The sequence below is a fragment of the Staphylococcus felis genome (assembly GCF_003012915.1).
In the GTDB taxonomy this organism is placed as follows: domain Bacteria; phylum Bacillota; class Bacilli; order Staphylococcales; family Staphylococcaceae; genus Staphylococcus; species Staphylococcus felis.
Map to the genome: position 1 here is coordinate 1,326,444 of NZ_CP027770.1, position 115,343 is coordinate 1,441,786.

The window sequence follows — 115,343 nt, forward strand, 5'->3', positions numbered from 1 at the left end:
TCTAGTGAGGAAAGTTTAGATGACTTGATTCAGTTGATTGAACAATATGAAGTCATTAATGAAACAACATTAAATATTAATTACGAAGATAAGAAAGAAATATTAAATATCCTCCAAGACAATAGCGTTACCAAAAATGATCGTTCAAAGCAAGTTAAAAAGTATGACAAGGGATTAGATCAAATTGCTAAAATGGTGTTAGGTCTCAAATTTAATGAAGGCAAGCTCTTTTATAATGCAGAAAATAAAGAATCGCTTATAGAAGCAAATCAGTCTTATACATTTGATGATGATTATGAAGAAGCGATGAGTTCATTTTTATCCCAAGAACAATTAGATTTCATTGAGTTAGCTAATAAAATATACTTATCTATATTACTGAAACAAGTGCTTAAAGGGAAAAAATCTATAGCTGCTTCTAAAGTGCAAGCGTATCAAAAATTCGGTAAAGAATTAAAACAAGTTAAAGACCTTGTATATAAGGCGGATAAATCAAAACAAGCATATCAATCTATTTTTGTATCCGCGAAAGAAAGCTTAAAAGCGTATCAAGAAAAACCAGATCAAAATAACTTTAAACAACTTTGTATATTTGATCAATATTTAATTAGTCCAAAAAATCAATATGATAAGTTATTAAATGAATTAAAGCCTTATATCCTTAAAGAGCACCCCCTTTATAAAGAAATTGAAAATAAAACATTACTCAAAGTATTAAATACTACTGATAACGCTAGTATACCGATGCAAATGAATCTCTATGAGGCACAAACAATCCTGAAAAATCAACAGAAGTATCATCCTGAAATTACAGATGAAATGATTGAAAAAGTATCTGATTTAATTACATTCAGAGTACCTTATTATGTAGGACCTCTTGTTAAAGGAAAAAATGATCATCGCTTCGGGTGGATGATTCGAAATTCAAGCCAATCTATTAAGCCATGGAACTTTGATGAAGTAGTGAATCGAACTGATAGTGCGACTGAATTTATTAGACGTATGACCAATAAATGTACGTACTTACTTAATGAAGATGTATTACCTAAACATAGTCTACTTTACCAAGAAATGGAAGTACTAAATGAATTAAATGGTGTACAAATCCGTAAAAAAACAGATCCCAAAAATCGTAAATATCGATTGGAACCGAAAGTGAAACAATTTGCTTTTGACTACATCTTTAAACAAATTAAATCAGTAAGTCATGAAGCGTTTTTAGACAAAATGAGAAACTCTAATTATAGAGATGATTTTATTGAAAATGGTGTATCACTTGAGGTATTTGGAACTCAAGATGAAAAGAAATTCACTTCTAAACTTTCTTCATACATTGATATGATGAAGATATTTGGCTCAGTTGAGGATCGAAGAGAACAGATAGAAGAAATCATTTTATGGATAACGCTATTTGAAGATAAAAAAATACTTGTCCAAAAATTAAAAGAACATTATCCAGAGTTGACTGAAACTCAAATGAATCAATTGAAAAAATTAAACTACTCTGGATGGGGGCGTATGAGTGAGAAGTTATTGACGCATCGTTACCATGGTAATGCTGTCATTGAATTACTGAAAAAATCCGATGAAAACTTTATGGAGATCATCACCAATGATGCGTACGACTTCCAAACATTTATTCAAGAAGAAAATCAAATTCAATCTAAGCAAATACGTTATCAAGACGTTGCTGACTTAGCAACATCACCGGCACTAAAAAAAGGCATTTGGTCAACGATTAAAGTAGTCAGAGAACTCACATCTATATTCGGAGAGCCTCAAAAGATTATTATGGAATTTGCGACAGAGGATCAAGACAAAGGAAAACGTCAAAAGAGTCGTAAACAAATATGGGATGATATTGTCAAAAAGAACAAATTAAAATCCATGGACGAATATAAGGAAATCATCAAAATAGCAGAATCATACAGTCAAGAAGCATTTCAACAAGAAAAACTATGGTTATATCTCTCTCAAAATGGTAAATGTATGTACTCAGGTGAAAGAATTGACTTAAATGAGTTGTTACAAAAGGGTTCGCAATACTATGAAGTCGATCATATTATTCCTCGAAGTTTTATAAAAGATGACTCTATTGATAATAAAGTACTTGTTAAACAATCGATGAACCAAGTTAAAGGGAATAAAGTACCTTTAGAATTTATCAGTTACCCTGAAAAAAGAATTTACTTCTGGAAGAGCTTAAACAAAGCAGGTCTTATCAGTGACAGCAAATTAGCCAAATTAATGAAACCAGAATTCACTGAAATGGATAAAGAAGGATTTATTCAACGACAACTCGTTGAAACACGACAAATTTCCACACACGTTAGAGATTTTCTGAGTGAAGAATATCCCAATACACGTGTCATTCCAATGAAAGCTAAGATGGTAAGTGAGTTTAGAAGGAAATTCGAAATCCCTAAAATTCGTCAATTAAATGACGCACATCATGCAATTGATGCTTATTTGAATGGTGTCGTATATCATGGTGCGCAAATCGCATACCCGAGTGTAGATTTATTTGATTTTAACTTTAGATGGGAAAAAGTGAGAGCCAAGTGGAAAGCACTTGGTGAATTCAATCAAAGACAAAGGTCTCAATTTATTTTCTTCTTTAAAGAATTAGAAAAGTTACAAGTTTCAGAAGGTGAACTCTTAATATCTAAAGTAAAGATGGATATTGATCACTTTAACATCAATTTTTCTAAGAAGAGATTTAATATTGCTCAACACTTCTATAAACAAACGGCTTATTCACCTAAAACGCATACTGCTAAGTATCAATCTGAGAAAACAAATTTTGCGGTCTATGCTGAGATGAATGCTTATCAAACACATGTTGTCGCGGTGAAAGTGTTAAATAAAAAAGGAAAACCACAAGTGAAATATCAAATGATTGATCAATATGTGATTGAACACTATAAATTTGGTGAAGGTGCTTCAAAAAGCCTTGCACTATATTTAGCTCGACGAGACAACAAAGAAGATGTGATTGATGCTCAAATTGTTTACACCCTTAATAAGGGAGACTTATTAATGTTAGGAGAGCATCCATGCTATTTTATATCAAGTGGTGAAGTAATTAACGCAAAACAATTTGATTTAAACTTAGATGAACAATTGATGTTAAGTCAAACATTTAATCACAAAGAATTGAGTTCTCATGATTTGCAACAAGTCTATTTAGAATTAGCCAATAAAGCGATTGATCAGTATGCCGAGTATTTAAATACAAATGGGAACGATCAAAAAGCACAAAAAATTAGAGGATTATTTGAAAACACTGATCAAACGCATCAAGACTTTATGAATTGTATTGATGAACTATTCAAAGCAACCAAAGCTTCTTCGGCTCGATCAGAAAAAATAGGAAGTCGTAGAAGCGGTATGGGTCATCGTAGTTTCCTAGGACCTAAGGCGAATGTAAAAGTAGCCTATACTTCAATTACAGGACTCAAATCAACAAGACCCAAATCCTTATTTAAATTAGCGGAGTCTCGTAATGAGCTTTAGAACAGTGATTGTTACTACAGATGCTAAGTTATCACTGCGGAGAAATCATTTAATTGTAAAAGGGGAACAAGTCAGTCAAGTTTCTTTGAATGAAATCAGCTGTCTAGTCATTGAGCATCCAAATGTCTCAATGACTGGGCATCTTATCAATGCACTGAGTAACCATAAAATTGTCACAATATTGTGTAATTCTAAACATTTACCGCATACATTTTTCTTGTCAGTTTATGGTCACCATCGACAATCAAGATTAATTGCTAAACAAATGGATTGGTCTAACGAAAGAAAAAATAGACTATGGCAAGAATTAATTAAACATAAAATTTTAAATCAAAAACAGATCATTGAAACTTTTTATGGTAAAGATGAGGCAGATCCATTTGAAAGATATGCCAAAGAGGTTGTTTTAGGAGATAAAACCAATCGAGAAGGCCATGCTGCAAAAGTTTACTTTGGTATGTCAACAGATTTCTAGACAGTTTTTATAGAAACTATCTTTGTACGCTTTCGGCGTCAGATAATTTAATGCACTATGAGGTCGAATGTTGTTATACCAATTAACATAATCAAACAATTCGAGTTTTAAGTGATTAATAGATTTAAAATCATACTGTTTAATGAATTCAGTTTTTAACGCTTTAAATGTACTTTCAGCTACTGCGTTGTCATATGGACATCCTTTCATGCTTAAAGATCTTTTGATACCAAAGGTATCTAGTACATCATCAATCATGTGATTATCAAACTCTTTTCATCTGTCAGTGTGAAACATTTGTACGTCTCTTAAATCGTGTCTAATGCTACTAAGTGCCTTGGATACAAGCGTGCTATCTTTCTTTGAGCCTGCGCTATGCCCAACAATCTCACGGTTAAAAAGATCAATAAATAAACATATGTAATGCCATTTTCCAGCCACTTTTACATATGTCAAATCACTGACAAGAACTTCCAATGGTTCTTTTCTATTGAAACTTTGATTTAATTCATTATTGATTTCGCGTTCACTTGAGCGAGAAGGAAATGATTTATACTTCGATGTCGTATAAGAAGATACTAATTTATTTGCTTTCATAATGCGTCCTATACGTCGTCTTGAGACATTTAAACCATTTTTGATAAGTTCATTTTTAATCCTTCTTGTTCCAAAACATTTGCGATTAGAATTGAAAATCTCGATAATTTTATCGCTAATTTCCTTATCTCGATCATCTTTTTCAACGTTGGGTGATTTGTTAATTTCGTAATAGTAACTACTTCTAGAGATTTGCAGGACTTTGCACATTGCTGATACTGAATATTTATTGGCATTCTTTCGAATGACATCTATTTTCGTCCCATGATCAGCGCTGCTTGCTTTAAAATATCATTTTCCATTTTCAATTGTTGATTTTCTTTACGTAATTTTCTTAGTTCTTTTTCTTCATTAGTTAAGTTATCTTGATGGTTAAATGAACCAGTATTTTGATGTTGCTTAATCCATTTCCCTAACGCCGAAGGTGTTAAATCATATTCACGAGCAATTTCATTTCTAGGCTTACCATTTTCATAAAGCTTTACCATTTGTAATTTAAATTCAGGACTAAAAGTTCTTCTTTCTCTTGTCATAAAAATCGCCTACTTTCTTAATTTAACAATATCTATTCTCATAGAATTTGTCCAACTAAGTGTAGACGATTCAGCAAAAATTTTAGTAGAGAGTGATAAAACAGCGTATTTCATATTAGGTGGCCTATGACTAGCGCTAAATGAAGAAAAAGATATATACCTAGAAATGAAATCTAACACTCGTATACGCATATGGCTTTTACAATTGAGGAAAGTGAATTTGATGAATGGTATCAATGGTTAAAAGATAACAATGTGAATATATTAGAAGGACATATGATGCCAGATCATGTACATCTATTAGTGAGCCTCCCAACCAAAATAAGCGTTTCAAGCTTTATGGGGTATTTCAAAGGTAAAAGCGCTTTGATGATATTTGATAGACATGCAAATTTGAAATATAAATTTGGAAATCGTCACTTTTGGGCAGAAAGATATTATGTAAGTACAGTTGGATTAAATGAAGCCACAATAAAAAAAATATACAGAACCAAGAAAAGCACGATAAAGCGATTGATAAGTTGAGCATAAGAGAATATGAAGCCCCTTTTAAGAGTTATTGAAGTTAGTCAAAAGCCTCTTTAGAGGCAGCTAAAGAGACAATGGCATTTTGGCTTGAGCATGAAATGAAAAAGCCAGTGCCTTTAGGCGCTAGTCGGTAAAGCGGGCTTATAGCCCAAGAACAAACCACCCGTTTTACGGGTGGTCCTGATTTGGAAATGTAAAAGTGTATAACATATAAAAAATGATACAAAATTCGCTTAAATAAATTTTGGAGTTGGAATCAATCATACTGAAGGTTTTGACAAAAGTGGTTAAAATTTAAGTATTAAGGTGGGGCAAATCGTCCGTTTTATAACCATATAAAATAGTTAGTGTGAGACATTATATGAACAACTTTTTATTTCATGCGGACTTAAGATTATTGTTTAAAACTTTAGCGATTTTAATTATTTTTTCGAAATATAAGCTAAGTCTAAATATCATCACAGGACAATGCCTAACTGCACTTAATCGATTCCTAAGTGAAGATTATTAATTTAAAAAAATTCGGGAAACAGTTTAATGCCTCATCGTAAATTAGGGTATAGAACTATAATTGATTTATTGAAAGTTATTCAAGTTCTCACGAAAGTTTTGATAAGATAAAGTAGTAAATGCCTATACTATGACTATGCAAAATTCAAATGGAGATATGATTACAGGAATGATTGTGTTACTTTAACAAAAAGGAGCAATAAACAGGTTGTTCATCATTCCCTTTGTTTCACTATAGCGTATGAGGGAGCATATTTAATTGCTATAGGATTTTAAGGGGCTTTTTCAAGAACTTTACTTGTAACTATCTTAATAACCGCGTTAGTGATCATATCAAAACCTGGTTCATCCAGAAATGTTCAAAATGCGTAGAATCTTTAAATTATGAAATATCCATAATTGCGCTCTGATAAAGGTATTGATTATTGTATTTTTGGATGAGTTGTTGAATGAAATGTATGTATGAAGTGTAATGAGTAGACTGTGATTCTAATAAATCCATAATTTGAAGGTAATGCTCTTTTTCCTCTATTGTTGCTTCTTTTTTAAAGTATCCCCATAAATGTTGGAATGTATTGATAAATGCTTTATGACCAATAGGTTTTTGGAGTATGGTATCAATGGCTTGAATCAGTTCCTCATAAGTCGCCCCGTACTTGATTATTGTTTTAATATGTAAATAATCTCGATAATCGCGCATCATCACATTGTACTTTTGATAATGCCAATATTTTTGGATTTTTGTTATTTCTTTCATTTGGAATCACCTATATTATATATGAGCCAATGTTCTTCAATATATTGATTATTAATCTTGCGTGCAGCCTCTTCTAATGCAAAAAATTCAAATCCTAAGTTATTAAAGAAGATTTTAGCTTGAATGTTATTTGAAGCAATGGCTAGCATGAGTTGCTCAATATGTTGAGATCGTGCATGCTTAATTAATGTTTCCATAAGTTGATAGCTTAATGATTGGCCACGGTATTTAGGGCTGACATATAAGCTTTGGATAAATGCTTTATGTTTTTTGCTTGGGTGAGGTATGAAGTCTAATTCTATCATGCCAACTAGTTTTTGATTATCAAATGCACCAAATACCACATTCCGCTTATGGTTGTCTGGATGCAAAAGATGCCTCAAGTCTTTTAGGTTGAGATGGTCACCGTCATAAAATTCATGTAGAAAAGTTAATGGCTCATTTTGATATGCTTCTATTATCAAATTTTGAAAATCTTTTGCGTTGTCATGAGTCAAAATCTTTATCATAGGTCACCTCTCGAAAATTAATTATATTTGTAAATAATCATATTAGAATCTAGAATTTAATGCAACTTTATTTTTGAAAGTTCAGAAAATAAAGTAATAAATCATATTCTTTAAAAAATGAATACTTCTCAAGAGGATGAAGACAATAAAAAAGTGAAACTGAAATCAATACGATTTCGCAGTTTCACTTTTGATTTTATCATAATTGTGGATAATAAATCTTATTCAATCACTTCTACAGAAAGGTTAACATTAATGTTACCACGAGTTGCTTTGGAATACGGACAGAAATCATGTGCGTCTTGAATAGCTTTTTCGGCGTCTGATTGTTCCATATTTTTAACTTTACCGTGAATATCTACTTCTAATTTTGGACTTTTGTGGTCAGGATCATCTATTAAGCGCACTGTTAAATCAACAACAGGTTCTGCCTCTCTAAAACCACTTTGTTTAAGGATTAAATCAAATGCACCATTAAAACAAGAAGCATAACCTGCTGCGAATAGTTGTTCAGGGTTAGTTGCTTTGCCATCTGCTTTATCAGGGGGTAGGATTTGTAAATCTAAAGTTTGGTCATCTGTTTGAACGTGTCCTTTGCGTCCGCCTGTATTGGTTGCAGTTGTTTCATAAATTGTTGCCATGAATAAATCCTCCTTCAATTATCTTGTAATAATTGTTTACCCCAAATGGAATTGTTCAATCATCAGTCTTTTCAAATATAAAGAATTAGGATATAGTAACTATATTCAGAATTTACTGACAATGGAGGGATACGATGAAAAAAATTAAAATATTTGATGTTAGAGAAGATGAACATCAAGCATTAGAAAACTGGATGAGTGCACATCAGGGAGAAGTGGAAGTAGAGTTAACATCAGATTCGCTTGGGGAAGCGCATTTTGATACATTGGATCAAATCGATGGTATATCGACATCACAAACCACAACGATTAATAATAATTATTTAAAAATTTTGGCAGAACACGGTATTTATCATGTTGCCCAGCGATCTGCTGGTTACGATATGTTTGATTTGGACGTTGCCAATCAATTAGGGATTAAAATATCAAATGTACCGAGCTATTCACCGCAATCAATTGCAGAATTTGCTGTGATGCGTATATTAGAGTTGGTTCGTCATGCGTATCAAATTGATCAGAATGTATCACAACAATGTTTTGATTGGAGTATGAATATTCAAGGGAGAACAGTTGAATCTTTAAAAATAGGAGTTATAGGGACAGGGCGTATAGGGAGTCGAGTGGCTAAAATATTAAATGGGTTCGGATCACAAGTTTATGGATATGATTTAAAGCCTAATTCAGAGTTAGAAAGTATCCTGACATACGTTGATAGTGTAGAGACGCTTGTCCAGAACTGTGATGTCCTAACGATACACATCCCAGGTTCTAAGGACAATCATTATTTTATAAATCAGCACGTTTTTCAACATGCTAAAGAAGGTCTTTTATTTGTGAATACTGCACGTGGTAGTGTAGTAGATACTCAAGCATTAATCGAAGCGCTTGATAGTGGAGTAGTTTCTGCGGCTGCTTTGGATACTTATGAGAATGAAGGGGATTATTTTAGAAAAGATTGGTCGAATAAACATATTGCTGACCAGACATTACAAGGTTTATTAGGACGAGATAATGTATTAATTTCGCCACATGTTGCATTTTATACCGATGAAGCTGTACAAAATTTAGTAGATATTCCATTGGATGATGTTTTATCATATATTCATGGTAAGGAAGTTAAAAATATTGTGAATCTTTAATTGAAGAAAGGTGTTTAATCATGAAAACACAAATTGTCGCTAGTTTTATGCCAGATAATGATCAATTAACCCAAAAAGATTTGGCTTTAATTAATCAGTATCAAGACGATTTTGATATTTTAGAATTACGTGTAGATGGTTTAGCTCAATGTGAGATTGATACGCTACGTAAGATAATTGAAGAAATCAAGACGGTATTGAAAAAGGATTTGTTAGTCACATATCGTACTGTTAAACAGGGGGGGAAGGGTGTCAAATCTGAAGAAGACTATGTTAAGTTCATTCGAGGTATCGGACGACTTGAACAAGTAGACTTAATCGACATTGAGTGGGAACCCTACAATGACATCAGGAAAATGCTCGTTCATGAGTGTGAAGCACATCAAAAAGTCACTTTATTGTCTTACCATCGTTTTGATGAAACACCTAAAATCGAGGTGTTAAAAAAGACTTATTTCAATATGTCAAAGCTAGGGGCGCAACATTTGAAAATTGCAGTGATGCCTCAAACGAGACAGGATGTATTGACTTTATTAGAAGCACTATCTGAAGCGAGTGAAGCATTACCTCAGTGGGTGACAGGTATTTCAATGTCGCAACTGGGCGTCATTTCGCGTACAGCTCAGGAAGTATTTGGTGGCGCATTGACATATGGTTCAATATCAGAAGCAGTAGCACCTGGACAATTACACGTCAAAACATTATCAAACCTGATGCCTGTGTACAGTTTAGTTGAAAAGCGATAAGCCCTTAGATATAATTGATAATGGTTATCATTAAAAAGGGGTAGATAGAGATGCAACTTCAAAAAGCGATTGAAACAAGAAGAAGTATCAAAAATTTCACGAGAGATATGCATATTGATGAGTCGGTTGTAAAAGAAGCAATCGAAATAGCTGCTGATGCACCAAATCATGGGATGAGAGAGCCGTGGCGTGTTGTGTACGTCCCTAAGTATAAATTAGGAGAAATGAGTCGAGATATTTCGAAGTATGCATTTCCAAGAGATAAAGATAAGCAACAAAGTCACTATGATGCAGTCACAAATCTTGGCGGATTTTTAGCCATTATTATGAAATGTGATGCCAGACAAAGAGAAGAAAATGAAAACTACTTAGCAATTGGTGCTTTTGCTCAAAATTTGTTATTGTTACTCCATGATAAAGGGATAGGTTCATGTTGGAAGACACCAGAGTATATATTTAACCCGAAAGTAAGAAATGTTTTTGGTGTATTACCGGATGAACGGTTAGTTGGCTTTATTTATCTAACAGATTTAGAGGACTATGAGACGTGTCGAAAGGTTGAGCGAAAAAATAGGGGTTTAATTACTGATTATATTTAAACACTAATGACTATTAAAAGAAGAATAGCTTTCGAGCGAAACATTATTTATCAGTTTCAGCTTCGAAAGCTATTTTTACATATAATATTAACCTAAACTTTCAGATAAGTAACTTTCAACTTGTTCAGGTGATTTTGCGTGAGCTGAATGTAAGTGATGTAGTTTTTGACCGTTTTTGAAAATTAAAAGACTTGGAATGCCCATTACGTCATTTTCAATAGCAGCTTCTTCTAGTTCATCGCGGTTAACAGTATACCATTGATATGCATTATATTTTTCAACAATTGGATCAATCCACATGTCCATTGCACGGCAGTCCGGACACCATCCTGCTTCAAATTTAATAATAACTGGTGAGTCACTTTGAATAACAGATTTGAACGCATTCATATCATTAATTTTTTGCATATTAAAACCTCCGTAAAATCAACGTACCGTTATTATAACGGATTCAATGTTCAAAGTCATGCTACAAAATATAACGCTTAAAACAAAAACGAAACGTTGTTTTGAAATGAATAAAAAATAATTAGCTATTTTATTAAAATATTTGGTATATTTATTATAGTTAAAATGAGGAGGTAATGAAATGATTAAATTTTATCAGTATCACAACTGTACAACATGTAAAAAAGCATCAAAATTTTTAACTGAATATGGTGTGAGCCACGAGCCAATTGATATCATACAACATACTCCAACTAAGGAAGAGTTCCGCAAAATTATTGAAGCTTCTGGTATTGATATTAAAAAATTCTTTAATACACATGGTGCAAAATACCGTGAACTTAACTTGAAAGATAAGCTTGCTGACATGGATTATGAAGAGAAGTTAGAGCTTTTAGCATCGGATGGGATGTTAGTTAAAAGACCTCTTGCCATTTCTGGAAATACGGTCACAATAGGATTTAAAGAAGACGAATACCGACAAACTTGGGTTCAGTAAAATAGTTGATAGAATTTAAGCAATATGTCATGATAAATGTGTAAACATAAATAGGAGGGGATTCACGTGGCAGTGCCAAATGAACTAAAATATTCTAAAGAACATGAGTGGGTAAAAGTTGACGGAAATGTAGCTCTTATTGGTATTACTGACTTTGCGCAAAGCGAGTTAGGTGACATCGTATTCGTTGAGCTTCCTGAAGTAGATGATGAAGTTTCTGAGGGTGAAACTTTTGGTAGTGTAGAATCTGTTAAGACAGTTTCTGAATTATACTCACCTGTTTCAGGTAAAATTATAGAAGTTAATGAAGATCTTGAAGATGAACCAGAAGCAGTCAATGAATCACCATACGAAAAAGCATGGATGGTTAAAGTTGAGTTGAGTGACGAAAGTGAACTTGATGCATTAATGGATGCAGCTGCTTATGAAGAAATGATTGGTGAATAATACTTATTTTGAACTCCTTGGTAACATGTTTATCTTGGAGTTTTTTGAACTTTATATCAATGATAGGTAAGCGACTTCGTATGGACAGATTAGGTTAAAGTACGAGAGGAGCTATAACACCATATAACACAAATTGAGTAAGTTTTTCTGAGATTTAGCTCCATAGCGCATCTATGATTAAAAGTCGTCTTACGCCCATTTTATTTAGAAGGTGAAGACTATGGCGATCGTAAACAAAATCATTGTTGTAGAAGGTAAATCTGACAAAAAAAGAGTCAAAGAAGTATTAACAGAATCAGTAGATATTATTTGTACACATGGCACGATGAGTGTTGAAAAAATAGATAACATGATAGAATCACTCTACGATAAGCAAGTTTATATTTTAGTGGATGCTGATGCTGAAGGACGGAATATTCGAAAGTGGTTTTCGAAATATTTAAGTGAACGTATTGATATTTATATTGATTCTACTTATACCGAAGTCGCACGCTGTCCACGTGATTATCTCTCAAATGTTTTAGGCCGTCACGGCTTTGAAGTAAAAAAAGATTTTTATGTTAAAGGAAAGTACACATATCATGAATGTTTCAGAGCAATTGAACAATATATATGAGAATTATAATGAACCCACACATCTGATTTTTGGCTATACGCCGATGTGTGGGACATGTAAGATGTCAGAGCGAATGTTAGATATTGTGAATGATATGACACAGCTCCCACTCGTGAAAATTGATTTAAACTTTCATCCAGAGTGGAGTCGGGAAAATGAAATACAATCAGTCCCGGTCTTAATCATTATGAAGCAAGATCAAGAAGTACAACGTATTTATGCGTTTAAGTCTGTGACATATTTGTTAGAAATTTTCAAAAAAGCGATTGACGAATCGTAAGTATAATGATAAGATTAATAACAATTAAATATTCAGAAAACTCTTATCCGGAGTGGTGGAGGGATGTGCCCTATGAAGCCCGGCAACCGTCTAAATATTAGAAATGGTGCCAATTCACATAAAGTATTAATTACTTTTGAAGATGAGAGAAGCGACGTGTATACAATGCTTTCTCTTTTAACTCAAAAGAGAAAGCATTTTTTATTATGGTCTGAGATGGAGTCGTAACACGAGGAGGAACTAGCAATATGATTGAGTTAAAAAATATTGTTAAAAAGTATGAATCGAAATCAAAAACTGTAACAGCAGTTGATCATGTTGATTTAAATATAGGTACAGGAACAATTTTTGGAATTATCGGATTTTCGGGAGCCGGTAAAAGTACATTAGTTCGCTTATTTAATTATTTAGAAGTACCTACATCTGGTGATGTGATGATAGGGGGAGAACATATTGGTCAGCTCACTAAGGCTGAACTTAGGAAAAAACGCCAAAAAGTAAGTATGATTTTCCAACATTTTAATTTACTTTGGTCACGTACTGTATTAGAAAATATTATATTTCCGCTCGAAATCGCTGGAAGGCCTAAAAAAGAAGCGAAACAAGAAGCGATAAAACTGATTGAGAGAGTGGGTTTAAAGGGACGTGAACATGCGTATCCTTCTGAACTTTCTGGAGGGCAAAAACAGCGAGTTGGTATTGCTCGAGCGTTAGCAAACGATCCGGAAGTATTGCTATGTGACGAGGCAACAAGTGCATTAGACCCACAAACTACTGATGAAATATTAGATTTGCTATTAGAACTAAAAAAAGAAAAAAATCTAACAATCATCATGATTACGCATGAGATGCATGTGATTAGACGTGTATGTGATGAGGTCGCAGTAATGGAAAATGGTCGAGTGATTGAGCAAGGAAGCGTATCAGAAGTCTTTAAAAATCCAAAACATCGCGTGACAAGACGTTTTGTTCAAGAGGACTTAGAGCCACCACAAGATCAAGATGATGTAGTGAAGTCTATCGAATTGAATGAAAATGATTTGCTAGTTAAGTTTATATTTTCAGGAGAGAATACGACAGCACCAGTTATTTCTTATATCGCTCAAAAACATCAAATGGCGATTAATATTTTAGAAGGAAATATTAAAAACACCAAAACCGGGTCAGTCGGATTTTTACTCGTGCATTTATCTGACATTACAGACAGCACGTTTAACACACTACAATCAGATCTGGAATCTAAAAATATACAAGTAGAGGTGGTCAGTCGTGGGTAAGAGTTTCAGCGAGATTTTACAGGAAATGATAACAATGCCGAATGTGCGCTGGCCTGATGTGTGGTTAGCAACATATGAAACACTTTATATGACTGTCATATCGACTGTATTTTCGTTTATCTTGGGATTAGTCTTAGGCGTTATTTTATTTTTAACATCAAAAAGTCATTCTAAGCTTGGACGCATATTTTATAGTATTGTTTCATTTTTTGTTAATTTATTCAGAGCGATACCGTTTATCATTTTAATATTATTACTTATTCCATTTACGAGCTTAATTTTAGGCACAATTAGTGGTCCAACAGGTGCTTTACCAGCCCTAATTGTTGGAGCTTCCCCTTTTTATGGACGCTTAGTGGAAATTGCACTAAAAGAAATTGATAAAGGTGTTATTGAAGCGGCTCGTTCAATGGGCGCAAATACATGGACAATTATATTAAAGGTGTTAATTCCAGAATCTTCACCCGCTCTCATATCAGGGATTACTGTAACTGCTATTGCCTTAGTAGGATCAACAGCAGTAGCAGGCGTTATTGGTGCAGGTGGATTAGGTAACTTAGCATATCTGACTGGCTTTACGCGAAATCAAAATGATGTCATTTTAATTTCGACCATTTTAATACTTATTATTGTTTTTATCATTCAGTTCCTAGGGGATTGGGTTACAAATAAAATTGATAAAAGATAATTTACTTTTTAGGAGGAATAAAGGGATGAAAAAAGTTTTATCACTAGCTTTAATTTTAGTTTTAGGAGTTGTGCTTGCAGCATGCGGAAATAAAGATTCAGCAGGCGGTAGTGATGATAAAAAGGTTGTTGTAGGTGCTTCGCCAGCACCTCATGCTGAGATTTTAGAAGAAGCAAAGCCAATCTTAAAAGATGAAGGTTACGATCTAGAAATTAAGACGATTAATGATTACACAACACCGAATAAATTATTGGATGCAGGCGAATTAGACGCAAACTTTTTCCAACACACACCATACTTAGATAAAGAAAAAGAAGATAAAGGTTACAAAATTGAATCAGCAGGCAATGTTCATTTAGAACCAATGGCTGTATATTCTCAAAAATATGATAGCTTAAAAGACCTTCCAGATAACGCTGAAATCTTTGTTTCAAACAATCCAGCAGAGCAAGGTCGATTCTTAAAATTCTTTGTAGATGAAGGACTGATTAAAATTAAGGATGGCGTAAAAATTCAAGATGCTACTTTTGATGATATCGTTGAAAATAAAAAGAACATTAAATTTAATGATAATCAAGCAGCTGAATTCTTACCAAAAACTTATCAAAATAATGAAGGCGATGCTGTAATTATTAACTCTAATTTTGCAATTGAGCAAAAGTTAAACCCACAAAAAGATTCAATTGCGGTTGAAAGTCCTGAAGATAACCCTTATGCAAATCTTATTGCAGTACAAGAAGGACATAAGGATGATGAAAAAATTAAAGCTTTAATTCAAGTGCTTCAGTCTGACGACATCAAAGCATTTATTAAAGAAAAATATGATGGATCAGTAGAACCAGCAAAATAATACATTTTTAAGTAAAAAGAGATGCTTGGATTTAATTTGATTTGAGCGTCTCTTTTTATATACAACGAAAGGGGATTCAATATGAAAAAACTTTTAAATTTAGGTACATTAATGGTAGTGATAGTGGTTTTGCTTGTAGCGTGTGGCCAAAGTGAATCATCAAGTGAAGATAAAACAATTGTAGTTGCGGCAACACCGACGCCACATGGTGAAGTGGTCAAAAAAGCAGCAGAACAGCTTAAAGACAAAGGCTATAAAGTGGAAGTGCGTGAAGTTAATGATTATAAAATACCAAATAAATTATTAGATAAAGGTGATGTGGATGCTAATATGTTTCAACATGTTCCTTATTTAAATGCTGAAAAGCAATCGCATGGATACAAAATTGAAGAAGTTGGTAAAGTGTTAACAACACCTATGGGCGTATACAGTAAAAAGCATAAAAGTTTAAAAGATTTACCACAAGGTGCAAAAATCTATATATCAAATAATCCAGCTGAAGAAGGACGCTTCTTGTCATTTTTTGTAAAAGAAGGGCTTATTAAAATTAAAAAAGGCGTTAAAATTGAAGATGCTAAATTAGATGATATTGTTGAAAATAAAAAAGATTTACAATTTGATAATCAACAAGGCGCTGAATTTTTACCCAAAACATACAATAATAATGAAGGTGATGCTGTGATTATGAACTCAAATTATGCAATTGATAATGGTTTAAAACCTTTAGAAGATTCTATTGCGGTAGAAGATGAATCTTCACCATTTGCTAATATTTTAGCGGTACAAGAAGGTCATAAAGATGATCAAAAGTTTCAAGATTTACTTAAAGCTGTACAATCTCAGGAAGTAAGACATTATATAGAAGATGAATTCGATGGAGCAGTTATACCAGCAAAATAACATTAAACGAGGGCAGGGAGCTTATTAAATCCCTATCCTCGTTTAATTTTTTCATGTGATGATATGCTTCTGTGAATTAAGATGCTGTGTACCGACCTAAAATGTAGCTGACTAAAAACCCAATAACGAGTGTTAAGAGAGAAACAATCCAACTTAATCCTGTTGAAGGTAACCCGGGAAATACAGAAAATAATGAACCGATAACGAGCCCTAGTATAGCTGCATACGTGAGGTATGTGTAATGTTCAAGTAAATAGGTAATCAATTTACTTGCGATTAAAAAGCCGGAAAGGATCCCTAATCCTACAACCATGATAACAGGTAGGGTGTTAAAGTTAAGGTGTACAAGTTCAGAAATTGAATAAGTAACCGTCCCATACACACCAAACAACAGCAAAATAAATGAACCAGAAATACCCGGTAAAAGCATAGCACTCGAAGCACACATGCCAGCAATAAAATATTTGATTAACATAGCGGGAGACATATCAATAGATGTCGGCTTACCGTGTGTAGTCCCCGTTGAAAAATAAGCCATAATAGCAAGAATGATGATGGCGATAACCATTACAATCCAATGTTGTGTTTTATAGGTTTCTTTGTACTTTGAAATACGTAATAAGAATGGAATAATCCCGATAATCAAGCCGGTAAAAAAGAACATGGTTGGCGTAATGTGTTCTGCAAGTAAATAGTTGATGAGACTACTTAAGATGCCAATTGCTAGGCCCATTCCTATAATAATGGGGATAAGAAATAAAATGCTCTTTTTAAAATTTTTGGAAAACACACCGCTTACCGATGCGATAAAGTCATCATAAATTCCAAGTAGCAGCGCTATCGTCCCACCGCTAACACCTGGTATGAGGTCGCTAGTTCCCATCGCAAAACCTTTTGGAATATTTGATAATTTAAACTGAGACATAACTGCAGATTCCTTTCAATGTGTAATGTCAGTACATCATAACATAATATTACCTAATCTGATGAATATTAATCATTGGACTTTAGGCCTAATGAGAACAATCACGCTATCATTATCAATAACTTTATATATATCAGTCTCAAAAATGATTGATAAATATAAGATGATGTAATCTGACATGGTTTATAAATACCGTTGTTTTGGGTATAATAGCCATTAGGAGAAAAAAGAAATCCTTTTTGACGTTACATTAAAATTATTATAAACTAAACTATGGAATCAAACATATATTTGGAGGGAATATTAATGCCATCAACATTAGAAATTAAAGACCTACATGTGTCTATTGAAGATAAAGAGATTTTAAAGGGTGTTAACTTAACGATTAACACTGGAGAAATCCATGCAATTATGGGGCCGAATGGTACAGGCAAATCAACACTTTCATCAGCAATTATGGGGCATCCTGCTTATGAAGTGACTAAAGGAGAAGTTTTATTAGACGGCGTGAACGTTCTTGAATTAGATGTAGACGAACGTGCTAAAGCTGGATTGTTTTTAGCCATGCAATATCCATCAGAAATCAGTGGGGTAACAAATGCTGACTTTATGCGTTCTGCTATTAACGCACAACGTGAAGAAGGCCAAGAAATTAATTTAATGCAATTCATTAAAAAGTTAGACAAACAAATGGACTTTTTAGAAATGGATAAAGATATGGCACAACGTTATTTAAATGAAGGTTTCTCTGGTGGGGAGAAAAAGCGCAACGAAATTTTACAATTAATGATGCTTGAGCCTAAATTTGCCATTTTAGATGAGATTGACTCTGGACTTGATATTGATGCATTGAAAGTAGTATCTAAAGGAATCAATGAAATGCGCGGCGACGAATTTGGTTCATTAATCATCACACACTATCAACGTTTACTTAATTACATTACCCCAGATCATGTTCATGTGATGTATAACGGTATCGTTGTAAAATCAGGCGGTGCAGAATTAGCCAAACGTCTTGAAGAAGAAGGCTATGAGTGGGTTAAAGAAGAATACGAAGCGACTCAAGCGTAATCATCATCAATAGGAGGAAAGAATTATGACAACTGAAACATTAAATATTTCTGAAGCTCAAATTGTTGATTATTCACAAGCCCATCAAGAACCTTCGTGGATGACATCATTAAGGAAAGATGCGCTTAAACAATCTCTGTCTTTAGAAATGCCAAAACCTGACAAAACTAAATTAACTAAATGGAACTTTGATTCATTTAAGCAACATGAAACGAAAGGGTCTGTATTTTCAGATCTTACAGAATTACCAAAAGAAATTGATCGTATTATTAACGTTGAAGATACCGAAAACTTAATTATTCAACATAATAATACGCTTGCATATACACAAGTAAATGAAAAAGCGCAAAACGATGGTGTTATCATTGAACATATTAGTGAAGCCTTAAAAAACCATAGTGATTTAGTTGAAAAATATTACATGACAGATGCTGTAACAGTAGATGAGCATCGACTAACTGCCGTACATGCAGCATTAATGAATGGTGGCGTATTTATTTATGTGCCAAAAAATGTTGTAGTGGAACACCCTATTCAATATGTGGTGTTACATGATGATGAGAATGCGAGTTTCTTTAATCATGTTGTACTCGTTACGGAACAAAGTGCAGAAGTCACATATGTCGAAAACTACTTATCAACAGTTAGTGGTGAAGGCAATCAACTTAACATTATCTCTGAAGTTATGGCTGGGGCAAACTCAAAAATTTCATATGGTTCAGTAGACTTCCTAGACAAAGGCTTTACAGGTCATATTATCCGTCGTGGGGTAACTGAAAATGACGCAACAATTAATTGGTCTCTTGGACTGATGAATGAAGGTGACCAAATCATTGATAATACAACACATCTTATTGGTGACCGTTCTGCGTCAGATTTAAAATCAGTTGTTGTCGGTCGTGGAAATCAAACTATTAATTTAACATCTCAAATTGTTCAGTATGGCAAAGAAACAAATGGCTATATTTTGAAACACGGTGTAATGAAAGAAAATGCTTCATCTATCTTTAACGGTATAGGTTATATTAAGCATGGTGGCTCAGGATCAGCTGCGAACCAAGAGTCGCGTGTATTAATGTTATCTGAAACAGCACGTGGTGACGCAAATCCTATTTTATTAATTGATGAGGACGATGTAGAAGCAGGTCACGCTGCATCAGTTGGACGTGTGGACCCAGAGCAATTGTACTACTTGATGAGTCGTGGTATTTCACAAGAGGAAGCAGAGCGCTTAGTTATTCATGGTTTCTTAGACCCTGTCGTACGTGAATTACCTATTCAAGATGTGCAACGACAATTACGTGAAGTTATTGAACTTAAAGTAGGTAAATAACATTATTCAGAAAGGTCTGTGATAAAGGTGGCCGATACAAATTTAAATGTAGACGCAATCATTCAAGACTTTCCTATATTGAATCAAAAAGTAAATGGAAAGCGTTTAGCATATTTAGATTCAACAGCAACAAGCCAAAAACCGAAGCAAGTGATTGAGGCTCTTGATGATTACTATGAGCGTTACAATTCTAACGTCCATAGAGGTGTTCATACATTAGGATCGCTTGCAACAGATGGTTATGAGGGTGCGCGAGAAACGGTGAGACGTTTTATCAATGCACCATATTTTGAAGAAGTCATCTTCACACGCGGCACGACTGCAGCAATTAACTTAGTTGCACACAGTTATGGTGATGCAAACATTCAAGAAGGCGACGAAATTGTTGTGACGCAAATGGAACATCATGCAAACTTAGTGCCGTGGCAACAGTTGGCCAAGCGTAAAGGTGCAACATTAAAGTTTATTCCGATGACGGATGATGGGCAACTTACTCTGTCCGCAGTAGAAGAAACAGTAACTAATCGTACGAAAATCGTTGCAGTTGCACACGTATCAAATGTACTAGGTACAATCAATGATATTAAATCTATTGCTCAAATTGCACATCAACATGGTGCGATTATCGCTGTGGATGGTGCACAATCTGTGCCACATATGAAAGTTGACGTTCAAGCATTAGATGTTGATTTTTATAGCTTTAGTGGACATAAAATGTTAGGGCCAACAGGAATAGGTGTCCTTTACGGTAAGCGAGAGTATTTGCATCAAATGGAACCTATTGAATTTGGTGGAGATATGATTGACTTTGTTGGTTTACATGAGAGTACTTGGACAGACTTACCAACAAAATTTGAAGCGGGAACACCTTTAATTGCACAAGCAATCGGTTTAAAAGCGGCAATCGAATATATTGAAAATATAGGTTTTGATGCTATACATGATCATGAACAAGTGCTAACGCAGTACGCTTATGAGCAAATGTCTCAAGTTGAAGGTATTGAGATTTATGGGCCAGAAGTATCAAAGCGCGCGGGTGTCATTACTTTTAATTTAAAAGATGTACATCCACATGATGTTGCGACAGCACTTGATACTGAAGGTGTAGCAGTGCGTGCAGGGCATCACTGTGCACAACCTTTAATGAAATGGTTAAATGTATCATCTACAGCACGCGCAAGCTTTTATATATACAATACTAAAGAAGACATCGATCAACTCGTAGAAGGGTTGAAGCGAACGAAGGAGTTTTTCTCGTATGAATTTTAATAACCTAGATCAATTGTATCGTTCAGTTATTATGGATCACTACAAAAACCCTCGTAACAAAGGCGTAATTGAAGATGGAACGATGACTGTTGATATGAATAATCCAACCTGTGGCGATCGAATCCGTCTCACTTTTGATGTGCAAGATGGAATTATCAAAGATGCTAAATTTGAAGGTGAAGGTTGCTCGATATCTATGTCAAGTGCATCAATGATGACAGAGGCCATTAAAGGGCATAGCCTAAAAGAAGCAATGCAAATGAGTCAAGAGTTCACGAAAATGATGCTTGGTGAAGACTTTGAAATTACTGAAGAAATGGGCGATATCGAAGCTTTACAAGGTGTTTCTCAATTTCCAGCACGTATTAAGTGTGCAACATTAGCATGGAAAGCTTTAGAAAAGGGTACAATAGAAAAAGAAGGTAAACTAGAAGAATAAGCATCGATTTGAGGATGCGTTAACATAACGATAAATGTTGAGCGTATAGAGCGATAGGGCCAGCTGAAAGCAATGAATCAGTAACCGAATTGAGATGAATAATTTATATAGGAGTGATAAACATGGCTAAAAAAGCACCTGATTTGGGCGATTACAAATATGGGTTCCATGATGAAGACGTTTCGATTTTTAGATCAGAACGTGGTTTGACTGAAAATATCGTACGTGAAATTTCAAGAATGAAAGATGAACCTGAATGGATGTTAGATTTCCGTCTTAAAGCTTTAAAATTATTTTATAAAATGCCAATGCCACAATGGGGCGGAGACTTATCAGAGCTCGATTTTGATGATATAACATATTATGTTAAGCCATCAGAGCGTTCTGAACGTTCTTGGGATGAAGTACCTGAAGAAATCAAACGTACTTTTGATAAATTAGGTATTCCAGAAGCCGAACAAAAATATTTAGCAGGTGTGTCTGCACAGTACGAATCAGAAGTGGTATACCACAATATGGAAAAAGAGCTCGAAGAAAAAGGTATCGTATTTAAAGATACAGACACAGCGTTAAAAGAAAATGAAGATTTATTTAAAGAGTACTTCGCATCTGTTGTACCAGCTGCTGATAATAAATTTGCGGCATTAAATTCAGCAGTATGGTCAGGTGGATCATTTATCTACATTCCGAAAAATGTTAAATTAGATACGCCATTACAAGCTTATTTCCGAATTAACTCAGAAAATATGGGGCAATTTGAGCGTACGTTAATTATTGCTGACGAAGGCGCGTCAGTGAACTATGTTGAAGGTTGTACAGCACCTGTATATACTACGAACTCATTGCACTCAGCAGTAGTAGAAATCATCGTTCATAAAGATGCTCATGTCCGTTATACGACGATTCAAAACTGGGCGAACAACGTTTATAACCTTGTAACGAAGCGTACATTGGTCCATGAAAACGGGAATATGGAGTGGGTTGATGGTAACCTAGGTTCTAAGCTAACAATGAAATATCCAGCGTGTGTATTAGTAGGTGAAGGCGCAAAGGGTAATACGCTTTCTATCGCATTTGCTGGTAAAGGACAAGTACAAGATGCTGGAGCTAAAATGATGCATAAAGCACCAAACACATCATCTACAATTGTATCTAAATCTATCGCTAAAGATGGCGGCAAAGTAGTTTACCGTGGTATCGTACACTTTGGTCGAAAAGCAAAAGGCGCGCGTTCTAACATTGAATGTGACACGCTCATCTTAGACAACGAGTCAACATCAGATACAATCCCTTATAATGAAATATTTAATGATAGTATTTCCTTAGAACATGAAGCAAAAGTATCAAAAGTATCTGAAGAACAACTTTTCTATTTAATGTCTAGAGGTATTTCTGAAGAAGAAGCGACTGAAATGATTGTAATGGGCTTTATTGAGCCATTTACGAAAGAATTGCCAATGGAATATGCAGTAGAAATGAACCGTCTTATCAAATTCGAGATGGAAGGCAGTATCGGATAGATTTAAAGTATGGTATCAGGCTAATTTTACCTATGGGGTATCTTAGTTTGATACCATTTTTGCAACATTGAGCCATAATTAAGCAAGAGGTATCACAATGTTGGTGGTGAATCTAATGCTCTTTAAGTTATTGAACATGAACGTTTAAGAAATATTTTAAAAGTATGAAATGACTCTCAAAATTTTAGAAATATCTTTTTTAAGGATTCCTTTGTTATGCGCTATTGAAGTATAGTATCTTTGGAAGATTTGAGAGGTATTTTTTTGATTACCCCAATGATTGTATAGACTGTATAGGTAACGATGATACAGTATCCATCAAAATAGTATACTACCCCTTATAGTTGAATCTTAGAATTCGATTATAGGGGTACAATAATGTCTGGGTATATTATATTTGTAAAGGTTTCAAATAGATAAAGTCATGGAGAAATTAGAAACGTACATCTTGATTTTTACTGTCTTTTCAGTAAAAATGAAAGTAACTTTATCATGATGATAGCTTTAAAAGTTATGGTACGAGTTAGATCGTTAGAGGGGGAGCTGCATAATGATCATTGCGATCATTGTATTAATTTTAGTATCTTGTTTTTTCTCAGGAAGTGAAACAGCACTGACTGCAGCTAACAAGGTACGATTACAATCTGAAGCAGAACAAAATAATCATAAATCTGCAAACTTATTAAAGTTACTAGAAAAGCCGAGTGAATTCATTACAACAATATTAATAGGGAATAATATTGCTAACATTTTATTGCCTACGTTAGTGACAATTTTAGCTGTTCGTTTAGGTGCTAACATTGGAATAGCTTCTGCGATATTGACTATTGTGATTATCGTTTTTGCAGAGGTCATACCCAAGTCGATTGCGGCTACATTTCCAGATGCAATTGCAAGGTTTGTTTATCCGGTGATACGCCTATTTGTCATTATTTTTAAACCCATTACTTTAATTTTAAATATGTTGACTGATTGGATTAATCAATTATTATCTCGGCATAATCCTAATCAAGGTATGTCAAAAGAAGAAGTGCGTACAATGGTTGCCATAGCAGGTACGGAAGGTGCATTTAATGAGATGGAACGTACACGAATTCAAGGTGTCATGAACTTTGACCGTTTAAAAGTGAATGATGTTAATAATACGCCTAGGGTTAATGTTACATCTCTATCGATTGAAGATACGTATGAGGAAGTCTATGAGATTGTGATGAATCATCCTTATACACGCTATCCTGTTTATGAAGGAGATATTGATAATGTAGTAGGAGTCTTTCATTCTAAATACTTATTAGCATGGAGTAAAACACCAGAAAAGACAATCACTGACTTTTGTTCCGAACCTCTTTTCGTTTATGAACATAATCGAGCAGAATGGGTACTTCGTAAAATGACTATTACACGAAAGCATATGGCGATTGTTTTAGATGAATACGGTGGGACAGATGCAATTGTAACGCATGAAGATTTAATTGAAGAAATGTTAGGTATGGAAATAGAAGATGAAATGGATAGAGAAGAAAATCATAAATTGAGTAAAGTACGCTAAATAGATAAGAAATCAATGAATAAATCATACAAAGGGGTTTTAATATGTGGGGACAAATGGAAATCTCTCAATTATGCCAAATTGACTATCCTATTATTCAAGCGGGGATGGCTGGTTCAACGACGCCTGAACTTGTAGCAGCTGTGAGTAATGCAGGAGCACTTGGGACTATTGGAGCGGGCTATATGACACCAGATGAACTCGAGTCTGAGATTAAGCAAGTACAAGACTTAACCGCCAAGCCCTTTGCAATCAATCTATTTGTACCTGAAGATATACAATATGAGATGTCTGAAGTGCGTCAAATGAATGCATTATTACACCCTTATCGTCAAGCGTTAGGATTAGATGTTCCAAATGTAAAATCACATGATGCATCTGATTTTGAGTTAAAGATAAAGCTAATGATAAAGTATCAAGTACCAGTTTGCAGTTTTACATTCGGCATTCCACATCAATCCATATTAGAACAGTTGAAAAGCGCGAATGTTATTACAATTGGAAGTGCTACGACTGTAGAAGAGGCACAGGCATTAGAACGTGCAGGGTTAGACATTGTTGTAGCTCAAGGTAGTGATGCAGGAGGGCATAGAGGCAGCTTTAGTGACAAGCCCTATGAAACAATGGTAGGTACTATGTCACTCGTCCCTCAAATTGTAGACAATGTATCGATTCCGGTTGTAGCAGCAGGTGGTATTATGGATGGTAGGGGTCTAATTGCAAGTTTGATGTTAGGTGCTCAAGGCGTCCAGCTCGGTACAGCGTTTTTAACGACACGAGAAAGTAAAGCGAAAGACGTGCATAAAAAAGCAATACTCAATTGTAAAGAAACAGATACGATTGTGACAGATATATTTAGTGGAAAGATGGCTAGAGGTATTCAAAACGCATTTATACATGAAATCAAAGCATCAGGCGCTAAAATCTTACCATATCCTATCCAAAATGATCTCACTACGTCTATTCGTTCAGCGGCAAGTCAAATTGGCAAAACCGATTGGATGCATCTTTGGAGTGGTCAAGGTGTAAGATTAGCACAAGATACAGATGCTAAAAGTTTAGTAGAAAGTATGATTCATAAGGGTAATCAGTGTTTAAATCAATTTAATCAGTAAAATACAATATACAATCAATTTAAGCAACATCACTATGGATTAGTCAGTTTAAAGGTAAGGTTATCACCTAACTTTGAAGTCAATATTATAGTGGTGTTGCTTTTTGCATTATTTTACAGCTTCAAATCTTTAAAAAGCTGTTACACAAAATTAAGCGCGATGATTGAGCCATTTTAGAAGCATATCATGATGCATCGCTTCTGGATTAATGCAATCTAAATGATCTAAATGTGGCAATGCATATAGTGTAATATATGTTCCTTTTTTATAGTTTTCTTGTACATATGATAATGAAGTATCAATATGAACAGAAGTATCATTATAACCATGAATAATTAGCGTATCAGTTTGAATAGGTGTTTGCATGATTGGGGAAGCATCTTTAAGAACATGCGTTGATGTAGGATTAAAGTATTCAGGAACAGCGTCTTGCCCTAAATGGTGGTGTAAAGTATAAAGGACATCTGTTACAGGTGCTAGTGCAACGATGCAATCAAATAATAAATCATTGAGTAAAGCAAGTTGTCCTCCTACAGAATGGCCAATACCTATCAGTTGAGAAGGATGATATTTTGATTGTTTAAATGTTTCAACAGCATTTCGTATATCATCTTTAGGGATAGGCCATTCATGCTCGGAGCCACGTCTATATTCAACATTTGCAACAGAAAATCCTACGTCGATAAGTGCATCAATATAAGGATTCATCATATGCTTATCAAATTGATTACGCCAATATCCACCATGTATGAGTACAATCCATTTGTCATGTTGAACGTCATGATTTCTGTAAATATCAATATGTTGATCTTGATGTTGACCGTATTGTAACTGTTCGACCATAAATAATCTCCTTCTATTTAAATCTTTTTATGATATTACCCTATATATGAATACTAAAACTGAATGATGCATCACAATCATCTTTAATGGAGTGATTGTGATAAAATGAAAGAGGTGATTATTATGATAGAAATTGGTTTAACTGGTTGGGGAGACCATGATTCATTATATGAAGATATTGCGCGTCAATCAGATAAGTTATTAACCTATTCCAGTCATTTTCCTATTGTTGAACTGGATGCATCGTACTACGCAATTCAACCTGAACGGAATATTTTAAAGTGGATCAATGAAACACCTAAACGTTTTAAGTTTGTGGTCAAAATCCATCAAGCCTTAACATTACATGCTGATTATCGTGATTTTGCGACATCAATGGATGCGTTGTTTAATCAGTTTTCTGAGATGATTGTGCCATTACAGAAGGCAAATAAGCTTGCGATGATATTAGTACAATTTCCACCATGGTTTGATTGTAATGCGAAAAATGTGCAATATATTCGCTACGTCAAGTCCAAACTTGAACAGTATCCGATATGCGTCGAATTTCGCCACCAGTCGTGGTTTGAAGGTGATATGAAAGAAAGAACTTTAAGTTTCCTTACTGAAAATCAACTGATTCATTCAGTTTGTGATGAGCCACAAGTTGGAGAAGGAAGCATTCCATTCGTGAATCGTATTACACATACTAAAGCACTCGTTCGATTACATGGTCGTAATATCAATGGATGGCGGAAGCAAGATATGACTGATCAAGAATGGCGAGATGTTCGTTATTTGTATCAATATAGCGAAAAAGAACTACAAGAACTAGCAAATAAAATCGTTGTTTTAAATCAGAAAGCAGATACCGTATACATTATATTTAATAATAATTCAGGTGGTCATGCTGCAGGAAATGCTAAACAATTACAACAGTTATTGAATATTGAGTATAAAGGTTTGGCACCACAACAACTGAAACTATTTTAAGCGGAGGCGGACAACATGAGTTGGTTAATTTTAATTATAGTAGGTTTATTATCAGCTATGATCGGGTCTTTGGTAGGTATAGGTGGCGGTATTATCATTGTACCTACCCTTATTTATTTTGGGATGAATCTTCAAATATTAGACGGTGTTACACCACAGACAGCTATTGGAACATCTTCTATTATTTTAATTGTGACAGGCTTATCATCAACACTCAGTTACTTAAAAGCCAAACAAGTTGATGTGAAAAATGGATTTTTATTTTTAATTGGTATCATTCCTGGTGCATTAATCGGAGCGTATTTAAGTCAATTTTTAACGATTCATTCCTTTAATCTCTATTTTGGTATTTTCCTGATTATCGTTTCAATGATGCTCATGTTTCGAGATCGTATTCCGCCCATTAGAGTGTTTCAAAAACCACAGTATATGAAACATTTTACAGATAAAGAAGGCATCAATTATGAATATGCCGTTGTGCCATCGCTAGCAGTGGTGATATCGTTTGTTATCGGGCTGACAGCTGGATTATTTGGCATTGGTGGTGGCGCATTAATGACACCGTTAATGCTTTTGGTGTTTCGTTTTCCACCTCATGTTGCTGTCGGCACAAGTATGATGATGATTTTCTTTTCAAGTATTACAAGTTCAGTAGGTCATATTGTGCTTGGACATGTCATTTGGGGATATAGTCTTATTTTGATTATATCTAGTTGGATAGGAGCAAAAATTGGTGTAAAAATTAATAAACGTGTCAATTCCCAAACAATCGTCACTTTATTGCGCATTGTCATGTTAGCATTAGGTGTCTATCTGATTATGAGATCATTTCTATAAATAAGTGAGGTGAATGATGTGCGTTTAACAATCTATCATACTAATGATATTCATAGCCATTTACGCGAATTTGCAAGGATTACATCTTATATGGCGAAACACAGACCAAAACTCAATCATCCGTCATTATATATTGATATAGGGGATCACGTAGATTTGTCTCTACCTGTAACAGAAGGGACAATGGGCAAGCGTAATGTTCAATTGCTTAATGAAGCCCATTGTGATATTGCGACAATTGGTAATAATGAGGGAATGACAATTTCACATGAGTCTTTGAATGCTTTATATGATGAAGCTGAATTTACTGTAACTTGTGCGAATGTGATTGATGAAGCGGGGGCATTACCTCGTCATTTTGTTTCTTCTCATATTCACGAAGAACAAGGTGTGAGAATACTCTTTATTGCAGTTACTGCACCGTTTACACCATTTTATCGGTCGTTAGATTGGATTGTAACTGATCCGCTTAATGCGGTTAAAGATGAGCTCGCTAAATGCGAAGGGACATATGATATCGTTATGGTAATGAGTCACGTCGGTATTTTCTTTGATCAAAAGCTATGCGAAGTTTTACCCGAAATTGACGTTATATTTGGAGCCCATACACATCATTACTTTGAAAAAGGACAAATGGAAAATGGTGTGCTGATGGCAGCAGCTGGTAAATATGGAAATTACTTAGGAGAGGTCACAATTGATATCGATTCAAAACGTATCGTGTCGAAATCAGCAAGACTCATCCCTTTAAGAGACTTACCTGAAGTAAAGACGCATTTTGAAGAGGAGGGGCGTCAATTATTAAGTGAACCTCTGATTGATAGGCCAGTGACTTTACAAAGAGAGACGCACTTTATTACGAAAGCAAGCTACCTATTAGCAGAGAGTGTATATGAATTTGCACATGCTGATTGTGCACTGATTAATGCAGGATTGATTGTAAAAGGATATCATAATCAAATTGTAACAGAATACGATATTCACCAAACCTTACCACATCCTATAAATGTTGTACGTGTTAAAATAACAGGTCAAAAATTAAAAGAAATTTTAGAAATTGCGCGTGAGCAGTCATATATGTATAAAACTGCACAAGGGTTAGGTTTTCGCGGTAATGTTTTTGGTGGATATATTCTTTATAATATGGGATATATTGAATCGACACATCGCTACTTTGTTAAAGGTGAAGAAATAGAAGATGACAAGATATACTTACTTGGAACGGTAGATATGTACACATTCGGAAAATATTTTCCGTTATTAAAAGAGCAATCAATTGAATACTTAATGCCGGAATTTTTGCGGGATATTTATAAAGAGAAGTTAACAAGTCTATAAAAAGAAAAACGCGTAGATTTTAATTTGATGTAAAGTTCGTTATAATGTATAAAGACTTATTAATTACAGGAGGGTGTCCGTCGTTATGGCTACTAAAAATGAAGAAATTTTGCGCAAACCAGACTGGTTAAAAATAAAGTTAAACACAAATGAAAACTACACTGGTTTAAAGAAAATGATGCGTGAGAAAAACTTACATACTGTATGTGAGGAAGCTAAGTGCCCGAATATTCATGAGTGTTGGGGTGCGCGTCGTACGGCAACTTTTATGATACTTGGTGCGGTATGTACACGTGCGTGTCGTTTTTGCGCTGTTAAAACAGGATTACCGAATGAGCTTGATTTAGAAGAACCAGAACGCGTGGCTGAATCAGTAGAACTTATGAATCTTAAGCATGTTGTCATTACAGCAGTTGCGCGTGACGACTTAAAAGATGCAGGTTCAAATGTTTATGCTGAAACTGTTCGTAAAGTAAGAGAACGCAATCCATATACAACAATTGAAATTTTACCTTCAGATATGGGTGGCGATTATGAAGCGCTTAAAACATTAATGGCGGCTAAACCAGATATTTTAAACCATAATATTGAAACAGTCCGTCGTTTGACACCGAGAGTTCGTGCACGTGCTACTTATGATCGTACTTTAGAATTTTTAAGACGTTCTAAAGAATTACAGCCAGACATTCCTACTAAATCAAGTATCATGGTAGGTTTAGGAGAAACTATCGAAGAAATTCACGAAACAATGGATGATTTGCGTGCTAATGATGTTGATATTTTAACAATCGGCCAGTACTTACAACCATCACGTAAACATTTAAAAGTACAAAAATATTATACACCTTTAGAATTTGGTAAATTACGCAAAGTTGCTATGGAAAAAGGCTTCAAACATTGTCAAGCAGGACCACTTGTTCGAAGTTCTTATCACGCTGATGAACAAGTTAATGAAGCAGCAAAAGAAAAACAACGTCTAGGTGACGAGCAACTTAATAGCACTAAGTAGGTGGTGTGCACGTGATTAAAGTCGGCAACCATTACTTTGAACTCATAGAATCCCATAAAGGTGGATTTAACGAAGAAGATTTTATAGCAAGGTATTCCGAGATTTTGGATAAATATGATTTTATAGTTGGCGATTATGGTTATGAACAATTACGCTTAAAAGGCTTTTATTATGATTCTCAAAAGAAGGTAGATTATCATAAACGTTTTTCAACAATACAAGATTATATTTTAGAATATTGTAATTTTGGTTGTGCTTATTTTATTGTTCGACGATTAACTCAAGATGAGAAGAGTCATCATGAATCAATTGTTGAAGAGAGTAAATTAAAAGATGTTCGTATACAACCTACAATTCAAGATTAATATTATAGTTAGAAGCTAGGATATAGTGAGTAGACTTGGCATACGTTAAGCAATTCAAAATGAATCTTTTGAATTTTGATGATTGCTGCGTTTATGTCGAAGAAGTTATTTTTGAAATCCCATTAATTGGTTTTTCAAAAGCTAAGCGCTCAAGGTCCTAGTTTCTTTTTAAATAAAAGAGGCTCTATAATAAATCGGACTGGTGTATAAATAATTTCATTTATTTGATTGTTCCATAAAGCCTCGCTTTTCTAGGCGCCTCACCTCAACTCATTTTAAGATTGAACTTACCCAATCTTAAAATGGATTTTCGGTTACGGCAAGATGCCTCAGAAGTCTCGGCTTAGGAATCAATCAAATTTGCTATATTTATTCACACTCCTAAGTTATAAAATATGTTTTACCAACTCAATTTTACTGATTTATGTTGTATTAAAAGAGGCATTAATGTTCAAGACTTTATGATCACACAACGAAAAAGGCGTTAAGCAATCCATTATTGCATAACGCCTTAATTTAATGCGACCAGTCCAATTTGACTGAGAGCCATAAAAGAATTTTCAAAAATGTGAATCAACTGCTTAAATCAATAGAGTCTTCTTCAAAATTACGATAGTTAGAAAGCTTATTCATTAGCATTTAGAATTTGATATTTTTTATTTCCGAAAAACACTTGACATTTTATTTAATTGTCGATATCTTTATAACATAAATTCCGATTAATAAGGTATGTATTATAAGAATTGAACTAAGGGAGATGAGTATATGTCTAGTGGAGAAATTACATATCAAAATTTTAATGAAAATCATATACCTGTGTTCCCAAAAGCTTCAGAAACAAAAGGAGCGCATGAATCATTGAAATGGGCTTTTGAAAACTATGATGATATTATATACGCTTGCAGTTTCGGAGCAGAGAGCATGGTATTAATTGATCTTATCTATCAAATTAAGCCCGATGCACGATTGATTTTTTTAGATACAGATTTACATTTTCAAGAAACATATGATTTGATTAATCGCGTTCAAGAGCGTTTTCCTAAATTGATTATTCAAAAGAAAAAACCGCGCTTGACTCTTGAAGAACAGTCTGAAAAGTATCAACTAGCATTGTGGAAAAAAGATCCTAATCAATGCTGTTATATTCGGAAGATAAAACCTTTAGAAGACGTATTAAATCAGCAAGTTGCTTGGATTTCCGGTTTGAGACGTGCACAGTCTGAAAGTAGACGACATACGAACTTTATCAATCGTGATGAACGATTTCACTCGATAAAAGTTTGTCCGCTCATTCATTGGACTGAAGATGAGGTATGGGATTACATCAAAAAGCATGACTTACCATACAATGAATTACATGATTTCCATTATCCAAGTATCGGTTGTATTCCTTGTACGTCACAAGTATTTGATTCTGATGATTCGAGAGCAGGCAGATGGCAAGGAACTTCAAAAACAGAATGTGGCCTACATTCGACAACACCTTAGATTAAAACACAAATGTTAAAAACGAATATGAGGTGAAAATATGAATTTAGATGTAACAAATAGCCCTTTTAATGAACAACAAGCAGAGCAAATTAATAACCTACTTTCATCATTAACCCCTAGTCAAAAAATATGGTTATCTGGATATATTAGTGCTTCCATTGAACCAATCGTATCCGGTAACGTGATTCAAGCAACTGAACAAGCAAATCCTATCAATGAAGATTTGAAGGTTCAGAAGCGTCAGATTACGTTGTTATATGGATCTGAAACAGGAAATGCTCAAGGATTAGCTGAATTATTTCATTCACGTTTAGTTGAATTGAACTTTGATGTGACTTTGAAAGCAATGGATGCATTTAAACCTAAAAAATTAAAAGACGTAGAAGACTTATTCATCATTACATCAACGCAAGGCGAAGGTGACCCCCCAGATAATGCAATTGAACTCCATGAATACATACATAGTCGTAAAGCCCCCAATCTAGAAGGAAAAAGATTCGCAGTACTCGCATTAGGTGATGAATCTTATGAGTATTTCTGTCAAACAGGTCGAGATTTTGATGAAAAGTTAAGTGAACTTGGAGCAGAGCGCTTATATGATCGGATTGATTGTGACGTTGACTACGAAGAAAATGCTGAAAAATGGATGGCGAATGTCATTAGTGCACTCAATGAACAAACTAGTAGCACCGCTCAAAGTGAAGTGCTTGTTAGTGAAGGTATTCAAGCAGAACAAAAGCAACATTATTCACGATCAAATCCATATCAGGCTGAAGTACTAGAAAATATCAATTTAAATGGAAGGGGTTCAAACAAAGAAACACGTCATATTGAACTTTCATTAGAAGGTTTTAACGAAAAATTTGAGCCAGGGGATTGTCTAGTGGTTGCGCCTCAAAATGATCCTAAACTTGTTGATGAACTCATCCAATTATTACCATTCGAAGAGGAAACGGTCATTCAAGTTAACGAATCAGGTGATACATTATCTTTGCAACAATCTTTATCTGAATATTTTGAAATTACAAAGCTGACAAAATCGCTACTTGAGTCATCTATCCAATTATTTGGAAATAAGTCATTATCCGAAAAGGTAAACGATGTGGCATGGCAAAAAGAATATATAGTAGGGAGAGACTTAATCGATTTAGTGAAAGACTTTCCGCCTACACAGCTTAAACCGAATCATTTTTATCAATTGTTAAGAAAATTACCAGCAAGAGAATATTCAATATCAAGTAGTTATGCATTGGAGCCAGATGAAGTTCATATTACTGTTGGGGCAGTACGTTATGAGTCTCATGGGAGAAAGCGATCTGGTGTATGTTCGATTCAATTAGCAGAACGAGTAGAACCGGGAGATTTTTTACCGATATATATTAAATCGAATCCTAACTTTAAGTTCCCAAAAAGCAACGAGACCCCTGTAATCATGATAGGACCAGGAACTGGAGTAGCACCATTTAGGGCGTATCTTCAAGAAAGAGAGGCTTTAAAGATAAAAGGGAATACATGGTTGTTTTTTGGTGAACAACACTTTACGACTGACTTCTTGTATCAAACAGAATGGCAAAATTGGCATAAAGATGGTTATTTAGAGAAGTTAAATGTTGCATTTTCACGTGATACGGATCAAAAAATATATGTTCAACATCAAATGCTACAAGAAAGTAAAGAATTAAACGAGTGGATTGAAAAAGGTGCCCACATTTATGTATGTGGAGATGAGAAGCATATGGCTAAAGATGTGCATCGTACATTACTGACGATTCTACAAAAAGAACGCAATGTGAGTGAAGAAGAAGCGGAATTATATCTAAGACAGTTAAAACGTGACAAGCGCTATCAGAGAGACGTGTATTAAAAAGAAAGGAAGGGTTGTTATGACAAATTCAACAAAAAATCAAAATGTAAAACTTGATGCAATGGAAGACATTAAGCAAAAGAGTCAATTTTTACGAGGGACTATAGCAGAAGGTCTTAAGGACCCTTTGACAGGTGCTATAGCTGAGGATGATACAAAGCTATTAAAATTTCATGGTAGCTATATGCAAGATGATCGTGATTTAAGAGATGAGCGACGTAAACAAAAACTAGAGCCAGCATATAGCTTTATGATACGTGTTCGTGTCCCAGGTGGTGCAGCATCTTCAGATCAATGGATTAAAATGGATAATATATCTAATCAATATGCGAATGGAACAATTAAATTAACGACACGCCAAGCATTTCAATTCCATGGGATTTTAAAAAGAGATTTGAAGAAGTCGATGCAAAATATCAATAGCGCATTGCTTGATTCAATCGCGGCGTGTGGCGATGTAGTACGTAATGTGATGTGTAATCCTAATCCATATCAATCTAAAATACATGAAGAAATTAATCAATACGCTGATAAAATTAGTCAGCATTTGTTGCCGCGAACAGGTGCATATCATGAAATTTGGTTAGATGGAGAAAAAGTTGTAAACACGAAAGAAGAACATGAACCCATTTATGGATCTACATATTTACCTAGAAAATTTAAAATTGGTATTGCTGTTCCACCTTCTAACGATATTGATGTTTATTCGCAAGATATTGGTCTTATTGCAATTGTAGAAAATGAAACGCTAATAGGATTTAATATTGTGGTTGGCGGCGGAATGGGCATGAAACATGGAAACCCTAAAACATATCCTCAAATTGCCCGTCTTTTAGGCTATGTCCCTAAAGAGAAAGCTGTAGATGTATGTGAAAAAATTGTAACAATACAAAGAGATTATGGTAATCGTGAAGATCGATCGCAAGCTAGATTTAAATACACTGTTGATCGACTAGGTGTTGAAAAAGTAAGGGACGAATTAAATGAACGCTTAGGTTACGATGTTGAAACTGCACGAGAATTTGAATTTGAACATAATGGCGACCGTTATGGTTGGACTGAAGGACAAGGTCATTGGCATTTTACGCTATTTATTCAAAATGGACGTGTGAAAGATGAAAAAGGATATCAATTGAAAACAGCATTAAGAGAAATTGCTGAAACACATCATGCTGATTTTCAGCTCACACCTAATCAAAACTTAATTTTGTCTAATATTAAGCAGGAAAATAAAGAAGAAATTCAAAGAATAATCGATACTTATGGCATTACAGATGGCGAAAATTATACAGGATTGAAACGGAATTCAATGGCTTGTGTAGCATTCCCAACTTGTGGTTTGGCCATGGCAGAGTCAGAGCGTTATTTACCTTCTTTACTCAATAAAATTGAAGACATCCTCAATGAAGCGGGGTTGGAAGAAGAGGATATTACGATACGTATGACAGGATGTCCAAATGGTTGTGCCAGACCGGCGTTAGCAGAAGTGGCATTTATAGGAAAAGGACCTGGTAAATATAACATGTATCTTGGTGGCGGATTTAAAGGTGATCGACTTAATAAATTGTACAAAGAAAACATTGGTGAAGATGAAATTTTGAATAGTTTAAAACCGTTACTTATTCGATACAGTAAAGAAAAAGAAGAAAATGAGCATTTTGGTGATTTTGTTATACGTCAAGGCATTGTAGCACGTGTGACTGAAGGAAGGGATTTTCATAAATAATGGAGGTGGTTTGATGAGTAAAGTTTATTTAGTTGGAGCTGGGCCAGGTGATCCAGATTTAATTACATTGAAAGCAGTTAAAGCCATACAAAAAGCAGACGTTATTTTATATGACCGTTTAGTTAATAAAGAAATTTTTCAACATGCATCTCCACAGGCTAAATTACTTTATTGTGGTAAAGATCCTAATCGTTATACATTACCACAGCATGAAACGAATCAAATGATGCTGACATTAGCCAAAAAAGGATATACTGTTGTGCGTTTAAAAGGAGGGGATCCGTTCGTTTTTGGAAGAGGCGGTGAAGAAGCAGAACTTTTAGCGGAACAACATATTCCATTTGAAATTGTGCCTGGTATTACATCAGGTATTGCAGCACCAATGTACGCTGGGATTCCAGTCACTCATCGTAACTATAGTTCATCTGTGGCATTTGTAACTGCAGTCACAAAAGATGGTACTGAGGATGAAGAAAGGTGGCAACATCTCGCAAAAGGTCCAGAAACTTTGTGTATTTATATGGGCGTTAAAAAGTTGCCTCAAATACGTGATAGGCTTATTGAAAATGGAAAACAAGGTGACACACCTGTAGCTCTTGTACATATGGGGACGACGCAATCACAAGAAACAGTAACCGGTACATTAAGTAATATTGTAGAGAAAGCAATGCATATCCAAAATCCTGCAATGATAATAGTAGGGGACGTTGTCAACCTCAGAGAGCGAATAAGTTGGTTTAATGAACAGTTAAATATGCAAAGTGATCATTTAATTAAAGTGACATCACTATAGATAATGGAGGGATTCAATGAAAGGGGTACTTTATGTTAGTCATGGAACAAGGTTAAAACAAGGTGTTAAAGAAGCTCACAACTTGATAGATAAAGTGAAACAACATATCCCGATACCATTCCAAGAAACATGCTTTCTAGAGATAACGAGTCCTAATATTGAAAATGGATTTAAAAGATTAATTCATAAGGGTGTTAATCATGTCATCGTGATACCCGTATTATTACTATCGGCGGGGCATTTTTATCATGATATACCTAAAGCCATTCATCAGCTCAAAAAACGCTTTGCACATATCACAATTACTTTGGGACGGCCACTAGGCGTTCAATATCGATTAGTTGAAATTTTAAAAGAAAGAATCGAAGCGATATCTGTGTCTAATCCTGAAAGTGCTCAGTTCATACTTGTAGGAAGGGGAAGCAATTATGAAGAAACAAAACAAGATATGAATGAGATCAAGTCGATGCTCAAAAGTTTAATGGGAATGTCGAATGTTAACGTTTGTTATTTAGCAGCAACTGAACCTAAATTTGAACATATCCTTAAACAAGCTATTCATGAAAAGCATCAAGAAATTATAGTCATACCTTATCTTTGGTTCTCAGGACTACTTACACATTACATTCACAAGACACTTCATGATACGGGCTATAAAGGAACTTTAAAACGATGCCATCATCTAGGAGATCATCCAAATATGATAGATGCTCTAAGAGATCGTGTATTAGAGACTATTCAAAAAGCTGAAAAAGAAAAACAAAGTCGAAAGGATAAGCATCATGTCATTGTCACTTAACGTTAATGTTGACAGGATGACAATTTTAGTTGTGGGTGGTGGAAGAATTGCAACTAGACGAGTCCTGAAATTATTAAATGCTCAATCTACTCTAATACACGTTGTGAGTCCCTCGGTTACTTCGACTTTAAATCAATTAATCCGAAAGAATAAATTGAAATGGTCAAAAAAGGTATTTCAAGCATCGGATATTCAAGGCGCACAATTCATCATAGCAGCTACAGATAACCCAAAATTACATGAAAAAATCAAAGCATTAATACCCTCGAATGTGTTGTTCAATGATGTGATTCATCATGATGCAAGTAATATTCACTTTGCAAAAGAAGTGCGACGGGGTAGATTGTCAATACAAATTACAACAAATGGAGCCAGTCCAAAACTAACGCAAAAAATCGCTAAGGAAATTGAAGAGATATATGATCATCAATACGAGGGGTACGTTGAGTTTTTGTACCAGTGCCGAAAACTGATTAAACAGAAGCCTATCTCAATGGATGAAAAAATCCAATTACTAGATATGTTACTTGAAGAAAAATTTATGAATGCAGATGCGCAACAAGAAATGTTATGTCGATTACGTCATTAAGATAATGAAAAAAGAAGGAGGAAAAGAATGAAAAAACTAATCATATATGCGTTCGCAGGTTTTGTAGCTCAAATGATTGATGGTTCGCTTGGTATGGGTTTTGGAGCTTCTTCTTCATCGATATTATTAACGTTTGGTGTTGCGCCTGCAATAGTATCCGCAACTGTACATTTTTCACAAATCGCTACGACTGCCGCTTCAGGTATTTCACATTTAAAATTCAAAAATGTTCATCGACCTACCTTGTATAAGTTGACTATTCCAGGAGCAGTAGGAGCGTTTATTGGAGGCGCTATTTTAACACATATTAATGGTGATTTGATCAAACCATTTATCGCTGTATTTTTACTAATGATGGGACTATATATACTTTATCAATTTTTAATTAAAAGACATCGCATATCTGATGAACGGGTAAGTCAATCAAGGCAGTCACATTTCATAGTGCCACAAGGTATGTTTGCAGGATTAGTAGATGCAATTGGTGGTGGAGGATGGGGACCGATCAACACTTCAATAATGCTGTCAAGAAAAAGATTAGAGCCTAGATATGCGATTGGGACAGTATCTGCAAGTGAATTTTTAGTAACGCTCTCTGCATCTGTGAGTTTTATTATCTTTTTAGGGATACATCAGATTAATTGGATGACTGTGATTGCACTTGCGATTGGTGGTGCGATTGCTGCACCGATTGCTGCCTGTTTAGTGAAGTGGTTATCTGTTGATATTTTAGCTGTTTGTGTTGGTGGGCTTATCATTTTTACAAATACTAATGCCTTAATCACATATTTTTTGACAGATAATCACATTGCAACGCTAATAAGGATAGTGATTATTGGGTTATGGGGAATCTTGGTGATTTATGTTGTGATTAAAAATAAGCGTAATCCGTCCATAAATCAAAAGAAAAGCATTGTACAAGGAGGAATAGAATAAATGACTGCAGTAAAGAAGACAAATGAGCTGATTCGTCCACATGGTGGGACGTTAATTAATAGAGTGCTCTCAGGTAAAGAACATGAACAGCAATTAGAAAAAGCTCAAAAATCAAAAAGAATCACTATAAATGCTTGGGCTATTTCTGATTTAGAATTGATTGCAATTGGTGGCTTTAGTCCACTCACTGGATTTATGAATCAAAAAGATTATGAGAGTGTGATTGAAAAGACGCATTTAAGTAATGGCTTAGTGTGGAGTATTCCTATTACGCTACCAGTTACTGAAAAAACAGCAAATCAGCTAAAAGTTGGTGAAACGGTTGCGTTATATGGTGAAGATGATGTTTTATACGGGACAATAGAGATTGAAGGTAAATACAGTTACGATAAACAAAAAGAAGCACAAAGTGTGTATGGCACAACTGACCCAAATCATCCAGGTGTTAAAAAAGTATTTGAAAAAGGAGAAGTCTACTTAGCAGGACCGATACATTTATTAAACAGACCCCAACACGATGCATTTACAAACTATCATTTTGATCCTAAAGAGACACGACAACTATTTGAAAAATTAGGTTGGAAAACAGTTGTAGGATTCCAAACAAGAAATCCAGTACATAGAGCACATGAGTATATTCAAAAATCAGCATTGGAAATTGTAGACGGCTTACTCTTAAATCCTCTTGTAGGAGAAACAAAATCAGATGACATTCCTGCAGATGTACGGATGAAAAGTTATGAAGTCATTTTAAAAAAATATTTCCCGGAAAATAAAGCACAACTCGCTATTTATCCAGCAGCGATGCGTTATGCAGGCCCTAAAGAGGCGATATTACATGCTACTGTACGTAAAAACTACGGATGTACCCATTTTATTGTGGGACGTGATCATGCAGGTGTCGGGGATTACTATGGAACGTATGAAGCACAAGAACTTATAGCTCAATATGAAGACGAACTCGATATTCAAATTTTGAAATTTGAGCATGCTTTCTATTGTGAAAAATGTAAAAACATGGCAACTGCAAAAACTTGTCCTCATGGCAAAGAACATCATGTCCATTTGAGTGGTACAAAAGTTAGAGAAAAATTGCGAAAAGGTGAATCTTTACCTGAAACATTTTCTAGACCAGAGGTAGCTAATGTTTTAATTGAAGGATTAAAAGAGCGATAGGAGTGAAGTGCGATGACACAAGATAAACATATTACATGGCATGATTCGGTTGTGACCAAAATAGAAAGACAGCAGCGTCATCAACATAAAAGTGCGATTATTTGGTTTACAGGATTATCAGGATCAGGAAAGTCTACTATTTCTGTAGCATTAGAAAAAGCATTATTCGACAGAGGCATTCATACCTATCGATTAGATGGAGATAATATTCGGCATGGTTTAAATCAAAATTTAGGTTTTTCTCCTGAAGACAGAAAAGAAAATATTAGACGTATTGGAGAGGTAAGTAAATTAATGGTTGATGCGGGTGTCTTGACGGTGACGGCATTTATTTCACCTTATGCTTCTGATCGAGAGAATGTACGTGCTATTGTGGAAGATAAGGAATTTATAGAAGTTTATACACGTTGTTCATTAGAGACATGTGAACAGCGGGATCCTAAAGGCTTGTATCAAAAAGCAAGAAAGGATGAAATACCTGAATTTACAGGCATTAGTGCACCTTACGAAGCACCTAAAAACCCTGAAATTATTATAGATACCGAATTCAATTCAGTAGAAACATCCGTGTCGCAAATCATTAATTATTTAGAGCAACATCATTATATTTAGAATATCGAATTTAAAAGAGTGGAACAAAAGGCGCTTAAATCCGTGTTTTGTTCCATTTTTATATGTCTAACTTTTTAAATGATATGTTGTCAAATCATTCAAGAGATTATATTAAAGGCAAAGAATCTAAAGTCTGGGTATTTGTTTGCATCATAAGGTTGTGACATTGTACAGTTCCGCTGTATAGTCATTGAAACACTGCTTGTCGCTTTTGAGAATAAAACATTATCATTCTACTTTTTATATCAAAAGCAATATTAACACTTTTTCAATTTATGTAGTGGTTATATTCTTATAGAGACTCATGTTATAATTTGAGATGTTAAATTCATGATAGAAAGGTATTTCTATATGTTAAAACAGAAAAAAATGATGTTGCTTATGATGATGCTTATAATCGTGTTATCGGGTTGTAATTATGAAAGAAATAGTGATAAAACAGGATTTTTTTATAACGTTTTTGCTAAACCTTTGGATATGTTACTGCGATGGTTAGGTGAAATATTCAACCATAATTATGGATTGGCTATTATAGTTATTGTATTAATTGTGCGTTTGATTCTTTTACCATTGATGCTACCACAGTCAAGGGCAGGACATCTTTCTCGAATGAAAAAACCGATTATTGACCCTTATATGAAAGAAATGAAACAAAAAGCGAAAGAAGCAAAAACGCCAGAAGAAAAGAAAAAAATCAATCAACAAATATTCCAAAAATATAATGAGTTTGGTATGAATCCATTTAAACAAATGTTAGGTTGCTTACCTGTTCTGATTCAGATTCCTATCTTATTTGGATTATTGATTTCAATCAAATATCCCTCCCATGAAGGGATTTATCAAAATAGACACTTCTTATGGTTTGACTTAACACAGCCAGATCTAGGACTTACTTTAATAGCAGGACTACTTTATTTTATCCAACCGCTTGTCAATTTAGGAAATATGGAAAATAAAAAAGTTGGATATGGGCTTGCGATTGTAATGCCTTTGTTTATTGTATCAATTGCACTGCATTCTCCAAGTTTTTTAGGGCTTTATTGGGCGACAAATGCGACATTCCTCATTATTCAAACGACATGTACGAATTTGATTTTTAGTCGAGTAGCTCAGCGTGAAGCTGAAAAGCTAAAAAGAATTTTACAAAAGAATCATAATGAAAAAATATAAACGAATGGTTCTAAGCGATAAAGGATTGGGACATAATCGATTTGTATTGAAAAAAATCACTCATGTCTCAATCCTTTCATAGCTATGGAAAGGATAATCGTGTGTTTAATGTATCACTTGACTCAAATATTCTGTAATCTCATCTGCTTCTTCATCGCTCACACCTAATATATAGGCAATATACCCTTCTTCTTCAAGGTCATCTGTACCAATAATCCCGAATTTGTTCGTTTGAGTATTCAGTACCAGTGTTTTGCCGTAGTGACGATCTGTTTGAATAAGTACTAAATCATAGCGACTGTGTTCACCAACAAAACCAACAAAACGAATTTGAGAGGGTTCGATATCATCGTATAAAAACATATCTATCATAGCTGGAAACTCCTTTAATAAAGTCGTATTGCAAGTATATCGATAAATGAAGTGACATGCAAAATTATGATATGATAGAGGAGAATAGAGGTGGCTAAAATGTATTTTGTAAATAAAGAACAATTGTCTAAAAAAATCATGTATTTAAAGCAACTGACAAAAGATTATCATGTTTATAAGGATAATAATTATGCATTTGAGCGTATCGCACAAATGTTAATTGAGTCGTCAGTTGATATTGGTAATATGATTATTGATGCATTTATATTGCGTGATCCAGGCAATTATAAGGATGTTATAGATATATTAGAGTTGGAAGGTGCAATATCAAAACAAACACAAGAAGCGCTGCATGAAACGATAGATGTACGGCGTCAATTTGTATATCAATATGATTTATTAGATATAGAGTCATTAATCCCATTATTTGATCGTACGTTACCGTTTTATGAACAATTTGTTCAAGAAGTCGTTCATTTTTTAGAAAATGAAAATGTACCAGTGACAGCTTTTGGTAAAGGAGAACAAGCATAATATGAAAAAGTATAAAGGCTATTTAATTGATTTAGACGGTACAATGTATAAAGGGAGCCAGACGATTTCTGGTGCGGCATCATTTATTAAATATTTAAATGATAATCATATTCCGCATCTATATGTTACTAATAACTCAACTCAAACACCTGAAGACGTTGTTAAAAAGCTGGCGACTGTAGATATTGAAGCAACGCCAAATGAGATTATTACTTCAGCAATGGCGACGGCTGATTATATTAGTGAAGCGCACCCTAACGCTAAAATATATATGATTGGCGATAATGGTTTAAAACAAGCTTTACGTGACAAACAATTGGATGTTGTGGATCATATAGAAGTTGATTACGTTGTTGTGGGATTGGATGAAAAGATAAATTATGAAAAATTATCTAAAGCAACTTTAGCTGTACAAAAAGGTGCCACGTTTATATCAACAAATAAAGATCCATCAATTCCTAAAGAACAGGGATTTTTACCCGGGAATGGTTCATTAACTAGTGTAGTGACAGTCTCATCGAAACAAAACCCAACTTTTATTGGTAAGCCTGAAACACCTATTATGGAACAAGCTTTAAAAGTGATTAACTTAAACAAAGAGGATGTTGCAATGATTGGTGATTTATATGATACAGATATCATGGCTGGCATTAATGTGGGTATTGATACGATTCATGTTCAAACAGGCGTTACATCAAAAGAAGAAGCTATGTCTAAAGAAATACCCCCAACGTATAGCTTTCTAGATTTAAATGTTTTACGTGAAAAACTTCAAGAAAGTGAGTGTTAAAAAATGGAAAAGATATTAGTAACACGACGTATTCCTCATAAATTTATCGAACGTTTAGAGTCGATTGGTGAAGTTGAAATATGGGATCATGATTTGACACCGATGCCACGTAAAGAATTCATAGAGGCAGCAAAAGATAAAACAGCTATGATAGTTACATTAAGTGAGTCGATCGATGACGAATTGTTAAAAGCTGCGCCAGATTTAAAGGTAGTCGCTAATATGGCAGTCGGATACGATAATATTGATCTTAATGCAGCAAAATATCATGAAGTGGAGATATCTAATACACCGCACGTCTTAACTGAAACAACTGCAGAACTTGGTTTTAGTTTAATGTTAGCAATCTCAAGACGTATCGTAGAAGCTGAAAAATATGTGCAAGAGGGCAAATGGGAAAGCTGGGGACCTTATCTATTGGCAGGCAAAGATATCTATCATTCTAAAGTTGGAATATTTGGAATGGGAGAGATAGGAAAAGCCTTTGCACGTAGATTAAAAGGGTTTAATGCTGATATTTTATATCATAATCGCTCTCAACAAACTAAAGCAGAACACGAACTAGGGGCGTTTTATACATCATTTGATACATTAATCAAAGAAAGCGATTTTGTAGTTTGTACAGCTCCTTCAACACCTGAAACGCAAAATACATTTAATAAAGATGTATTTAAAAAAATGAGAAATGATGCATTTTTTATTAATATTGGACGTGGAGATTTAGTCGTTGAAGAAGACTTAATTGAAGCGCTTGAACAAGGTGAAATTGCGGGGTGTGCATTAGATGTTGTTCGCAACGAGCCGATTCGAGCAGATCATCCTTTATTGAAGATGCCTAATGTCATTGTCACACCACATATCGGAAGTGCGTCTGTACTTACGCGTGATCAAATGATTCAAACATGTCTTTTGAATGTTTTAGACGTTATCAATGGAGATAAGCCAAGAAATAAAGTCGAGGCACACTGATGAGTAATATTATCTTCTAAATTATAACAAGTGAATCATGACATGTATAAACGTAGTATTGTTGGCGAGGCTCCTGAGGGAATAGGATGAGCGTCGAGACCAAGGCACGACCCATCTCCTAGGAAATGCGAGCCGAACAATACGAACTATTGTTAAAAGAAAAGCATAGAGATGATTCAATCATGAATCATCTCTACACTATTATTTTGGGATTTATGTTCCCAGCTTCTTCGTTATTTATCGTTGTTATTGAATTGATGAAATAGCAAATATATGATATCAATTAGAATACTTGTTCGACTTCGATAACTCCTGGTACTTCCTCTACTAGTGCACGCTCAATCCCTGCTTTGAGTGTGATAGTACTACTTGGACATGTTCCACAAGCGCCTAATAATTGTAGTTTGACGATGCCGTCTTCTACATCGACGAGTTCACAATCTCCGCCATCACGAAGTAAAAATGGACGCAACCTTTCGATGACTTCTGCAACTTGCTCGTACATTGTAGCATTTTCAGTTGGCATATGAAATGTCTCCTTTCGAGTTAAATGGTTCATTAATCGTTTATTTATCCATTATAATAGAAGTAAGGTAAAAAATCTATTGTATCGACTAAGGGGGATTAAACATGAATAAAGTGAGCGTTGTTGTATATGGGGCTGAAGTTATTTGTGCTAGTTGTGTTAATGCACCAAGCTCTCAAAATACGTATGACTGGTTAAAAACATTATTGCCACGTCAATATCCTAATATTGATTTTGAGTATACGTACATTGATATTGAAAAAGACAGTGAAACGTTATCAGATCATGACGAACAGTTTATTGAACAAATTCGAGAAGATGAATTATTTTATCCGCTTGTGACAATGAATGATGAATATGTCACAGATGGTTACGTACAATTACCACCTATTAAGCGTTTTATTGAACAACGTTTTCAAACGGAGTAAAAAATCATAGAGAACATGTTGCTTTTTCATAAGGTCTTTCAAAGTAATGTAAAAAGGGATTTTAACAGAAATGAATGAGGATCATTCTAATCTGCAGAATCCCTTTTTAAAATTTATATTGTTAATGTTTTAGCCGTTATGGTGTTTATACAGCCATAGAACACCGGATTTTAAAATGGATGCAAGACGTCCTGTGACAGTGGTATCCATTAAATAGGCAAATCCTTTTTTCTCACCCAATGAACCCAAGAAGCCTTGAATTTTAATCTCAGGCATTTTTTCAGGTAATGGTTGATTGGCCCATTGTTTTTTGAGAACCATCGCGATTTGATCCGCTTGTTCTTCAGCAAGTTGCGCACTAGGTGCATGAGGTAAGTTAGCACAATCTCCAACAACGTATACATTTGTGTATGTAGGAATCTGATGATATTGATTGACCATGACGCGATTGCTGCGGCTTAAGTCGATAGGTAAATTACGCACTATTTCAACTGGTTGAATACCGGCTGTCCAAACTATTAGGTCATGCTCATTTTTAGTATCTTTATTAAAAAGTACGCCAGGCTCAACTTTGACAATGTCTGAATTTGGAACGACAGTCACATTGTGTTGATCAAACCATTTTTTGACGTAGTTGCTTAATTTTTCAGGAAACTGATTTAAAATACGATCACCGCGATCATATAAATAAATGTCTAAATCACTGCGACTTTCTCTTAAGGCACTAGCGAGTTCGATACCACTTAGGCCAGCACCGACTATGCCGACTTGTGCGTGACTCGGTAGGTCAGAAATATCATGATATGTTTTTCTTGCACTAGCGAGTGTTTGAATACTATAAGTGTGTTCTTTAGCGCCAGGAACATTATGATACTTATCTTCGCAGCCTAAACCAATGACCAATTCATCGTAGTCTACACGTGTTTGACCAACAGATACAATTTGATTGTCCAAGTCGATGTCTGTAATTTCCCCATAAACTGTATTGATACGTGAATCAATAGGGAAGTTAACACGAACTTCTTTATCCGATTTAGAACCTGCAGCAAGTGCGTAGAATTCGGTTTTTAAACCATGGTAAGGCATGCGATCAATTAAAGTGACGTTGTATTTTTCAGGAAGTGCGTCTGGTAATATTTTAGACAAAATACGCATGTTTCCATAACCGCCACCTAATAAAACTAAATTTTTCATTTGAATTCCCCTTTAGCCAAAAATTACTATTTATTTACACGCTAATCATTAAATATACCCCTATTATTCATACGTGTAAGTAGTTTTAAAATGAATGAATGGTTCAACCATAATTATAGACTTTTTTTAAATACCTTACAAATAAACATTATAATGAACCCAAATAGATTGTGATTTTTTATAATATAGGCCTGATGGAATAGAATGCCAACGATTGTATTGGATGATGAAATCAAGGCAAATATTGAGCCATAGGATAGAATGATAGTACGAATTTTGTTATAATAGCATCACTAAAATGTATAAGAAGGTGTAAAATGAATCCGATTGTCGAGTTTTGCATTTCAAATATGGCGAGAGGTTCAGAACATGTGTTTCAAACATTAGAGAATGATCCCAATGTGGACGTACTCGATTATGGGTGTTTGCAAAATTGTGGGATATGCTCGTCCGAGCTATATGCGCTAGTGAATGGTGACTTAGTAGAAGGTGAAACACCTGATGATTTATTGCAAAATATTTATGCACATATAGAAGAAACATGGATTTTTTAAGGAGGAATATCGATGCCAACAGTAATCGTAACTGAAGGAGCAGCATATGAAGTAAAGGATATGTTGCAACAAAATGAAATGCCTGATGGGTATTTACGGATTAAGGTAAATGGTGGAGGTTGTACAGGACTGACATATGGTATGACTGCAGAAGAAACACCAAGTGAAAATGATGAAATTTTAGAATATCATGGTCTTAAAGTATTGGTGGACAAAAATGATGCCCCTATATTAAATGGGACAACTATTGATTATAAACAATCCTTAATGGGAGGCGGCTTTCAAATTGACAATCCAAATGCTATTGCATCTTGTGGTTGTGGGAGCTCATTCAAGACGGCAAACGTATCAGGCACACCGGAAGAATGTTAAATTAAATATACAAGGTATCAGTAAAAATAAAAGCAGAGGAGTCTGGGACATCAATCCCAAAATAATAGTGTAGAGATGATTCATGATTGAATCACCTCTATGCTTTTCTTTTATCAATAATTCCTATTGTTTGGCTCGCATTTCCTAGGGGATGGGTCGAGCCGCGGTCTCGACGCTTATCCTATTCCCGTGCGCCCGGCATGGGTAACATCTTGACGGTGAAAGTCCGTTACAGGCTTGGTAGTAGGAACTGTTAGCGAAAGACAAGGGTGTCCATTGCGAAGTGGAATCTGAAGGAAGTCGGACGCAAACACTCGCACTGACGAACAGAAACATCATACAAGGCTATGTAGAATGGATGAATCTGCGGAACAAGATAAAGTCCAATACTACCCGAGTTCTATATAGTAAATGATGCGGTGACATGAGTGGAAAGAGGTTACATCTTACCCGGGGAGGTCTCATCAGCGGTACTCTACCGTAGTAACAACGAATGATGAGAAGTCAGCAGAAGTCATAGTAGGGAAAATGTACCGAAGGACTGAACAATATTCAATACAAAGTAAAGATTGGAGGTTATAGATTTACGACGTACAGAATACGGTTTAATCGGCAGCTTATGGAAGGATAAGTAGTGGAACGAAAAAAAAAGAATACATAAGTGTGTACAGTAAATCTTAGGTGAAATGAAAGAAATGTATCGTAAGTCTCCATCATTGATGGAGCTTGTTGTAAGACCAGACAACATAGAAAAAGCTATCAAGAAAGTTAAGAAAAACAAAGGTGCTCCTGGAATTGACGGCATGAAAGTCAGTGAACTTCGTGCTCACTTTGCGCAGTACTTTTCACAGATAACGAAAAAACTGCTTGAAGGCACATACCAACCTCAAGCAGTTCGAAAAGTGCAAATTCCCAAACCAAATGGGAAAATGCGTGTGCTTGGTATCCCTGTCGCTAGAGACAGGGTAATACAACAAGCGATTAAACAAGTGATTGAACCCAGCATCGACCGAACATTTTCGAATCATAGCCATGGTTTCAGACCTAATCGTAGCACAGGAACAGCACTTAAGCAATGCGCTATTTACTACGAAGAGGGCTATAAAATAGCCGTGGATTGTGATTTGAAACAGTGCTTTGACATGTTAAATCATGATAAGCTGATGTATTTGTTCGAACGCCATGTTCAAGATAAGTCAATTTCAACATTTATCCGTAGAAGTTTACAAGTAGGTGCCATTGACCTATCTGGCGAAGTCGCAGAAAGAAAGATAGGTGCACCACAAGGGGGCGTTATCTCTCCTTTACTATGTAATATCTATCTACATGAACTGGATAAAGAACTCGAAAAGCGTGGACACCGGTTTGTACGCTATGCAGATGACTTTGTCATCTTTGTACGGACAAAACGTGCAGGTGAACGCGTAATGATGAGTGTAACGAAATTCATTGAAAAGCAACTGAAGTTGGCTGTCAATGAAGATAAAAGCAGAATAGGAGCAGTCACACGTTTAAAGTTCTTGAGTTGTCTAATAACCAAGGTAAATGGGGTTTGTCGTTTCAGACCGACTACGGAAGCAAAAAGAAATTTAATACGCGTCTTAAGGAAAATAACGAAACGAAATAGACCCGGTACCTTTAAAGAGATTATCACTGAAATTAACCAAGTGACGAGAGGCTGGATAAATTACTTTGGTAGAGGTTTTATCAGAGAATTTATTGAAAACACGCAATCTTGGTTAAACCGCCGACTTAGACAACTCATACTTAAACGGTGGAAAAGAGTAAGAACTAAGTATAAGATGTTGCACCAATATGGTCTTGACCATAGAAGTGCGATGAAAATCGCACAGTCTCGAAAAAAGTACTGGCGACTATCAAACACGCACGAGGTTCATCGTGCACTTACAACAAAACAACTCTACAAGTGGGGACTGATACCATTAACCCAGCTTGCAGAGTTGGCTTACGCAAGATATTGAACCGCCGAGTACGGAACCGTACGCTCGGTGGTGTGAGAGGACGAGTAGTCAATTAATGGCTACTCTCCTACTCGATTCAGGCGTCTCGCCAACAATATGACGTGATATGCATGTAATTTTACATTAAATACTTTAAAAATAAGACGCTTTCGTATCATTGAATGAATCATCTCATTATAAGAAAACTTCGAGATATTTATGTCCTATCTTCCTTTAAAATGCTTTTAATTGTTTCAAGTTGCAATCCAATCCGTCAACCAATTATACTAAGGTCCGATATAAAAGCGCTTACATATCGTGAAGTAAATCTGTAAGTAGGCATATTAATCATGCTTTTAAAGTACATGATAATATCGTTAAAGAAATAGCAGATTAACTTGAATTCACATACAAAAAACTATACACTTATAAATGACTGTATTTTACAATTTTGTATATAAATCAAACGATGCGGGTATACAGTGTATAAGGACAATTATGAATATTAACTAGGAAAGAATAGGTGAATACAAATGGCAGAACGTAAAAAAGTACTTGTTTTAGGTGCGGGGTATGCAGGTTTACAAACAGTAAGTAAACTTCAAAAGCAATTATCTGAAGAAGAAGCTCAAATTACGTTAATCAATAAAAATGATTACCATTACGAATCGACATGGTTACATGAGGCATCAGCAGGTACAATAAGTTATGAAGATTTATTGTACCCTGTTGAAAGTGTATTAAAAAGCCATGTTAACTTTGTACGCGCTGAAGTAACTAAAATTGATCGCAATGCTAAAAAAGTTGAAACGACAAACGGTGTGTTCGACTTTGATATTTTAGTCGTTGCATTAGGATTTGAATCTGAAACATTTGGTATTAACGGTATGAAAGAATATGCATTCCAAATCGAAAATGTTCATACAGCTCGCGAAATTTCACGTCACATTGAAGATAAGTTTGCAAACTATGCTGCATCAAAAGAAAAAAATGATAAAGACCTAGCAATTTTAGTAGGTGGTGCCGGATTCACAGGTGTTGAATTTTTAGGTGAATTAACAGATCGTGTACCTGAACTTTCAAGCAAGTACGGTGTAGATCAAAGTAAAGTCAAAATTACATGTGTTGAAGCTGCACCTAAAATGTTACCAATGTTCTCTGATGAGTTAGTTAACCATGCAGTTAGTTACTTGGAAGAGCGTGGAGTAGAGTTTAAAGTGGGTACACCGATTGTTGCTGCAAATGAAAAAGGGTTTGTTGTGAAAGTGAATGATGAAGAGCAACAACTTGAAGCGAACACAGTCGTATGGGCTGCCGGTGTTCGCGGTAGTCAATTAATGGAAAAATCATTTGAAGGTGTAAAACGTGGACGTATCGTTACAAACCAAGATTTAACAATCGATGGTTACGATGATATCTTTGTGATTGGTGACGTATCTGCGTTTATTCCAGAAGGTGAAGAACGTCCATTACCAACTACTGCTCAAATTGCAATGCAACAAGGTGAGCATACAGCTAAAAACATTAAGCATATCTTAAATGGTGAACCAACTGAAAACTTCAAATACGTAGATCGTGGAACAGTATGTTCACTAGGTAGCCGTGACGGTGTAGGTGTTGTGTATGGCCGTGAAATCACTGGTAAAAAAGCGGCATTTATGAAACGTGTGATTGATACACGTGCTGTATTTAAAATTGGTGGCATGGGCTTAGCATTCAAAAAAGGTAAATTTTAATACAATCAATTAAAGCTATGTCACATAGCAATAGACAAACTGCGCTTCAATCATGTGGAGGGTGAGTTTGTCTATTTTTATAAGGAGAGGATAAAAATGACAAAACAACAGCATCAATCTGTACTTGTAGTAGGAGTGCCAGAGCATTTAACGCAATATGATAATGAGGTCAAATCTGAGCAGCCACTTTATAATGCATTAACTGAATTGAAAAAGAACCATATTATTGTTTCCCAACTTGGTAAAGTTAGACATACTTCTATACATATAAATAATGAACTTCAGCCTATTGTGACTATTGGTTTAGGTAATATTAATCAATTAAATCAAAAGGATTATTTAAAAATATGGGGCAATCTCTTTCAATATTTAAAAAACGAACCTATCTCACACATCCGTCTCAAACAAAATACATTTTTAGCTAAAAGTGTGGACGCAGAAACAATATATAAATTAATGGGATTACAAAGTGAGCAATCCATATACCAGTTTGATCATTATCGTTCAGATAAGAAAGCACCATTCAAACTTGAGATTAAATTTGATAATCAAAAGCCGAATTTTGTCGAAAAATTATTCCAAAAAGGTAAAATTTTAGGTCGTGCCATTAATCATGCAAGAGACTTGGGCAATACGCCACCTAATATTATGACACCTCAATATTTAGCCGAGTCAACGAGTAGTTATTTCTCGTCGACATCGGTGACTGTTAATATTAAAGATGAAAAAGAGCTTCAACAAGAAGGATTTGGATTAATTCATGCGGTAGGTAAAGGGTCGATTCATCCACCACGTCTTATTACTTTAGAGTATCATGGTGATCCTGAGCACGAATCAGATATGATTGCTTTAGTAGGTAAAGGGATTACTTATGATTCAGGAGGATATTCAATCAAATCGAAAACGGGTATGCCTTCAATGAAATATGATATGTGTGGGGCAGCTAATGTGATTGGAATTGTTGATGCTGTGCAAGCACTTGGCTTAAAAATGAATATTGTAGCTGTAATTGCAGCAGCAGAAAATATGATTGCTAATAATGCAATGAAACCAGATGATGTATTTACAGCTTTAAGTGGTGACACTGTTGAAGTACCAAATACTGATGCAGAAGGTCGACTTGTATTAGGGGATGCGACATTTTATGCAAACCAATATCAACCTCAATTAATTATGGACTTTGCGACGCTTACAGGAGCAGCAATTGTAGCTTTAGGAGAAGATAAAGCGGCTGTATTTAACAAAAATGTAGAACAACAAACACTTTCATCAATATTACAAGTTGCTCAATCTGCAGATGAACCTGTATTTGAATTACCAATTACAGATACAGAAAGACAAAGTATTAAATCTTCTGAAGTAGCTGATTTAACAAACCATGTTAATGCACAAGGACGTGCACTATTTGCAGCTGCATTCGTGACACATTTCAGTGGAAGTACACCACACTTACACTTCGATATTGCTGGTCCTGCAACTTCACAAAAGCAAACGTATAAAGGTCCTAAAGGTGCAACAGGATATATGATTACAACGATTGTTGAATGGTTAACTCAGAAATCACAGTTCTAACGCATATGAATCATATTTGATATTCAATCATGGAGTGAATAGGCAAGTGGAATGATAAACCACTTTAGACTTATTCGCTCCTTTTTAATATCAAAAAATAAAGTCATGAATAATAAGATATTGAGATATAGGTCAGAATATCATCATACAACGAGCAGGAATCAGCTTTCTCATATTGACTTATTAGTATAAAATTGATAACATATGCTTATTACTTTAATTCGATAGCGTACTAAAGGAGTGGACAGAATGAATGCAGTCGTAATTGCGGTAGTACTGATGATAATATTATGTTTATGCCGCTTAAATGTAGTGATTAGTTTATTTATAAGTGCATTAGTTGGAGGACTAGTTGCGGGGTTATCATTATCGCATACCATTACAACATTCACTCAAAATATTGTTGATGGTTCTGAAGTGGCTTTAAGTTATGCGTTATTAGGTGGGTTTGCAGCATTGATATCATATAGTGGTATAACTGACTACCTTGTAGACAAAATTATTACTAAAATACGTGCTGAAAAAACGAAAACGTCGCGTATTAAAGTGAAAGTCATTATTTTGGTCAGTTTGCTTATTTTAAGTATTATGAGTCAAAACGTCATTCCTGTTCATATTGCATTCATTCCTATTGTAATTCCACCATTAATAAGTTTATTCAATGAGTTACAATTAGATAGACGATTAATAGCTGTAATGATAGGATTTGGATTATGTTTTCCATATGTTTTATTACCGTTTGGGTTTGGTCATATCTTCCAAGAAATTATTCAGACAGGTTTTGAAAAGACGAATCACCCCATTGAATTTAACCAAATTTGGAAAGCAATGTTAATCCCTGCATCTGGCTATGTTATCGGCTTAATATTAGCAACATTTTATTTTCGCAAACCAAGAGTATATAAAGAAATGCAGATGACAGCAAAAGAAAGCGAATCACAGTTAAAACCGTATGTACTAGTTGTGACTGTTATTGCTATATTAGCAACATTTTTAGTTCAAACGATGACAAATTCTATGATTTTTGGTGCTTTAGCTGGGGTTCTCGTCTTCTTTATATCTGGAGCTTATGCATGGCGTCAATTAGATAATCAATTTGTAGAGGGTATTAAAATTATGGCGTATATTGGTGTTGTGATTTTGACTGCGAATGGTTTTGCAGGCGTGATGAATGAAACAGGAGATATCGAAAAGCTTGTGCATAGCCTTACGAATATTGCAGGGGATAATAAATTATTAAGTATCGTTTTGATGTATATCATCGGCTTGATTGTAACATTAGGCATAGGCTCTTCATTTGCGACTATTCCTATTTTAGCAGCATTATTTATTCCGTTTGGTGAATCTTTAGGAATGAGTACAATGGCGCTGATTGCATTGATTGGTACTGCAAGTGCACTTGGAGATTCGGGCTCTCCGGCTAGCGATTCAACACTCGGGCCAACTGCTGGACTGAATGTTGATGGACAACACGATCATATTCGAGATACATGTGTTCCAAACTTTGTATTTTATAATATACCACTCATTATCATGGGAACAATTGCAGCATTTGTATTATAATGATATCAAAGGGGGCGTTGTTTTGACGCATTTAGTAGAACTTTTAAATATGGAAATACTCGACCAACAAGACGGTTATATCAAAATGGGGATGCCAGTATCTGATAAGGTGAAGCAACCTTTTGGCTATTTACATGGTGGAGCCACAATGGCATTAGGAGAAACAGCCTGTTCGATAGGGTCTACTCATCTAGTCGATACACAAAAAGAGATTCCAGTAGGTTTAGAAATGAATGCCAATCATATTCGATCCGTAAAAGAAGGAATGGTCTATGCCACCGCTCAAATAGTACATCAAGGTCGTTTGACGCATGTGTGGGATATTCGAATCTCTGATGAAAAAGATCAATTAATTACGATTATGCGAGGAACAATCGCTATAAAAAAAGTAAAATCATAAGCATAGTACATTTAAAAAGCGCGCTGAGATATAAATCAGTAGTCGAAAAACTTCGAGGTTTTCGTAAGAATTTACGAAAAATCTCGAAGTTTTTCTTTTAATGCTATGTTTAGTCGCACGACGTACAACGAATTTCCTTATATTTAATGCCATAAGCACAAAACAGGTTCTTCATCAATTTTTCTTTATCTACAGATTCTTTGTATTTCTGAATTAGAAAGCTTTTGGCTCATTTGCACATTAAAAGATTCCCAATTATCATTTCTCGTGGTTTTTTATTTGTTTTTGAATGATACAAAAGTGTCTTTTTTCAAAGTATTTTAATGTAAAATGACATGTATATCACGTCGTATTGTTGGCGAGACTCCTGAGGGAATAGGATGAGCGTCGAGACCGCGGCTCGACCCATCCCCCTAGGAAATGCGAGCCAAACAATACGAATGATTGATAAAAGAAAAGCGTAGAGACGATTCAATCATGAATCATCTCTACGCTACTTATTTTGTAGCCTCAATTTTTATATTTATAGCTTTGTGTTTTTTAAATCATCTTTTACTTCGTCTAGTTTCATACGCTTTGATGCAGGTGTTTTTAAGTTATAAGCAGCTTTTAAAACTAAGTGACTTGAAAGAGGACCTGTTAAAAATACAAAGGCGATACCAATTAAGAGTTGAAAATTAACATAGCCTTCTTTACCGATAAAGTAGATAAATGTTCCGGTTAAAAGAAGCATGGTGCCTAATGTTGCAGCTTTACCTGCTGCATGTGCTCTTGAGTAGACATCATCTAACCGAATCATGCCAATTGCAGCTAAAGCACTGAATAAAGCGCCGATAATGACTAAAATTAATCCGATGCTAATCACGATCATTTCTGTCATATTCAATCACCTGACCTTTATCCATAAATTTCGCAAAGACGGCAGTTCCTAAAAATGCAAGAATCCCAATTAATAATATCGCTACAATCATATAGTGTGTCCCCAAAATAATCGAAAACAACCCAATCACTGCCATCAATTGGATACCTATTGCATCCAAAGCGACAACGCGATCTGGAAGAGAAGGTCCAATAATGACACGAATTAAAATGGCAAGAATTGATAAAACAACGATAACTAGGGCAATAATGATAAAAATGTCTAAGTTCACGATAACTCACCAACCTCTCTCACTGCTTTTTCAAGAGATGATTTAATACTTTCGACTTCTGCTTCTTTAGTTGAAAAATCTAAGCAGTGAATGTAGAGTCGCTTCATATCATCATTAACACCTATCACAACTGTTCCAGGGGTTAAGGTGATTAAGTTTGATAATAATGCGACTTGCCATTTATGTTCTAGTTCAGTGTTATAAACAAAAAAGGCAGATTCATTTTTAATATGAGGTCGAAGAATAATACGCAATACATCAATGTTGGCTTTAATGAGTTCTACCAAAAATACGAAAATGAGCATTACAATTTTATAAAGCGTAATCATGTAAAATCGTCCAGGTAGTAATTTACGCATTAAAAACACAAGTAACAATGCGAATAAATAGCCTAAAACAAAGTTATTCATTGTATAGCTATCTGATAAAAATAACCAAAATAAAGCTAAAAAGATATTTACTACAATTTGTACTGCCATATTACTTCACCCCCAATACGCTTTGGATATATGAATCAGGTTGATAGAATGATTTTGCAGCTTCTTCGATAATAGGATAGAGTTGTCCAGCGCCTATACCGAATGCTACAGAAATAATGACTGATAAAATACTAACAGCTAATAATCCTCTATGATGAAGTCGTGGATTATAGAAATAGCCGTAACTTTTACCAAAAAATCCTTTAAGGAAAATGTTCATGACTGAATATAAGACGACTAAACTTGATAATAATACGATAATACCACTTGCATAAAATCCTTGTTCAAAAGCTGCTTGAACGATATAAAGTTTACCGTAAAAGCCACTTAATGGTGGAATACCTGCTAAGCTCAGTGCAGCAATAAAGAATGTCCATCCAAGGATAGGATAATGATGAATTAATCCACCGAATTGACGAATATCTGTCGTTTTAGTAATTTTGTACATAATGCCAATTAAGAAGAATAAAGCGGCTTTTATCAACATATCGTGAAGCGTATAAAATATGGCACCCACGATGCCGGCCTCATTCATCATAGCAACGCCGACTAAAATCACACCAACTGCAATCATAATATTGTAAAGGATAATACGCTTAGTATCTCTATACCCTACAGCACCGACACACCCGAATATAATTGTTAACAATGCGAGTGCTAAAATAGTGTAATGCGAAAACGTTAATGTATCGTGGAAAAATAAACTCATCGTGCGTGCAATCGCATAGACACCGACTTTAGTTAAAAGAGCCCCGAAAAATGCAATAATGGCAAATGGTGGCGCATAATAAGCACCAGGCAACCAAACATACATTGGAAAGGCACCTGCTTTAGTAGCAAATACAAAGATAAATAATACAAAAACAACGCTGAGTAGACCTGGATGTTCTCCAGAGAGCTGATTTAACTTTTGACTAATATCAGCCATATTCAATGTACCAACCACAGAGTAAAGTATACCGACAGCTATGACAAAGAATGCTGATGAAACAACGTTAACAAGTAAGTATTTAACACTTTCTTGTAGTTGTATTTTTGTACCACCAATGACCATCAAACCATATGATGACATGAGAAATACTTCGAAAAATACGAATAAGTTAAAGATATCTCCCGTGATAAAAGCACCATTAATCCCTGTTAACATAAACATGACAGTGAAATAGTAGTAATATGTTTCGCGATGTAACCCAATGGATTGATATGAGAAAAGCATAATCAATATTGTAATGATGACACTAGTTGTTACAAGCAAAGCGCTGAACAAATCTAGTACGAAAACAATACCATATGGTGCGTCCCAAGATCCTAATTCTAATGTGATAGGGTGCCCGATTTGCCAAACGTTATATAAATTAATCAGTGCAAAAAGCAGCGTAATAAGTGCACCAGTTAACGCGATAAAACGTTTAATGAAAGGGCGCAAACCACTAAAAATTAATAAGATTGCTGTGATGACCGGTACAACGAGTACCATAATTATTAAGTTTTCATTCATCATCATCTTGCGGCACTCCTTTCATTCGCTCGACATTATCTGTTCCCAGTTCTTTATAGCTTCTAAAAGCCAGTACTAAAAAGAATGCCGTAACAGCAAATGAGATTACAATTGCTGTTAAAATCAATGCTTGAGGTATAGGGTCGACGTAATCGGATACGCCTTTTTCATATATGGGTACATTTCCATTTTTTAAACCACCCATTGTTAATAAAAACAAGTTGGCAGCATGAGATAATAAAGTGGTACCGATAATAATTCGTATTAAACTTTTGGATAGAATAAGATAGACGCTAATGGATGTGAGAATACCACAAACTATAATTAATAAAATTTCCATTATTTATTCTCTCCAATCGTTAAAATAATTGTCAGTACTGTGCCGATAACAACGAATAAAACACCCGTATCGAATATGACAGCAGTATGCAAATGCATCGGTTTTAACAATGGGATAGGAATGTCAAAAGATGTATGTGTAAAAAAGTTTTTATGATAAAACCAACTTAACATCGGTGAAAGAATACAAAATGACAATCCAAGTGCAATCAACTTTTTAAAATCCCACGGGAAGACCTTATTTAATGTTTTGACGTCAAATGCTACTGCAATAATGACAAGTGCACTTGATACGAGTAAACCACCAATAAATCCGCCACCAGGTGTATAATGTCCAGCTAGAAATAGTGAGAAGCCAAACATCATAATTAAGAAAAAGATAATGAGTGACGAATACTGTGCAATTAAATCATTTTTCTGTCTGTTCAATCTTCTCAACCCTTTCATAGCCGTTTTTATGCTTAGCACGTAGTTTAATTAATGTGTAGATTCCCATTCCTGCAATGCCAAGTACTGCCGATTCAAAAAGCGTATCTGTACCACGGAAATCAACGAGAATCACATTAACCATATTTTTACCTTCTGCTAAGTCATAGACATGTTTTTTATAGAATTCACTAATTGAAGTAAAATGACGGTTTCCATATGCAATTAGACCTAAAGCAATGACAACCAACCCAACCCCAACTGAGATAACAATGTTTCCAATCTTATCTTTAACACTTTCGTTGTATCGACTAATGTTAGGCAAGTGATAGAAGCAAAGTAAAAATAACGCTGTTGAGATAGTTTCAACTACAAATTGTGTCAATGCCAAATCAGGTGCATTAAAGAAAATAAAGAATATTGCCATAGAATAACCAACAGCACTTAACATAATAATGCTAAACAGTCTTGAACGTGCAAAAACAATCATCACTGCCGCAATCGATATCGTGATCACTGATATGGCTTCATAAGTACGAACAGGTGATACATTTTCAAGATTAATCGAAAATGGTGCAAATAGTAACGTCACAAATGTCAGCAATATCATTGTAAAGAAGATAATGACTAAGTTATTACGATTATATCCAGTCATATAAGTTCTTGTAATTTGAGTAGCGTAATAAGGTGAATAACGACCTGTTTGATTATACCAATAGTTTAATGTGAGATACTCTGGCATTTTTCTTAAAGCCCCCACCCAATGTTTTGAGGTAAAGAATAAAAGAGTACCTATAATGTAAATAGCTATTGTTGATAATAATGCAGGTGTAATGCCGTGCCATAAATGAAATTCAGCATGTATACTATTTGAGTTCGCGATAGCGCGTGCAGCAGGTGTAACTAACGGTGCTGCAACAAGACTTGGAAATAAACCAATCACTATCACGAGTAATGATAGAATGATAGGTGAAATATTCATTAAAGCAGATGCTTCATGCGCTTTGTTTGGAAGTACATCTGGTTGATAGTCACCTAAAAAGATTTCGTAAATAAATTTGAGTGAATAGACAAAGGTAAAAATACTACCTACGATGCCTAAGATTGGAAATAAAATACCAAGTGTATTCAAACTAAAAATATGTGCATGCGTGACCTCAATAACAGACTCTAGAAAAGCTTCTTTAGATAGGAATCCATTAAAAGGTGGTACTCCTGCCATACTTAAAGCTGTAATAATCGATAATGTAAATGAGATCGGCATGATTGTCATCAAGCCACCTAATTTTTTTATATCTCTAGTTCCTGTAGCATGATCGACAGCGCCTGTAATCATAAATAAGGCACCTTTAAACGAAGCATGATTAATCAAGTGAAATATAGCAGCAGTATATGCCGCAACGTATAATTGACTTTCTGAGCCTTCAAAATGATAGCTTACAGCGCCAATTCCAAGCATTGACATAATCATACCGAGTTGTGAAACAGTTGAAAATGCTAATATTCCCTTCAAATCAAGCTGCTTTGTGGCATTGAAAGATCCCCAAAATAAGGTAATCAATCCAAAAAGCGCCACTGTCCAAATCCAACCTTCTGAAATTGCAAAAATAGGCGTTAAACGTGCAACTAAATAAATTCCTGCTTTGACCATGGTTGCAGAATGGAGATACGCACTAACTGGTGTAGGGGCTTCCATTGCATCAGGTAACCATATATAAAATGGGAATTGTGCAGACTTTGTCATCGCACCTATAATAACGAATATCATGGCTAATATAAATATTGGAGATGTTTGGATTAAGTCAACTTGGCTTATTATTTCACGAATACGCCAACTGCCTGTCGCAATATATAATAAAATGAAGCCACCAAGTAAAGATAATCCACCTAATACCGTAATCATCATCGATTTCATCGCACCATAAAGTGATTTTTCTTTATGACGCCAAAATGAAATAAGTAAAAAGCTTGAAAATGATGTCAGTTCCCAAAATAAATAGAGTATAAGTAAATTGTCTGAAAGGACAACGCCTAACATTGCACTCATAAAAATCAGTAAATAACAGTAAAAATGACCTAATTGTTCTTCTTGATTTAAGTAACTAATTGAATATAAAACAACTAAACTCCCGATACCTGTAATTAACAAAGCAAATAATAACCCGAGTCCATCTACATAAACGTCAAAGTTCATACCAATTTGTGGCATCCACGAGACGGATTGTTCTGTATAATGTCCGGACATAGTGAGTTTGATATACGATAAAAAGTATATAAATAATACAACTGGGATTGGTAATACAAACCAACCGAGATGTATTCGCTTATAGAAGCGGTAAAGTGTTGGTATCAGTATGGAGAATATTAACGGTAACAATACCGCTAAATGCAACCAACTCATATATTGTCCTCCTTTTTAAAACTGCGATAGTATTATTATACATGAATATGAATGTTCTGAAAAACAAGGAACTGCAATGATTGGTGTTAAAAATAGGCGCTTATTAAATAAGTAGAAAAGCGTCTAAATTCAGCTAAAATTTATTTTATATTGACGTTCATAATCTCTTTTTAAAGCGTTTAAACAATTTAAAGATGCTTGTGCATAAAGGGTATTATCCTCGCGCAATTTTGTTTCTAAATCACTTATAGCATCCTGTAAAGATTCTGTATATTCTTTAGGCTGTCCTTCAAAAGGTTTTAAACGATTTTTGGATGTATAGCGTTTTTCATATAGACTTAGAGCTTTTCGTTCATGAAAAAAGACACCTTCGACTTCATTTGGGTGATGTAAATCACCTTGTTTAGGGTGCTTAATCACTTGTAGCACTTTGACTAAAGCTTGATCAGCGGTATTTTCAACAATCTCAACAACGTATACGCCAGTTTTATGTGCAAAACGATAGAGCATGTTCATTCCATCCTTTCATAAATATGTTAAAATAGTCTTATCATTAAGTTTATCACGAATGGAGTATTAAAATGACAAACTATCCACAATTGACAAAAGAAATTCAAGAAAATGAAATTAAAGCTGTAATGCATACGAATAAAGGGGATATGACGTTAAAGTTATTTCCAGAGATTGCACCTAAAACAGTCGAAAACTTCGTAGCGCTTTCTAAAAAGGGATATTATAATGGTGTAACGTTTCACCGTGTTATCAATGATTTTATGATTCAAGGTGGTGACCCTACAGCTACCGGTATGGGTGGTGAAAGTATATACGGTCAACCATTTGAAGATGAGTTTTCAATGAATGCATTTAATTTATACGGTGCATTATCGATGGCCAATGCAGGTCCAGGTACAAATGGATCACAGTTTTTTATTGTACAAATGAAAGATATTCCATCACAAATGGCAGACCAACTAGAAGATGGCGGCTGGCCTAAAGAAATCGCGGAAGCTTATCGTGAAAAAGGTGGCACGCCATGGCTTGATCAAAAGCATACTGTATTTGGTCAGCTGATTGAAGGGGAAGAAACGCTAGAAGATATTGCAAATGTTAAAGTAGGGGCACAAGATAAACCGGTGTATGATGTAGTCATTGAATCAATCGACATCGAGTCATAAAATAGAATTCAAAGAGGCGAGACATGTCAAATAATGATTTAAATATACGTTTATATCAACAATTATCAACGTGGAACCCTATGAATTTTGATGATCCAACTCTAGGAGATGCTGAAGTCTATGAAATGATGGACGCTGTGCATCAATACGGAGAGGCTCATGCTATCGCAAAAGCGTTTCAAAATATTTTTCATTTTTCTTTTGAAACATTGATTCCTTACGACATTTGCTTAGAACAAGCTCAAAAAGCATTACAGTTACAAATGGCGTGTGACTTATAATGGAGTCATTTGCTTTTTAAAATTGCATGAATGGTTATATTAACCTCAATAAAACAAATATTGAGCGACAAGCAAATAAATTTTTTAAATCACAAATTGGATTGAGGCAAGAAGTCTTCGCTTAATGTCTATCGATATGAGTCATTGAGCAAAAAGATTATAATGTCTTAATCTTTTTTGTGATTTTTTAGTGTTACCAGAGAGCCGATTAAGGTTTTGTTAATTGAAACAGCTATGTGTGAAGGAACCCAGTTATTCAAGAATAAAAAACAACTAAAAGTGTGTCGTTATATTCTATATGGGGTATTCATAATATAAGTGACAGAATATTCTGTCATGAATAAAGTGATTGAGGAGGGGACACTTATGCCAAAAAAATTATTTAGCGTTGATTTAAATAAAAAAATGGACGAACAAGCGCACCCAGGACATAATCGATGGCATCCAGATATTCCAGCAGCTTTTTCAGTGAATCCCGGCGAATCGTTTCGGATGGAGTGTTTAGACTGGACGGATGGACAAATTTCTAACAATGATGACCCTAGTGATATTAAATACGTGAATCTCAATCGTGTTCATGTATTAAGTGGACCGGTCTACGTTAATGGTGTAGAACCAGGTGATTTATTAGTTGTTGATATTTTAGATATTGGTGCTTTTTCGGAGCACGAATGGGTATTTAATGGTATTTTTGATAAAACAAATGGCGGCAGCTTTTTAGTTGACCATTATCCTAATGCTCAAAAGTCAATATGGGATTTTAATGGAATTTATGCAACAAGTCGACATGTGCCAGGTGTTGAATTTGCAGGTGTGATTCACCCTGGATTAATTGGTGTTGCGCCGTCATACGAGATGCTTAAAGAGTGGAATAAAAGGGAGAAAGCGCTTGTTGACACAGATCCAAATCGTGAGCCACCACTAGCAAACTTACCCAATGAAGATGCTGTTGTTTTAGGAACTTTAAAAGGGAAAGACTTTGATCGAGTTGCTAAAGAAGGGGCGCGTACAGTACCGCCAAGAGAAAATGGAGGCAACTGTGACATTAAAAACTTATCAAAAGGGTCGAGAATATATTTCCCAGTCTATGTAGAAGGTGCCAAGTTATCAGTGGGTGATATTCACTTTTCTCAAGGAGATGGTGAAATTACATTTTGTGGTGGTATTGAAATGCCGGGGTGGATTGATTTAAGAGTGAGTGTGATTAAAGGCGGTATGGAAAAGTACCAGATTAAAAAGAACCCAGCATTCAATCCAAGTCCTGTTTTACCGAATTACTCAGATTATATCGTATTTGAAGGTATCTCAGTCAATGAATTTTCTGGAAAGCAAGCTTATTTAGACGCTAACACTGCGTATAGAAATGCTTGCTTAAATGCCATTGAATTTTTAAAAACACGTGGTTTTACCGGAGAACAAGCATATATGCTACTCGGTTCTGCACCTGTTCAAGGGACAGTTGCGGGAATTGTTGATATACCGAATGCCTGTTGTACTATTGCCATACCTAGAGAAATATTTCAGGCAGGTGTATTGCCTAATATGAAAGAAGATGAATAAAAATGCCAAACTATTCATATACATGTGCATCGTGCGGCACATTTACGATAAGACAGCGCATGTCAGCGCAACATCAAACAGTCCAATGTCCTACATGCTCTCAAATGGCTTCGCGTGAATTCCAAGCTTTTCAAACTTATCAATTAGATCAACAGGTTAAAAAAAGAATCGAAAGAGGGCAAGACCCTAGAATTGTTAAAGGTAAAGATTTACAGCCTCGAACACAGCAAAAACAAAATGTATCACGCCCTTGGATGATAGGTCATTAGTTTTATTGAAGCGGTGTAGCAAAAGTAAGGTTTTAATGGTGTATCCTCTTTGATACAAACTACAAAATGAACCAACTCAACACATATCAGCGTTGAGTTGGTTCATTCATTGCGCTATTCTGACTCATATTTCATCCGTTTTCTTGACTGTTTCACCCAATATGGCAATCGTTCTTTTAACGTTTGAAACCCATATACTTCATTTTCATTAATTTCGTCCAATACTGAACGTTTTTCCTTTTTACGTTCATAATTTTTAAAGTAGTCGTTGTCTTTTAAAGATAAGTTGAGCTTACCATTTTCATCAATCGAAATGATTTTTGCTTTTACAGTTTGTCCAGGTGATAAAAGCTTTTTTAAATTATGTACATAATCATCCATAACCTCAGAGATATGGATAAGTCCTTCAGTATTGTCAGGGGTCTCGACGAAAGCGCCGTAGGGTTGAATACCAGTCACACGCACTTTAATATGTTGACCAACAAAATATTGTTTCTTCAACATTCATAACCCCTTATTGATTTGATTTTAACAATATCATCATAGCATACCTTAACGAATTATCCTAACTATACAGCCAAATATTGACAGAATTTTTTCTGAAACTTTTGAAGTGAGGTTTATTTTTTAAGCTGAATCAAAATGGTCTAACCGGGAAGAGCTAGGCAAGTTATCGTTAAATTACAAAACGGTATCAAGAATGTGTTTAAAGAATAAATTGATAAATAATGAAAAATAGTTATACTGATTACAGATTCATGGGTTGCCAAACTAAGGGAATTAAGGCTATAATGCTAGTAAATGAAAGCGCTTTAAATAGATAGCTCAATCACTAATAATAGTAAAGTCTTGCTATCTGATTAATTCATCATGAAATTTGTGATTATTCTGTCAAAAAGCATTGAAATCTTTTACAACATTATGACAAATATGGCATGATAAATATAAGCGTTATTCAATTTAAACAAGGGAGGATTTTTGAATGATTCCATATAGACATGAACCATTTACTGATTTTACGAAAAAGGAGAACAAAGAAGCCTATTTCCGTGCTTTAGAAAAAGTTGAAAGCGAGTTAGGCCAAGAGTATCCATTAATTATTGGTGGGGAGCGCATATATACAGATGATAAAACGCGTGTGTATAACCCATCTAATCGTGAAGAGACAATTGGTTATGTTTCAAAAGCTTCAAGAGAGCATGCTGAAAAAGCATTAGAAGCAGCTAAAGAAGCATTTAAAACATGGAGAAATGTAGATCCAAAAGTACGAGCAAACATTTTATTCCGTGCTGCTGAGTTAACACGTAAACGTAAGCATGAATTTTCTGCTTTACTTTCTAAAGAAGGCGGTAAACCATGGAAAGAAGCAGACGCTGATACAGCAGAAGCAATTGATTTTATGGAATATTATGGACGTCAAATGTTAGAGTTAAAAGATGGTAAGCATGTGAATAGTCGTCCAGGTGAGTACAATCAATTTGATTACTTACCAGTCGGTGTAAGTGTTGTTATTTCACCATGGAATTTCGCTTATGCGATTATGGCGGGTACAACATCTGCGCCATTAGTTACAGGGAACACAGTACTATTAAAGCCATCATCAAACACGCCTATTATTTCGTATAAATTTATGGAAGTTTTAGAGGAAGCAGGTTTACCTAAAGGGGTAGTGAACTGGATACCAGGTTCATCTAGTGAAATTGGGGACTTCCTTGTTGAAAATAAAGATGTTGGGTTAATTTCATTTACAGGATCAAAGAATGTAGGTAAAGAAATCATTCAAAAAGCTGCCGTTATCCAAGAAGGTCAAAATCACATTAAACGTGTTATTGCTGAAATGGGTGGTAAAGATGCAATTGTTGTAGATAATGAAGCAGATTTACAAATTGCGACGGATGCTATCGTGTATTCTGCATTTGGATTCTCTGGACAAAAATGTTCTGCATGTTCACGAGTTATTGCACATCAAGATATTTATGATGAATTGATTGAACGTGTTAAAACAGAAACGGAAAAAATCAAAGTGGGCGATGCAGCAGAACCTGACACATACGTAGGTCCAGTTATTGATCAAAAATCATTAGATAAAATTAAAAAATATATTGAAATTGGTAAAGAAGAAGGTCGTCTTGTGACAGGTGGTAATACAGACGAAGAAACTGGAAACTTTGTACATCCAACTATTTTTGCGGACTTAGATCCAAACTCTCGTATTATGCAAGAAGAAATCTTTGGCCCGGTTGTCGGTTTCACAAAAGTGAAAGACTTTGATGAAGCAATCCAAGTTGCGAATGATACTGAATATGGTTTAACAGGTGGCGTTATTTCTAATAACCGTATGAAATTAGAACAAGCACGTCGAGACTTTATGGTAGGTAACTTATATTTCAACCGTGGATGTACGGGAGCTGTAGTAGGCTATCAACCGTTTGGAGGCTTCAAAATGTCAGGAACAGACTCTAAAGCGGGTGGTCCGGATTACTTAGTTCTTCATATGCAAGGTCGCTCTGTTTCTGAGCACTTATAATAATCGTCAATATTATAGGAATTAAACGTATTCAACAGAAATGATTTAAAATAGATATTAATTTATTCTATTGTGTGACCTTTTAACGACTGTAGGGTAAATCATATACAGCGCATTCAAATCAATCACATTCGATGACCTTGTTTTGAATTGTGATGGTTGATTTGCCCTATTTTCATGTGCTAGGCAATATAATTATTGAATAAAGGGGAGATAGTATGACTAATCAATCACAAGAAATTATTGAATTAACAAACCACTACGGTGCGCATAACTACTTACCACTGCCAATTGTTATTTCAGAGGCTGAAGGTGTATGGGTAAAAGATCCAGAAGGTCATAAATACATGGATATGTTAGCGGCTTATTCTGCTGTTAACCAAGGTCACAGACATCCGAAAGTCATTCAAGCGTTAAAAGATCAAGCCGATAAGGTAACACTTGTTTCACGTGCATTTCATAGTGATAACTTAGGTGCTTGGTATGAAAAAATCTGTAAATTATCTGGCAAAGAAAAAGCATTGCCGATGAATACAGGTGCAGAAGCTGTTGAAACAGCATTGAAGGCTGCACGTCGCTGGGCATACGATGTAAAAGGCATTAAGCCCAATGAAGCGGAGATTGTCGCAATGGTAGGTAATTTCCATGGTCGTACGATGGCGCCTGTATCTTTATCATCAGAAAAAGAGTACCAACGTGGTTATGGTCCATTACTTGACGGTTTCCAAAACGTCCCATTCGGAGATGCTGAAGCTTTAGAGGCTGCGATAACTGAAAATACAGCTGCAGTCTTAATTGAACCTATTCAAGGTGAAGCAGGTATTAATATTCCGCCAGAAGGTTACTTGAAAAAAGTACGTGAATTGTGTGATAAACATAATGTTTTATTTATTGCCGATGAAATTCAAGCAGGTCTTGGTCGTACAGGTAAGTTATTTGCAACAGATTGGGACGACGTTAAGCCAGATGTATACATTTTAGGAAAGGCTTTAGGTGGTGGTGTATTCCCAATTTCGGTTGTGCTTGCAGATAAAGAAGTTTTAGATGTATTTACTCCAGGTTCACACGGGTCTACTTTTGGAGGAAATCCATTAGCATGTGCGGCATCTATTGCAGCACTAGACGTTATTGTTGACGAAGATTTACCAGGTCGTTCACTAGAGTTAGGTGAGTATTTCAAAAACGCATTACTTGAAATTGATCATCCGTCTATTAAAGAAGTGCGTGGCCGAGGGTTATTCATTGGGGTAGAGCTTAATGAAAATGCAAGACCTTATTGTGAAAAATTAAAAGAAGAAGGTATTTTATGTAAAGAAACGCACGATACCGTTATTCGATTTGCTCCACCACTAGTCATCACAAAAGAAGAATTAGACTATGCGATTGATAAAGTGAAAAAAGTATTTTCACAAGCATAATATTATCCTTAAACCATAGAGCTAAAAGGTCTTTAAAAAAGATAAGCTTATGTTACAATACGAATGTAAGCGAAAACAAAAGTATGAAAAAGAGGCGAAATGGATCATGGCTGAAAAAAATAATCTAGTGACGTCAACGCAAGGTATTATTAAAGAAGCAATGCATAAATTAGGTTTTGATGATGGGATGTATGAATTAATTAAAGAACCGTTAAGATTCTTGACAGTTCGTATCCCAGTGCGTATGGATGATGGGACAGTTCAAACTTTTACGGGTTATCGTGCGCAACACAATGACGCTGTTGGACCTACAAAAGGTGGGGTGCGTTTCCACCCGGATGTTGATGAAGAAGAAGTTAAAGCACTCTCAATGTGGATGACATTAAAATGTGGAATTGTTGATTTACCATATGGCGGTGGTAAAGGCGGTATCATTTGTGATCCTCGCCAAATGAGTATTCATGAGGTAGAGCGTTTATCACGCGGTTATGTACGTGCCATTTCTCAAATCGTTGGGCCAACAAAAGATATTCCTGCACCAGATGTATTTACAAATTCTCAAATTATGGCTTGGATGATGGATGAGTATAGTCAAATGGATGAATTTAACTCTCCAGGATTTATTACGGGTAAGCCAATTGTGCTAGGTGGTTCACAAGGGCGTGATCGTTCAACGGCCTTAGGTGTTGTAATTGCGATTGAGGAAGCGGCCAAACGTCGTGGTAAAACAATAAAAGATTCAAGAATCGTTATTCAAGGTTTCGGTAATGCAGGAAGTTTCTTAGCAAAATTCTTGTATGATGAAGGTGCAAAGATTGTAGGTATTTCAGATGCTTATGGTGCATTACACGACCCTGAAGGTTTAGATATTGATTATTTATTAGATCGTCGTGATAGTTTTGGAACGGTTACTAACTTATTTGAAGATACGATTTCAAATAAAGAATTATTTGAACTGGATTGTGACATTTTAGTACCTGCAGCAATCGCTAATCAAATTACAGCGGATAATGCGGCGGATATTAAAGCTGAAATTGTTGTTGAAGCGGCAAACGGCCCTACAACACCAGAAGCAACAAAAATCCTCACAGAAAAAGGTGTGTTACTTGTACCAGACGTATTAGCAAGTGCTGGTGGTGTAACAGTATCTTATTTCGAGTGGGTACAAAACAATACGGGTTATTATTGGACTGAAGATGAAGTGAATGAAAAATTACGTGAAAAATTAGTAACAGCCTTTGATACGATTTATAACTTATCTCAAAATCGTAAAATCGATATGAGACTTGCTGCGTATATTGTAGGTATTAAGCGTACAGCTGAAGCAGCACGTTACAGAGGTTGGGCGTAAGTCATTTATTTCTAAATATATAACTCCTTTCTAAGAGGTAGATCGCTATATTCTAGCCTTGCATTGCCTTTTAGAAAGGAGTTTTGTTGTGATTTTGTTCAATGGATTATAAATCAGATAAATAAAGTTCGATTGCGTTGACAAAATCCCCTTAGAAATGGGTATTCATTCAAGAAGGTTCAAGTAAAGATTGTGCTTTCTCGATTTGTTGAGAAACTGCTTTTTGGCTTGTTCCCCCATAACTTTGTCTGCGCTTGACAGCTTCATCAGGCTGTAAATAATTGTAAATATCGTGTTCAATCATTGGATGATACGACTGATAAACATCGATAGGCACGTCGAGTAGATATAGATTGTTTTGAATGGACCATAGTACGACCTTTCCAACAATTTCATGAGCTTCTCTAAATGGAATCCCTTTACCGACGAGATAGTCAGCAAGCTCTGTCGCATTTGAAAAGTCTTTTCGTACTGTTGATGATAACCGCGAAGTGTTCACAGTCATCGTATCTAACATCCCTTTAAAAATACGTAATGAACCTTTTAATGTATGAACTGCATCAAACAATCCTTCTTTGTCTTCTTGCATATCTTTATTATATGCAAGGGGTAATCCCTTCAGTGTGACGAGCATACTCATTAAATGACCGGTCGTACGGCCCACTTTGCCACGAATAAGTTCTGCCATATCAGGGTTCTTTTTCTGAGGCATAATAGATGAACCTGTTGAAAATGTATCAGATAATGTAATGAACTGAGCCTCTTCTGACGACCAAAAAATGATTTCTTCTGCTAGACGAGATAAATGTACCATACATAAGCTAATATTGTGTAATGTTTCAATAATATAATCTCGATCACTCACTGCATCTAGACTATTCTCATAAATGTCATTAAAGCCTAATAAACGCATAGTCTCATGACGGTTGATTGGATAAGTTGTCCCACTCAATGCGGCTGCGCCTAATGGAGAGATATCAATTCGTTTTAACGCATCTTTAAAACGGGATTTATCGCGCTCTAACATCCAAAAATAAGTCATAATGTGATGAGCGAAAGAGATCGGTTGAGCTCTTTGTAAATGCGTATAGCCTGGCATAATAGTATCAATGTGATGCTCGGCAAGTTGTAAGATACTTTTTTGGAAAGATTCAATTGCAGAAATGATAACATTGACCTCTTTTTTAGTATAAAGATGCATATCTGTTGCTACTTGATCGTTTCGACTGCGTCCAGTATGCAATTTTCCGCCAGTAGCCCCAATCCGTTTAATGAGTTCATGTTCGATATTGAGGTGAATATCTTCTAAAGATTCTTGGAAAACGAGTTGATGATTATGAAAGTCTTTTTGGATTGACTTTAACCCTTCAATAATGTGGTCACATTCATCTTGACGAATAATCCCCTGATTAGCCAACATTGTGGCATGTGCAATACTACCTTCAATATCTTCGGCTAATAGGTTTTGGTCAAAGTGGATGGAAGCATTAAATGCATCCACCCATTCTTCTGGATGACCTTCAAATCTACCACCCCATGCTTTTTTACTCATCGGCATAACCCCCATGGCGCATGGCATTAACTTGAGTAGGCAAACCATAAATCTCGATAAAGCCGACTGCTGCTTCCTGATTAAATGCATCTTCTTTAGTATAAGTGGCTAATTTTTCATTGTATAATGTGTATTCTGATTTTCTACCATTAACAGTGGCATGTCCTTTAAAGAGCTGGATACGAACATCCCCTGTTACAAATTGTTGTGTTTGATCGACAAATGACTTTAAAGCATCTGTAAGTGGTGAAAACCATAGTCCGTTATAGACTTGTTCTGCAAGTTGCTTTTCCACAATAGGCTTAAAGTGGGCGACATCTTTTGTTAAGGTAATCGTTTCTAAACCGTGATGTGCTTTCATAATGACTTCAGCACCTGGAGTTTCATATACTTCTCTTGATTTAATACCTACGAGCCTGTTTTCAATATGATCAATACGACCGATGCCATGTTTTCCTGCTAGTTCATTTAAGTGAAGAATTAATTGATCTAATGCATAGGGTTTATGGTTAATATGAGTTGGAAGACCTTCTTTAAATGATAAAATAATGTCATCTGGCGTGTCGGGTGTATCTTCCAATTCGTTTGTAAGATCAAATGCATCTTTTGGAGGTGCTGCATAAGGGTCTTCTAAAATACCACATTCATTACTACGCCCCCATAAATTTTGGTCAATTGAGTAGGGGGATTCTTTGCCAATCGGAACAGGTATATGATGTTTTACCGCATAATCTATCTCTTCTTCACGACTCCATCCCCATTCTCTGACTGGTGCAATAACTTTCAAATTAGGGTCTAACGCTTTAATTGCGACCTCAAAGCGAACTTGATCGTTTCCTTTACCTGTACATCCATGGGCTATGGCTGAAGCATTCGTTTGATGAGCAATTTCGACTAGTTTCTTTGAGATTAAAGGACGAGATAACGCTGATACGAGAGGATACACATTTTCATATTTTAAATTCGCCTTAATCGCATAAGCTACATAATCTTCTGAAAATTCTAGTGTAGCATCGATGACATGAGATTCAACTGCCCCCATATCTAGCGCTTTTTGATAAACGACATCAAGGTCTTTTCCTTCACCAACATCTAAACAGCATGCAATGACATCATAACCTTGTTCGATTAACCATTTGACTGCTACACTCGTATCTAACCCACCTGAATAGGCTAACACTACTTTTTCTTTCATCATACATTCACCTCTGATTAAATTTGTTGATAGCAAAACTATAACACAAATGAGTTAATATGCAAATAGTTAAATAAATATACATTTTAAGTGTGTGTTCTTTGCATCTCAGGTTCTGTTAATTGAATTTAAATGGGGAAGTTAGTAAAATAAAAGCGAATTCAGATTCAATAGGAGGCAAAGTGTATGACACATATCCAATTAGATTATCAAAAAGCTTTAAAATTTTTGGGTCAACATGAAATCGACCAACAACAAGATTTAGTGCAACACATACATCAAACGATTCATAACGGGACTGGTGCAGGTAGTGACTTTTTAGGATGGATTGATTTACCTGTAGATTACGATAAAGAAGAGTTTAGCCGTATATTAGAAGCTGCTCAACGAATCAAATCAAATTCAGATGTCCTTGTTGTAATTGGAATTGGTGGTTCATACTTAGGCGCTCGTTCAGCGATTGAAATGTTAACGCCAGCATTTAAAAAAGAGCATGACTTACCAGAAATTATCTTTGCTGGACATCATTTATCATCATCGTATCTCCAAGAATTGATTGATTATCTTGATGGTAAAGATTACTCAGTAAATGTTATTTCGAAATCAGGAACAACTACAGAGCCAGCAGTTGCGTTTCGTTTGTTTAAGCAGTTATTAGAGGACAAATATGGAAAAGAAGAAGCTGTTCAGCGTATTTTTGCTACAACAGATAAAGAAAAAGGTGCATTAAAACAACTGGCAACGAATGAAGGATATGAGTCATTTGTAGTTCCAGATGATGTAGGCGGACGTTTCTCAGTGTTAACTGCAGTGGGACTATTGCCAATTGCAGTAGCAGGTATTGATATTGAAGCAATGATGGGCGGTGCACAAAAAGCGCGTGAAGAGCTTTCAACTGATGATTTATCGACAAATATCGCTTATCAATATGCAACTATTCGCAATGTATTGTATAACAAAGGCTATACGACTGAAATGCTCATTAACTACGAACCGTCTCTGCAATATTTCAATGAATGGTGGAAACAATTATTTGGTGAATCTGAAGGTAAAGACTTAAAAGGAATCTACCCTTCAAGTGCTAACTTTACAACTGACTTACATTCATTAGGACAATATGTACAAGAGGGACGTCGCTTCTTATTTGAAACAGTGATTAAAGTAGAGGCACCAAAACATGAAATTACAATCGAAAAAGATGCCGATGATTTAGATGGTTTAAACTATTTAGCTGGTAAAACAATCGATGAAGTCAATTCAAAGGCTTTTGAGGGGACATTACTTGCTCATACTGATGGCGGTGTACCTAACTTAGTGATTTCAGTGCCAAAATTAGATGCTGAAACATACGGTTATCTTGTATACTTCTTTGAGTTAGCTGTAGCGATGAGTGGCTATCAATTAGGAGTTAATCCATTTAATCAGCCAGGTGTAGAAGCATACAAACAAAATATGTTCGCACTATTAGGGAAACCGGGCTTTGAAGATAAGAAAAAAGATTTAGAAGCACGTTTGTAGTGAGTATTCAAAAGTTTAGGCTCTATAATAAATCGGACTGGTGTATAAATAATTTTATTTATTTGATTGTTCCATAAAGCCTCGCTTTTCTAGGCGCCTCACCTCAACTCATTTTAAGATTGAACTTACCCAATCTTAAAATGGATTTTCGGTTACGGCAAGATGCCTCAGAAGTCTCGGCTTAGGAATCAATCAAATGTGCTATATTTATTCACACCCTTAAGTTATAAAATATGATTTACCAACGCAATTTTACTGATTTATGTCGTATTAAAAGAGGCATTAATGTTCAAGACTTTATGATCACACAACGAAAAGGGAGTTAAGCAATACATTATTGCATAACGCCTTAATTTAATGGACCAGTCCAATTTGACTGAGAGCCAAAGTATATAAGTCGTGACATTCGGACTGGCGTAAATACATGCTAGTCCGAATTTTTCAGTAGCGATAAAGGCTGTTAATACGCACTAAAATTAAATTATGATTTAAAATGGGTAAAAAAGTAACATTTATATAAAGTTTATGATAAGATTAAGCATATTGTTAAGACCTAATGTGAGTGAGGATTTGTCAATGCGTACAATAGTTCGATCATTTGTAGCTTTGATTTTGGCTATAGTCGCTTTATGCTTTCTTGTGCTATTTATTGTTATTCCTTATCAAGTGAGTCAATCTAGCATGGCACCGACATTGAGTATGGGTGACAGAATAATTGTCAATAAGTTGAAAGTAAGATTAAATATGTTAGAGCATGGTGATGTCGTTGTATTCCAACAAAATGGAACGTATCGTGTTGGTCGGATTATAGGAGATCCTGGTCAGTCTGTCGCATACCAATCAGGACAACTTGAGCTCGATAATCGTCCTGTTGATGAGCCATACATTCATCGTGCATATGAAGCAACATGGTCAGCGCGTGAGCTTCCCAATGTTGAGAGTGATATCATACCACCTAACCAATACTTGGTTTTAAATGATCATCGTTTGGATGAAGGTGACTCAAGAAGATATGGATTAATTGATAAACGTGATATGATAGGAAGTGCGTTATTGCGTTATTTTCCTTTAAATCAAACAACTGTAAACTTTAAAAATTAGAGGTGTCAAAAATTGAAAAAAGAAACTGTTGAATGGATTATTTCCATAGGTTTAGCGATACTTATTGTAGGTGTATTATACGCATTTGTGATTAAGCCTTATAATGTTAAAGGAGACTCTATGTTTCCAACATTAAAAGATGGTGAACGTGTTATCGTCAATAAGCTGAGCAAAACTTTTGGACATTTAGATAATGGAAACGTAATTGTTTTTCATGCTAATGAATCAGATGATTATGTCAAACGAATTATTGGCAAACCAGGAGACCATGTTGAATACAAAGATGATCAATTGTATTTAAATGGAAAAAAAGTCGATGAACCCTATTTAGATTATAATGAAAAACATAAAAGTTATGATAAGATAACAGGAGATTTTGATTCTCAAGAGTTGCCGGGAAGTGATGGGGAAGCAAAAATTCCAAATGATAAATACTTAGTTTTAGGGGATAATCGAGAAGTAAGTAAAGATAGTAGAGCGTTTGGTTTAATCGATGAAGATCAAATTGTCGGGACAGTTTCTTTACGTTTCTGGCCATTTAACAAATTTAAAATAAACTTTAATCCTGATCACACAGAACCACAATCTTAAATGAAATATTAAACTTGAATATAGAGATGCTAATAACGAGACAAATGCTAATTAAATGTTAGTTTTTGTCTCGTTTTATCATTATTAAAGATACATGATTTTGGAGATCGATTTTTTGATACAAATGATATAATAGAAGCAATATCATTCATATAAGACGATAAAATTAAAAAAGAGGGGGATTACGATGTTTCGTACTTTTATTGGACGCGCAGGTACTGGAAAAAGTATGCAAATGTTAAAAGAGATTAAAAATCAATTAAAAGAAGAGCCTCTAGGAAGTCCTATTATTGTGATAACCCCGATGCAAGGGACATATTTATATGAACAAGCATTTGTTAATGATCCTATTCTTAAAGGGAGTTTACGTGCTGAAGTTTTACATTTTGAGCGTTTAAGTCATCGGATCTTTCAAGAATTAGGTGGTATTCAAGAAAAGCGCATTTCGACAATTGCGATTGAAATGATGATTTATGATATTTTGCAAGATGAAAAACATCAGTTAAAGCTCTATCATTCACAAGTGGGTTATATCGGTTTTAGCGCTAAATTACGTGAACAGATACAGGATTTTGAGAAATATGCTGTAACACCTGAAGTCATTCGTGAAACGGCTAAAGATGAGCAGTTGGACTTGAGGATGCGTGATAAATTACATGATATTGGACTCGTTTATGAGAAATTGATAGAGCGCATGTCCGATGATTATATTTCTTCTGAAGCCTTAATGAATCGCTTTATTAAAAATATTCCAAGATCAAAATGGTTACAACAAGCAGATATATACATAGATGGATTTCACAACTTTTCAACGCAGGAATATCAAATTATAGAAGCTCTCGTTAATCATGCTCGTTCAGTCACTGTGTTATTAACGACAAATGGTGATGAAGACGTATTGAGTATGTTTCGCAAACCTTCTGAGTCACTCAAACAACTGAAAGCTATTGCTAAGCGTAGTCAAACGCCAATAGAATTAGAGGTATTCAAAGCGCCGTTACGTTTTAAAAACACAGACTTACAAAGATTGGAACATCAGTTTGACTTGTTACAACGTGATGAAAGTATAGAGGCAAAAGGTGATATTCAAATATTGGAAGCACCAACAACTCGTGAGGAAATTAATGAAGTGGCAAGAAGTATACTCAGAGATGCACGAGAGCGCCAATATCGATTTAACGATATTGCAATTTTATATCGTGATCCTTCATATATCTATTTATTAGAATCGATTTTACCTCAATTTGACATTCCATACAACGTAGATGTTAAACAATCGATGACAGACCATCCGATTATGGAAATGTTGAGAGCGCTTATTGAAGTCATTCGAACAAGCTGGAACTTTGAACCTTTGATGCGTTTATTTAAGACGAATGTTTTGACAGAACATTATGCAAATAGTGATCGGCTTATTGATATACTAGAAAACTATGCAATCGAACGAGGCATATATGGTCAACGATGGATCGATCCAAATTATTTTCAGCTTGAACAATTCCAAAAGTTAGGATCACGTCCGAATCGCGAACTGTCAGCATTAGAAATTGAAAGATATCAACGTGTCATCGATTTGAAAAATGATGTGATGAATAAGTTACTTCAATTTGAAGAGCGATTGACAAAGGGCGAACATGCGAGGGATTATGCAACGTCTTTTTATGAAGTGATGGAAGCTTTTGAATTGCCAAATCAATTAATGACGCAACGGGACATGCTTGATGTTGCAGGTAAACACACTGAAGCTGAAGAGATTGATCAAATTTGGAATGGATTTATACGCGTTCTTGATGATATTGTGAATGTTTTTAATACACGTGAGATGACATTAACGCGTTTTCTTGAAATTTTAGATGTTGGTCTTAATGAGTTAGAGTTTTCAATGATTCCTCAAACATTGGATCAAGTGACAATTGGAACGATGGACTTAGCGAAAGTAGATAATAAAAAACATGTTTATTTAATTGGGATGAATGATGGCGTCATGCCTCAATCGATTAATGGTACAAGTTTAATATCAGATGAAGAAAAGAAGCGATTTGAGACATATACAGGACTACAATTAAGTCCTACTGCAGATATTCTTCAAATGGATGAAGCATTCGTTTGTTATTTTGCGATGACGCGATCAACTGAACGTGTCTCCTTTTCATATAGTTTGATGGATAGCAGTGGCTCAAATAGAGAAAGAAGTCCTTATCTTGATGAAATACAGCATATGTTTACGAATTTAAAAGTGATTAATATAAAGCATCAGCATGATCAAGATACTTTATCATTAGTGGAACATCCTCATCAAACGAAAACACATCTATTTGAGGCGATGAAATTATGGCTAGATGAAAGTTTAATTTCTGAAACATGGTTTACAGTATATCATGCTATGAAAAAACACGATGCCTTAAATCATTATATTAAACATTTAGAAACGGCTTTAACGTATGATAACCATACGATTCAGTTGCATCCTCAACTGGCTATTGACTTATATGGAAAGTCTATCAATGCAAGTGTGTCTCGTTTTGAAAATTATCAACAGTGTCCCTTCAAACATTATGCATCACATGGATTGCGATTGAATGAGCGAACAAAATATCAACTTCAAAGTTTTGATTTAGGAACGATTTTTCATGATGTTTTAAGATATATTGCCGATAAAGTTGAAGGTCGGTTGAATCAATTGACGGCAAAACAAATTACAGCACTAACCGAAGAAGCGCTAGATTTGTACTTACCTCATGTACAATTTAACCTTTTAAACTCTACTTCATATTATCGATATTTATCTAAACGAATTGGGGCGATCATACAAGCCACATTACATGCGATGAAGCATCAAACGACACACTCTCAATTTAAACCTATTGCATTTGAAAGGACGTTTCGAAAAAATCCGAGGTCTAGCGAAGAATTAAAAGCGCAAACATTAAAAACGAAACAAGGTATACCGATTAATATTCGTGGACAAATTGATCGAATTGACGTTTACCAGCATCATGACAAAAGTTTTATTAATATTATTGACTATAAATCTTCTGATGGCAGTGCGCAGTTGGACCTCGTTAAAGTTTATTATGGATTACAAATGCAAATGATGACCTACATGGACATTGCTTTACAAAATAAAGAAAGACTCCATTTAACAGAGGATGTTAAACCAGGAGGATTTTTGTATATGTATGTTCATAAATTTAGAGATAAAAAGCGCTCGTGGTCTAATTTAAATCCAGATAATTTGGAGAATGAGTTTTTAAAATCATATCAGTTAAGCGGATTGCTTAACAATGATCCGGATGTGTTAGATGCATATGATATTCGCATGGAACCTGGATATAAGTCGGATATTGTGCCGTTAGGTATGAAGAAAGATGGCGCACTGTATGCAACGAGTAAGGTTGCTGATGAAAAAGTAATACGTCAACTTATCAAACATAACCAGCATCATTTTATCAATACAGCGACACATATTATGGATGGTCATACTTCTGTGACACCTCTGAAATATAAAGAAAAATTACCGTGTGAATTTTGTAGTTACCAATCAGTTTGTCACGTGGATAGTTTAATTGATAGTCGTAAATATAGACAAGTTGATGAAAAAATCAATCCGATTGAATTACTTGAGAAGGAGATAAGAGAGGAGGATGAAGATGACAATTCCAACGAAGCCCGATAACGTTCAATGGACAGATGCGCAATGGGAGAGTATATATGCACAGGGTAGAGATGTCTTAGTAGCTGCAGCTGCAGGATCTGGAAAAACTGCTGTTTTAGTTGAACGTATCATTCAACGGATCATTCGTGATGGTATTGATGTGGATCGTTTGTTGGTTGTTACTTTTACGAATCTAAGTGCTCGTGAGATGAAACATCGTATTGAAGCACGGATTCAGCAAGCATCTATAGAAGATCCGTCAAATCAACACCTCAAAAATCAAAGAAGTAAAATTCAGCAAGCTCATATTTCTACATTGCATAGTTTTTGTTTGAAATTAATACAGCAACATTATGATGTTTTAAATATAGATCCGAATTTTAAAACAGCGAGTGAAGTAGAAAATATTTTACTATTAGAGCAAGTGATTGATGATGTTTTAGAGGTACACTACGATCGTCTGGCGCCCGAATTCGTGACGCTCACAGAACAGATCTCTACTGATCGTGATGATGCAGGCTTACGTGATATTATAAAAAATCTCTATCATTTTAGTATTGCAAACCCAAATCCAAAAGCGTGGTTAAATGCATTAAATCAATCTTATTTAGATGGAGAGCTACAACAGCGTTACTTAAAGATCTTAGATGAGTATGTTCGACTCTATTTAATTGCAGCACAAAATGCGATAGAAGCGGCGTACCAAAAATTTGAGTCAGTTGGTGAATATCCAAAACATATAACGTTTATCGACAATCACCGCCAATTCTTGAATGCATTGTTAAGTGAACCACGTATCAATAAGTCCAAATTACATGAATATCAATTGGGGAGAATGCCCGCGAAGCCTTCAGACGTACGAAAAGATGAGATGTTAAACAAAGCATATGAAGAGTTCAAAAGTTCGTATGATCAGTTTAAAGGTTACATTCAAAAAGTACAGGACGAGTTTGTAGCACGTGAAGATGACAGTTTAACAGAAGAATTAATACATTTAGCGCCGAGAGTTGCTTATTTGGCAGAATTGACAAATGACGTTATTGATGCTTTTAGTAAAGCAAAACGTGAACGTAATATTCTAGATTTTTCAGACTATGAACATTTTGCCTTACAAATTTTAAAGAATGAAGAGGGAAATCCATCAGAAATCGCGCAGTTATATCGTGAAAAATTTGATGACATTTTGGTTGATGAATATCAAGATACGAATAAGGTGCAAGAGGAGATTATCACAAGTATTAAACGTGGGGATGAATCGAATGGTAATCTGTTTATGGTGGGAGACGTAAAGCAATCAATATATAAATTCCGTCAAGCAGATCCAAGTTTATTTATTGAAAAATATGAGCGTTTTAATCGAACTGATGAAACAAAAGGCTGGCGCATCGATTTATCCCAAAACTTTCGTTCAAGAAAAGAAGTGCTATCAACAACCAATTATTTATTTCATCATATGATGGATAGCCAAGTGGGTGAAATAGAATATGATCATGCAGCACGATTATACTATGGTGCATCATTTGATGAGGTCGATGTGCCACTTCACTTTAATGTATTAGTGAAAGATCAGAATAGTGACCTTGATATAAATGAACAAGAAGCACATCTTGTAGCGCAACAAGTTCAAACGATACTTGAAACTCAAAAAGTATATGATACTCAAACAAACACATACCGTAAAGCAACATATAAAGATATCGTGATTTTAGAACGGAATAACAATAATGCACGTCAATTACAACAAGTATTTAAAGATAAAGATATTCCATTGTTTGTGAATAGTAAACAAGGCTATTTTGAACAAACTGAAGTCCGTTTAATGCTCTCTTTTCTAAGAACAATTGATAATCCGCTTCAAGATGTTTATTTAGTTGGATTAATGCGTTCGGTTATCTATCAATTTACGGAAGAAGAGCTTGCTAAAATCCGTGTGACTGCACCAGATGAAGTCTATTTTTATCAATCTATACAGCACTATTTAGCGTTTGAGGAAAAGGAACAGACTTTAGTAGATAAGTTAAATCATTTCTTAGATGACTTGACGAAATATCAATCATATAGTCGTCATCATACAGTGTATCAACTGATTGATAAATTATATAATGATCACTATTTGATCCAATATTTCAGTGGGTTAACAGGTGGCAAAGGTCGCCGCGCCAATTTATATGGGTTGTTTAATAAAGCTGTTGATTTTGAAAATTCAAGTTTTAGAGGTCTGTTTCAATTTATTCGTTTTATTGATCAAATGATTGAACGCGGCAAAGACTTTGGTGAAGAAAATGTAATAGGCCCTAATGATAATGTTGTTCGATTAATGACGATTCATAGCAGTAAAGGGCTTGAGTTCCCGTTTGTCATTTATTCTGGCTTAAGCCGAAAGTTTAATATGCGGGATTTGGGACGACCTGTTGTACTGAATCAGCACGAAGGATTGGGATTACAATATTTTGATGAAACAGAAGGACTATTTTATCCATCTTTAATATCAATGACAATTGACTTAATAAATCAAAAAGAATTGATTTCAGAGGAGATGCGATTAGTGTATGTTGCTTTAACTCGAGCAAAAGAACAGCTTTATTTAATAGGAACAACAGATGATGACGAAAAGTTAGCAAAGTTAAGAGAAACGCCAATTGAACATGATAAGTTAACGACAATTGAGAGACTGAACGCCAAAACGCCATTTCAATTGATTTACAGTGTGCTGAGTAAGCATTTAAGTACAGATATATTAGACCAATATTTATTTGCAGGAGAACTAGCAGATAAAGAAGAATCGCTTCGTCCATCTGTGTCATTAAACTATATTAAAGCCGAAGATATTCTACCAGTAGAAGAAACCGATGACACAGCACAAAAACGGTCAATTGAAACGTTAAAAAATCGTTTGGCACTTGAACCAACGCAGCAATCAACGCTTGAATTAATCGAGGCACAGTTGCTTTATGAGTATCCTCATCGAAAAGCTACACAACACGCTTCAAAGCAATCTGTGTCTGAACTTAAGCGATTAATGGAAACAGAACAAGCAAATACGAGTTATGATCGTGTAAGACAATACCAATTAGGCGTGGCGACATATGATCGTCCAAGCTTTATGCAAGAAGATCGATTAACACCAACAGAAATTGGAACACTGATGCACACGGTGATGCAACATTTACCATTCCAAGCAGAGGGACTTACGGATGATGAGCTAGATGCATACTTTGACAAACTTGTGGTTCATTCGATTATTAAAGCTGAAGATATACGATATATTCGAAAGTCTGAGATACGTGATTTTATTAACAGCAAGTTGTACCAAACAATTGCTACAAGTGACCAAATATATCGCGAATTGCCATTTATTGTTAATCAGAATGACGTTGAACAAGAAGGGACACAGGAAGATTCATCTATTATTCAAGGGATGATAGACCTTGTATTCGTCAAAGATGGAACATACCATTTTGTAGATTATAAAACAGATGTGTTCGTTCGACGTAAAGGAATGACAGATGATGAAATAGGTCAACAGTTGCGAGAAAAGTATCGCGTTCAAATGGAATATTACAAACGTGCACTTGAAACGATTTTAAAACGACCGGTATCAGGTCGTCTATATTTCTTTAAGTTTGGTGAAATTTTCATAAATTAATAGGGAATGACAATAATTTGTGATTTGTCTAAATTTTTCGTTATAATACGAATAAGATATAAGTTAGGAGCTGATGATGAATGAAATTTTTATCATTCAAACATAAAGATCAAACGTCTTATGGTGTTAAAGTAAAGCGTGAAGAAGCAGCTTGGGATTTAATAAAAGTATTCGCTGACTTCGTGGAAGGAGATTTTCAGCCTAAAACGTTATTAGAAGGATTGCAACATAATCAAACAGTAGATTTTCAAGAGCAAGTACGTAAAGCTGTTGTTGCTGCTGAGGAAAGTGGTCGTGCTGAAGCATATAAAGTTCAATTTGAAGAGATTGAATTTTTGCCACCAGTGACGCCTACAAATAATGTCATTGCTTTTGGTCGCAATTATAAGGATCACGCACAAGAGCTCAATCACGAGGTCGACCGATTATATGTTTTCACTAAAGCCGCTTCATCTTTAACTGGTGATGAAAGCACAATTCCAAATCATAAAGATGTGACTGATCAATTAGACTATGAAGGTGAACTCGGTATTGTCATTGGCAAACACGGTTCCAAAATACCAAAAGGTCTAGCGTTGGATTATGTGTATGGTTATACAATTATTAATGATATTACTGACCGCAAAGCGCAAAAACAACACGATCAAGCATTCTTATCAAAAAGTTTAACAGGCGCTTGTCCAATGGGACCGTACATCGTCACAAAAGATGAGTTACCGACACCAGAAAATGTAAATATCGTTACTAAAGTGAATAATAAGATACGTCAAGATGGTAATACTTCAGAGATGATACTCAAAATTGATGAATTAATTCAAGAAATTTCAAAATATGTTGCGTTACATCCAGGTGATATTATCGCAACTGGAACGCCAGCTGGGGTAGGTGCAGGTATGAATCCACCTCAATTTTTACAACCAGGTGATGAAGTCAAAGTGACCATTGATAACATTGGTACTTTAACAAATTACATTTCTAAATCAGAAGAATCATAATCGATATAAAGGCTGGAATGAAGGTGCATATTAAGATGCATCTTCATTCCATTTTTTTATGTTACTTAGATGAGTATATTTAAAAAGGTTCTATAGTAAATCGGACTGGTGTATAAATAATTTCATTTATTTGATTGTTCCATAAAGCCTCGCTTTTCTAGACGTCTCACCTCAACTCATTTTAAGATTGAACTTACCCAATCTTAAAATGGATTTTCGGTTACGGCAAGATGCCTCAGAAGTCTCGTCTTAGGAAACAATCAAATTTGCTATATTTATTCACACCCTTAAGTTATAAAATATGTTTTACCAACTCAATTTTACTGATTTATGTTGTATTAAAAGAGGCGTTAATGTTCAAGACTTTATGATCACACAACGAAAAAAGAGTTAAGCAATCCATTATTGCATAACGCCTTAATTTAATGCGACCAGTCCAATTTGACTGAGCGCCTTTAAAATTCACATATCATTTGAAGAAGTGCAAGGGTTATTCGAGGTTTTTAAAGGTTGAATAATGGAAATGGATAAGTATCAAGGCATTGAATATGTTATGATAGACAAGGTGTATAAAAGGAGGGAAAATAATGCTTTTAACAAATTTGCATATTATAAGTTGGGTTATTTTGCTAATTCTATTTTTTGCAGCATATGAAAATTTCTCAGATAAACAAGGCGCAACGCCATTATTTAAGCCACTACACATGGCATTACGTCTTTTTATGGTATTTGTATTGATTACAGGCTTTTGGCTTATTTCAAAAGCGTTTATGAGTGGAGATGCAAACCATATGCTATTAACATTGAAGATGGTTGGTGGATTAGCTGTTGTGGGGTTAATGGAAGTGACATTAGCACGTAAGAAAAAGGCAACTTCAAGTCGTAAGCTGTTTGTGTGGACATGGGTTGTTGCGATTATCACGATTCTTTTAGGTGCTATTTTGCCTTGGGGACCTATTACTGGACTCTTTCACTAAATAAAATGTCTATCATCATTAATTGCTTAAATAAGCGTATGATGATAGACATTTTTGCTATCTCATTCTTATTAGTGATTTCGAGATTTATATCCTATCATATTAATCAAATCTTTAGGATGACTGTATGGTGGTGCATAGGCGACTTCAAATTCGACCAAGTCATCCACTTTTGCATGATGCATCATAGCCATCGTTAATACATCGATACGTTTATCAACACCCTTTTGACCTACAGCAGCTGCACGAATGATTTGCCGTGTATCAGTATCAAAATAGACACGTAAATGAACTTCTGAATTTTGAGGATAATATCCTGCATGTGTCCCATTTTTGACATCGATAACGCGATAGTTGAATTTTGAAAGATCAGCAGTTGAAACACCTGTACTTGCTAACGTGTACTCAAAAAATTGGACAATATTTGCCCCTAAAAACCCTTTAAAACGAACGTGAGTATTGCCGATTAAATGCTCCGCGACAATACTTGCAGCACGATGAGCACCCCAAGCGAGAGGGACATGCGTTGGTAAATCAACATGACGATAATGATGTGTTGTAATATCACCAATAGCATAGATGTTAGGAATGTTAGTTTGAAAATGATCATTTACTGGAATATAACCTTGGTCGTTTATATTGACACCAGAATCTTGTATAAACTCTGAATTCGGAATAACACCCACACCTGTGATAATTAAGTCATAAGATTCTACTAACCCTGATGTAAAAGTGACCTCTTTATCATTGATAGATTTAATCTCTTCATTCAAACGGTAAGAAATCTGATGTGATTTCAATGCGTCAAAGATGACCGCATTCATATCTTGATCCATAAGTTTATTGATGGATTCAGAACGATGAATCAAAGTAGGATTTAATCCGCGCTCATACATATTTTCAACGACTTCTAAACTGATATAACCAGCCCCAACCACAAGTACATCGTTAACTTGGTGCGCCTCAATAAAAGATTCAATTTGATCAGTATCTTCCATATTACGTAATGTAAAAAGTCGTGACGAATCAAAATTAAGTTGACGTGCACGTGCACCTGGACTCAATACTAAAACATCATAGGCATCCTTAAATGTATGACCATTTTCATGGTTATGAATTGTAACGGTTTGATTTTTACTATCGATTGCGATGACCTCATGTTTTAATTTAACATTAATATTACGATTGGATTTAAAGGATTCGGGTGTCTCTGGTAATAAATCATCACGTTCTTTGACCACATTGCCTAAATAATAAGGTAAGCCACAATTTGCAAAACTCATAAAGGCTCCTTTGTCATAAACTGTAATCTCGCTTGATGAATCTAATCGTCGAATTTGACTTGCACATGTGGCACCACCAGCTACTGCACCAACGATAATTATTTTTCTCGTCATATCAACAATGCTCCTTTAGTTTGTTTATTTTGGTATATTAAGATTGAAAAATTCGTTTAGATACACTCCTATGCCATCCTCATTATTTGAAAGCGTGCATGAGTGGGCAACGTGTTTTAATTCATCAATCGCATTTCCCATAGCTATGCCGTATTTCGCATATTTTATCATTTCAAGGTCATTATCTTCATCGCCAAAAGCAATAATAGCATCACGCTCAATATCAAGGTAGTGACGTACGTAATCAATACCAGTTGCTTTACTAATGCCTTTTTTGACAATTTCTATGACTGGAAACGGTGCACCCCAACGACGATGTTCAATGTTTTCGGCATAAAAACGTGTTAAAGCTTGTTTAACTCTAGGAATCATATACTCTTCGGCTTCAATCAGAATACTCGTAGGGTCTTCTTTTAAAATATAGCGTAAATCGCCAACTTCAGTTTTAGGATTGCCGACACTAAAGCCATCAAATAGCCGTGGGTCAGGCTTATCGATATAGACACAATCCATCACTTCAGCAATAATATTTTTAACATTCATTTTCTTTAAAGTTTCAAGGATACTATACGATAAAGATTGATCCAATTGTTCATGTAATACTTTGAAATTGGAGTCCAGCGGGTGATGAATGTATGCGCCATTAAAGTTAATGACAGGGGAGTGCATGTTCAATTCTTCATAGTAACGTCTACTTGCACGGTAAGGTCTTCCTGTTGTAATCATTAATATATGACCTTGGTTTTGTAACGCTGTTAAAACTTTAAATGTATATTGAGGGATTTCTTTAGTATCATCTAATAATGTCCCATCTAAATCTAAACAAATTAAATACTTTTTCATGTGACTCTCCTTAATACAACTGTCTGTGTACCCATATCATAGCATTTTATTGTACAACTGTGTTGATTTTGATATATTGATGTTAGTAAGTTTTCAAAGAGGTGAAAAGTATGGAAGAGGCGTTAAAAGATAGTATTTTAGGTGCATTAGAAAATGTTATTGACCCTGAATTAGGTATAGATATCGTTAATTTAGGTCTTGTATATAAAGTGGATTTAGATGATGATGGATTATGTACAGTTGAAATGACTTTAACTTCTATTGGTTGTCCATTAGGGCCACAAATTGTCGATCAAGTCAAAACAGCATTAGGTGAATTACCAGAGATTAAAGATACTGAAGTCAATATCGTTTGGAATCCACCTTGGAATAAAGATATGATGTCACGTTATGCAAAAATTGCATTAGGTGTTAATTAAATAAAGGTATGATTTGAGGAATGTTGATGTAGTGATATCAATGTTCCTCTTTTCATTAGAAAATATCTATGCACCAAAATAAAAAAAGTCAAAGAAAGTCAAACACAACTATTGAAATATTCCTGTTTAGCGTTTATACTATTAATATAGTCAAAGAAAGTCAAAGTCAAAAAATCATTTTATCAATGTAAGGAGTGAGGCCTTTTGAATATTAATCAAATGACACATTCTATTCAAAACGCACTTCAAAAAGCAATTGAATATACTAAAGATTATAAGTTAACAAACGTTGAAGTAGAGGCTGTTCTAAAAGCAGTCCTTGAAGAAACAGATAGTTTATATCAAATCATTTTAGAACGCGCGAACGTAGATACAAATGCCTTAAAAGATGCATATGAAAATAAACTTAAAAATTATCCAACTGTTAAAGGGGATAATGTTCAATATGGACAATACGTATCATCTCAGACACATCAGCTGTTTAATAAAGCTGAGTCATATATGAAATCATATGAAGATGAGTTTATTTCAATGGAGCATATCGTTCGTGCTGCTATTGATGTCGATTCAACGACACAACAATTTGTACAAAATAAAAAAGAAGTTATCATCGAAGTGATTAAAAAATTAAGAGGAGGGAATCATGTGACAACACAAAACCCTGAAGTGAACTATGAAGCACTGTCTAAATACGGAAGAGATTTAGTCGAAGAAGTGCGTAAAGGAAATATGGATCCAGTTATTGGGCGAGATGAAGAAATCAGAAATACAATACGTATATTAAGTCGAAAAACGAAAAATAACCCCGTCTTAATTGGAGAACCAGGTGTTGGTAAAACAGCCATTGTAGAAGGGCTTGCACAACGTATAGTCAAAAAAGACGTCCCAGAGTCATTGTTAGATAAAACAGTATTTGAGCTTGATTTAAGTGCGCTTGTCGCTGGAGCTAAGTACCGAGGTGAATTTGAAGAACGTCTTAAAGCCGTTTTAAAAGAAGTCAAAGAATCAGATGGTCGCATTTTACTGTTTATTGATGAAATTCACATGTTAGTAGGAGCAGGTAAAACGGATGGTGCCATGGACGCTGGCAATATGCTAAAACCCATGCTAGCGCGGGGTGAATTGCACTGTATCGGCGCAACAACATTAAATGAGTATCGTGAATATATCGAAAAAGATTCAGCATTAGAGCGTCGATTCCAAAAGGTTAACGTTTCTGAGCCGAATATAGAGGATACGATTTCAATTTTACGTGGTTTGAAAGAACGTTACGAAGTGCACCACGGTGTACGCATTCAAGATAGAGCACTTGTAGCTGCAGCAGAATTATCAGACCGCTATATCACGGATCGTTTTTTACCGGATAAAGCAATTGATCTTGTAGACCAAGCTTCGGCAACGATTCGAACAGAAATGGGTTCAAACCCAACAGAATTGGATCAGGCAAACCGCCGCGTAATGCAACTAGAAATCGAAGAAAATGCTTTGAAAAAAGAATCAGATGAAGCAAGCCGTATCCGTTTAAAAGAACTTCAAGAAGAATTAGCTGAAGAAAAAGAGAAACAAGCACAACTTCAAGCACGTGTGGAAGAAGAAAAAGAAAAAATAGCTAAAGTTCAAGAAAAACGTGCAGAACTTGACGAAAGTCGTAAAGCATTAGAAGATGCTGAGAACAATTACGACCTTGAAAAAGCAGCTATACTTCAACACGGAAAAATACCTGAATTAGAAAAAGAACTCAAAACATTAGAAGCGGCTTTTCAAGAAGATCAAGGCGACGACAAAGCAGATCGTATTATTCGAGAGGTCGTAACAGATGAAGAAATCGGTGAAATTGTGAGTCAATGGACAGGAATTCCTGTATCTAAACTTGTCGAAACAGAGCGTGAAAAACTGCTACATTTATCCGATATTTTACACGAACGCGTTGTGGGTCAAGACCGCGCAGTTGATTTAGTGTCTGATGCAGTGGTACGCGCACGTGCAGGAATTAAAGATCCAAATCGTCCAATTGGTTCATTTTTATTCCTTGGACCAACGGGGGTCGGAAAGACAGAGCTGGCAAAGTCATTGGCATCGTCATTATTTGATTCTGAAAAGCATATGATACGTATTGATATGAGTGAGTACATGGAAAAACATTCAGTCTCACGTTTAATTGGAGCCCCTCCTGGTTATGTAGGGCATGACGAAGGTGGACAACTGACTGAAGCCGTTCGACGTAACCCATACTCGGTCATTTTATTAGATGAAATTGAAAAGGCGCACTCAGATGTCTTTAATGTCTTGCTTCAAATTTTAGATGAAGGTCGCTTGACTGATTCTAAAGGGCGTCGTGTTGATTTCAAAAATACAATCATTATTATGACAAGTAATATTGGATCACAAATATTACTTGAAGATGTGAAAGATACAGGTGTTATTACGGAAGAAACTGAAAATAAAGTGATGCAAAGTTTAAATGCATACTTTAAACCAGAGATATTGAACCGTATGGATGACATTGTACTATTCCGTCCATTATCAATTGATGATATGCAAATGATTGTCGATAAAATTTTAGTTAACTTAAATATGCGCTTAATGGATCAACGTATCCAACTGGATATGTCCGAAGAAGCAGAAAATTGGATGGGTCGAGAAGCGTATGAGCCACAATTTGGAGCACGTCCACTTAAACGATTTGTCCAAAGACATGTTGAAACACCATTAGCAAGATTGATGATTAAAGACAATTTACCTGAAGGCACACGAGTACACGGTTATTTAAAAGATAACGAAATTGCTTTTGATATTGAAAAACCAACACTAGAGGCTTAATCTATACTATTTAGACGAGATGAACTTTTTAAAAGGAATCATCTCGTCTTTTTTAATGAAAGTTAATCATGATATATAACTAAAAAATAGATGTTGAAAATATTTATATCAAATAAATATTGATGTTATATAAATAAATGTTTATGATAAAAATGATAGAAGCAGTGAATGGTAACGTCACAGTAGTTCATCAATCGCATGTCTTATGTTATGAGAAGGGATGTTTGCTTTTATTGAATCATAGGGGCGCTTCCTATACTATCTATCATGATTTTAAATACATAGAAAAAAGGTGAAAAAATATGCACAAATGGGCAAAACTATCAGCAACACTTATAGCAACAAGTCTATTAACAGCACCGTTAGCTCAATCCGTACAAGCTGATGAAATGCAGAGTGCTACGGAGCAATCGCAAGGTACGATGCAAACAGCAGAGCAAACGCTTGGTCAACAAAATATAATGAGTGTATCTTGGTATCAGAATTCTACTGAAGCAAAGGCGCTTTATGCGCAAGGGTATAACGCAGCAAAAGAATCTTTGAGCCAAAAAATTAAGCAACATAAAGGTGGAAAGAAATTAGCAATCGCATTAGACATCGACGAAACTGTATTGGATAATTCACCATATCAAGCGTATAGTGCATTATATGGACAAACATTTCCAGAAGGTTGGCATGAGTGGGTTGCTTCTGCACAAGCGGAGCCTGTATATGGTGTTAAAGACTTTTTAGATTATGCGCATAAAAATAATGTAGAAATCTTTTATATTTCAGATCGTTCACATGAAAAAGACTTAAATGCAACGATTAAAAATTTGAAAAAAGAAAAATTACCTCAAGCAAATTCTAAACACGTGTTACTCAAAAAAGAAGGGGAACATGGTAAATCAGAAAGACGTAATCAAGTGCGTACACAATATAATTTGGTGATGCTGTTTGGTGATAATTTATTAGATTTTGATGAACCTTCTGAGCCTACAGCAAAAGCACGAGACACTTTCTTAAAACAACACGAAGATGAATTTGGAAGTAAATATATTATTTTCCCAAATCCAATGTATGGCAGTTGGGAAGCGACATTATACAACAATGATTATAGTATTGATGCAACACAAAAAGATCAACTCAGAAAAGAATCTATTCATTTCTTTGATCCAAAAAGCCAAAAGGTACAAGATTATCAAGTGTAATCCGTCACATTTAGATAATTATAGAAGTTCTTCATTCATTGTATAACGGTTTTCTAGACAGGAAGTCTGCAATTGTTTGAATGAATCAACGTATCATGTTAAAAAATGACAACACACTAAAATAGCGTGTTGTCATTTTTAAGTATATAACTTATTTAGGTTGATGCTCTTCATATTTGGGTGGCGTCATCGCTTTGCCTAAAATAATGACAGCAATTGTAGTAATGACAGCGACAACTAGCGGCGTTATTACATCAACTGAACCACCACCATTTAAGCTATTTAATACAAAGTTAACCATTTCTAATAATAATATAGCCCAAACTAATGTTACAATGTATTTCATTGAATTTTGCCTCCGTATGAAATGATAATTCTATTATAATAATATTATATCTATTTGTATAGTGTCGCATAGCATCTCACTTGTAATCTTTTAATTATATATGTTAAATTATTACCTGGTATTAAAAAATTAAAAGAAGGTGTTCAAACCATGAACGTAGGTATAAAAGGGTTTGGGACATACGTGCCTGAACGTGTTATTGATAATGCATATTTCGAATCGTACCTTGAAACATCAGATGAATGGATTTCTCAAATGACAGGAATTAAAGAGCGTAGATGGGCTCATGAGCAACAAGATACGTCAGACTTAGCTTATGAAGCAAGTGTACGAGCAATTGAAGATGCAGGTATCAAGCCAAATGACATCGACATGGTTATCGTAGCGACGTCTACAGGAGATCACCGTTTTCCAACTGTAGCCAATATGTTGCAAGAACGACTTGGTCTTCAGAAAGTAGCATCAATGGATCAACTTGCTGCTTGTACAGGTTTTATGTATGGTATTGTGACAGCGAGATCATTTGTACTTTCAGGTGACTATCATAATGTTTTAGTTGTTGGGGCTGATAAACTTTCCAAAATTACAGATTTGAATGATCGTTCAACAGCAATCTTATTTGGTGATGGTGCTGGAGCAGCGATTATTGGTGAAGTCTCAGAAAACCGTGGTATTTTAAGTTATGAACTAGGTTCTGATGGTATAGGTGGCAAATATTTATACCAAGATAATGATACAAATTTTATACGAATGAATGGGCGCGAAGTATTTAAGTTTGCTGTAAGAGTTATGGGAGATTCATCTTCACGTGCAATAGAAAAAGCAAATATGACGTCAGATGATATTAATATGTTTATCCCACATCAAGCTAATATTAGAATTATGGAATCATCACGTCAGCGCCTTAAATTACCTAAAGAAAAGATGAGTGTTTCAGTAGATAAGTATGGCAATACATCTGCTGCTTCTATTCCTTTGAGTATAGGTCAAGAGTTAAAAAATGGTAAAATTAAAGATGATGATGTACTCGTGTTAGTCGGTTTTGGTGGCGGATTGACATGGGGATCAGTTGTCATAAGATGGGGTAAATAGTAGAGGAGGAAAAAATATGACAAAGAAGCAACGTGTTGTAGTGACAGGTTTAGGTGCATTATCACCGATTGGTAATGACGTACCTACAATGTGGAATAATGCCTTAAATGGTGTCAACGGTATCGACTCGATTACAAGAATTGATACTGATCCTTATCAGGTACATATAGCAGGAGAATTAAAAGACTTTGATGTTGAATCGTATATTCCTAAGAAAGAAGCACGTAAAATGGCGCGATTTACACAATATGCGGTGGTCGCTGCACGACAAGCTATTGAAGATTCTGGTTTAACGATTGATGAAACAAATGCAAATCGTGTTGGTGTATGGATTGGTTCAGGAATAGGTGGTATGGAAACGTTTGAAGAAGCATTCGAGCAACTTCAAAAACGTGGACCACGTCGAGTGAGTCCGTTTTTTGTACCTATGCTTATTCCGGATATGGCATCAGGACAAGTTTCAATTGACTTAGGTGCAAAAGGGCCTAATGGATCAACGGTGACTGCTTGTGCAACAGCAACCAATTCAATAGGTGAAGCTTTTAAATTTATTGAACGTGGCGATGCAGATGTTATGATTGCAGGTGGAACAGAGGCGCCTATTACACATATGTCTATCGCAGGATTTAGTGCGAGTCGTGCATTATCAACAAATGATGATGTTGAAACGGCATGTCGTCCTTTCCAAGAAGGACGTGACGGCTTTGTAATGGGTGAAGGTGCAGGAATACTCGTTCTTGAGTCACTAGAGTCAGCACAAGCGCGTGGAGCAAATATTTATGCAGAAGTTGTAGGATATGGCTCAACAGGTGATGCTCATCATATCACAGCACCGGCTCCTGAAGGCGAAGGAGGTTCGCGTGCAATGGAAGCAGCATTAAATGATGCTGGTATTGAGCCTAAAGACGTACAATATTTAAATGCACATGGTACAAGCACACCAGTTGGAGATTTATACGAAATACAAGCGATTCAAAAAACGTTTGGAGAAGCGGCGAAATCTTTAAAAATTAGTTCGACTAAGTCAATGACTGGTCATTTATTAGGTGCCACAGGTGGTATTGAAGCTATCTTTTCAATTCTATCAATTAGAGACAGTAAAGTTGCGCCGACAATTCATGCCAATACACCTGATCCTGAGATCGATTTAGATATTACGCCAAATAAAGCTGTGGATTTAGATATTGAATACGCAATGAGTAACAGCTTAGGATTTGGCGGACATAATGCAGTACTTGTTTTTAAAAAATTTAATGATTAATTCAAAAAGTATAGGCTAGAACGTAGTAACGTTCTTTGGAAACTGATAAGCAGTTCCAACCAAAAGTTACCTACTTTTTATCTAAACATTGACTACAAAAAAGACGAATGAGCAAATGTTAGAAGCTCGTTCGTCTTTTTTTATGGAGAATTTATGGTTCTATAGTAAATCGGACTGGTGTATAAATAATTTCATTTATTTGATTGTTCATAAAGCCTCGCTTTTCTAGGCGCCTCACCTCAACTCATTTTAAGATTGAACTTACCCAATCTTAAAATGGATTTTCGGTTACGGCAAGATGCCTCAGAAGTCTCGGCTTAGGAAACAATCAAATTCGCTATATTTATTCACATCCCTAAGTTATAAAATATGTTTTACCAACTCAATTTTACTGATTTATGTTGTATTAAAAGAGGCATTAATGTTCAAGGCTTTATGATCACACAACGAAAAAGGAGTTAAGCAATCCATTATTGCATAACGCCTTAATTTAATGCGACCAGTCCAATTTGACTGAGAGCCGAATTTATTGCAAGATTCACATTGCAATGGAGAAAAGCGAAATGAATTAAAATCAATCATAATAACATAACCAGTTTCTTCCTATTTTAATGAGGTAGGTAATGCATACAAAACGCTTCAAAAAACAAGCAGAACAGTGAACGTGCGTCGTTTACTTTCATTGTATGAGCTATAGTTTAAATGATAATAGAAACGAAACGATTATGATGTTATCCATACCAGTTATGAAATATAAAAAGAAAATGATTTTATTAATTCACTAATTATTTTTGATAGATTAATAGTTTGTCATATTTAATACTTGTAAAATTAAGCAATTAAAAAAGCAAGAATGATAGATAATAATATGAAACCCAGTTGTATCAATAATGCCCCTTTAATCCATGGTTGAACAATGTAAAAAGGCTTTTTAGGTGTTTTAGGATTAAAAAAATCATCATCTTTGTATAACACTTTTGTCTTTTGACGCATCAATTGGTATCTAAATTTTCTAAAACCATAACTTGTTGTGTCGAGAATGCCCTCTTGTATTACCAATAATATAAATAAAAAAATTCCAAAAATAAAGGAAATGACGAAAAATGTATTGATGAAATGAACCCACGAATGATAGGTGAAAAACCAAAAAATAACACTTAGTAAAATAGTAAGTATAGGGATAACAAACGTTTTAATATTGAAAAATTGCATGTGACCCATTCCTTTATATCGTTTTCAAGTATTGTAACTTAAAAGGCTTAAAAATGGTACATAAAGTCATCATGCAATAGCACGTTTTTTATATAAATTTTACAAATATTGTATAAATATTAACAATTACTTTAATACTCTAAATTAAAACAATATTGATTAAAATCTGACAAATGACTATAATGAAAATAATATTTCTGAAAATTTAGAAGGGAATGTTAATTTGGGCAAGGAGGAATCAACACATGATTAGGTACACATTAAAACGGTTGTTATATATGGTTATTTCATTATTAATCATTATTACAATCACATTTTTCTTAATGAAATTAATGCCAGGCTCGCCGTTTAATGATGAAAAGTTAAATGAAGAGCAAAAAACGATGTTGAATGAAAAATATGGACTTAATGATCCATTACCCGTTCAATACGCAAATTATATGAAAAATGTAGTTAAAGGAGATTTTGGTAATTCGTTCCAATATGATAATCAGCCTGTTTGGGAGTTAATCAAACCAAGATTAGTTCCATCATTTCAAATGGGGGTATTTGCTATGATTATTGGCGTGATTGTCGGAGTAATTTTGGGAGTGATTGCGGCGACCCGTCAAAATACGTGGGTCGATTATCTGGCGACCGTTATATCCGTTATTGCTATTTCGGTACCATCGTTTGTACTTGCAGTATTATTACAGTATGTTTTTGCAGTAAGACTTCAGTGGTTACCTGTTGCAGGATGGGAAGGGATATCTACAGCAATATTGCCATCTCTTGCTTTGTCTGCAGTTGTATTGGCAACTGTTGCACGATATATTCGAGCAGAAATGATTGAAGTTTTAAGTTCAGATTACATATTACTTGCAAGAGCAAAGGGGAACACGATGACAAAAGTATTATTTGGTCATGCCTTGAGAAATGCATTAATACCGGTTATTACCATCTTAGTCCCAATGTTAGCGAGCATATTAACAGGTACGTTGACAATTGAAAATATTTTCGGGGTTCCAGGGCTTGGTGATCAATTTGTGAGATCGATTACGACGAATGACTTTTCAGTGATTATGGCAATCACTTTACTTTTTAGTACGTTGTTTATTGTTTCCATTTTTATAGTGGACGTACTTTACGGATTAATTGATCCACGAATTCGTTTGCAAGGAGGTAAGAAATAATGGTGAAAGATAAACGCAACTTACCACATGATGACCATTCTGGTGCAACGGTTCAAATGTCAGGTGTTATCCATGAAGATTTCATTCGTACAGGTACACCAGAAAGTGGAGAACAAGAACTTCAACGAGAGGGACGTACATTTTGGCAAGATGCTTGGTCACAACTTAAACGAAATAAATTAGCGGTAATTGGAATGATTGGACTTATAACTATCATTTTATTCGCGTTAATCGGTCCTCTATTAAGTCGTCATGACTATGCTGAACAAGATGTCGAACGACGTAATTTACCGCCTAAAATTGCAGTCTTAGATCAAATCCCGTTTTTACCATTTGATGGTGAAGGGGTTGATGGCAATGCATATGAAAATGCTAATGTAAATGAAAACTTTTGGTTCGGAACGGATCAGCTCGGACGTGACTTATGGACGCGTACTTGGCAAGGGGCACAAGTTTCATTGTTTATAGGACTTGTTGCAGCGTTATTAGATATCTTTATCGGTGTCATTTATGGTGCGATATCAGGTTATTTTGGAGGACGTGTTGATGATATTATGCAACGTATCATTGAGATTATTTCATCGATACCGAACTTGATTGTCGTGATACTTTTCGTATTAATCTTTGAACCTTCAATATGGACTATTATACTTGCGATGACGATCACGGGATGGATTGGTATGAGTCGGGTAGTACGTGGGGAATTCTTAAAGCTAAAAAATCAAGAGTTTGTACTGGCATCTCGTACATTAGGGACATCAGACTTTAAGCTTATTTTCAAACATATTTTGCCTAACTCATTAGGAGCAATTATTGTCACATCGATGTTTACAGTACCGAGTGCTATCTTTTTTGAAGCTTTCTTAAGCTTTATCGGTATCGGTGTACCTGCACCTAAAACGTCACTAGGATCATTGGTGAACGAAGGGCGTGCAATGTTACTGATTCATCCGCATGAATTATTTATACCAGCAGTGATACTGAGTTTGCTTATTCTATTTTTCTATTTATTTAGTGATGGTCTACGCGATGCATTTGACCCTAAAATGCGGAAATAAAGGAGGCAAAAATAATGGAAAAACGCGTATTAGAAATCAACGACTTGCATGTCTCCTTTGATATTGAAGCAGGAGAAGTGCAAGCAGTTCGTGGTGTCGATTTATATTTAAACAAAGGGGAAACATTGGCGATTGTTGGAGAATCTGGATCAGGTAAATCGGTGACAACAAAAGCAATTACTAAACTTTTTCAAGGGCCGTCTGGGAGAATTAAAAAAGGTAATATTATTTTTAATGGAGAAGATTTAACGCAGAAAACGGAAAAAGAGCTTATGCGATTACGCGGAAAAGAAATATCCATGATTTTCCAAGATCCAATGACTTCGCTTAATCCGACAATGAAAATAGGAAAACAAGTCATGGAGCCAATTATTAAACATATCGGCTTGAACAAATCAGACGCAAAGAAACGTGCGATAGAATTGTTGGAGTTAGTAGGATTAAAGCGGGTCAAGGAGCGCTTTAATGCTTATCCTCACCAATTCTCAGGGGGGCAACGTCAACGTATTGTTATTGCTTTAGCACTTGCATGCGAACCTAAAATATTAATAGCAGATGAACCAACAACAGCACTTGATGTAACGATGCAAGCTCAAATATTAGATTTGATGAAAGAGTTACAGAAAAAAATCGATACATCAATTATTTTTATTACACATGACTTAGGTGTTGTTGCAAATGTAGCGGATCGTGTGGCTGTCATGTATGGTGGGCAAATGATTGAAACTGGAGATGTGAATGAGATTTTCTATGATCCAAGACATCCATATACTTGGGGATTATTGTCATCTATGCCTGATTTAGATACAAAAGGTGACGATGTATTACGCGCGATACCAGGATCGCCTCCAGACTTGATTCATCCTCCTAAAGGTGATGCGTTTGCGCCACGCAGCGAGTATGCTTTGGCAATTGATTTTAAAGAACCCCCACCTTGGTTTAAAGTATCGCCCACACATTTTGTACGTTCATGGTTACTTGATGAACGTGCACCTAAAGTGGATCCGCCACCCATGGTCCAACGAAAACAAAGGGTTATGCCACATAATTTTGAAAAACCAGAACGTGTAGAAAGGGTGTCGTTTTAATGGCTGAAAAAGAAATCTTAGTCGAAGTCAAAAATCTCAAACAATACTTCAATAAAGGTAAAAAAAATGAAGTGCGCGCCATTGATGATATTTCCTTTAAAATCTATAAAGGAGAAACATTTGGTCTTGTAGGTGAATCAGGTTCTGGTAAGTCAACAACAGGAAAAGCGATTATCAAATTGAATGATGTTACAGATGGACAAGTGTTGTATGAAGGCATTAATATACAAAATATTAAAAAGCGTAAAGATTTATTGAAGTTTAATAAAAAAATACAAATGATTTTCCAAGACCCTTACGCCTCATTAAATCCACGATTGAAAGTAATGGATATCGTGGCAGAAGGTATTGATATTCACGGTTTAGCAAAAGATCGTAAAGATCGAAAAAAACGTGTATACGACTTATTAGAGACGGTTGGGTTAAGAAAAAGTCATGCCAATCGCTATCCTCATGAATTTTCAGGGGGACAGCGTCAACGTATCGGAATAGCTAGAGCGTTAGCTGTTGAACCTGAATTCATTATAGCTGATGAACCTATCTCAGCATTAGACGTATCTATTCAGGCTCAAGTTGTGAACTTAATGCAAAAGTTACAAAAAGAACACGGCATTACTTTCTTATTTATTGCTCATGATTTATCGATGGTCAAATATATTTCAGATAGAATTGCGGTAATGCATTTAGGTCGTATTGTGGAGCTTGGAACAGCAGACGAAATTTATCATAATCCTGTACATCCTTACACAAAATCATTGCTATCTGCGGTACCACAGCCTGATCCCGATAGTGAACGAACACGAAAGCGAATAATATATGATGTGGACACATCAAAAGATGAAGTACGTTCATTTAGGTCTATTGCGCCAGACCATTATGTATTAGCAACAGACGACGAATTTGTGACATATCAAAATCAATTACAGAAGGTGCAAGCCTAATAGGAGAGGGGGAATGAATGTGAATGTAAAACGAAGCTTTAAGCTTATGATGATTGCATTATCAACATTGCTTATATTAGCAGCTTGTAGCAATGCAGAGGGGATTTATGATGACAAGGGTCAAGTATTTCGCAAAGTGATTCCACAAGATATGACGTCATTAGATCCGGCGAAAGTAACAGATCAAGTGAGTTTTGATATTTATAATCAAGTATACGAAGGTTTATATACATTAGACAAAGATGATCAAGCCATCCCAGGTGTCGCTAAAGAAGATCCAAAAGTGAGTGATGGAGGCAAAACATTTACAATTAACCTTAGAGAAGACGCCAAGTGGTCAAATGGGGATCCGGTAACGGCTCATGACTTTGAGTTCGCTTGGAAACGTGTACTAAATCCAGACACGGCTGCTGAATATGCGTACATCATGTATGATATTGAAAATGCAGAAGAAATTAATATGGGTAAGAAAGATCCTAGCACTCTAGGCGTGAAGGCATTGGATGATTACACATTGCAAATCAAACTCGTTAAACCGATACCTTATTTCCAAGAGATGTTAGCTTTTGGTACTTTTATGCCACAAAACGAAAAAGTAGTCAAAAAATATGGCGATCGCTATGGTACGTCTGCAGAGCGTTCGGTTTACAACGGTCCATTTAAAGTGAAAGATTGGGCTGTAGAAGACAAAATATTACTTGAAAAAAATGAAAACTATTGGGATAAAGATGCAGTCAAACTTGATAAAGTTAACTTTAAAGTATTAAAAGATGGACAAGCAGGAGCGTCTTTATATGATACAGGTTCTGTCGATGATACGACAATTTCAGCAGAACAAGTCGATAAATATAAGGATTCACCAGCGTTATTTAAACGTCTCTTATCCTCTACATTTTTCTTAAAACTAAACCAAGGTCAAGTGGATGCTTTCAAAAATGAAGATTTGAGAAAAGCTTTCTCACAAGCTATTGATAAGCAGGCCTACGTTAATTCAGTGTTGAATAATGGATCAGCACCAAGTGATAAGTTTACAGCTGAAGGTACGGCAAAAGCACCAAACGGAAAAGACTTTTCTGAACAAATTCATTCGGATTTAACTTATAATCCTGAAAAGGCTAAGAAGAACTTTGAAAAAGCGAAAAAAGAGTTAAAACAGGATACGTTCACATTTACATTAAATACAGAAGATACACCAGCATCAAAAATTTCAGCAGAGTTTATTAAAGCCCAAATTGAAAAGAACCTGCCGGGTGTAACTATTAAAATTCAACAATTGCCATTTAAACAGCGTGTCGCACGAGAACAAAGTGAAAATTATGAGATTTCATTGTCTGGTTGGGGACCTGATTATCCAGATCCTATGACTTTCTTAACAATTATGACAACTGGTAATGCCTCAAATAATACAGGTTGGTCGAACAAAGAATATGACGCGATGTTAAAAGAAGCAAATGGAAGCTTACTTCAAAAAGAAGATGAAAGAAATCAAGTTTTGATAGATGCGGAACAACTATTACTTGATGAAGCGCCTATTGCACCAATTTATCAAAAGGGTGAGGCGCATTTAACGAATCCACAAGTGAAAAATTTAATCTATCATTCTTCTGGTGGAGATACATCATTAAAACACGTTTATATTGATAAGCGTATTGACCGTGAAACAGGTAAAAAGAAAAAATAATCATTCAAAAAAAAGAGGCTAAGACATAATACTTCAGCAATCGAAAAACTTCGAGGTTTTCGTAAGAATTTACGAAAAATCTCGAAGTTTTCTTATAATGAGATGATTCATTCAATGATAGGAAAGTTTTTTTAATATTTTAATATAAAATTACATGTATATCACGTCGTATTGTTGGCGAGACGCCTGAGGGAATAGGATGAGCGTCGAGACCGCGGCTCGACCCATCCCCTAGGAAATGCGAGCCAAACAATACGAATGATTGATAAAATAACAGCATAGAGGTGATTCAATCGTGAATCATCTCTACGCTGTTATTTTGGGATTGATGTCCCAGACTGTTTTTTACTTTTATTTACGCTTACGACCAAGTCCCATTGCTTTTTCCATTTTTTTGAGCGTTTTGAATGAAGTTTGATGTGCTTTATCTCTGCCGGCATCTAATATAGTGTCTAATTCGTCTGATTCATAAAAAATACGGTATTTATCTTGGAAGTCAATCAAAAATTGTTCTACCACTTCAGCTAAATCACCTTTAAATGTACCATACCCTTGATCTTGATAACGCGCTTCTAACGATTCAATAGATTCATCTGTAAGGCTAGAGTAAATTGTTAATAAGTTTGAAATACCTGGCTTGTTTACCTTGTCATATTTAATAATGCCATCTGAATCAGTCACAGCACTTTTGATTTTTTTTGCTGCTAGGCGAGGTTCATCTAAAAGTGAGATGAAGTTCTTTTGATTATCGTCACTTTTACTCATTTTTTTGGTTGGGTCTTGTAAGCTCATCACACGACCACCAACTTTAGGCATTTGGATTTCAGGCTTAACTAAAATGTCATTGTAACGACTATTAAAACGATCAACTAAATTACGTGTGAGTTCAATGTGTTGTTTTTGATCATCACCTACGGGAACAATATCTGTGTTATAAAGAATGATATCAGCTGCCATAAGTGGTGGATATGTCAATAGTCCTGCTGGAATACCATCGTTTTGCTTTTGTGATTTATCTTTAAATTGAGTCATGCGTTCTAATTCACCAATTGATGAAATCGTTGTAAGCATCCAACCTGCTTGTACATGAGCAGGCACTTCTGATTGTATAAATAATGTTATTTTCTCTGGGTCAAGGCCTGATGCAAGATAGATTGCTGCAAGTTGACGCGTTTGCTTTCTTAATTTAAGTCTATCTTGAGGCACTGTTATGGCATGTTGATCTACAATACAAAAATAACAATCATAATCATTTTGAATATCAACAAATTGTTTCAAAGCACCTATATAGTTTCCTATTGTAGGGATACCACTAGGTTGTATCCCTGAAAATAAAGTCTTCATTATTAAGTTACCTTCTTTCCGATTGATATCTATAACCTATTGTAACAGTATTTCTTTTGATTGTAAGTTGTGATATGATAAATATATCAAATGAGTGAGACTTAGTTCATTGTTCATATCATACTAAAGTCTGATTATTTGAAATAATGAACAATTATTATGGTTTTCTCATTTAATTTTAATGTTAAAACCTTATAATATAATCATAACGTAAAATAAGAAGCAAGAGATGACACAAACTATCATTGAAGTGAGTATGTCTGAGCACTTATTTTTATTAAATTAGGAGAGTGAGATGTATGGTAACACTATTTACTTCACCAAGTTGCACATCTTGCCGTAAAGCGAAAGCATGGTTACAAGAACATGACATTCCGTATACGGAGCGAAATATTTTTTCAGAACATTTAACATTAGATGAAATTAAACAAATATTAAAAATGACTGAAGATGGTACAGATGAAATCATTTCTACACGTTCAAAAACATATCAAAAATTGAATGTAGACATTGATGCTTTACCGCTTCAAGATTTATATTCAATTATTCAACAAAATCCGGGTATTTTACGTAGACCTATTATTTTAGATGATAAGCGTCTTCAAGTGGGATACAACGAAGACGAAATTCGTCGTTTCTTACCTCGTACTGTACGTACGTTCCAACTTCAAGAAGCACAACGTATGGTCGACTAAATAAATATTGTGTAGCATGATTTCTACGTCTTGATAGGTTAGATGATATCTTCATAATGAAAAACGTTTGTTGCGTATACTTAACAAATGGTTCTAAACATGAAATTTCTAAATCTTTCAACGTAATGATGTGTTGTGAGTAGGGTTTCCGCTATATGGGGGGACTCTACTCTTTTTGTGGTTTTATCTTATTGCATAGAAGAGTCTATGACTACTTTATGTTATGATAAAAGTGTAGGAATGTATATAAAATGATATATATAATCAAAACGATTGTAATTTTATTGCTTGTCTAATACAATAGTGATACTATTCATCGACTGTAAGGAGTGAGATGATATGAGAATAGAACGTATAGATGATATGACTGTTAAACTATTTATCACATATACAGATATTGAGGCACGCGGATTTAAACGTGAAGATTTATGGACAAATCGTAAACGAGGCGAAGAGTTCTTCTGGTCAGTAATGGAAGAGGTCAATGAAGAGGAAGATTTCGTAGTTGAAGGGCCTTTATGGATTCAAGTGCATGCTTTTGAAAAAGGTGTCGAGGTTACGATATCTAAATCTAAAAATGAAGATATTGTGAATATGTCTGAAGAGGACAGTGCTTTCGATGAATTGGATAACCAACTTAATGAACTGTTATCGCAATCACTCAAAGAAGAAAATGAAGAGAGTGATTCAAAAGAAGTGTCTTCGCAATCTCAATATTCAAAAGCAACAAGTAAAGGGCGAAATAATCGAGTGATGCCACGTACTGTCATTTTCAAATTTGACAGTTTAGAAGCCATTATTGAATATGCATATCGAAATAATCAAAGCTTAACGCAATTTGAAGATTTGTTGTACATGCTAGATCACCAATATTACTATGTTGTACATTTTGATGATACAGTATCTGAAACAGAGATTCATGATTATTACGGTCAAATTTTAGAATTTGCAGCTCCTAGTGACACGACACAGCTGTATTTAGATGATTACGGTAAAATTGTCATGAGCCATAACGTTATAGATCAAGTTAAGCGCTATTTTCCACTCGATGATTAATATCAGAAATACTCGTATCATGTTATGATTGAAAACTATAATTCGAATGGAATAGCATCGCAACAGTTTCTAACGAATGCTGGCTTAATTGGAGATAGTAATCTCCAACGTAAGTCAGCTTTTTTATTTGAAAGTAAATTTTAAGTCATTAGCGTGTATACATATAAGGAGGTCTTATATGTTAACCGCATTAAATCAAAAGCATCAAAAAGTGTTAGCACAACATGCATTAAAGGCGGAGTGTTATTATTGCCCTATTTGTAAAGAAAAGGTTATACTGCGGCAAGGACAACATAAAATAGCGCATTTTGCACATCAAAAAGATTGTACATCTCACTTTAAATATCAATCCGAATCTTTTGAACATCTTCAGTATAAGATGCACTTATATCAACAATTTTTAAATCAAGGATATTCTGTGCGTGTGGAAGAATGGATTCCGTATATACAACAAGTACCGGATATTATAGTAGGTCAAACAGCAATTGAAGTACAGTTAAGCTCTATTTCTCCTAATCAATTGCAAAATCGAACGAACGGACTAATAAAAGCTGGATATGACGTTATTTGGTTAACTCGTTTACCTGTAACAAATAAAGGGCTTTTTCAATTGAGCCAATTGCATCAAACATGTATCAATATATCCAAACGGGAATTATTGTGTATTGAGCCAAGCACTCTCGATTTGATTCGATTAACCCATCTTATCCCCATTACTTCTAAACAATTTTATGCTCAAAAGGAAGTGATGACAGTCGTCCAATGTGTGAACATGACATCGCCCTCATATGAAAACCATTGTCCAGTGCGAAAATTATCAACTTCACGAATTCTTTCTTATTTAGCCCAATGTAGACGAAAAAATAGTGTGTTAGAACCCACTTTATCTTTAGCTTATCGACTACAACTATCGGATACGCAAATATGCAAGCTAACAGGCTATTTGTTTCCCGAACAATTATACTTTCACACGCATCCAGTACTTTGGCAATTAACCATTCTCTATTGTCTCCAGTGTAAGGTGCCTGCAAATGAATCACTCAAAGAATTGATGAAAATCAGATCATTTTATCATTTTAATATTCAAATAGAAGAGATCATTCAAGTGATTATCCGAAAATATTGTAAATTTTTAAAAATATGAGGATATGATGTGCATTGTTTGCATGAAAATGAGAAAATAAAATAAGTCTATTCGTTTAGAGGAGGAATATATGATGAGCCAACAATTAACGAGAGAAGAACAGGAAAAAAAATATCCTAAATATACTTGGGATTTAACGACTATTTTTGAAAGTGACGAAGCTTGGGAAGAAGCGTTTAAGACTGTTGAGAAATATATAGGTCAAGAAGAGAAGTTTAAAGGTCATCTTGGTGATGATGCAGAAACGTTATATCAAGCGCTTTTGTTAGAAGATGAAGTGGAGACAGAACTTGAAGCAGTCTATGTTTATGCGCATTTAAAACAAGACCAAGATACTGCAAATGACAAATATACAGGTTTTGAAGCGCGAGCACATCAGCTGGCGATTAAATTGAGTTCAGCTTGGAGTTTCTTAGTCCCAGAATTACTACAAATTGATGAGGAGACGCTCCAATCATTTGTTAAATCACATGAAGGGTTGAAGCGATTTGAGTTTGATTTAGAATTGCTTAATAAACAGCGACCACATGTGCTTGATGCTGATAAAGAGAAGTTGTTAACAGAAGCACAAGACGCGCTTTCAACACCGGGAAATGTATTTAGTATGTTTGATAATGCGGATTTACAGTTTGAAGATGTGACAGACAAAGATGGGCAAAAGCATCCATTGACACAAGGAACTTTTATTAAATATTTAGAGTCTGATGATAGAGTTTTAAGAGAGTCTGCATATCGTAATGTGTATAAAGCATATGGTGCATACAATAATACATTAAGTGCAACACTCGCAGGTGAAGTCAAAAAGCATGTTTTTAATGCACGTTCACACAACTATAAAACAGCACGAGAAAAAGCATTGAGTAATAATCATATTCCGGAAGCAGTTTATGATAATTTAGTCAAAACTGTTCATCAGTATTTACCATTGTTACATCGTTACACTAAGTTACGTCAAGAATTACTAGGTATTGATGATTTGAAAATGTATGATATGTATACACCAATGGTTAAAGATATTAAATTTGAAATGCCATATGATGAGGCAGTAGAGTGGATGATTAAAGGTTTAGAACCAATGGGTGAAACATACTTAAACGTAGTAAAAGAAGGTCTTGAAAACCGCTGGGTAGATGTATATGAAAATAAAGGTAAACGATCAGGAGGTTATTCATCAGGTGCGCACAAGACGAATCCGTTTATTTTACTAAACTGGTCAGAAACTGTGTCAGATCTTTATACACTTGTACATGAATTTGGGCATTCAGCGCATAGTTACTTTAGTCGTAAATATCAGCCTTCTAATTATAGTGATTATTCTATCTTTGTGGCTGAAGTGGCATCTACATGTAATGAAGCGTTATTAAGTCATTATATGGATCAACACTTAGATGATAAACGTCGTCTTTTATTGCTTAACCAAGAATTAGAGCGTTTTCGTGCAACATTATTCCGTCAAACCATGTTTGCAGAATTTGAACATAAAATTCATCAAATTGAAGAAGCAGGAGAGCCATTGACTGCAAATCGCATGAATGAAGAATATGCAAAACTTAACCGTTTATACTTTGGAGACACTGTTGAAACTGACGAAAATATCAGTAAAGAGTGGTCACGTATTCCACACTTTTATATGAATTATTACGTTTACCAATATGCAACAGGTTATAGTGCAGCGCAAAGTTTAAGTCATCAAATTTTAACTGAAGGTAAACCTGCAGTGGAAAGATATATTAACGAATTTTTGAAAAAAGGAAGTTCAAATTATCCGATTGAAATTTTAAAAAATGCTGGCGTAGACATGACAACGCCTCAGCCGATAGTAGATGCATGCAAAGTATTTGAACAAAAATTAGATGCTTTTGAAAAATTAATGAAAGCTTGATAAGAGTGAATTCGTTTACATTATGGCGGAATTGTGAAATGTTTAATTTTTGTGAGTTAAAGGGTTGAAACATGGGAATACACATGTTATATTAACAGCATGAAATTAATCACATAACAAACATACCCCTTTGTTTGAAGTGAAAAATTTCTCCCATCCCCTTTGTTTAGCGCCGTGTCAGAACACGGCGTTTTTTTATTAATGACTTCAGTCAGTTGAGCACGTAAAACGTGCGAAACAATAAACCACCTGCTATGCGGGTGGGCAACAAAAGTTATACTAAAAAAATCCCTGCTTAGCGTTATAATTAAGGTGTTCAAGCCAAATTAATAACGAAAGTAGGGATTTTTTATGGCTAATAAAGCCAAGAGTTTAGCACATACAAAATGGATGTGTAAATACCACATTGTATTTACTCCAAAGTATAGAAGAAAAATCATATACAATCAATACAGACCATCAATTATTGAAATTATAAAGTTATTGTGCAAATACAAAGGTGTGGAGATTATAGAAGGACATATGATGCCAGATCATGCACATCTATTAGTGAGCATCCCACCCAAAATAAGCGTTTCAAGCTTTATGGGGTATTTAAAAGGTAAAAGCGCTTTGATGATATTTGATAGACATGCAAATTTGAAATACAAATTTGGAAATCGTCACTTTTGGGCAGAAGGGTATTATGTAAGTACAGTTGGATTAAATGAAGCCACGATAAAAAAATATATACAGAATCAAGAAAAACACGATAAAGCGATTGATAAGTTGAGCGTAAGAGAATATGAAGACCCTTTTAAGGGTTATTGAAGTTAGTCAAAAGCCTCTTTAGAGGCTAGCTAAAGAGACAATGGCATTTTGGCTTGAGCATGAAATGAAAAAGCCAGCGCCTTTAGACGCTAGCCGGTAAAGCGGGCTTATAGCCCAAGAGCAAACCACCCGTTTTACGGGTGGTCCTGATTATTCAAAGACTTTATTTAATACTTCATGAATTCAAAATCATTTCATTTGTAGAAGTTCACAAAAAGCGTATCATAACAAACAACAGGCTGGGACATAAATATCTCGAAGTTTTCTTATAATGAGATGATTAATGCAATGATACGAAAGTGTCTTTTTTTAAAGTATTTTAATGTAAAATTACATGTATATCATGTCGTATTGTTGGCGAGACGCCTGAGGGAATAGGATGAGCATCGAGACCGCGGCTCGACCCATCCCCTAGGAAATGCGAGCCAAACAATGGTTCTATAGTAAATCGGACTGGTGTATAAATAATTTCATTTATTTGATTGTTCCATAAAGCCTCGCTTTTCTAGGCGCCTCACCTCAACTCATTTTAAGATTGAACTTACCCAATCTTAAAATGGATTTTCGGTTACGGCAAGATGCCTCAGAAGTCTCGGCTTAGGAATCAATCAAATGTGCTATATTTATTCACACCCCTAAGTTATAAAGTATGTTTTACTAACTCAATTTTACTGATTTATGTCGTATTAAAAGAGGCATTAATGTTCAAGACTTTATGATCACACAACGAAAAAGGCGTTAAGCAATCCATTATTGCATAACGCCTTAATTTAATGCGACCAGTCCAATTTGACTGAGAGCCCAAACAATACGAATGATTGATAAAAGAAAAGCGTAGAGATGATTCAATCATGAATCATCTCTACGCTGTTATTTTGGGATTGATGTCCCAGACTCGTAACGTTATCAAAGCATATTAGTAAGCTGAAATGACAAACTACATTTTGGATTTCCAAAACTCTCCATTTGGGTAGGTTAACTTTTCAACTTTTTGTTGTAAGATTAACTTCTTTAATTCTTTTTTTAAGGTTTTTTCAGGCCATTCATATATTGTTAACAGTTCTTCTTCCGTCACCAGCTGCTTTTGATGAATATAGTCTGCAAGTTTTGGTGGGAGGTTCTTTTCTATAGGTTTGCCCATCATTTCATTGATAATATATGTGTATATATGATACGGGTAAAGTCCCTCAACTTTCAAGCCTTCTTCTTGAATATCTTCATTAAAAAAAACTAATGATGGCGCCGTTTCGACTTCCATTTCTCTTGCAATGTGCAAATCAACTTTTAAACTTTCTCTTAACTGCCCATTCTTTAAATCATCTTGGTATACATCAAAGTCTAAACCAGCATTGATTATACATTTGCCAATCATTTCTTCAGTTACAATATCGCGCTTTGGTATGATTTCATTTTGTATTAAATGCATAAAACGATGTGCACGTGCACGACCTTGTAATTCCGCGGCTTTAAATGCAAGTGCGATATTATCACGATCTGAAGTGCTTTGTGCTTGGCATTTTGTAAGCACGCGTAAAGACGGGTTTAATATATGTCGAATACGGATGTATTGACGGTATTCAATTCTGAGTTTAGACAGTACAGCAGAAAGTTTAAAACTTTCTTGACTGAATGGATCAAAAAAAGAGTATATCTCAATTTTATTCACAGGTGAAAGATTTGAATCTTCACGACAACTATCCATTAAAACGCGTAATTCTTCAGTCATGTTTTTCACCTTCAATTAATTTTCAATATTAACCATATGATTCGCAGTTAAGCGGAGTCGTTCATATAGGTACGCACCAGCATTGTGCGGAAAGTTAGCAGTTTCAATTGCAATGGCCATATTCTCAAGCCATGCCTCTTTTGCAGCGTAATCAATTGGGAATGGAAGATGACGCTGTCTGAGCATAGGATGACCATGTTCTTCTGTATATAAATTCGGACCACCGAGAAACTGTGTTAAAAATTGTTTTTGCTTACGTGCAGTTTCGGCAAAGTCTCCAGGAAACAAATGATTAATACGAGAATCTTGTTCAACAAGTAAATAAAAATGATCAATCATTTTGTCTAAGGCTTCTTGGCCAATCACTTCATAAGGCGTTTTTGTCATTTAAATCACCAATTTAGTTTCATTATATACTTAAATAATAACATGAATTTTTACATTTCAAAGTAAAAACACTTATACGAGGCACGTTTGTGATAGAAACGCGCAGTTAATATGGAAATTTCATTTTATAGCGATGCCAATAAGGTGTACTAGTCATTTGCTCATTCAGTTTGAGATTTCAAAAAGTGTTTACGCTCGAAAAAACGCTGAACCTTATTGAGAGGTGGCTGATGTTGAATTTCAAATTGTTCAAGTATATCTTGGAACGCTAATAATCCTTGTTGATATGTGTTAACCTCAAATTCTAGCTCGTAATCCTCAGTATCAAGATATAAACTATGATCAAGGACAAGAAGACCACTGGGTAGTTGTTTTTCTAGTCGATGTGTTTCGAGAGCGCCTAGAATGCCCAATTGATGGACGTCAATTGCTTTCTTGTTCAGGACAGTCAGTATCTCTTGAGATAATAACTTGTATGATAGATTGACGCTGGCAGATGGTAAACTGCTTATTGGCGTGTTATATTCTGTTAAGCCCACACTATCTGGCACTTTTAGAGTTAATTCAAAATTTGAGTTGCCTTTCTCTCGAATTCTCAATGCCATTTGATGTTTAGAAATTTGCATATCAGGCGTATCGATATAATAATTTTTCTGACTGAATGGATCTTGATTTTGAAAATAAGTGTTTTTAATTTTTTGGTATTGATGTGCATCTAATAGTTGTTTAAATTCAATTTCTTTTTCAATTGACATGTAGGGTCCCCCTAACGCTTAAAATGAATGATTATTGATAAATTATGACTGAAAATCATTTTATTTAAAAGTAATTCATATATAGTTATTCAAAAATGAGGTGGACGTTAAATTATGTTAAACTATAACTTGATGAGGAGGAATGAGTATGCGTATTTATGTCAATGAAATTAAAATACAAGATAATCAGATCTTGTGTTATACAGACCAATCTATAGAAGGATTTACAGAAGCGGGCCAAATGATAGTGGATAGTGATAATTATGCTTTTGTTTGTTTATTAGATGACGGTTCATCCTATTCCTATTTGATTTTTGTTCAAGAAACATGGTCGATGTTACATCATAATCGAGACAAGCAGTTATTAATTAATGATACACTGAAGCTTGAACATTTCCATGAAGAGTTAGATTATTTATTAGACAATATACAAGGTAACTCCAATTACGGCAAAGATTTTGTTGCAGCTGTAGAAGATATTTTTGAATTAGTATGAAGCGGAGTGAACAATTATGAATCAATGGGAAATTTTTCTAGCGCCTTATCGACAAGCGATTGAAGAGCTTAAAGTAAAACTTAAAGGGTTGCGTAAACAATATGAGGTAACTGAGCATAATGCACCAATCGAATTTGTGACTGGACGTGTTAAACCAATCACAAGTATTATTGATAAGGCGAATAAAAGGGGTATACCGTATGACCGTTTAAGTGACGAGATGTATGACATTGCGGGATTGCGTATGATGTGTCAATTTGTTGATGATATTGATAAAGTAGTTGAGTTGTTACGTCAGCGTGAAGATTTCAGAGTTGTTGAAGAACGTGATTATATTAATAACACAAAACAAAGTGGATATCGTTCATATCATGTGATTATTGAATATCCTATTGAAACATTAAACGGAACGAAATCGATTTTAGCTGAAATACAAATTCGGACGTTAGCCATGAATTTTTGGGCGACCATTGAACATACACTTAGATACAAATATGATGGAGATTATCCTCCTGAAATTCAAACGAGACTTGAACGAGCAGCAGAAGCCGCATTTTTATTAGATGAAGAGATGTCTGAAATTAAAGATGAAATTCAAGAAGCTCAAAAATACTATTCAAAAAAACGAGCTAAAAAACATGAGAGTCGCGAGGTGGAGTAATGCGTTATGCGATTTTGTCTAAAGGTGATTCGAAATCAGATGCGCTTAAGCATAAGATGAAAACCCATATGAAGGATTTTAAGATGGTTGAAGATGTAGAAAATCCTGAAATCGTCATTTCTGTTGGAGGCGATGGGACATTACTACAAGCATTTCACCAATATAGTCATATGTTAGCTAGATGTGCTTTTGTAGGGATACATACAGGCCATTTAGGATTTTATGCAGATTGGCTACCACACGAAGTTGAAAAGTTAATTATAGAAATTAATAACTCAGAGTTTCAGGTGATTGAGTACCCATTGTTAGAGATGATTGTACGATATAATGATAAAGGTTATGAAACGCGTTACTTAGCTTTGAATGAAGCAACAATGAAAACCGAAAATGGAACGACTTTAGTAGTTGATTTAGATATACGTGGCCAACATTTTGAGCGTTTTCGAGGTGATGGGTTGTGTATATCGACACCATCTGGTTCTACGGCTTATAATAAAGCATTAGGCGGTGCTTTAATTCATCCTTCACTTGAAGCCATTCAAATTGCTGAAATTGCTTCGATTAATAATAGGGTATTTAGAACTGTAGGCTCTCCTCTAGTTTTACCAAAGCATCATACATGCCACGTTAAACCGGTCAATCATGATGTTATCTTAACAACTATTGATCATGTAAGTGTGAAACATAAAAATGTAAATACCATTCAGTACAGAGTCGCAAATGAAAAAATCCGTTTTGCTCGATTTAGACCATTTCCGTTTTGGAAAAGGGTACATGATTCCTTTATCTCAAGTGGTGAAGAAGTGTGATATTTGAATATAATGTACAATCACCTGTAACGTTAAAAACGTTTTTATATGAGCAAAACTTTTCTAAAAAAACGATTAGCGCCATTAAACAAGATGGCGCTTTACTTGTTAACAATACCCCAAAAACTGTTCGGCATCAATTAAGCATAGGAGATATGGTTGTTGTCAAGTTGCCGCGAGAAGTACCGAGCGGGAACCTTATTCCTTTTGATAAACCGTTAGATATTTTGTACGAAGATGAATGGTTATTAATCGTTAATAAATCGCATTATCAGAATTGCGGCCCTTCGAGAGAGCATCCTCATGAAAGCCTTGTTGAGCAAGTGTTAGCATATATGCAACAACACGATGAGTCTGGTATCCCGCATATAATAACACGACTTGATCGTCATACTATGGGGATTGTCATTATTGCAAAATCTCGACACATACATCATCTCATGTCGACGATATCCATTACAAAGCTTTATGAATGTATTTGTAAAGGCGTTTTAACGGAACCCGGTGTGATTGAACAACCGATTGCTAGACATTCCGAAAGCATTATTGAAAGAGTGGTTTCAAATAATGGGAAGTATGCAAAAACATTATATTGGCCAATCCAAAATAATGAGATGTATACCTTATGTCGTGTAAAACTTGAAACAGGGCGAACACACCAAATTCGTGTCCATTTTAAACATATTGGACATCCTTTAGTGGGGGACTATTTATATGGAGAAGTACATCCTTACTACAAAACACAATTATTGAAATGTGCTGAAGTCATTTTTGTCCACCCAATTACGAAAAAAGAAGTTTGTATTCAAACTGCAAAACCTCAGTTGGTTCATATTTTACAAACTTTATCATAGAAAATTTTAGATAGGGGTGGCACTGTTGAATAACGAAAAAGAACATTTAATACTAGATGATGAAGAAAGATACAATAAGATCCTTTTAGATCGTTTAATTCAAGAAGACGATATAGACGGTTTTAGAGAAGAATTTCTTGCGATGCACTCATATGAGCAAAGTGAATATTTTGAAGATAGCGACGAATCGATTCATCAAAAAATGTATCAGTATCTTTCACCAGAAGAGGTCTCACAGTTTTTTGAAAGCTTAGAGATTGATGAGGAAGCCTATGAAGATTTATTTGAAGAAATGAATGTAGCCTATGCCAGTCAGGTACTTGAATGTATGTCATACGACAATGCAGTAGATATATTGAATCAATTATCCAAACGCAAAATTGCAAGTTTGCTGATGCTGATGAATCGTGACGATGCCAAAGAGATTAAAGCGTTGTTACACTATGATGAAGATACTGCCGGCGGTATTATGACAACAGAATATATTTCATTGACTATTACGACACCAGTTCATGAGGCGTTAATGCACGTTAAAGATCAAGCGCCTAACGCTGAAACAATATATGTTATTTTTGCTGTGGATGAGCAAAAAAAATTAGTCGGTGTTTTGTCATTAAGAGATTTAATTGTAGCTGAAAATGATGCATATATTGAAGATATCATGAGTGAGCGTGTCATTAGTGCTAATGTAGCGGATGACCAAGAAGATGTTGCTCAGACAATGAGAGATTATGACTTTATCGCCATGCCAGTAGTGGATTACCAAAACCATTTACTGGGTATTATTACCATTGATGATATCGTCGATGTTATGGATGAAGAGGCGAGTGAAG

General features: G+C 35.2%; 109 protein-coding genes, 3 pseudogenes and 1 riboswitch (2 of these 113 cut by a window edge). Of the genes and pseudogenes, 83 read left to right on the forward strand and 29 right to left on the reverse strand.

The window, feature by feature from the left end; all coding sequences use genetic code 11:
- Nucleotides 1-3,516 carry the 3' portion of a type II CRISPR RNA-guided endonuclease Cas9 gene (gene cas9 / locus C7J90_RS06195; RefSeq protein WP_232618916.1) on the forward strand. It extends 492 nt beyond the left edge of the window, so the window shows 3,516 of its 4,008 coding nt (coding positions 493-4,008); the start codon falls outside the window, past its left edge; the stop codon is at nucleotides 3,514-3,516.
- Complete coding sequence (gene cas1, locus C7J90_RS06200; RefSeq protein ID WP_103209615.1) at nucleotides 3,506-3,991, forward strand: type II CRISPR-associated endonuclease Cas1; 486 nt, start codon at nucleotides 3,506-3,508, stop codon at nucleotides 3,989-3,991. The genes cas9 and cas1 overlap by 11 nt, the downstream gene beginning before the upstream one ends.
- Here cas1 and C7J90_RS06205 read toward each other — a convergent pair.
- Nucleotides 3,977-5,121 (reverse strand): annotated as a pseudogene (locus C7J90_RS06205) (IS3 family transposase). The gene cas1 and the pseudogene C7J90_RS06205 overlap by 15 nt on opposite strands.
- 91 nt (nucleotides 5,122-5,212) lie before the next feature.
- On the opposite strand from C7J90_RS06205, the pseudogene C7J90_RS12330 reads away from it, so the two are divergent.
- Together C7J90_RS12330 and tnpA (C7J90_RS12095) are read left to right on the forward strand one after the other, a co-directional pair.
- Nucleotides 5,213-5,394: pseudogene (locus tag C7J90_RS12330) on the forward strand (VOC family protein); the annotation flags it as partial.
- Nucleotides 5,377-5,684, forward strand: a pseudogene (tnpA, locus tag C7J90_RS12095) (IS200/IS605 family transposase); the annotation flags it as partial. The pseudogenes C7J90_RS12330 and tnpA (C7J90_RS12095), both read left to right, overlap by 18 nt.
- An 857-nt stretch (nucleotides 5,685-6,541) precedes the next feature.
- Here tnpA (C7J90_RS12095) and C7J90_RS06215 read toward each other — a convergent pair.
- From C7J90_RS06215 to C7J90_RS06225, 3 genes are all read right to left on the reverse strand, one after another.
- On the reverse strand, nucleotides 6,542-6,916 hold the full coding sequence (locus C7J90_RS06215) for a DUF1722 domain-containing protein (RefSeq protein ID WP_103208227.1): 375 nt from the start codon (nucleotides 6,914-6,916) through the stop codon (nucleotides 6,542-6,544).
- On the reverse strand, nucleotides 6,913-7,425 hold the full coding sequence (locus C7J90_RS06220) for a GNAT family N-acetyltransferase (protein WP_103208226.1): 513 nt from the start codon (nucleotides 7,423-7,425) through the stop codon (nucleotides 6,913-6,915). Before C7J90_RS06220 ends, C7J90_RS06215 begins: the two co-directional genes overlap by 4 nt.
- A 221-nt stretch (nucleotides 7,426-7,646) precedes the next feature.
- Entirely contained in the window at nucleotides 7,647-8,066 is a 420-nt protein-coding gene (locus C7J90_RS06225) for an organic hydroperoxide resistance protein (RefSeq protein WP_103208224.1), read from the reverse strand.
- Between the two features lie 134 nt (nucleotides 8,067-8,200).
- Between C7J90_RS06225 and C7J90_RS06230 the strand changes: the two genes are divergently transcribed.
- From C7J90_RS06230 to C7J90_RS06240, 3 genes are read left to right on the forward strand one after another with little or no spacing between them, the layout of a single operon-like run.
- Nucleotides 8,201-9,205 carry a D-2-hydroxyacid dehydrogenase gene (locus C7J90_RS06230; protein ID WP_103208223.1) on the forward strand — a complete coding sequence of 335 codons (1,005 nt, stop codon included), beginning with the start codon at nucleotides 8,201-8,203 and terminating at the stop codon, nucleotides 9,203-9,205.
- Between the two features lie 20 nt (nucleotides 9,206-9,225).
- On the forward strand, nucleotides 9,226-9,951 hold the full coding sequence (gene aroD / locus C7J90_RS06235; RefSeq protein WP_103208221.1) for a type I 3-dehydroquinate dehydratase: 726 nt from the start codon (nucleotides 9,226-9,228) through the stop codon (nucleotides 9,949-9,951).
- A 50-nt stretch (nucleotides 9,952-10,001) separates the two neighbouring features.
- A complete protein-coding gene (locus C7J90_RS06240) occupies nucleotides 10,002-10,550 on the forward strand; it encodes a nitroreductase family protein (protein WP_103208220.1) in 549 nt (182 codons plus the stop codon).
- 87 nt (nucleotides 10,551-10,637) lie between these two features.
- Here the strand turns inward: C7J90_RS06240 and C7J90_RS06245 are convergent, their stop codons facing one another.
- Complete coding sequence (locus C7J90_RS06245) at nucleotides 10,638-10,958, reverse strand: thioredoxin family protein (RefSeq protein WP_103208218.1); 321 nt, start codon at nucleotides 10,956-10,958, stop codon at nucleotides 10,638-10,640.
- 181 nt (nucleotides 10,959-11,139) lie between these two features.
- Between C7J90_RS06245 and C7J90_RS06250 the strand changes: the two genes are divergently transcribed.
- From C7J90_RS06250 to C7J90_RS06285, 8 genes are all read left to right on the forward strand, one after another.
- Nucleotides 11,140-11,496, forward strand: a complete 357-nt coding sequence (locus tag C7J90_RS06250) for an arsenate reductase family protein (protein WP_103208216.1) — start codon at nucleotides 11,140-11,142, stop codon at nucleotides 11,494-11,496.
- Nucleotides 11,497-11,562: 66 nt separating this feature from the next.
- Nucleotides 11,563-11,943, forward strand: a complete 381-nt coding sequence (gcvH, locus tag C7J90_RS06255; RefSeq protein WP_103208214.1) for a glycine cleavage system protein GcvH — start codon at nucleotides 11,563-11,565, stop codon at nucleotides 11,941-11,943.
- Between the two features lie 220 nt (nucleotides 11,944-12,163).
- On the forward strand, nucleotides 12,164-12,559 hold the full coding sequence (locus tag C7J90_RS06260; protein ID WP_103208213.1) for a toprim domain-containing protein: 396 nt from the start codon (nucleotides 12,164-12,166) through the stop codon (nucleotides 12,557-12,559).
- Complete coding sequence (locus C7J90_RS06265; protein WP_103208211.1) at nucleotides 12,525-12,839, forward strand: thioredoxin family protein; 315 nt, start codon at nucleotides 12,525-12,527, stop codon at nucleotides 12,837-12,839. The genes C7J90_RS06260 and C7J90_RS06265 overlap by 35 nt, the downstream gene beginning before the upstream one ends.
- 40 nt (nucleotides 12,840-12,879) lie before the next feature.
- Nucleotides 12,880-12,988: riboswitch (SAM riboswitch) on the forward strand.
- A gap of 99 nt (nucleotides 12,989-13,087) precedes the next feature.
- Entirely contained in the window at nucleotides 13,088-14,116 is a 1,029-nt protein-coding gene (locus tag C7J90_RS06270; protein ID WP_103208210.1) for a methionine ABC transporter ATP-binding protein, read from the forward strand.
- Nucleotides 14,109-14,804 (forward strand): methionine ABC transporter permease, encoded by a 696-nt coding sequence (locus tag C7J90_RS06275; RefSeq protein WP_103208208.1) that lies wholly within the window; start codon nucleotides 14,109-14,111, stop codon nucleotides 14,802-14,804. The genes C7J90_RS06270 and C7J90_RS06275 overlap by 8 nt, the downstream gene beginning before the upstream one ends.
- Before the next feature lie 25 nt (nucleotides 14,805-14,829).
- Nucleotides 14,830-15,654, forward strand: coding sequence for a MetQ/NlpA family ABC transporter substrate-binding protein (locus tag C7J90_RS06280; protein ID WP_103208206.1), 825 nt, complete (start codon nucleotides 14,830-14,832; stop codon nucleotides 15,652-15,654).
- Nucleotides 15,655-15,735: 81 nt separating this feature from the next.
- Nucleotides 15,736-16,554: a MetQ/NlpA family ABC transporter substrate-binding protein gene (locus C7J90_RS06285; protein ID WP_103208204.1), complete on the forward strand. Its 819-nt coding sequence runs from the start codon at nucleotides 15,736-15,738 to the stop codon at nucleotides 16,552-16,554.
- A 76-nt stretch (nucleotides 16,555-16,630) separates the two neighbouring features.
- Here the strand turns inward: C7J90_RS06285 and popT are convergent, their stop codons facing one another.
- Entirely contained in the window at nucleotides 16,631-17,479 is an 849-nt protein-coding gene (gene popT / locus C7J90_RS06290) for a polyprenyl-phosphate transporter PopT (protein ID WP_103208202.1), read from the reverse strand.
- A gap of 306 nt (nucleotides 17,480-17,785) precedes the next feature.
- On the opposite strand from popT, the gene sufC reads away from it, so the two are divergent.
- The 7 genes from sufC (at nucleotide 17,786) to C7J90_RS06325 (ending at nucleotide 25,775) form a co-directional block, all read left to right on the forward strand.
- Nucleotides 17,786-18,550, forward strand: coding sequence for a Fe-S cluster assembly ATPase SufC (gene sufC, locus C7J90_RS06295; protein ID WP_103208201.1), 765 nt, complete (start codon nucleotides 17,786-17,788; stop codon nucleotides 18,548-18,550).
- 25 nt (nucleotides 18,551-18,575) lie between these two features.
- Nucleotides 18,576-19,883 (forward strand): Fe-S cluster assembly protein SufD, encoded by a 1,308-nt coding sequence (gene sufD, locus C7J90_RS06300; RefSeq protein WP_103208199.1) that lies wholly within the window; start codon nucleotides 18,576-18,578, stop codon nucleotides 19,881-19,883.
- 27 nt (nucleotides 19,884-19,910) lie between these two features.
- On the forward strand, nucleotides 19,911-21,152 hold the full coding sequence (locus tag C7J90_RS06305; RefSeq protein WP_103208198.1) for a cysteine desulfurase: 1,242 nt from the start codon (nucleotides 19,911-19,913) through the stop codon (nucleotides 21,150-21,152).
- Nucleotides 21,142-21,591, forward strand: a complete 450-nt coding sequence (sufU, locus tag C7J90_RS06310; protein ID WP_103208196.1) for a Fe-S cluster assembly sulfur transfer protein SufU — start codon at nucleotides 21,142-21,144, stop codon at nucleotides 21,589-21,591. Before C7J90_RS06305 ends, sufU begins: the two co-directional genes overlap by 11 nt.
- 122 nt (nucleotides 21,592-21,713) lie before the next feature.
- Nucleotides 21,714-23,111, forward strand: a complete 1,398-nt coding sequence (sufB, locus tag C7J90_RS06315; protein ID WP_103208195.1) for a Fe-S cluster assembly protein SufB — start codon at nucleotides 21,714-21,716, stop codon at nucleotides 23,109-23,111.
- 550 nt (nucleotides 23,112-23,661) lie between these two features.
- Nucleotides 23,662-24,660 (forward strand): hemolysin family protein, encoded by a 999-nt coding sequence (locus tag C7J90_RS06320; RefSeq protein ID WP_103208193.1) that lies wholly within the window; start codon nucleotides 23,662-23,664, stop codon nucleotides 24,658-24,660.
- Nucleotides 24,661-24,704: 44 nt separating this feature from the next.
- A complete protein-coding gene (locus C7J90_RS06325; protein ID WP_103208191.1) occupies nucleotides 24,705-25,775 on the forward strand; it encodes an NAD(P)H-dependent flavin oxidoreductase in 1,071 nt (356 codons plus the stop codon).
- Nucleotides 25,776-25,925: 150 nt separating this feature from the next.
- On the opposite strand, the gene C7J90_RS06330 is transcribed toward C7J90_RS06325, so the two are convergent.
- On the reverse strand, nucleotides 25,926-26,618 hold the full coding sequence (locus C7J90_RS06330) for an alpha/beta hydrolase family protein (RefSeq protein ID WP_103208190.1): 693 nt from the start codon (nucleotides 26,616-26,618) through the stop codon (nucleotides 25,926-25,928).
- Nucleotides 26,619-26,741: 123 nt separating this feature from the next.
- Here C7J90_RS06330 and C7J90_RS06335 point away from each other — a divergent pair, with 123 nt between their 5' ends.
- From C7J90_RS06335 to yidC, 15 genes are all read left to right on the forward strand, one after another.
- Nucleotides 26,742-27,590, forward strand: a complete 849-nt coding sequence (locus C7J90_RS06335; protein WP_167388993.1) for a DUF72 domain-containing protein — start codon at nucleotides 26,742-26,744, stop codon at nucleotides 27,588-27,590.
- Between the two features lie 15 nt (nucleotides 27,591-27,605).
- Entirely contained in the window at nucleotides 27,606-28,427 is an 822-nt protein-coding gene (locus tag C7J90_RS06340; RefSeq protein ID WP_103208187.1) for a sulfite exporter TauE/SafE family protein, read from the forward strand.
- An 18-nt stretch (nucleotides 28,428-28,445) separates the two neighbouring features.
- Complete coding sequence (locus C7J90_RS06345; protein WP_103208185.1) at nucleotides 28,446-29,765, forward strand: bifunctional metallophosphatase/5'-nucleotidase; 1,320 nt, start codon at nucleotides 28,446-28,448, stop codon at nucleotides 29,763-29,765.
- An 85-nt stretch (nucleotides 29,766-29,850) separates the two neighbouring features.
- Nucleotides 29,851-30,774, forward strand: coding sequence for a lipoyl synthase (lipA, locus tag C7J90_RS06350; protein ID WP_103208183.1), 924 nt, complete (start codon nucleotides 29,851-29,853; stop codon nucleotides 30,772-30,774).
- Nucleotides 30,775-30,785: 11 nt separating this feature from the next.
- The gene (locus C7J90_RS06355) at nucleotides 30,786-31,139 is read left to right on the forward strand and encodes a YutD family protein (protein WP_103208182.1); all 354 of its coding nucleotides are present in this window, start codon (nucleotides 30,786-30,788) and stop codon (nucleotides 31,137-31,139) included.
- 765 nt (nucleotides 31,140-31,904) lie between these two features.
- Entirely contained in the window at nucleotides 31,905-32,627 is a 723-nt protein-coding gene (locus tag C7J90_RS06360; protein ID WP_103208180.1) for a phosphoadenylyl-sulfate reductase, read from the forward strand.
- Nucleotides 32,628-32,667: 40 nt separating this feature from the next.
- Complete coding sequence (locus C7J90_RS06365) at nucleotides 32,668-34,494, forward strand: assimilatory sulfite reductase (NADPH) flavoprotein subunit (RefSeq protein WP_103208178.1); 1,827 nt, start codon at nucleotides 32,668-32,670, stop codon at nucleotides 34,492-34,494.
- A gap of 19 nt (nucleotides 34,495-34,513) precedes the next feature.
- Nucleotides 34,514-36,220: an NADPH-dependent assimilatory sulfite reductase hemoprotein subunit gene (locus tag C7J90_RS06370; RefSeq protein ID WP_103208177.1), complete on the forward strand. Its 1,707-nt coding sequence runs from the start codon at nucleotides 34,514-34,516 to the stop codon at nucleotides 36,218-36,220.
- 13 nt (nucleotides 36,221-36,233) lie between these two features.
- Nucleotides 36,234-37,013: a uroporphyrinogen-III C-methyltransferase gene (cobA, locus tag C7J90_RS06375; protein WP_103208176.1), complete on the forward strand. Its 780-nt coding sequence runs from the start codon at nucleotides 36,234-36,236 to the stop codon at nucleotides 37,011-37,013.
- 16 nt (nucleotides 37,014-37,029) lie between these two features.
- Nucleotides 37,030-37,812 carry a sirohydrochlorin chelatase gene (locus C7J90_RS06380; protein WP_103208174.1) on the forward strand — a complete coding sequence of 261 codons (783 nt, stop codon included), beginning with the start codon at nucleotides 37,030-37,032 and terminating at the stop codon, nucleotides 37,810-37,812.
- On the forward strand, nucleotides 37,796-38,401 hold the full coding sequence (locus tag C7J90_RS06385) for an NAD(P)-binding protein (RefSeq protein ID WP_103208173.1): 606 nt from the start codon (nucleotides 37,796-37,798) through the stop codon (nucleotides 38,399-38,401). Before C7J90_RS06380 ends, C7J90_RS06385 begins: the two co-directional genes overlap by 17 nt.
- Nucleotides 38,402-38,428: 27 nt before the next feature.
- Entirely contained in the window at nucleotides 38,429-39,337 is a 909-nt protein-coding gene (locus tag C7J90_RS06390; RefSeq protein WP_103208171.1) for a sulfite exporter TauE/SafE family protein, read from the forward strand.
- Nucleotides 39,338-40,513 carry a sulfate adenylyltransferase gene (gene sat / locus C7J90_RS06395; protein WP_103208170.1) on the forward strand — a complete coding sequence of 392 codons (1,176 nt, stop codon included), beginning with the start codon at nucleotides 39,338-39,340 and terminating at the stop codon, nucleotides 40,511-40,513.
- A 12-nt stretch (nucleotides 40,514-40,525) separates the two neighbouring features.
- Nucleotides 40,526-41,125 carry an adenylyl-sulfate kinase gene (gene cysC / locus C7J90_RS06400; RefSeq protein WP_103208168.1) on the forward strand — a complete coding sequence of 200 codons (600 nt, stop codon included), beginning with the start codon at nucleotides 40,526-40,528 and terminating at the stop codon, nucleotides 41,123-41,125.
- A gap of 351 nt (nucleotides 41,126-41,476) precedes the next feature.
- The gene (gene yidC, locus C7J90_RS06405; RefSeq protein ID WP_103208166.1) at nucleotides 41,477-42,295 is read left to right on the forward strand and encodes a membrane protein insertase YidC; all 819 of its coding nucleotides are present in this window, start codon (nucleotides 41,477-41,479) and stop codon (nucleotides 42,293-42,295) included.
- A 105-nt stretch (nucleotides 42,296-42,400) separates the two neighbouring features.
- Here yidC and C7J90_RS06410 read toward each other — a convergent pair whose 3' ends face one another.
- On the reverse strand, nucleotides 42,401-42,667 hold the full coding sequence (locus tag C7J90_RS06410; RefSeq protein WP_103208165.1) for a DUF3055 domain-containing protein: 267 nt from the start codon (nucleotides 42,665-42,667) through the stop codon (nucleotides 42,401-42,403).
- 99 nt (nucleotides 42,668-42,766) lie between these two features.
- Here C7J90_RS06410 and C7J90_RS06415 point away from each other — a divergent pair, with 99 nt between their 5' ends.
- The 4 genes from C7J90_RS06415 to C7J90_RS11890 all read left to right on the forward strand — a co-directional run bounded on the left by C7J90_RS06415 (nucleotide 42,767) and on the right by C7J90_RS11890 (nucleotide 45,226).
- Nucleotides 42,767-43,201 (forward strand): DUF86 domain-containing protein, encoded by a 435-nt coding sequence (locus C7J90_RS06415; RefSeq protein WP_103208229.1) that lies wholly within the window; start codon nucleotides 42,767-42,769, stop codon nucleotides 43,199-43,201.
- Between the two features lies 1 nt (nucleotide 43,202).
- Entirely contained in the window at nucleotides 43,203-43,991 is a 789-nt protein-coding gene (locus C7J90_RS06420) for a TIGR01457 family HAD-type hydrolase (RefSeq protein ID WP_103208163.1), read from the forward strand.
- A gap of 3 nt (nucleotides 43,992-43,994) precedes the next feature.
- Nucleotides 43,995-44,960, forward strand: a complete 966-nt coding sequence (locus C7J90_RS06425) for a 2-hydroxyacid dehydrogenase (protein WP_103208162.1) — start codon at nucleotides 43,995-43,997, stop codon at nucleotides 44,958-44,960.
- 125 nt (nucleotides 44,961-45,085) lie between these two features.
- Nucleotides 45,086-45,226, forward strand: a complete 141-nt coding sequence (locus tag C7J90_RS11890; RefSeq protein ID WP_158701914.1) for a hypothetical protein — start codon at nucleotides 45,086-45,088, stop codon at nucleotides 45,224-45,226.
- A gap of 17 nt (nucleotides 45,227-45,243) precedes the next feature.
- Here C7J90_RS11890 and C7J90_RS06430 read toward each other — a convergent pair whose 3' ends face one another.
- Nucleotides 45,244-45,486 (reverse strand): NifU family protein, encoded by a 243-nt coding sequence (locus C7J90_RS06430; protein ID WP_103208160.1) that lies wholly within the window; start codon nucleotides 45,484-45,486, stop codon nucleotides 45,244-45,246.
- A gap of 104 nt (nucleotides 45,487-45,590) precedes the next feature.
- Here C7J90_RS06430 and C7J90_RS06435 point away from each other — a divergent pair, with 104 nt between their 5' ends.
- Nucleotides 45,591-45,914, forward strand: coding sequence for a YuzD family protein (locus C7J90_RS06435; RefSeq protein ID WP_103208159.1), 324 nt, complete (start codon nucleotides 45,591-45,593; stop codon nucleotides 45,912-45,914).
- 129 nt (nucleotides 45,915-46,043) lie between these two features.
- Here C7J90_RS06435 and C7J90_RS06440 read toward each other — a convergent pair whose 3' ends face one another.
- Nucleotides 46,044-47,108 (reverse strand): NAD(P)/FAD-dependent oxidoreductase, encoded by a 1,065-nt coding sequence (locus C7J90_RS06440; RefSeq protein ID WP_103208157.1) that lies wholly within the window; start codon nucleotides 47,106-47,108, stop codon nucleotides 46,044-46,046.
- A gap of 317 nt (nucleotides 47,109-47,425) precedes the next feature.
- Between C7J90_RS06440 and C7J90_RS06445 the strand changes: the two genes are divergently transcribed.
- The 7 genes from C7J90_RS06445 to C7J90_RS06475 all read left to right on the forward strand — a co-directional run bounded on the left by C7J90_RS06445 (nucleotide 47,426) and on the right by C7J90_RS06475 (nucleotide 55,266).
- Entirely contained in the window at nucleotides 47,426-47,662 is a 237-nt protein-coding gene (locus C7J90_RS06445) for a YuzB family protein (protein WP_103208155.1), read from the forward strand.
- 12 nt (nucleotides 47,663-47,674) lie between these two features.
- Nucleotides 47,675-48,034 (forward strand): HesB/IscA family protein, encoded by a 360-nt coding sequence (locus C7J90_RS06450; protein WP_103208153.1) that lies wholly within the window; start codon nucleotides 47,675-47,677, stop codon nucleotides 48,032-48,034.
- 695 nt (nucleotides 48,035-48,729) lie between these two features.
- Nucleotides 48,730-50,016 carry a group II intron reverse transcriptase/maturase gene (gene ltrA / locus C7J90_RS06455; RefSeq protein WP_106465115.1) on the forward strand — a complete coding sequence of 429 codons (1,287 nt, stop codon included), beginning with the start codon at nucleotides 48,730-48,732 and terminating at the stop codon, nucleotides 50,014-50,016.
- A 512-nt stretch (nucleotides 50,017-50,528) separates the two neighbouring features.
- A complete protein-coding gene (locus C7J90_RS06460; RefSeq protein ID WP_103210476.1) occupies nucleotides 50,529-51,731 on the forward strand; it encodes an NAD(P)/FAD-dependent oxidoreductase in 1,203 nt (400 codons plus the stop codon).
- Between the two features lie 96 nt (nucleotides 51,732-51,827).
- On the forward strand, nucleotides 51,828-53,303 hold the full coding sequence (locus C7J90_RS06465) for a M17 family metallopeptidase (protein WP_103210478.1): 1,476 nt from the start codon (nucleotides 51,828-51,830) through the stop codon (nucleotides 53,301-53,303).
- 249 nt (nucleotides 53,304-53,552) lie between these two features.
- Nucleotides 53,553-54,866, forward strand: coding sequence for a Na+/H+ antiporter family protein (locus tag C7J90_RS06470; protein WP_103210480.1), 1,314 nt, complete (start codon nucleotides 53,553-53,555; stop codon nucleotides 54,864-54,866).
- 22 nt (nucleotides 54,867-54,888) lie between these two features.
- Nucleotides 54,889-55,266, forward strand: coding sequence for a PaaI family thioesterase (locus tag C7J90_RS06475; RefSeq protein ID WP_103210481.1), 378 nt, complete (start codon nucleotides 54,889-54,891; stop codon nucleotides 55,264-55,266).
- Nucleotides 55,267-55,789: 523 nt separating this feature from the next.
- Here the strand turns inward: C7J90_RS06475 and C7J90_RS06480 are convergent.
- The 8 genes from C7J90_RS06480 to kapB form a co-directional block, all read right to left on the reverse strand.
- Nucleotides 55,790-56,146: a Na+/H+ antiporter subunit G1 gene (locus C7J90_RS06480; protein ID WP_103210483.1), complete on the reverse strand. Its 357-nt coding sequence runs from the start codon at nucleotides 56,144-56,146 to the stop codon at nucleotides 55,790-55,792.
- A complete protein-coding gene (locus C7J90_RS06485; protein ID WP_103210484.1) occupies nucleotides 56,124-56,417 on the reverse strand; it encodes a Na(+)/H(+) antiporter subunit F1 in 294 nt (97 codons plus the stop codon). Before C7J90_RS06485 ends, C7J90_RS06480 begins: the two co-directional genes overlap by 23 nt.
- Entirely contained in the window at nucleotides 56,414-56,896 is a 483-nt protein-coding gene (locus tag C7J90_RS06490; RefSeq protein ID WP_103210486.1) for a Na+/H+ antiporter subunit E, read from the reverse strand. The genes C7J90_RS06485 and C7J90_RS06490 overlap by 4 nt, the downstream gene beginning before the upstream one ends.
- Nucleotide 56,897: 1 nt before the next feature.
- Entirely contained in the window at nucleotides 56,898-58,397 is a 1,500-nt protein-coding gene (locus C7J90_RS06495) for a Na+/H+ antiporter subunit D (protein ID WP_103210557.1), read from the reverse strand.
- Entirely contained in the window at nucleotides 58,387-58,734 is a 348-nt protein-coding gene (gene mnhC1 / locus C7J90_RS06500; RefSeq protein WP_103210487.1) for a Na+/H+ antiporter Mnh1 subunit C, read from the reverse strand. Before mnhC1 ends, C7J90_RS06495 begins: the two co-directional genes overlap by 11 nt.
- Nucleotides 58,734-59,180 (reverse strand): Na(+)/H(+) antiporter subunit B, encoded by a 447-nt coding sequence (locus C7J90_RS06505; RefSeq protein WP_103210489.1) that lies wholly within the window; start codon nucleotides 59,178-59,180, stop codon nucleotides 58,734-58,736. The genes mnhC1 and C7J90_RS06505 overlap by 1 nt, the downstream gene beginning before the upstream one ends.
- The gene (locus C7J90_RS06510; RefSeq protein ID WP_103210491.1) at nucleotides 59,143-61,560 is read right to left on the reverse strand and encodes a Na+/H+ antiporter subunit A; all 2,418 of its coding nucleotides are present in this window, start codon (nucleotides 61,558-61,560) and stop codon (nucleotides 59,143-59,145) included. The genes C7J90_RS06505 and C7J90_RS06510 overlap by 38 nt, the downstream gene beginning before the upstream one ends.
- Before the next feature lie 129 nt (nucleotides 61,561-61,689).
- A complete protein-coding gene (kapB, locus tag C7J90_RS06515) occupies nucleotides 61,690-62,070 on the reverse strand; it encodes a sporulation phosphorelay system protein KapB (protein WP_103210493.1) in 381 nt (126 codons plus the stop codon).
- A gap of 71 nt (nucleotides 62,071-62,141) precedes the next feature.
- Between kapB and C7J90_RS06520 the strand changes: the two genes are divergently transcribed.
- The 4 genes from C7J90_RS06520 (at nucleotide 62,142) to C7J90_RS06535 (ending at nucleotide 64,845) form a co-directional block, all read left to right on the forward strand.
- Nucleotides 62,142-62,735 (forward strand): peptidylprolyl isomerase, encoded by a 594-nt coding sequence (locus tag C7J90_RS06520; protein WP_103210495.1) that lies wholly within the window; start codon nucleotides 62,142-62,144, stop codon nucleotides 62,733-62,735.
- A 23-nt stretch (nucleotides 62,736-62,758) separates the two neighbouring features.
- Complete coding sequence (locus C7J90_RS06525; protein WP_103210497.1) at nucleotides 62,759-63,016, forward strand: DUF1871 family protein; 258 nt, start codon at nucleotides 62,759-62,761, stop codon at nucleotides 63,014-63,016.
- 366 nt (nucleotides 63,017-63,382) lie between these two features.
- Complete coding sequence (gene fmdA, locus C7J90_RS06530) at nucleotides 63,383-64,576, forward strand: formamidase (RefSeq protein WP_103210498.1); 1,194 nt, start codon at nucleotides 63,383-63,385, stop codon at nucleotides 64,574-64,576.
- Between the two features lie 2 nt (nucleotides 64,577-64,578).
- A complete protein-coding gene (locus C7J90_RS06535) occupies nucleotides 64,579-64,845 on the forward strand; it encodes an FmdB family zinc ribbon protein (protein ID WP_103210500.1) in 267 nt (88 codons plus the stop codon).
- A gap of 114 nt (nucleotides 64,846-64,959) precedes the next feature.
- Here C7J90_RS06535 and ygs read toward each other — a convergent pair whose 3' ends face one another.
- Nucleotides 64,960-65,349 carry a S1 domain-containing post-transcriptional regulator Ygs gene (ygs, locus tag C7J90_RS06540; protein WP_103210501.1) on the reverse strand — a complete coding sequence of 130 codons (390 nt, stop codon included), beginning with the start codon at nucleotides 65,347-65,349 and terminating at the stop codon, nucleotides 64,960-64,962.
- Nucleotides 65,350-65,827: 478 nt separating this feature from the next.
- Between ygs and pruA the strand changes: the two genes are divergently transcribed.
- The 3 genes from pruA (at nucleotide 65,828) to C7J90_RS06555 (ending at nucleotide 70,141) form a co-directional block, all read left to right on the forward strand.
- Entirely contained in the window at nucleotides 65,828-67,372 is a 1,545-nt protein-coding gene (gene pruA / locus C7J90_RS06545) for an L-glutamate gamma-semialdehyde dehydrogenase (RefSeq protein WP_103210503.1), read from the forward strand.
- 218 nt (nucleotides 67,373-67,590) lie between these two features.
- Nucleotides 67,591-68,790 (forward strand): ornithine--oxo-acid transaminase, encoded by a 1,200-nt coding sequence (locus C7J90_RS06550; RefSeq protein ID WP_103210504.1) that lies wholly within the window; start codon nucleotides 67,591-67,593, stop codon nucleotides 68,788-68,790.
- Nucleotides 68,791-68,896: 106 nt separating this feature from the next.
- Nucleotides 68,897-70,141 carry a Glu/Leu/Phe/Val family dehydrogenase gene (locus tag C7J90_RS06555; RefSeq protein ID WP_103210506.1) on the forward strand — a complete coding sequence of 415 codons (1,245 nt, stop codon included), beginning with the start codon at nucleotides 68,897-68,899 and terminating at the stop codon, nucleotides 70,139-70,141.
- Nucleotides 70,142-70,310: 169 nt separating this feature from the next.
- On the opposite strand, the gene argH is transcribed toward C7J90_RS06555, so the two are convergent.
- Together argH and C7J90_RS06565 are read right to left on the reverse strand one after the other, a co-directional pair.
- The gene (gene argH, locus C7J90_RS06560; RefSeq protein ID WP_103210508.1) at nucleotides 70,311-71,693 is read right to left on the reverse strand and encodes an argininosuccinate lyase; all 1,383 of its coding nucleotides are present in this window, start codon (nucleotides 71,691-71,693) and stop codon (nucleotides 70,311-70,313) included.
- Complete coding sequence (locus C7J90_RS06565) at nucleotides 71,686-72,888, reverse strand: argininosuccinate synthase (protein WP_103210509.1); 1,203 nt, start codon at nucleotides 72,886-72,888, stop codon at nucleotides 71,686-71,688. Before C7J90_RS06565 ends, argH begins: the two co-directional genes overlap by 8 nt.
- 186 nt (nucleotides 72,889-73,074) lie before the next feature.
- Between C7J90_RS06565 and C7J90_RS06570 the strand changes: the two genes are divergently transcribed.
- The 7 genes from C7J90_RS06570 to C7J90_RS06600 all read left to right on the forward strand — a co-directional run bounded on the left by C7J90_RS06570 (nucleotide 73,075) and on the right by C7J90_RS06600 (nucleotide 85,371).
- The gene (locus tag C7J90_RS06570; protein WP_103210511.1) at nucleotides 73,075-74,406 is read left to right on the forward strand and encodes a glucose-6-phosphate isomerase; all 1,332 of its coding nucleotides are present in this window, start codon (nucleotides 73,075-73,077) and stop codon (nucleotides 74,404-74,406) included.
- A 576-nt stretch (nucleotides 74,407-74,982) separates the two neighbouring features.
- The gene (gene lepB, locus C7J90_RS06575; protein WP_103210512.1) at nucleotides 74,983-75,507 is read left to right on the forward strand and encodes a signal peptidase I; all 525 of its coding nucleotides are present in this window, start codon (nucleotides 74,983-74,985) and stop codon (nucleotides 75,505-75,507) included.
- Between the two features lie 12 nt (nucleotides 75,508-75,519).
- The gene (gene lepB, locus C7J90_RS06580; protein WP_103210514.1) at nucleotides 75,520-76,098 is read left to right on the forward strand and encodes a signal peptidase I; all 579 of its coding nucleotides are present in this window, start codon (nucleotides 75,520-75,522) and stop codon (nucleotides 76,096-76,098) included.
- Between the two features lie 187 nt (nucleotides 76,099-76,285).
- Entirely contained in the window at nucleotides 76,286-79,774 is a 3,489-nt protein-coding gene (addB, locus tag C7J90_RS06585) for a helicase-exonuclease AddAB subunit AddB (protein ID WP_103210515.1), read from the forward strand.
- The gene (addA, locus tag C7J90_RS06590; RefSeq protein WP_103210517.1) at nucleotides 79,749-83,399 is read left to right on the forward strand and encodes a helicase-exonuclease AddAB subunit AddA; all 3,651 of its coding nucleotides are present in this window, start codon (nucleotides 79,749-79,751) and stop codon (nucleotides 83,397-83,399) included. The genes addB and addA overlap by 26 nt, the downstream gene beginning before the upstream one ends.
- Nucleotides 83,400-83,479: 80 nt before the next feature.
- Nucleotides 83,480-84,394, forward strand: coding sequence for a fumarylacetoacetate hydrolase family protein (locus C7J90_RS06595; protein WP_103210519.1), 915 nt, complete (start codon nucleotides 83,480-83,482; stop codon nucleotides 84,392-84,394).
- A 587-nt stretch (nucleotides 84,395-84,981) separates the two neighbouring features.
- Nucleotides 84,982-85,371, forward strand: a complete 390-nt coding sequence (locus tag C7J90_RS06600) for a YisL family protein (protein WP_103210521.1) — start codon at nucleotides 84,982-84,984, stop codon at nucleotides 85,369-85,371.
- Between the two features lie 71 nt (nucleotides 85,372-85,442).
- On the opposite strand, the gene C7J90_RS06605 is transcribed toward C7J90_RS06600, so the two are convergent.
- Both C7J90_RS06605 and C7J90_RS06610 read right to left on the reverse strand, forming a co-directional pair.
- On the reverse strand, nucleotides 85,443-86,768 hold the full coding sequence (locus tag C7J90_RS06605; RefSeq protein ID WP_103210523.1) for a CoA-disulfide reductase: 1,326 nt from the start codon (nucleotides 86,766-86,768) through the stop codon (nucleotides 85,443-85,445).
- Nucleotides 86,769-86,792: 24 nt separating this feature from the next.
- Complete coding sequence (locus C7J90_RS06610) at nucleotides 86,793-87,611, reverse strand: Cof-type HAD-IIB family hydrolase (RefSeq protein WP_103210525.1); 819 nt, start codon at nucleotides 87,609-87,611, stop codon at nucleotides 86,793-86,795.
- A 110-nt stretch (nucleotides 87,612-87,721) separates the two neighbouring features.
- On the opposite strand from C7J90_RS06610, the gene C7J90_RS06615 reads away from it, so the two are divergent.
- The 3 genes from C7J90_RS06615 (at nucleotide 87,722) to C7J90_RS06625 (ending at nucleotide 92,040) form a co-directional block, all read left to right on the forward strand.
- Complete coding sequence (locus tag C7J90_RS06615; protein ID WP_103210527.1) at nucleotides 87,722-88,030, forward strand: metal-sulfur cluster assembly factor; 309 nt, start codon at nucleotides 87,722-87,724, stop codon at nucleotides 88,028-88,030.
- Between the two features lie 204 nt (nucleotides 88,031-88,234).
- Nucleotides 88,235-90,850, forward strand: coding sequence for an ATP-dependent chaperone ClpB (gene clpB, locus C7J90_RS06620; RefSeq protein WP_103210529.1), 2,616 nt, complete (start codon nucleotides 88,235-88,237; stop codon nucleotides 90,848-90,850).
- 302 nt (nucleotides 90,851-91,152) lie between these two features.
- The gene (locus tag C7J90_RS06625; RefSeq protein WP_103210531.1) at nucleotides 91,153-92,040 is read left to right on the forward strand and encodes a 5'-nucleotidase, lipoprotein e(P4) family; all 888 of its coding nucleotides are present in this window, start codon (nucleotides 91,153-91,155) and stop codon (nucleotides 92,038-92,040) included.
- A 151-nt stretch (nucleotides 92,041-92,191) separates the two neighbouring features.
- Here the strand turns inward: C7J90_RS06625 and C7J90_RS06630 are convergent, their stop codons facing one another.
- A complete protein-coding gene (locus C7J90_RS06630) occupies nucleotides 92,192-92,386 on the reverse strand; it encodes a YjzD family protein (protein WP_103210533.1) in 195 nt (64 codons plus the stop codon).
- 150 nt (nucleotides 92,387-92,536) lie between these two features.
- Here C7J90_RS06630 and C7J90_RS06635 point away from each other — a divergent pair, with 150 nt between their 5' ends.
- Nucleotides 92,537-93,478 carry a beta-ketoacyl-ACP synthase III gene (locus tag C7J90_RS06635; RefSeq protein ID WP_103210535.1) on the forward strand — a complete coding sequence of 314 codons (942 nt, stop codon included), beginning with the start codon at nucleotides 92,537-92,539 and terminating at the stop codon, nucleotides 93,476-93,478.
- A 16-nt stretch (nucleotides 93,479-93,494) separates the two neighbouring features.
- Entirely contained in the window at nucleotides 93,495-94,739 is a 1,245-nt protein-coding gene (gene fabF, locus C7J90_RS06640) for a beta-ketoacyl-ACP synthase II (RefSeq protein ID WP_103210538.1), read from the forward strand.
- Between the two features lie 831 nt (nucleotides 94,740-95,570).
- Here the strand turns inward: fabF and C7J90_RS06645 are convergent.
- The gene (locus tag C7J90_RS06645; protein WP_319946182.1) at nucleotides 95,571-95,960 is read right to left on the reverse strand and encodes a DUF3899 domain-containing protein; all 390 of its coding nucleotides are present in this window, start codon (nucleotides 95,958-95,960) and stop codon (nucleotides 95,571-95,573) included.
- A gap of 236 nt (nucleotides 95,961-96,196) precedes the next feature.
- Between C7J90_RS06645 and opp3b the strand changes: the two genes are divergently transcribed.
- From opp3b to C7J90_RS06670, 5 genes are read left to right on the forward strand one after another with little or no spacing between them, the layout of a single operon-like run.
- Nucleotides 96,197-97,123, forward strand: a complete 927-nt coding sequence (gene opp3b / locus C7J90_RS06650; RefSeq protein ID WP_103210541.1) for an oligopeptide ABC transporter permease — start codon at nucleotides 96,197-96,199, stop codon at nucleotides 97,121-97,123.
- Between the two features lie 56 nt (nucleotides 97,124-97,179).
- Nucleotides 97,180-98,181 (forward strand): oligopeptide ABC transporter permease, encoded by a 1,002-nt coding sequence (opp3C, locus tag C7J90_RS06655; protein ID WP_416060880.1) that lies wholly within the window; start codon nucleotides 97,180-97,182, stop codon nucleotides 98,179-98,181.
- Between the two features lie 14 nt (nucleotides 98,182-98,195).
- Nucleotides 98,196-99,269, forward strand: a complete 1,074-nt coding sequence (locus C7J90_RS06660; protein ID WP_103210544.1) for an ABC transporter ATP-binding protein — start codon at nucleotides 98,196-98,198, stop codon at nucleotides 99,267-99,269.
- Entirely contained in the window at nucleotides 99,269-100,210 is a 942-nt protein-coding gene (locus tag C7J90_RS06665) for an ABC transporter ATP-binding protein (protein WP_103210546.1), read from the forward strand. The genes C7J90_RS06660 and C7J90_RS06665 overlap by 1 nt, the downstream gene beginning before the upstream one ends.
- A gap of 46 nt (nucleotides 100,211-100,256) precedes the next feature.
- Nucleotides 100,257-101,891: a peptide ABC transporter substrate-binding protein gene (locus tag C7J90_RS06670; RefSeq protein ID WP_240622328.1), complete on the forward strand. Its 1,635-nt coding sequence runs from the start codon at nucleotides 100,257-100,259 to the stop codon at nucleotides 101,889-101,891.
- Nucleotides 101,892-102,242: 351 nt separating this feature from the next.
- Here C7J90_RS06670 and trpS read toward each other — a convergent pair whose 3' ends face one another.
- Nucleotides 102,243-103,235, reverse strand: a complete 993-nt coding sequence (gene trpS, locus C7J90_RS06675; protein WP_103210549.1) for a tryptophan--tRNA ligase — start codon at nucleotides 103,233-103,235, stop codon at nucleotides 102,243-102,245.
- Nucleotides 103,236-103,534: 299 nt separating this feature from the next.
- Here trpS and spxA point away from each other — a divergent pair, with 299 nt between their 5' ends.
- The 5 genes from spxA to tnpA (C7J90_RS06700) all read left to right on the forward strand — a co-directional run bounded on the left by spxA (nucleotide 103,535) and on the right by tnpA (C7J90_RS06700) (nucleotide 108,822).
- Nucleotides 103,535-103,930 carry a transcriptional regulator SpxA gene (gene spxA, locus C7J90_RS06680; protein WP_103210550.1) on the forward strand — a complete coding sequence of 132 codons (396 nt, stop codon included), beginning with the start codon at nucleotides 103,535-103,537 and terminating at the stop codon, nucleotides 103,928-103,930.
- A 339-nt stretch (nucleotides 103,931-104,269) separates the two neighbouring features.
- Nucleotides 104,270-104,986 carry an adaptor protein MecA gene (locus tag C7J90_RS06685; RefSeq protein WP_103210552.1) on the forward strand — a complete coding sequence of 239 codons (717 nt, stop codon included), beginning with the start codon at nucleotides 104,270-104,272 and terminating at the stop codon, nucleotides 104,984-104,986.
- Between the two features lie 178 nt (nucleotides 104,987-105,164).
- On the forward strand, nucleotides 105,165-106,130 hold the full coding sequence (locus C7J90_RS06690) for a competence protein CoiA (protein ID WP_103210553.1): 966 nt from the start codon (nucleotides 105,165-105,167) through the stop codon (nucleotides 106,128-106,130).
- Nucleotides 106,131-106,203: 73 nt separating this feature from the next.
- A complete protein-coding gene (pepF, locus tag C7J90_RS06695) occupies nucleotides 106,204-108,012 on the forward strand; it encodes an oligoendopeptidase F (RefSeq protein WP_103210555.1) in 1,809 nt (602 codons plus the stop codon).
- A 351-nt stretch (nucleotides 108,013-108,363) separates the two neighbouring features.
- Nucleotides 108,364-108,822 (forward strand): IS200/IS605 family transposase, encoded by a 459-nt coding sequence (gene tnpA / locus C7J90_RS06700; RefSeq protein WP_106465116.1) that lies wholly within the window; start codon nucleotides 108,364-108,366, stop codon nucleotides 108,820-108,822.
- Between the two features lie 937 nt (nucleotides 108,823-109,759).
- Here tnpA (C7J90_RS06700) and yjbH read toward each other — a convergent pair.
- The 3 genes from yjbH to C7J90_RS06715 all read right to left on the reverse strand — a co-directional run bounded on the left by yjbH (nucleotide 109,760) and on the right by C7J90_RS06715 (nucleotide 111,690).
- Nucleotides 109,760-110,548, reverse strand: coding sequence for a protease adaptor protein YjbH (gene yjbH / locus C7J90_RS06705; RefSeq protein WP_103210367.1), 789 nt, complete (start codon nucleotides 110,546-110,548; stop codon nucleotides 109,760-109,762).
- A gap of 15 nt (nucleotides 110,549-110,563) precedes the next feature.
- Nucleotides 110,564-110,935: a truncated hemoglobin YjbI gene (locus tag C7J90_RS06710; protein ID WP_103210364.1), complete on the reverse strand. Its 372-nt coding sequence runs from the start codon at nucleotides 110,933-110,935 to the stop codon at nucleotides 110,564-110,566.
- A gap of 161 nt (nucleotides 110,936-111,096) precedes the next feature.
- Nucleotides 111,097-111,690 carry a CYTH domain-containing protein gene (locus tag C7J90_RS06715; RefSeq protein ID WP_103210362.1) on the reverse strand — a complete coding sequence of 198 codons (594 nt, stop codon included), beginning with the start codon at nucleotides 111,688-111,690 and terminating at the stop codon, nucleotides 111,097-111,099.
- A gap of 148 nt (nucleotides 111,691-111,838) precedes the next feature.
- Here C7J90_RS06715 and C7J90_RS06720 point away from each other — a divergent pair, with 148 nt between their 5' ends.
- The 5 genes in view from C7J90_RS06720 to mgtE are tightly spaced (at most 25 nt apart) and all read left to right on the forward strand, a layout consistent with a single transcriptional unit that may run on beyond the window.
- The gene (locus tag C7J90_RS06720; protein WP_103210361.1) at nucleotides 111,839-112,186 is read left to right on the forward strand and encodes a UPF0738 family protein; all 348 of its coding nucleotides are present in this window, start codon (nucleotides 111,839-111,841) and stop codon (nucleotides 112,184-112,186) included.
- Between the two features lie 16 nt (nucleotides 112,187-112,202).
- Nucleotides 112,203-112,847, forward strand: a complete 645-nt coding sequence (yjbM, locus tag C7J90_RS06725) for a GTP diphosphokinase (protein ID WP_103210359.1) — start codon at nucleotides 112,203-112,205, stop codon at nucleotides 112,845-112,847.
- Nucleotides 112,847-113,656: an NAD kinase gene (locus tag C7J90_RS06730; protein ID WP_103210357.1), complete on the forward strand. Its 810-nt coding sequence runs from the start codon at nucleotides 112,847-112,849 to the stop codon at nucleotides 113,654-113,656. Before yjbM ends, C7J90_RS06730 begins: the two co-directional genes overlap by 1 nt.
- On the forward strand, nucleotides 113,653-114,510 hold the full coding sequence (locus C7J90_RS06735; protein WP_103210355.1) for an RluA family pseudouridine synthase: 858 nt from the start codon (nucleotides 113,653-113,655) through the stop codon (nucleotides 114,508-114,510). Before C7J90_RS06730 ends, C7J90_RS06735 begins: the two co-directional genes overlap by 4 nt.
- A 25-nt stretch (nucleotides 114,511-114,535) precedes the next feature.
- On the forward strand, nucleotides 114,536-115,343 hold the 5' portion of the coding sequence (mgtE, locus tag C7J90_RS06740; RefSeq protein WP_103210353.1) for a magnesium transporter. Its footprint extends 578 nt past the window's final position; the window shows 808 of its 1,386 coding nt (coding positions 1-808); it begins with the start codon at nucleotides 114,536-114,538; the stop codon falls past the right edge of the window.

What these genes read in the sequence shown, in the direction of transcription:
- C7J90_RS06665 (WP_103210546.1), top strand. Translation starts at nt 99,269, where the DNA reads ATGGCTGAAAAAGAAATCTTAGTCGAAGTCAAAAATCTCAAACAATAC.
- C7J90_RS06240 (WP_103208220.1), top strand. Translation starts at nt 10,002, where the DNA reads ATGCAACTTCAAAAAGCGATTGAAACAAGAAGAAGTATCAAAAATTTC.
- C7J90_RS06610 (WP_103210525.1), bottom strand. Translation starts at nt 87,611, where the DNA reads ATGAAAAAGTATTTAATTTGTTTAGATTTAGATGGGACATTATTAGAT.
- cysC (WP_103208168.1), top strand. Translation starts at nt 40,526, where the DNA reads ATGACACAAGATAAACATATTACATGGCATGATTCGGTTGTGACCAAA.
- C7J90_RS06625 (WP_103210531.1), top strand. Translation starts at nt 91,153, where the DNA reads ATGCACAAATGGGCAAAACTATCAGCAACACTTATAGCAACAAGTCTA.
- yjbM (WP_103210359.1), top strand. Translation starts at nt 112,203, where the DNA reads ATGAATCAATGGGAAATTTTTCTAGCGCCTTATCGACAAGCGATTGAA.
- C7J90_RS06645 (WP_319946182.1), bottom strand. Translation starts at nt 95,960, where the DNA reads ATGGGTCACATGCAATTTTTCAATATTAAAACGTTTGTTATCCCTATA.
- C7J90_RS06270 (WP_103208210.1), top strand. Translation starts at nt 13,088, where the DNA reads ATGATTGAGTTAAAAAATATTGTTAAAAAGTATGAATCGAAATCAAAA.
- sufD (WP_103208199.1), top strand. Translation starts at nt 18,576, where the DNA reads ATGACAACTGAAACATTAAATATTTCTGAAGCTCAAATTGTTGATTAT.
- C7J90_RS06335 (WP_167388993.1), top strand. Translation starts at nt 26,742, where the DNA reads ATGATAGAAATTGGTTTAACTGGTTGGGGAGACCATGATTCATTATAT.
- C7J90_RS11890 (WP_158701914.1), top strand. Translation starts at nt 45,086, where the DNA reads ATGCGAGCCGAACAATACGAACTATTGTTAAAAGAAAAGCATAGAGAT.
- C7J90_RS06635 (WP_103210535.1), top strand. Translation starts at nt 92,537, where the DNA reads ATGAACGTAGGTATAAAAGGGTTTGGGACATACGTGCCTGAACGTGTT.
- C7J90_RS06525 (WP_103210497.1), top strand. Translation starts at nt 62,759, where the DNA reads ATGTCAAATAATGATTTAAATATACGTTTATATCAACAATTATCAACG.
- C7J90_RS06425 (WP_103208162.1), top strand. Translation starts at nt 43,995, where the DNA reads ATGGAAAAGATATTAGTAACACGACGTATTCCTCATAAATTTATCGAA.
- mnhC1 (WP_103210487.1), bottom strand. Translation starts at nt 58,734, where the DNA reads ATGGAAATTTTATTAATTATAGTTTGTGGTATTCTCACATCCATTAGC.
- C7J90_RS06720 (WP_103210361.1), top strand. Translation starts at nt 111,839, where the DNA reads ATGCGTATTTATGTCAATGAAATTAAAATACAAGATAATCAGATCTTG.
- C7J90_RS06535 (WP_103210500.1), top strand. Translation starts at nt 64,579, where the DNA reads ATGCCAAACTATTCATATACATGTGCATCGTGCGGCACATTTACGATA.
- yidC (WP_103208166.1), top strand. Translation starts at nt 41,477, where the DNA reads ATGTTAAAACAGAAAAAAATGATGTTGCTTATGATGATGCTTATAATC.
- C7J90_RS06230 (WP_103208223.1), top strand. Translation starts at nt 8,201, where the DNA reads ATGAAAAAAATTAAAATATTTGATGTTAGAGAAGATGAACATCAAGCA.
- C7J90_RS06430 (WP_103208160.1), bottom strand. Translation starts at nt 45,486, where the DNA reads ATGCCAACTGAAAATGCTACAATGTACGAGCAAGTTGCAGAAGTCATC.
- C7J90_RS06615 (WP_103210527.1), top strand. Translation starts at nt 87,722, where the DNA reads ATGGAAGAGGCGTTAAAAGATAGTATTTTAGGTGCATTAGAAAATGTT.
- C7J90_RS06660 (WP_103210544.1), top strand. Translation starts at nt 98,196, where the DNA reads ATGGAAAAACGCGTATTAGAAATCAACGACTTGCATGTCTCCTTTGAT.
- C7J90_RS06550 (WP_103210504.1), top strand. Translation starts at nt 67,591, where the DNA reads ATGACTAATCAATCACAAGAAATTATTGAATTAACAAACCACTACGGT.
- C7J90_RS06505 (WP_103210489.1), bottom strand. Translation starts at nt 59,180, where the DNA reads ATGAAAGGGTTGAGAAGATTGAACAGACAGAAAAATGATTTAATTGCA.
- C7J90_RS06415 (WP_103208229.1), top strand. Translation starts at nt 42,767, where the DNA reads ATGTATTTTGTAAATAAAGAACAATTGTCTAAAAAAATCATGTATTTA.
- kapB (WP_103210493.1), bottom strand. Translation starts at nt 62,070, where the DNA reads ATGCTCTATCGTTTTGCACATAAAACTGGCGTATACGTTGTTGAGATT.
- sufC (WP_103208201.1), top strand. Translation starts at nt 17,786, where the DNA reads ATGCCATCAACATTAGAAATTAAAGACCTACATGTGTCTATTGAAGAT.
- C7J90_RS06715 (WP_103210362.1), bottom strand. Translation starts at nt 111,690, where the DNA reads ATGTCAATTGAAAAAGAAATTGAATTTAAACAACTATTAGATGCACAT.
- C7J90_RS06385 (WP_103208173.1), top strand. Translation starts at nt 37,796, where the DNA reads ATGTCATTGTCACTTAACGTTAATGTTGACAGGATGACAATTTTAGTT.
- C7J90_RS06340 (WP_103208187.1), top strand. Translation starts at nt 27,606, where the DNA reads ATGAGTTGGTTAATTTTAATTATAGTAGGTTTATTATCAGCTATGATC.
- C7J90_RS06265 (WP_103208211.1), top strand. Translation starts at nt 12,525, where the DNA reads ATGAATGTTTCAGAGCAATTGAACAATATATATGAGAATTATAATGAA.
- C7J90_RS06595 (WP_103210519.1), top strand. Translation starts at nt 83,480, where the DNA reads ATGAAATTTTTATCATTCAAACATAAAGATCAAACGTCTTATGGTGTT.
- C7J90_RS06690 (WP_103210553.1), top strand. Translation starts at nt 105,165, where the DNA reads ATGTTAACCGCATTAAATCAAAAGCATCAAAAAGTGTTAGCACAACAT.
- C7J90_RS06390 (WP_103208171.1), top strand. Translation starts at nt 38,429, where the DNA reads ATGAAAAAACTAATCATATATGCGTTCGCAGGTTTTGTAGCTCAAATG.
- trpS (WP_103210549.1), bottom strand. Translation starts at nt 103,235, where the DNA reads ATGAAGACTTTATTTTCAGGGATACAACCTAGTGGTATCCCTACAATA.
- C7J90_RS06330 (WP_103208190.1), bottom strand. Translation starts at nt 26,618, where the DNA reads ATGGTCGAACAGTTACAATACGGTCAACATCAAGATCAACATATTGAT.
- addA (WP_103210517.1), top strand. Translation starts at nt 79,749, where the DNA reads ATGACAATTCCAACGAAGCCCGATAACGTTCAATGGACAGATGCGCAA.
- C7J90_RS06465 (WP_103210478.1), top strand. Translation starts at nt 51,828, where the DNA reads ATGACAAAACAACAGCATCAATCTGTACTTGTAGTAGGAGTGCCAGAG.
- C7J90_RS06480 (WP_103210483.1), bottom strand. Translation starts at nt 56,146, where the DNA reads ATGACAGAAATGATCGTGATTAGCATCGGATTAATTTTAGTCATTATC.
- C7J90_RS06460 (WP_103210476.1), top strand. Translation starts at nt 50,529, where the DNA reads ATGGCAGAACGTAAAAAAGTACTTGTTTTAGGTGCGGGGTATGCAGGT.
- C7J90_RS06260 (WP_103208213.1), top strand. Translation starts at nt 12,164, where the DNA reads ATGGCGATCGTAAACAAAATCATTGTTGTAGAAGGTAAATCTGACAAA.
- tnpA (WP_106465116.1), top strand. Translation starts at nt 108,364, where the DNA reads ATGGCTAATAAAGCCAAGAGTTTAGCACATACAAAATGGATGTGTAAA.
- C7J90_RS06670 (WP_240622328.1), top strand. Translation starts at nt 100,257, where the DNA reads ATGATGATTGCATTATCAACATTGCTTATATTAGCAGCTTGTAGCAAT.
- C7J90_RS06215 (WP_103208227.1), bottom strand. Translation starts at nt 6,916, where the DNA reads ATGAAAGAAATAACAAAAATCCAAAAATATTGGCATTATCAAAAGTAC.
- C7J90_RS06570 (WP_103210511.1), top strand. Translation starts at nt 73,075, where the DNA reads ATGACACATATCCAATTAGATTATCAAAAAGCTTTAAAATTTTTGGGT.
- C7J90_RS06420 (WP_103208163.1), top strand. Translation starts at nt 43,203, where the DNA reads ATGAAAAAGTATAAAGGCTATTTAATTGATTTAGACGGTACAATGTAT.
- C7J90_RS06555 (WP_103210506.1), top strand. Translation starts at nt 68,897, where the DNA reads ATGGCTGAAAAAAATAATCTAGTGACGTCAACGCAAGGTATTATTAAA.
- C7J90_RS06600 (WP_103210521.1), top strand. Translation starts at nt 84,982, where the DNA reads ATGCTTTTAACAAATTTGCATATTATAAGTTGGGTTATTTTGCTAATT.
- addB (WP_103210515.1), top strand. Translation starts at nt 76,286, where the DNA reads ATGTTTCGTACTTTTATTGGACGCGCAGGTACTGGAAAAAGTATGCAA.
- fabF (WP_103210538.1), top strand. Translation starts at nt 93,495, where the DNA reads ATGACAAAGAAGCAACGTGTTGTAGTGACAGGTTTAGGTGCATTATCA.
- C7J90_RS06445 (WP_103208155.1), top strand. Translation starts at nt 47,426, where the DNA reads ATGAATCCGATTGTCGAGTTTTGCATTTCAAATATGGCGAGAGGTTCA.
- C7J90_RS06450 (WP_103208153.1), top strand. Translation starts at nt 47,675, where the DNA reads ATGCCAACAGTAATCGTAACTGAAGGAGCAGCATATGAAGTAAAGGAT.
- aroD (WP_103208221.1), top strand. Translation starts at nt 9,226, where the DNA reads ATGAAAACACAAATTGTCGCTAGTTTTATGCCAGATAATGATCAATTA.
- cobA (WP_103208176.1), top strand. Translation starts at nt 36,234, where the DNA reads ATGAGTAAAGTTTATTTAGTTGGAGCTGGGCCAGGTGATCCAGATTTA.
- yjbH (WP_103210367.1), bottom strand. Translation starts at nt 110,548, where the DNA reads ATGACTGAAGAATTACGCGTTTTAATGGATAGTTGTCGTGAAGATTCA.
- C7J90_RS06510 (WP_103210491.1), bottom strand. Translation starts at nt 61,560, where the DNA reads ATGAGTTGGTTGCATTTAGCGGTATTGTTACCGTTAATATTCTCCATA.
- C7J90_RS06605 (WP_103210523.1), bottom strand. Translation starts at nt 86,768, where the DNA reads ATGACGAGAAAAATAATTATCGTTGGTGCAGTAGCTGGTGGTGCCACA.
- lepB (WP_103210512.1), top strand. Translation starts at nt 74,983, where the DNA reads ATGCGTACAATAGTTCGATCATTTGTAGCTTTGATTTTGGCTATAGTC.
- C7J90_RS06710 (WP_103210364.1), bottom strand. Translation starts at nt 110,935, where the DNA reads ATGACAAAAACGCCTTATGAAGTGATTGGCCAAGAAGCCTTAGACAAA.
- C7J90_RS06440 (WP_103208157.1), bottom strand. Translation starts at nt 47,108, where the DNA reads ATGAAAAATTTAGTTTTATTAGGTGGCGGTTATGGAAACATGCGTATT.
- cas1 (WP_103209615.1), top strand. Translation starts at nt 3,506, where the DNA reads ATGAGCTTTAGAACAGTGATTGTTACTACAGATGCTAAGTTATCACTG.
- pruA (WP_103210503.1), top strand. Translation starts at nt 65,828, where the DNA reads ATGATTCCATATAGACATGAACCATTTACTGATTTTACGAAAAAGGAG.
- C7J90_RS06250 (WP_103208216.1), top strand. Translation starts at nt 11,140, where the DNA reads ATGATTAAATTTTATCAGTATCACAACTGTACAACATGTAAAAAAGCA.
- C7J90_RS06245 (WP_103208218.1), bottom strand. Translation starts at nt 10,958, where the DNA reads ATGCAAAAAATTAATGATATGAATGCGTTCAAATCTGTTATTCAAAGT.
- C7J90_RS06380 (WP_103208174.1), top strand. Translation starts at nt 37,030, where the DNA reads ATGAAAGGGGTACTTTATGTTAGTCATGGAACAAGGTTAAAACAAGGT.
- C7J90_RS06410 (WP_103208165.1), bottom strand. Translation starts at nt 42,667, where the DNA reads ATGATAGATATGTTTTTATACGATGATATCGAACCCTCTCAAATTCGT.
- C7J90_RS06490 (WP_103210486.1), bottom strand. Translation starts at nt 56,896, where the DNA reads ATGGCAGTACAAATTGTAGTAAATATCTTTTTAGCTTTATTTTGGTTA.
- sufU (WP_103208196.1), top strand. Translation starts at nt 21,142, where the DNA reads ATGAATTTTAATAACCTAGATCAATTGTATCGTTCAGTTATTATGGAT.
- pepF (WP_103210555.1), top strand. Translation starts at nt 106,204, where the DNA reads ATGAGCCAACAATTAACGAGAGAAGAACAGGAAAAAAAATATCCTAAA.
- C7J90_RS06730 (WP_103210357.1), top strand. Translation starts at nt 112,847, where the DNA reads ATGCGTTATGCGATTTTGTCTAAAGGTGATTCGAAATCAGATGCGCTT.
- argH (WP_103210508.1), bottom strand. Translation starts at nt 71,693, where the DNA reads ATGAGTAAAAAAGCATGGGGTGGTAGATTTGAAGGTCATCCAGAAGAA.
- C7J90_RS06285 (WP_103208204.1), top strand. Translation starts at nt 15,736, where the DNA reads ATGAAAAAACTTTTAAATTTAGGTACATTAATGGTAGTGATAGTGGTT.
- sufB (WP_103208195.1), top strand. Translation starts at nt 21,714, where the DNA reads ATGGCTAAAAAAGCACCTGATTTGGGCGATTACAAATATGGGTTCCAT.
- sat (WP_103208170.1), top strand. Translation starts at nt 39,338, where the DNA reads ATGACTGCAGTAAAGAAGACAAATGAGCTGATTCGTCCACATGGTGGG.
- C7J90_RS06435 (WP_103208159.1), top strand. Translation starts at nt 45,591, where the DNA reads ATGAATAAAGTGAGCGTTGTTGTATATGGGGCTGAAGTTATTTGTGCT.
- opp3b (WP_103210541.1), top strand. Translation starts at nt 96,197, where the DNA reads ATGATTAGGTACACATTAAAACGGTTGTTATATATGGTTATTTCATTA.
- fmdA (WP_103210498.1), top strand. Translation starts at nt 63,383, where the DNA reads ATGCCAAAAAAATTATTTAGCGTTGATTTAAATAAAAAAATGGACGAA.
- C7J90_RS06370 (WP_103208177.1), top strand. Translation starts at nt 34,514, where the DNA reads ATGACAAATTCAACAAAAAATCAAAATGTAAAACTTGATGCAATGGAA.
- C7J90_RS06495 (WP_103210557.1), bottom strand. Translation starts at nt 58,397, where the DNA reads ATGATGAATGAAAACTTAATAATTATGGTACTCGTTGTACCGGTCATC.
- ltrA (WP_106465115.1), top strand. Translation starts at nt 48,730, where the DNA reads ATGTATCGTAAGTCTCCATCATTGATGGAGCTTGTTGTAAGACCAGAC.
- C7J90_RS06630 (WP_103210533.1), bottom strand. Translation starts at nt 92,386, where the DNA reads ATGAAATACATTGTAACATTAGTTTGGGCTATATTATTATTAGAAATG.
- C7J90_RS06360 (WP_103208180.1), top strand. Translation starts at nt 31,905, where the DNA reads ATGTCTAGTGGAGAAATTACATATCAAAATTTTAATGAAAATCATATA.
- C7J90_RS06565 (WP_103210509.1), bottom strand. Translation starts at nt 72,888, where the DNA reads ATGAAAGAAAAAGTAGTGTTAGCCTATTCAGGTGGGTTAGATACGAGT.
- C7J90_RS06685 (WP_103210552.1), top strand. Translation starts at nt 104,270, where the DNA reads ATGAGAATAGAACGTATAGATGATATGACTGTTAAACTATTTATCACA.
- C7J90_RS06320 (WP_103208193.1), top strand. Translation starts at nt 23,662, where the DNA reads ATGATCATTGCGATCATTGTATTAATTTTAGTATCTTGTTTTTTCTCA.
- C7J90_RS06225 (WP_103208224.1), bottom strand. Translation starts at nt 8,066, where the DNA reads ATGGCAACAATTTATGAAACAACTGCAACCAATACAGGCGGACGCAAA.
- C7J90_RS06365 (WP_103208178.1), top strand. Translation starts at nt 32,668, where the DNA reads ATGAATTTAGATGTAACAAATAGCCCTTTTAATGAACAACAAGCAGAG.
- lipA (WP_103208183.1), top strand. Translation starts at nt 29,851, where the DNA reads ATGGCTACTAAAAATGAAGAAATTTTGCGCAAACCAGACTGGTTAAAA.
- C7J90_RS06520 (WP_103210495.1), top strand. Translation starts at nt 62,142, where the DNA reads ATGACAAACTATCCACAATTGACAAAAGAAATTCAAGAAAATGAAATT.
- C7J90_RS06325 (WP_103208191.1), top strand. Translation starts at nt 24,705, where the DNA reads ATGTGGGGACAAATGGAAATCTCTCAATTATGCCAAATTGACTATCCT.
- C7J90_RS06220 (WP_103208226.1), bottom strand. Translation starts at nt 7,425, where the DNA reads ATGATAAAGATTTTGACTCATGACAACGCAAAAGATTTTCAAAATTTG.
- opp3C (WP_416060880.1), top strand. Translation starts at nt 97,180, where the DNA reads ATGTCAGGTGTTATCCATGAAGATTTCATTCGTACAGGTACACCAGAA.
- C7J90_RS06470 (WP_103210480.1), top strand. Translation starts at nt 53,553, where the DNA reads ATGAATGCAGTCGTAATTGCGGTAGTACTGATGATAATATTATGTTTA.
- ygs (WP_103210501.1), bottom strand. Translation starts at nt 65,349, where the DNA reads ATGTTGAAGAAACAATATTTTGTTGGTCAACATATTAAAGTGCGTGTG.
- popT (WP_103208202.1), bottom strand. Translation starts at nt 17,479, where the DNA reads ATGTCTCAGTTTAAATTATCAAATATTCCAAAAGGTTTTGCGATGGGA.
- C7J90_RS06280 (WP_103208206.1), top strand. Translation starts at nt 14,830, where the DNA reads ATGAAAAAAGTTTTATCACTAGCTTTAATTTTAGTTTTAGGAGTTGTG.
- spxA (WP_103210550.1), top strand. Translation starts at nt 103,535, where the DNA reads ATGGTAACACTATTTACTTCACCAAGTTGCACATCTTGCCGTAAAGCG.